At 42.5% G+C, this 115,343-nt stretch carries 102 protein-coding genes, 1 other RNA gene, 2 pseudogenes and 1 other annotated feature (1 of these 106 running past the window's edge); of the genes and pseudogenes, 29 read left to right on the forward strand and 76 right to left on the reverse strand.

All coding sequences use genetic code 11. The features are described from left to right. Positions 1 to 471 precede the first annotated feature (471 nt). On the forward strand, positions 472 to 1,527 hold the full coding sequence (locus tag RTX25_RS03755) for a diguanylate cyclase domain-containing protein (protein WP_312650700.1): 1,056 nt from the start codon (positions 472 to 474) through the stop codon (positions 1,525 to 1,527). 48 nt (positions 1,528 to 1,575) lie between these two features. Here RTX25_RS03755 and RTX25_RS03760 read toward each other — a convergent pair whose 3' ends face one another. After that, on the reverse strand, positions 1,576 to 2,208 hold the full coding sequence (locus RTX25_RS03760) for a GyrI-like domain-containing protein (protein ID WP_312650703.1): 633 nt from the start codon (positions 2,206 to 2,208) through the stop codon (positions 1,576 to 1,578). A gap of 253 nt (positions 2,209 to 2,461) precedes the next feature. Here RTX25_RS03760 and RTX25_RS03765 point away from each other — a divergent pair, with 253 nt between their 5' ends. From RTX25_RS03765 to RTX25_RS03775, 3 genes are read left to right on the forward strand one after another with little or no spacing between them, the layout of a single operon-like run. Next, positions 2,462 to 3,760, forward strand: coding sequence for a hypothetical protein (locus tag RTX25_RS03765; RefSeq protein WP_312650706.1), 1,299 nt, complete (start codon positions 2,462 to 2,464; stop codon positions 3,758 to 3,760). Positions 3,761 to 3,762: 2 nt separating this feature from the next. Continuing rightward, entirely contained in the window at positions 3,763 to 4,206 is a 444-nt protein-coding gene (locus RTX25_RS03770; protein ID WP_312650709.1) for a LytTR family DNA-binding domain-containing protein, read from the forward strand. A gap of 1 nt (position 4,207) precedes the next feature. Beyond that, complete coding sequence (locus RTX25_RS03775; protein ID WP_312650712.1) at positions 4,208 to 4,654, forward strand: hypothetical protein; 447 nt, start codon at positions 4,208 to 4,210, stop codon at positions 4,652 to 4,654. A gap of 87 nt (positions 4,655 to 4,741) precedes the next feature. On the opposite strand, the gene RTX25_RS03780 is transcribed toward RTX25_RS03775, so the two are convergent. The 3 genes from RTX25_RS03780 to RTX25_RS03790 form a co-directional block, all read right to left on the reverse strand. Further along, positions 4,742 to 4,864, reverse strand: a complete 123-nt coding sequence (locus RTX25_RS03780; protein ID WP_312650970.1) for an LDCC motif putative metal-binding protein — start codon at positions 4,862 to 4,864, stop codon at positions 4,742 to 4,744. A gap of 113 nt (positions 4,865 to 4,977) precedes the next feature. Beyond that, a complete protein-coding gene (locus RTX25_RS03785; protein WP_312650714.1) occupies positions 4,978 to 6,366 on the reverse strand; it encodes an ATP-binding protein in 1,389 nt (462 codons plus the stop codon). Then, positions 6,363 to 7,058 carry a response regulator transcription factor gene (locus RTX25_RS03790; RefSeq protein WP_397428515.1) on the reverse strand — a complete coding sequence of 232 codons (696 nt, stop codon included), beginning with the start codon at positions 7,056 to 7,058 and terminating at the stop codon, positions 6,363 to 6,365. Before RTX25_RS03790 ends, RTX25_RS03785 begins: the two co-directional genes overlap by 4 nt. A 656-nt stretch (positions 7,059 to 7,714) precedes the next feature. On the opposite strand from RTX25_RS03790, the pseudogene RTX25_RS03795 reads away from it, so the two are divergent. Next, positions 7,715 to 8,272: pseudogene (locus tag RTX25_RS03795) on the forward strand (GNAT family N-acetyltransferase). A gap of 167 nt (positions 8,273 to 8,439) precedes the next feature. On the opposite strand, the pseudogene RTX25_RS03800 reads toward RTX25_RS03795, so the two are convergent. From RTX25_RS03800 to ssrA, 3 genes and pseudogenes are all read right to left on the reverse strand, one after another. Continuing rightward, positions 8,440 to 8,637 (reverse strand): annotated as a pseudogene (locus tag RTX25_RS03800) (hypothetical protein); the annotation flags it as partial. A 452-nt stretch (positions 8,638 to 9,089) separates the two neighbouring features. After that, on the reverse strand, positions 9,090 to 9,611 hold the full coding sequence (locus RTX25_RS03805) for a DUF805 domain-containing protein (protein ID WP_312650720.1): 522 nt from the start codon (positions 9,609 to 9,611) through the stop codon (positions 9,090 to 9,092). Between the two features lie 254 nt (positions 9,612 to 9,865). Further along, positions 9,866 to 10,215, reverse strand: a transfer-messenger RNA (tmRNA) gene (ssrA, locus tag RTX25_RS03810). Between the two features lie 189 nt (positions 10,216 to 10,404). On the opposite strand from ssrA, the gene RTX25_RS03815 reads away from it, so the two are divergent. Next, positions 10,405 to 11,049 (forward strand): GDSL-type esterase/lipase family protein, encoded by a 645-nt coding sequence (locus RTX25_RS03815; RefSeq protein ID WP_312650723.1) that lies wholly within the window; start codon positions 10,405 to 10,407, stop codon positions 11,047 to 11,049. A gap of 81 nt (positions 11,050 to 11,130) precedes the next feature. Here RTX25_RS03815 and rnr read toward each other — a convergent pair whose 3' ends face one another. The 10 genes from rnr to RTX25_RS03865 all read right to left on the reverse strand — a co-directional run bounded on the left by rnr (position 11,131) and on the right by RTX25_RS03865 (position 22,652). Further along, positions 11,131 to 13,260 carry a ribonuclease R gene (gene rnr / locus RTX25_RS03820; RefSeq protein ID WP_312650726.1) on the reverse strand — a complete coding sequence of 710 codons (2,130 nt, stop codon included), beginning with the start codon at positions 13,258 to 13,260 and terminating at the stop codon, positions 11,131 to 11,133. A 566-nt stretch (positions 13,261 to 13,826) separates the two neighbouring features. Continuing rightward, positions 13,827 to 14,810, reverse strand: a complete 984-nt coding sequence (locus tag RTX25_RS03825; RefSeq protein WP_312650728.1) for an alpha/beta fold hydrolase — start codon at positions 14,808 to 14,810, stop codon at positions 13,827 to 13,829. A 73-nt stretch (positions 14,811 to 14,883) separates the two neighbouring features. Further along, the gene (gene secG / locus RTX25_RS03830; protein ID WP_312650729.1) at positions 14,884 to 15,114 is read right to left on the reverse strand and encodes a preprotein translocase subunit SecG; all 231 of its coding nucleotides are present in this window, start codon (positions 15,112 to 15,114) and stop codon (positions 14,884 to 14,886) included. A 205-nt stretch (positions 15,115 to 15,319) separates the two neighbouring features. Then, positions 15,320 to 16,615 carry a phosphopyruvate hydratase gene (gene eno, locus RTX25_RS03835; protein ID WP_312650731.1) on the reverse strand — a complete coding sequence of 432 codons (1,296 nt, stop codon included), beginning with the start codon at positions 16,613 to 16,615 and terminating at the stop codon, positions 15,320 to 15,322. 44 nt (positions 16,616 to 16,659) lie between these two features. Further along, positions 16,660 to 18,189 carry a 2,3-bisphosphoglycerate-independent phosphoglycerate mutase gene (gene gpmI, locus RTX25_RS03840; protein WP_312650733.1) on the reverse strand — a complete coding sequence of 510 codons (1,530 nt, stop codon included), beginning with the start codon at positions 18,187 to 18,189 and terminating at the stop codon, positions 16,660 to 16,662. Positions 18,190 to 18,262: 73 nt separating this feature from the next. Continuing rightward, a complete protein-coding gene (gene tpiA, locus RTX25_RS03845) occupies positions 18,263 to 19,009 on the reverse strand; it encodes a triose-phosphate isomerase (protein WP_312650736.1) in 747 nt (248 codons plus the stop codon). Between the two features lie 11 nt (positions 19,010 to 19,020). Beyond that, the gene (locus tag RTX25_RS03850) at positions 19,021 to 20,214 is read right to left on the reverse strand and encodes a phosphoglycerate kinase (RefSeq protein WP_312650738.1); all 1,194 of its coding nucleotides are present in this window, start codon (positions 20,212 to 20,214) and stop codon (positions 19,021 to 19,023) included. An 88-nt stretch (positions 20,215 to 20,302) separates the two neighbouring features. Continuing rightward, entirely contained in the window at positions 20,303 to 21,322 is a 1,020-nt protein-coding gene (gene gap / locus RTX25_RS03855; protein ID WP_312650741.1) for a type I glyceraldehyde-3-phosphate dehydrogenase, read from the reverse strand. 32 nt (positions 21,323 to 21,354) lie between these two features. Continuing rightward, entirely contained in the window at positions 21,355 to 22,395 is a 1,041-nt protein-coding gene (locus RTX25_RS03860; RefSeq protein WP_312650743.1) for a sugar-binding domain-containing protein, read from the reverse strand. A 131-nt stretch (positions 22,396 to 22,526) separates the two neighbouring features. Continuing rightward, positions 22,527 to 22,652 (reverse strand): hypothetical protein, encoded by a 126-nt coding sequence (locus RTX25_RS03865; protein WP_312650745.1) that lies wholly within the window; start codon positions 22,650 to 22,652, stop codon positions 22,527 to 22,529. An 86-nt stretch (positions 22,653 to 22,738) separates the two neighbouring features. Here RTX25_RS03865 and zwf point away from each other — a divergent pair, with 86 nt between their 5' ends. Further along, a complete protein-coding gene (zwf, locus tag RTX25_RS03870; RefSeq protein ID WP_312650748.1) occupies positions 22,739 to 24,214 on the forward strand; it encodes a glucose-6-phosphate dehydrogenase in 1,476 nt (491 codons plus the stop codon). A 137-nt stretch (positions 24,215 to 24,351) separates the two neighbouring features. On the opposite strand, the gene RTX25_RS03875 is transcribed toward zwf, so the two are convergent. The 16 genes from RTX25_RS03875 to RTX25_RS03950 all read right to left on the reverse strand — a co-directional run bounded on the left by RTX25_RS03875 (position 24,352) and on the right by RTX25_RS03950 (position 43,431). After that, entirely contained in the window at positions 24,352 to 26,115 is a 1,764-nt protein-coding gene (locus RTX25_RS03875; RefSeq protein ID WP_312650751.1) for a flavocytochrome c, read from the reverse strand. A gap of 197 nt (positions 26,116 to 26,312) precedes the next feature. After that, the gene (locus RTX25_RS03880) at positions 26,313 to 26,828 is read right to left on the reverse strand and encodes a GNAT family N-acetyltransferase (protein WP_312650754.1); all 516 of its coding nucleotides are present in this window, start codon (positions 26,826 to 26,828) and stop codon (positions 26,313 to 26,315) included. 150 nt (positions 26,829 to 26,978) lie between these two features. After that, on the reverse strand, positions 26,979 to 27,863 hold the full coding sequence (locus RTX25_RS03885) for a hypothetical protein (RefSeq protein ID WP_312650756.1): 885 nt from the start codon (positions 27,861 to 27,863) through the stop codon (positions 26,979 to 26,981). A gap of 120 nt (positions 27,864 to 27,983) precedes the next feature. Continuing rightward, positions 27,984 to 28,634, reverse strand: coding sequence for an NAD(P)H-binding protein (locus tag RTX25_RS03890; RefSeq protein ID WP_312650757.1), 651 nt, complete (start codon positions 28,632 to 28,634; stop codon positions 27,984 to 27,986). Positions 28,635 to 28,770: 136 nt separating this feature from the next. Then, positions 28,771 to 29,697, reverse strand: coding sequence for a thioredoxin-disulfide reductase (gene trxB, locus RTX25_RS03895; RefSeq protein ID WP_312650759.1), 927 nt, complete (start codon positions 29,695 to 29,697; stop codon positions 28,771 to 28,773). 205 nt (positions 29,698 to 29,902) lie between these two features. Beyond that, positions 29,903 to 30,739, reverse strand: coding sequence for a DegV family protein (locus tag RTX25_RS03900; RefSeq protein ID WP_312650760.1), 837 nt, complete (start codon positions 30,737 to 30,739; stop codon positions 29,903 to 29,905). A gap of 244 nt (positions 30,740 to 30,983) precedes the next feature. Further along, entirely contained in the window at positions 30,984 to 31,949 is a 966-nt protein-coding gene (locus tag RTX25_RS03905; RefSeq protein WP_312650762.1) for an ABC transporter permease, read from the reverse strand. Then, positions 31,949 to 33,121, reverse strand: a complete 1,173-nt coding sequence (locus RTX25_RS03910) for an ABC transporter permease (RefSeq protein WP_312650764.1) — start codon at positions 33,119 to 33,121, stop codon at positions 31,949 to 31,951. The genes RTX25_RS03905 and RTX25_RS03910 overlap by 1 nt, the downstream gene beginning before the upstream one ends. Next, a complete protein-coding gene (locus tag RTX25_RS03915) occupies positions 33,111 to 34,637 on the reverse strand; it encodes an ABC transporter ATP-binding protein (RefSeq protein ID WP_312650973.1) in 1,527 nt (508 codons plus the stop codon). The genes RTX25_RS03910 and RTX25_RS03915 overlap by 11 nt, the downstream gene beginning before the upstream one ends. A gap of 150 nt (positions 34,638 to 34,787) precedes the next feature. Next, positions 34,788 to 35,942, reverse strand: a complete 1,155-nt coding sequence (locus RTX25_RS03920; RefSeq protein ID WP_312650767.1) for a BMP family ABC transporter substrate-binding protein — start codon at positions 35,940 to 35,942, stop codon at positions 34,788 to 34,790. A gap of 231 nt (positions 35,943 to 36,173) precedes the next feature. Further along, positions 36,174 to 36,638, reverse strand: coding sequence for a tRNA (cytidine(34)-2'-O)-methyltransferase (locus tag RTX25_RS03925; RefSeq protein WP_312650769.1), 465 nt, complete (start codon positions 36,636 to 36,638; stop codon positions 36,174 to 36,176). Positions 36,639 to 36,641: 3 nt separating this feature from the next. Next, a complete protein-coding gene (locus RTX25_RS03930; RefSeq protein WP_312650772.1) occupies positions 36,642 to 37,475 on the reverse strand; it encodes a Cof-type HAD-IIB family hydrolase in 834 nt (277 codons plus the stop codon). A 45-nt stretch (positions 37,476 to 37,520) separates the two neighbouring features. Next, positions 37,521 to 39,692 (reverse strand): transglutaminase-like domain-containing protein, encoded by a 2,172-nt coding sequence (locus RTX25_RS03935; protein ID WP_312650773.1) that lies wholly within the window; start codon positions 39,690 to 39,692, stop codon positions 37,521 to 37,523. 1 nt (position 39,693) lies between these two features. Further along, entirely contained in the window at positions 39,694 to 40,797 is a 1,104-nt protein-coding gene (locus tag RTX25_RS03940) for a DUF58 domain-containing protein (protein WP_312650775.1), read from the reverse strand. Positions 40,798 to 40,799: 2 nt separating this feature from the next. Continuing rightward, entirely contained in the window at positions 40,800 to 41,732 is a 933-nt protein-coding gene (locus RTX25_RS03945; protein WP_312650778.1) for a MoxR family ATPase, read from the reverse strand. A gap of 175 nt (positions 41,733 to 41,907) precedes the next feature. Then, positions 41,908 to 43,431 carry a VanW family protein gene (locus RTX25_RS03950; RefSeq protein ID WP_312650780.1) on the reverse strand — a complete coding sequence of 508 codons (1,524 nt, stop codon included), beginning with the start codon at positions 43,429 to 43,431 and terminating at the stop codon, positions 41,908 to 41,910. Between the two features lie 369 nt (positions 43,432 to 43,800). On the opposite strand from RTX25_RS03950, the gene RTX25_RS03955 reads away from it, so the two are divergent. Next, positions 43,801 to 44,826: a M42 family metallopeptidase gene (locus RTX25_RS03955; protein WP_312650782.1), complete on the forward strand. Its 1,026-nt coding sequence runs from the start codon at positions 43,801 to 43,803 to the stop codon at positions 44,824 to 44,826. 82 nt (positions 44,827 to 44,908) lie between these two features. Here RTX25_RS03955 and RTX25_RS03960 read toward each other — a convergent pair whose 3' ends face one another. The 8 genes from RTX25_RS03960 to RTX25_RS03995 form a co-directional block, all read right to left on the reverse strand. Beyond that, entirely contained in the window at positions 44,909 to 45,820 is a 912-nt protein-coding gene (locus tag RTX25_RS03960) for a D-alanine--D-alanine ligase (RefSeq protein ID WP_312650784.1), read from the reverse strand. Positions 45,821 to 45,977: 157 nt separating this feature from the next. Next, positions 45,978 to 48,311 (reverse strand): ATP-binding protein, encoded by a 2,334-nt coding sequence (locus RTX25_RS03965; RefSeq protein ID WP_312650785.1) that lies wholly within the window; start codon positions 48,309 to 48,311, stop codon positions 45,978 to 45,980. Between the two features lie 30 nt (positions 48,312 to 48,341). Further along, a complete protein-coding gene (nth, locus tag RTX25_RS03970) occupies positions 48,342 to 49,010 on the reverse strand; it encodes an endonuclease III (RefSeq protein ID WP_312650786.1) in 669 nt (222 codons plus the stop codon). 29 nt (positions 49,011 to 49,039) lie between these two features. Next, positions 49,040 to 49,732 (reverse strand): lysophospholipid acyltransferase family protein, encoded by a 693-nt coding sequence (locus tag RTX25_RS03975; RefSeq protein ID WP_312650975.1) that lies wholly within the window; start codon positions 49,730 to 49,732, stop codon positions 49,040 to 49,042. 41 nt (positions 49,733 to 49,773) lie between these two features. Next, a complete protein-coding gene (gene queG, locus RTX25_RS03980) occupies positions 49,774 to 50,769 on the reverse strand; it encodes a tRNA epoxyqueuosine(34) reductase QueG (protein WP_312650787.1) in 996 nt (331 codons plus the stop codon). A gap of 128 nt (positions 50,770 to 50,897) precedes the next feature. Next, entirely contained in the window at positions 50,898 to 51,455 is a 558-nt protein-coding gene (gene cysE, locus RTX25_RS03985; RefSeq protein ID WP_312650788.1) for a serine O-acetyltransferase, read from the reverse strand. Between the two features lie 15 nt (positions 51,456 to 51,470). Further along, positions 51,471 to 52,385 (reverse strand): cysteine synthase A, encoded by a 915-nt coding sequence (cysK, locus tag RTX25_RS03990; RefSeq protein ID WP_312650789.1) that lies wholly within the window; start codon positions 52,383 to 52,385, stop codon positions 51,471 to 51,473. A 157-nt stretch (positions 52,386 to 52,542) separates the two neighbouring features. Further along, the gene (locus RTX25_RS03995) at positions 52,543 to 53,430 is read right to left on the reverse strand and encodes a YegS/Rv2252/BmrU family lipid kinase (protein ID WP_312650790.1); all 888 of its coding nucleotides are present in this window, start codon (positions 53,428 to 53,430) and stop codon (positions 52,543 to 52,545) included. 391 nt (positions 53,431 to 53,821) lie between these two features. On the opposite strand from RTX25_RS03995, the gene RTX25_RS04000 reads away from it, so the two are divergent. The 3 genes from RTX25_RS04000 to RTX25_RS04010 all read left to right on the forward strand — a co-directional run bounded on the left by RTX25_RS04000 (position 53,822) and on the right by RTX25_RS04010 (position 57,251). After that, the gene (locus RTX25_RS04000; protein ID WP_312650792.1) at positions 53,822 to 54,334 is read left to right on the forward strand and encodes a CDP-alcohol phosphatidyltransferase family protein; all 513 of its coding nucleotides are present in this window, start codon (positions 53,822 to 53,824) and stop codon (positions 54,332 to 54,334) included. Positions 54,335 to 54,514: 180 nt separating this feature from the next. Beyond that, positions 54,515 to 54,805, forward strand: a complete 291-nt coding sequence (locus RTX25_RS04005) for a metalloregulator ArsR/SmtB family transcription factor (protein WP_312650794.1) — start codon at positions 54,515 to 54,517, stop codon at positions 54,803 to 54,805. 1 nt (position 54,806) lies between these two features. After that, a complete protein-coding gene (locus RTX25_RS04010) occupies positions 54,807 to 57,251 on the forward strand; it encodes a DsrE/DsrF/DrsH-like family protein (RefSeq protein ID WP_312650795.1) in 2,445 nt (814 codons plus the stop codon). A 133-nt stretch (positions 57,252 to 57,384) separates the two neighbouring features. Here RTX25_RS04010 and sdaAA read toward each other — a convergent pair whose 3' ends face one another. The 3 genes from sdaAA to RTX25_RS04025 form a co-directional block, all read right to left on the reverse strand. Next, positions 57,385 to 58,338: an L-serine ammonia-lyase, iron-sulfur-dependent, subunit alpha gene (sdaAA, locus tag RTX25_RS04015; protein ID WP_312650797.1), complete on the reverse strand. Its 954-nt coding sequence runs from the start codon at positions 58,336 to 58,338 to the stop codon at positions 57,385 to 57,387. A gap of 41 nt (positions 58,339 to 58,379) precedes the next feature. Next, the gene (sdaAB, locus tag RTX25_RS04020) at positions 58,380 to 59,078 is read right to left on the reverse strand and encodes an L-serine ammonia-lyase, iron-sulfur-dependent subunit beta (RefSeq protein WP_312650798.1); all 699 of its coding nucleotides are present in this window, start codon (positions 59,076 to 59,078) and stop codon (positions 58,380 to 58,382) included. A 78-nt stretch (positions 59,079 to 59,156) separates the two neighbouring features. Beyond that, positions 59,157 to 60,788 (reverse strand): nucleoside kinase, encoded by a 1,632-nt coding sequence (locus RTX25_RS04025; protein WP_312650799.1) that lies wholly within the window; start codon positions 60,786 to 60,788, stop codon positions 59,157 to 59,159. 302 nt (positions 60,789 to 61,090) lie between these two features. Between RTX25_RS04025 and fba the strand changes: the two genes are divergently transcribed. Continuing rightward, a complete protein-coding gene (fba, locus tag RTX25_RS04030; protein WP_312650800.1) occupies positions 61,091 to 62,017 on the forward strand; it encodes a class II fructose-1,6-bisphosphate aldolase in 927 nt (308 codons plus the stop codon). A 324-nt stretch (positions 62,018 to 62,341) separates the two neighbouring features. On the opposite strand, the gene RTX25_RS04035 is transcribed toward fba, so the two are convergent. Beyond that, positions 62,342 to 62,536 carry a hypothetical protein gene (locus RTX25_RS04035; RefSeq protein ID WP_312650801.1) on the reverse strand — a complete coding sequence of 65 codons (195 nt, stop codon included), beginning with the start codon at positions 62,534 to 62,536 and terminating at the stop codon, positions 62,342 to 62,344. Positions 62,537 to 62,914: 378 nt separating this feature from the next. On the opposite strand from RTX25_RS04035, the gene RTX25_RS04040 reads away from it, so the two are divergent. Next, positions 62,915 to 63,472, forward strand: coding sequence for a CYTH domain-containing protein (locus RTX25_RS04040; protein WP_312650802.1), 558 nt, complete (start codon positions 62,915 to 62,917; stop codon positions 63,470 to 63,472). A 46-nt stretch (positions 63,473 to 63,518) separates the two neighbouring features. After that, positions 63,519 to 63,712 (forward strand) — a binding site (T-box leader). A 38-nt stretch (positions 63,713 to 63,750) separates the two neighbouring features. After that, positions 63,751 to 66,189, forward strand: a complete 2,439-nt coding sequence (leuS, locus tag RTX25_RS04045; RefSeq protein ID WP_312650803.1) for a leucine--tRNA ligase — start codon at positions 63,751 to 63,753, stop codon at positions 66,187 to 66,189. A gap of 100 nt (positions 66,190 to 66,289) precedes the next feature. Here the strand turns inward: leuS and RTX25_RS04050 are convergent, their stop codons facing one another. Next, a complete protein-coding gene (locus RTX25_RS04050; RefSeq protein WP_312650804.1) occupies positions 66,290 to 66,814 on the reverse strand; it encodes a type 1 glutamine amidotransferase domain-containing protein in 525 nt (174 codons plus the stop codon). Between the two features lie 108 nt (positions 66,815 to 66,922). Beyond that, complete coding sequence (locus RTX25_RS04055) at positions 66,923 to 67,366, reverse strand: hypothetical protein (protein ID WP_312650805.1); 444 nt, start codon at positions 67,364 to 67,366, stop codon at positions 66,923 to 66,925. Between the two features lie 365 nt (positions 67,367 to 67,731). On the opposite strand from RTX25_RS04055, the gene RTX25_RS04060 reads away from it, so the two are divergent. The 3 genes from RTX25_RS04060 (at position 67,732) to RTX25_RS04070 (ending at position 69,040) form a co-directional block, all read left to right on the forward strand. Beyond that, positions 67,732 to 68,133 carry a hypothetical protein gene (locus RTX25_RS04060; protein ID WP_312650806.1) on the forward strand — a complete coding sequence of 134 codons (402 nt, stop codon included), beginning with the start codon at positions 67,732 to 67,734 and terminating at the stop codon, positions 68,131 to 68,133. 191 nt (positions 68,134 to 68,324) lie between these two features. After that, positions 68,325 to 68,675, forward strand: a complete 351-nt coding sequence (locus RTX25_RS04065; protein ID WP_312650807.1) for a HesB-like protein — start codon at positions 68,325 to 68,327, stop codon at positions 68,673 to 68,675. A gap of 26 nt (positions 68,676 to 68,701) precedes the next feature. Next, entirely contained in the window at positions 68,702 to 69,040 is a 339-nt protein-coding gene (locus RTX25_RS04070; protein WP_312650808.1) for a HesB-like protein, read from the forward strand. A gap of 102 nt (positions 69,041 to 69,142) precedes the next feature. Here the strand turns inward: RTX25_RS04070 and RTX25_RS04075 are convergent, their stop codons facing one another. The 7 genes from RTX25_RS04075 to RTX25_RS04105 form a co-directional block, all read right to left on the reverse strand. Then, a complete protein-coding gene (locus RTX25_RS04075) occupies positions 69,143 to 70,504 on the reverse strand; it encodes a VWA-like domain-containing protein (protein ID WP_312650809.1) in 1,362 nt (453 codons plus the stop codon). Further along, positions 70,491 to 71,567 carry an AAA family ATPase gene (locus RTX25_RS04080; protein WP_312650810.1) on the reverse strand — a complete coding sequence of 359 codons (1,077 nt, stop codon included), beginning with the start codon at positions 71,565 to 71,567 and terminating at the stop codon, positions 70,491 to 70,493. The genes RTX25_RS04075 and RTX25_RS04080 overlap by 14 nt, the downstream gene beginning before the upstream one ends. 12 nt (positions 71,568 to 71,579) lie before the next feature. Then, positions 71,580 to 72,293, reverse strand: coding sequence for a hypothetical protein (locus tag RTX25_RS04085; RefSeq protein ID WP_312650811.1), 714 nt, complete (start codon positions 72,291 to 72,293; stop codon positions 71,580 to 71,582). Positions 72,294 to 72,430: 137 nt separating this feature from the next. After that, complete coding sequence (locus tag RTX25_RS04090; RefSeq protein WP_312650812.1) at positions 72,431 to 73,219, reverse strand: GTP pyrophosphokinase family protein; 789 nt, start codon at positions 73,217 to 73,219, stop codon at positions 72,431 to 72,433. 108 nt (positions 73,220 to 73,327) lie between these two features. Beyond that, complete coding sequence (locus RTX25_RS04095) at positions 73,328 to 74,101, reverse strand: SDR family oxidoreductase (RefSeq protein ID WP_312650813.1); 774 nt, start codon at positions 74,099 to 74,101, stop codon at positions 73,328 to 73,330. Positions 74,102 to 74,169: 68 nt separating this feature from the next. Next, complete coding sequence (locus tag RTX25_RS04100; protein WP_312650814.1) at positions 74,170 to 76,005, reverse strand: ABC transporter ATP-binding protein; 1,836 nt, start codon at positions 76,003 to 76,005, stop codon at positions 74,170 to 74,172. Continuing rightward, the gene (locus tag RTX25_RS04105; protein ID WP_312650815.1) at positions 75,995 to 76,456 is read right to left on the reverse strand and encodes a MarR family transcriptional regulator; all 462 of its coding nucleotides are present in this window, start codon (positions 76,454 to 76,456) and stop codon (positions 75,995 to 75,997) included. The genes RTX25_RS04100 and RTX25_RS04105 overlap by 11 nt, the downstream gene beginning before the upstream one ends. A gap of 195 nt (positions 76,457 to 76,651) precedes the next feature. On the opposite strand from RTX25_RS04105, the gene RTX25_RS04110 reads away from it, so the two are divergent. Continuing rightward, complete coding sequence (locus RTX25_RS04110; protein ID WP_312650816.1) at positions 76,652 to 77,230, forward strand: immunoglobulin-like domain-containing protein; 579 nt, start codon at positions 76,652 to 76,654, stop codon at positions 77,228 to 77,230. Between the two features lie 551 nt (positions 77,231 to 77,781). Here the strand turns inward: RTX25_RS04110 and RTX25_RS04115 are convergent. The 8 genes from RTX25_RS04115 to RTX25_RS04150 all read right to left on the reverse strand — a co-directional run bounded on the left by RTX25_RS04115 (position 77,782) and on the right by RTX25_RS04150 (position 86,781). Then, positions 77,782 to 80,040, reverse strand: a complete 2,259-nt coding sequence (locus tag RTX25_RS04115; protein ID WP_312650817.1) for a S8 family peptidase — start codon at positions 80,038 to 80,040, stop codon at positions 77,782 to 77,784. Beyond that, entirely contained in the window at positions 80,033 to 81,100 is a 1,068-nt protein-coding gene (locus RTX25_RS04120; protein WP_312650818.1) for an ATP-binding protein, read from the reverse strand. The genes RTX25_RS04115 and RTX25_RS04120 overlap by 8 nt, the downstream gene beginning before the upstream one ends. Before the next feature lie 437 nt (positions 81,101 to 81,537). Continuing rightward, on the reverse strand, positions 81,538 to 81,747 hold the full coding sequence (locus RTX25_RS04125) for a hypothetical protein (protein ID WP_312650819.1): 210 nt from the start codon (positions 81,745 to 81,747) through the stop codon (positions 81,538 to 81,540). A 167-nt stretch (positions 81,748 to 81,914) separates the two neighbouring features. Continuing rightward, entirely contained in the window at positions 81,915 to 83,915 is a 2,001-nt protein-coding gene (gene tkt, locus RTX25_RS04130; RefSeq protein ID WP_312650820.1) for a transketolase, read from the reverse strand. 84 nt (positions 83,916 to 83,999) lie between these two features. Further along, positions 84,000 to 84,689: a metallophosphoesterase gene (locus RTX25_RS04135; RefSeq protein ID WP_312650821.1), complete on the reverse strand. Its 690-nt coding sequence runs from the start codon at positions 84,687 to 84,689 to the stop codon at positions 84,000 to 84,002. Next, positions 84,689 to 85,909, reverse strand: a complete 1,221-nt coding sequence (gene tyrS / locus RTX25_RS04140) for a tyrosine--tRNA ligase (protein WP_312650822.1) — start codon at positions 85,907 to 85,909, stop codon at positions 84,689 to 84,691. The genes RTX25_RS04135 and tyrS overlap by 1 nt, the downstream gene beginning before the upstream one ends. Before the next feature lie 153 nt (positions 85,910 to 86,062). Next, a complete protein-coding gene (locus RTX25_RS04145) occupies positions 86,063 to 86,296 on the reverse strand; it encodes a hypothetical protein (protein WP_312650823.1) in 234 nt (77 codons plus the stop codon). A gap of 68 nt (positions 86,297 to 86,364) precedes the next feature. After that, positions 86,365 to 86,781 (reverse strand): ATP-binding protein, encoded by a 417-nt coding sequence (locus RTX25_RS04150; RefSeq protein WP_312650824.1) that lies wholly within the window; start codon positions 86,779 to 86,781, stop codon positions 86,365 to 86,367. 345 nt (positions 86,782 to 87,126) lie between these two features. Here RTX25_RS04150 and RTX25_RS04155 point away from each other — a divergent pair, with 345 nt between their 5' ends. Further along, positions 87,127 to 87,288: a zinc-ribbon domain-containing protein gene (locus RTX25_RS04155; protein WP_312650825.1), complete on the forward strand. Its 162-nt coding sequence runs from the start codon at positions 87,127 to 87,129 to the stop codon at positions 87,286 to 87,288. Positions 87,289 to 87,434: 146 nt separating this feature from the next. Beyond that, positions 87,435 to 88,454, forward strand: coding sequence for a tryptophan--tRNA ligase (trpS, locus tag RTX25_RS04160; protein WP_312650826.1), 1,020 nt, complete (start codon positions 87,435 to 87,437; stop codon positions 88,452 to 88,454). A 67-nt stretch (positions 88,455 to 88,521) separates the two neighbouring features. On the opposite strand, the gene nagE (RTX25_RS04165) is transcribed toward trpS, so the two are convergent. From nagE (RTX25_RS04165) to RTX25_RS04190, 6 genes are all read right to left on the reverse strand, one after another. Beyond that, a complete protein-coding gene (nagE, locus tag RTX25_RS04165) occupies positions 88,522 to 90,009 on the reverse strand; it encodes an N-acetylglucosamine-specific PTS transporter subunit IIBC (protein WP_312650827.1) in 1,488 nt (495 codons plus the stop codon). Then, the gene (locus RTX25_RS04170; protein WP_312650828.1) at positions 90,006 to 90,836 is read right to left on the reverse strand and encodes a PRD domain-containing protein; all 831 of its coding nucleotides are present in this window, start codon (positions 90,834 to 90,836) and stop codon (positions 90,006 to 90,008) included. Before RTX25_RS04170 ends, nagE (RTX25_RS04165) begins: the two co-directional genes overlap by 4 nt. A 162-nt stretch (positions 90,837 to 90,998) precedes the next feature. Next, positions 90,999 to 92,438, reverse strand: a complete 1,440-nt coding sequence (gene nagE, locus RTX25_RS04175; RefSeq protein ID WP_312650829.1) for an N-acetylglucosamine-specific PTS transporter subunit IIBC — start codon at positions 92,436 to 92,438, stop codon at positions 90,999 to 91,001. A gap of 405 nt (positions 92,439 to 92,843) precedes the next feature. Beyond that, a complete protein-coding gene (locus RTX25_RS04180; RefSeq protein WP_312650830.1) occupies positions 92,844 to 93,407 on the reverse strand; it encodes a LemA family protein in 564 nt (187 codons plus the stop codon). Positions 93,408 to 93,451: 44 nt separating this feature from the next. Further along, positions 93,452 to 95,350: a DUF2207 domain-containing protein gene (locus RTX25_RS04185; RefSeq protein ID WP_312650831.1), complete on the reverse strand. Its 1,899-nt coding sequence runs from the start codon at positions 95,348 to 95,350 to the stop codon at positions 93,452 to 93,454. Next, on the reverse strand, positions 95,350 to 96,186 hold the full coding sequence (locus RTX25_RS04190; RefSeq protein WP_312650832.1) for a Cof-type HAD-IIB family hydrolase: 837 nt from the start codon (positions 96,184 to 96,186) through the stop codon (positions 95,350 to 95,352). Before RTX25_RS04190 ends, RTX25_RS04185 begins: the two co-directional genes overlap by 1 nt. A gap of 304 nt (positions 96,187 to 96,490) precedes the next feature. Between RTX25_RS04190 and RTX25_RS04195 the strand changes: the two genes are divergently transcribed. From RTX25_RS04195 to RTX25_RS04205, 3 genes are all read left to right on the forward strand, one after another. Next, positions 96,491 to 98,089, forward strand: coding sequence for a peptide chain release factor 3 (locus tag RTX25_RS04195; RefSeq protein WP_312650833.1), 1,599 nt, complete (start codon positions 96,491 to 96,493; stop codon positions 98,087 to 98,089). Between the two features lie 186 nt (positions 98,090 to 98,275). Further along, entirely contained in the window at positions 98,276 to 98,425 is a 150-nt protein-coding gene (locus tag RTX25_RS04200) for a hypothetical protein (protein ID WP_312650834.1), read from the forward strand. A 299-nt stretch (positions 98,426 to 98,724) separates the two neighbouring features. Then, positions 98,725 to 99,729: a rhodanese-related sulfurtransferase gene (locus tag RTX25_RS04205; protein ID WP_312650835.1), complete on the forward strand. Its 1,005-nt coding sequence runs from the start codon at positions 98,725 to 98,727 to the stop codon at positions 99,727 to 99,729. Between the two features lie 94 nt (positions 99,730 to 99,823). On the opposite strand, the gene RTX25_RS04210 is transcribed toward RTX25_RS04205, so the two are convergent. Together RTX25_RS04210 and RTX25_RS04215 are read right to left on the reverse strand one after the other, a co-directional pair. Further along, on the reverse strand, positions 99,824 to 100,318 hold the full coding sequence (locus tag RTX25_RS04210; RefSeq protein WP_312650837.1) for a hypothetical protein: 495 nt from the start codon (positions 100,316 to 100,318) through the stop codon (positions 99,824 to 99,826). Between the two features lie 84 nt (positions 100,319 to 100,402). Beyond that, a complete protein-coding gene (locus RTX25_RS04215; RefSeq protein ID WP_312650839.1) occupies positions 100,403 to 101,698 on the reverse strand; it encodes a M18 family aminopeptidase in 1,296 nt (431 codons plus the stop codon). Between the two features lie 228 nt (positions 101,699 to 101,926). Here RTX25_RS04215 and RTX25_RS04220 point away from each other — a divergent pair, with 228 nt between their 5' ends. Further along, on the forward strand, positions 101,927 to 103,096 hold the full coding sequence (locus RTX25_RS04220) for a cation diffusion facilitator family transporter (RefSeq protein ID WP_312650977.1): 1,170 nt from the start codon (positions 101,927 to 101,929) through the stop codon (positions 103,094 to 103,096). Between the two features lie 81 nt (positions 103,097 to 103,177). Here RTX25_RS04220 and RTX25_RS04225 read toward each other — a convergent pair whose 3' ends face one another. The 4 genes from RTX25_RS04225 to lepB are packed head-to-tail and all read right to left on the reverse strand — an operon-like array spanning position 103,178 to position 109,281. Continuing rightward, the gene (locus tag RTX25_RS04225) at positions 103,178 to 105,286 is read right to left on the reverse strand and encodes a UvrD-helicase domain-containing protein (RefSeq protein WP_312650841.1); all 2,109 of its coding nucleotides are present in this window, start codon (positions 105,284 to 105,286) and stop codon (positions 103,178 to 103,180) included. Between the two features lie 49 nt (positions 105,287 to 105,335). Next, entirely contained in the window at positions 105,336 to 107,399 is a 2,064-nt protein-coding gene (gene ftsH, locus RTX25_RS04230; RefSeq protein WP_312650843.1) for an ATP-dependent zinc metalloprotease FtsH, read from the reverse strand. Positions 107,400 to 107,409: 10 nt separating this feature from the next. Beyond that, positions 107,410 to 108,705: a Sapep family Mn(2+)-dependent dipeptidase gene (locus tag RTX25_RS04235; protein WP_312650845.1), complete on the reverse strand. Its 1,296-nt coding sequence runs from the start codon at positions 108,703 to 108,705 to the stop codon at positions 107,410 to 107,412. Between the two features lie 45 nt (positions 108,706 to 108,750). Then, the gene (gene lepB / locus RTX25_RS04240; protein ID WP_312650848.1) at positions 108,751 to 109,281 is read right to left on the reverse strand and encodes a signal peptidase I; all 531 of its coding nucleotides are present in this window, start codon (positions 109,279 to 109,281) and stop codon (positions 108,751 to 108,753) included. A gap of 283 nt (positions 109,282 to 109,564) precedes the next feature. On the opposite strand from lepB, the gene mscL reads away from it, so the two are divergent. The 4 genes from mscL (at position 109,565) to RTX25_RS04260 (ending at position 112,992) form a co-directional block, all read left to right on the forward strand. Then, a complete protein-coding gene (gene mscL / locus RTX25_RS04245; RefSeq protein ID WP_397428516.1) occupies positions 109,565 to 109,957 on the forward strand; it encodes a large-conductance mechanosensitive channel protein MscL in 393 nt (130 codons plus the stop codon). A gap of 238 nt (positions 109,958 to 110,195) precedes the next feature. Further along, a complete protein-coding gene (locus tag RTX25_RS04250; protein ID WP_312650853.1) occupies positions 110,196 to 110,924 on the forward strand; it encodes an ABC transporter ATP-binding protein in 729 nt (242 codons plus the stop codon). Then, positions 110,914 to 112,593, forward strand: coding sequence for a putative ABC transporter permease subunit (locus RTX25_RS04255; protein WP_312650856.1), 1,680 nt, complete (start codon positions 110,914 to 110,916; stop codon positions 112,591 to 112,593). The genes RTX25_RS04250 and RTX25_RS04255 overlap by 11 nt, the downstream gene beginning before the upstream one ends. 42 nt (positions 112,594 to 112,635) lie before the next feature. Beyond that, the gene (locus RTX25_RS04260; RefSeq protein WP_312650858.1) at positions 112,636 to 112,992 is read left to right on the forward strand and encodes a hypothetical protein; all 357 of its coding nucleotides are present in this window, start codon (positions 112,636 to 112,638) and stop codon (positions 112,990 to 112,992) included. 53 nt (positions 112,993 to 113,045) lie between these two features. Here the strand turns inward: RTX25_RS04260 and RTX25_RS04265 are convergent, their stop codons facing one another. Both RTX25_RS04265 and RTX25_RS04270 read right to left on the reverse strand, forming a co-directional pair. Beyond that, positions 113,046 to 113,711, reverse strand: a complete 666-nt coding sequence (locus RTX25_RS04265; protein ID WP_312650860.1) for a uracil-DNA glycosylase — start codon at positions 113,709 to 113,711, stop codon at positions 113,046 to 113,048. A gap of 84 nt (positions 113,712 to 113,795) precedes the next feature. After that, positions 113,796 to 114,833, reverse strand: coding sequence for an AbrB family transcriptional regulator (locus RTX25_RS04270; RefSeq protein ID WP_312650862.1), 1,038 nt, complete (start codon positions 114,831 to 114,833; stop codon positions 113,796 to 113,798). A gap of 236 nt (positions 114,834 to 115,069) precedes the next feature. Between RTX25_RS04270 and RTX25_RS04275 the strand changes: the two genes are divergently transcribed. Further along, positions 115,070 to 115,343, forward strand: the beginning of a protein-coding gene (locus RTX25_RS04275; RefSeq protein WP_312650864.1) for an ectonucleotide pyrophosphatase/phosphodiesterase. It continues 1,025 nt past the right edge of the window; the window shows 274 of its 1,299 coding nt (coding positions 1-274); its start codon is at positions 115,070 to 115,072; its stop codon lies beyond the right edge, outside the window.

Raw genomic sequence — 115,343 nt, forward strand, 5'->3', positions numbered from 1 at the left:
CATTACTATGTTTCAGCTGTTTTTATTTTTGTTGCATTTAAATTTGACATTAGGCTATTAAATTATAACAGTTAAACCCCGAACTTATTCGGGATTTCAGTACTAATTTAGTAAAATTAAATATAGAAAATGTTTAATGAACTCTTTTGATATTCATACATATCATTATCACACCTATATTTTAGAAATATTAAGTAAACTTGAATTGCAGTCAACCCATATCTTACATCTGATTAAATCTCTGAAATATTTTTGTTTGTAATTATGCATCTATTCGTATAATTAATTATTATATTTTCTTTCCCATATCACCTTGACAGAGATTACATAAACATAGTATTTTTAGTAGTAGCGTATGAAAGAAATATCCTGAAAAAGAACCAGAATGAACAGAAATGGATACAGCCCGCTGTATCATTCAGGCAGAAATCCGGATATATAAATCCGGAACCAGAAGACGATCGGAGAATCATGAAGAAGAAAAAATATCAGCAAATCAGATTTATGGCCGCAGCAATCATCGTGATGATTGCTCTTTTTACCTATATCCTCATTCTGGTCAGCAGCATACAGGGAAATGCCCGAGTGATCAACTATACCGGAATAATTAGAGGGACTACTCAGAGACTGGTGAAGAATGAACTGTACGATATAGAAGACAATGAAGAGATTAAGCGTCTGGATGAAATCCTCATCGGATTGAAAACCGGCAAGAGCGCCTTTGATCTCAAAGCTCTCGAAAGCAGACTCTATCAGGACAGGCTTTCTCACCTTATGGTGAAATGGAAGGAACTGAAGGAGGTCATCTATGATACCCGAGAGGATGATCGCGTAAAATCGAGACTGTATGAAGACAGCGAAGCCTACTTCATTCTCGCCGACGATACCGTAAATGCCGCTGAGCTCTACGCCCACGATCTCACATTGAAGCTCAAATATCTGGAAGTACTGATGATCATCAATATTTCTCTGGTCCTGTTTTCCCTTATCCTGCAGATCGCCGGCGAAGTGAAAGAAAACCGCAGACTGAAAAGTTTCGCCTATACCGACCCTAATACCGGCCTGCCCAACAAAAGAAGCTGCGAATTTAAGCTCAGCCAGAAATTTGATTTCGATAAGACGAATATCTGCTGCTTCATGTTCGATCTGAACGGACTGAAGAGGGTCAACGATTCCCTTGGTCATGCTGAAGGCGATATCCTCATCAACTCTTTTGCGGAAGTTTTGAAACGCTCAGCCTCACCTGAAATGTTTATCGGCCATATCGGTGGTGATGAGTTTATCGGTATCGCTGAACACATGAGTCATCCCGAAATACGGGATTTTCTGGACAGACTCAGCGAAGAAACCTGTCAACTGAACAGCTTCCAGATGATTTCCGGAATAGAACTGTCATTTTCATCGGGATACGCCAGTTCCCTCAACTATCCTCATCTATCGGTAAGAGAACTCATGCAGTTAGCGGACAGTGAAATGTATAAAAATAAAGCCATCTATAGGAGAGCAAAAGCGAGGACCATTATCTGATTCTCTTCATAAGCTCTCTGAAAACAGCTTTGTCATTTTATGATCTTTTCACTTGACGGGATGTCTCAGAATCGTCTTCAGTCTGATTCCTTCAGTTTTCCGAGGATCGGACAGATAAATTTCATGATGCAATCTATCATCTGAAAAATCTATGGTATATCCCTTCTCTTTCGCATATTCTTTCATTTTTTCAGCAGTTGCAGGTTCTTCGATGTAAGGGCCGATATGCATGCACTGCACACACAAACCCTCGGTAAACTGGACGAGCCTCACCTGTGAGCAGTCCAGCTTTTTCTTTTTCTCTACAATTGCACACGCAAGATCAAGAACTTCCTTCGTTACAAATTCCGGCTGCCTGATCATGGATGTCCACACCAGTTCTGACTTTCTGGCATAATCAAAATCTTTCTCGTAATCGTTCAGCCCCCACAGGCCCTCCAGTGGAGGGACAACATACTCAAAGTATCCTTCTGGTGTGATGCCGTTTCTAGGCATCATTTTTATGGTATAGGCTATGGTATAGAGAAGCTCCACCGCCTTTTTGTATTCTCCATTTTCATCAGAAGGGTCTCCTTTACCATCAGTCTGGATGAATGTCATAACTGGAAAATCGACTATAGCAGGCTGTCCTGACGGCTGGTAGTACTCTTTATACTTCTTCTTGTAATCCATCTTATCCATCAATATTCTTCACTCCTTTTAATTACAGTATAGACTAATAATCATCAAAACTCATAATGATTTGTCATATGACTCCATATTGAAAAATAATAATTTGATATATCGGGATACTTAGATTATTCTATAATCAGTAGAAATATTAACGATTTTCTGCAGCTTATCCACGTGAAATGCAACTTGTCCATAATTGATTGATACCCCAGAATCCCAAGTCTATACTTGGGTCATAAAATAAATTCTGGAGGTATAAATTATGGGAACAACAGCACTGATACTTTTAATCACTTTAGAGGCGGTTTTATTTTTCTGGTCAATCCGTACAAAAAACAATCTGGACGAAGAAAAAAGAGTCATACACTTCGCACTTCTAGCACTGTTCATCCTGCTTGTTTCAACCGGTATCTTTGAGTGGAGTTTCAGGTATATGATTCTTGCAGTCGTACTTACAGTCCAGGCAGCTGCTTCAGGAATCTCAATATTAAGAAAGAAGACAAAGCCTTTTAAAACCGGCAGATCCGTTATACGATTTGTGAAAAACAGTTTCATCTTTACCCTCGCGCTGTCTGCAGCCATCATATTTCCTCAGTACGAGCAGCCTGCGGTGTCCGGTGACATGAAGATCGAGACAGCGAAGTATACATGGACAGACCCCGACAGAGTCGACATCTTCAGCAAGAATGGCGAGAAGAGAGCAGTGACCGTTGAGTTCTGGTACCCGGAAGACAATACTTCCGACTATCCTCTGGTCATTTTCTCCCACGGAGCATTCGGATTCAGCGGAAGCAATTATTCAACCTTCGCCGAACTGGCATCAAACGGCTATGTGGTAGCGAGCATCGGTCATACAGGACAGGCATTCTTCACATTGGATACAAAAGGAACCCTCACAACCGTAGACTCTTCGTTTATCAGCAGAGCATCTGAAATCAATGCCGTAACGGATACTGCACATGCAGAAGACATCTATAAAACAACAAAAGAATGGATGGAACTGAGAACAGGAGATGAAGATTTCGTCATCGATTCCATACTCAGCCAGTGCAGCTTGAAACCAGAAGATCCCCTCTTTTCAATCATCGACACCGAAAAAATCGGACTTATGGGACATTCGCTCGGTGGTGCCACTTCAGCTCAGATCGGCCGTGAGCGTGACGACATCGATGCCGTTATCGTCCTTGACGGAACCATGCTAGGTGAAGAAATCGCCTTTGAAAACAATAAGGTCGTCATCAATGACAAGCCTTATCCAGTTCCACTGCTCAATATCTACGCAGAGGATCATTATGACAATGCAATTGAGCTTGAGAAAGATACATACAGCAACTTTATCGCATCCAAAAACGGCATCTGCACATACGAGACTGTGTTTAAAAATGCGGGGCATCTGAACTTCACTGACCTGCCATTATTTTCCCCGGTTCTGGCAAAGACCCTGGGAGTAGGAACAGTCGACAGCCGGGAATGTATTGAAACCATGAATAATGTCGTCCTGACATTCTTCAACAGTTATTTAAAAGACAGTGGAGTTCCAGTAATTGAAAAGGAATACTGATAATGAAAGTAAAAATCAACAGAATCAGCGAAAAAGAAAATGAATGCCTGATTATTGAATGTGTTGAGGTTACCCCTGACATCGAGAGCATACGTGCGTATGCTCTCACCAAGGGCACCACACTCTCAGGTAGAATCGAGGAAAGATTCTACCAGTTCAGCCTTTCAAGCGTCATTTATTTTGAAGCTGTGGATGAGCGCGTATTTGCCTATACCAAAAACAATGCTTATGAACTCAGAATCAGATTATATGAACTGGAAAATGCTTATTCCGATAAGCATTTTATTCGCTGTTCAAAATCATTCATCATTAACCTGATGAAGCTTGAAAGTATTGTTCCTGCACTCAATGGCCGTTTTACCGCCAATATGAAAAACGGAGAAAAAATCATCATATCAAGGCAGTACGTTCCAGACATCAAACGCGTAGTCCTGGGAGGAAATTAAAATGGATTTTAAAACATTCTTTGTAAAAAAAGTCATGCTCAGCTTCTATATATCAGTCACTTTTATTGTTCTTGCTATGGCGATTGTGGGTCTTGTCTTTGAACCCGATATCAGAATGGGATATGAGGCTTTCTTTTCCCCTCTCATTTTCGGTGCCATCGCCACCTTCCCCAAACTCATCACCTATTCCCGTGAAGAACTTTCCGTAAGACAGACATTGATCAGAAATATCCTCCACTTTCTTCTTCTTGAAGTTCTGATCCTAGGAAGTCTTTACTTCACTGAGGTTCTGACCAGTGTTTCAATGACTGTTTCACTGGCCGTCACGATTCTCATCATTTACATTTCTGTGAGCGCAATCATGTGGATTAGTGATAAAAAGACAGCTCTTGAGTTCAATAATGCCCTCAGAATCTATCAGACTAGTAATCTGGAGACATCAGATTAAGACATATGTGCTTATACAGCCCCAATTGAAAACTCCTCTAGAGAAAGGATATCGTCCTTTCTCTAGAGGAGTTTAACTATTTCTTGCTTAACCTGTTTTTCTACCTGATTGATTCTTGTTGAGATTGCAGCAGTCAAGCCTTTCTGAACCGAAGTTTTTCCTGTTTGACTCAGCAAGTCTTTTCAAGAGATTTTTCCACCATCTGATCATATTCACATACCCCCTCCCAAAGATGAAACATCTTCTGTCGTGTTATTCAGATTATACATTCGAAATGTGGAGATGATAAGGAGAAAGTCTGTTTGTGCTGTGATAACAGGGAATCAGGTGTGATCTGTTGTGTTCTCTGTCAGTGCAGGGAGTATGATCTTCACAATGGTCCCTTCATTGGGACTGCTTTCAATGGATATTTCTCCCTCATGAGCTTCAACCAGCGCCTTCGATACAGTGAGTCCTATTCCCTTGCCTCCGGTCTCTCGGCTTCTTGAACGATCGCTTCTGTAGAAACGCTCAAATACATAGGGGATGTCTTCCTTTGTAATGCCGATTCCCTTATCCGCGACCTTTACCTCGGCAAAGTTTCCTTTTCTTTTCAGCATAACCCTGACATAACCGCCCGGATTTGTGTACTTCAGGGAGTTGGCAATGATGTTGATGAAGACCTGATTCATCCGGTCGCTGTCACAAAGGGCATATACATTTTCTTCCACTTCTGCAGACAGCGAAATTTCTTCAGATAAGAATAGAGGCTCAAAATTTTCCACTAATCCGGTTAGAAACTCCGAAAGGTTCACTTCCTTTTTGGATAACCTGATTTCGCCGCTTTCCATATAGGACAGATCCCCCAGATCCTTGATGAGACTGGTCAGCCTTCTGATTTCATCCTGAAGAAGTGCCAGTCTTTCCGTAGTCGGTTCCCATACCCCATCGATGAAGGCTTCCAGATGACTGTTCACAGTGGACAGAGGGGTTCTCAGTTCATGTGCGATGTCTGAAGTCAGGCGTTTCCTCAACTTCTCCTGCTCCTCGAGCTTCATGGCCATGTTGGTGATAGAGCGGGAAAGTTCGTCCAGCTCGATGGTTTCAGAATCCACATCCTTCACAGCACCGAAAGCACCATTTTCAATGAGCTTGGCGTTACCCTGAATGGCAATGATGGGTCCAAGAAACATTCCAGAAACTCTATTCTGAAGAAAATATCTGAAAATCATGGCGATCACCCCTGCGAAAAAGTAGATCAGATTAATCGCGATAAAAAAATCTCTATCTGGAGAAGCCGCAAATATACTCTTGGCTCTGCCCACTACAATTTCCGCCTTGTCTGATCCATTGTGTCCATAGTCATATACCCTATAGCTGAATTTCTCATTGTCCATATAAGCGGAGCGTTCCAGATCACTGCCGCTTGATCCGTCAGGTTCACGGGTACTCATGATGACTTTACCTTCTTCATTTTCCACAATCACTTCCGATGACATGGTGAATGCATAGTGCTCGATGCTCATAAGATCTGTCTCATCCAGCACCCCATCATCAATATAGAGCTCTGTCACATAATCAGCGATGGCCGCATCTTCAGACTTCTGAGACTGTCTGAGATACCTTGTGAAAAACATATTCATGCCGAGGTTGGCGAGAAGTGTTATGAGGATGACTGAGGAAATGGTGACCAGTGAAAAATATCTGCCCAGCTGTTTATCTATTCTAATCATCTTTTATCCCCTGAAAATTTATAACCTACACCATAGACTGTGAGAATATAGGCAGGATCCTTGGAGTCATCCTCGATTTTCTGCCTCAGATTCTTGATATGTGTATCGATGGTCCGTTCATAACCTTCAAAATCGAATCCGAAAGCTGAGTTCACGATTCTTGCTCTTGTGAATACCTGACCAGGATACTGCACCAGGGTATGTAGGATCTTGTATTCATTGGGCGTGAGATATAATTCTTCTCCCCTCTTGAAGACCTGGTGTAGTCCGTTGTCCAATATGAGATCCTCATCTCTAAAGGCATAAACTTCCGACATGCTGCCTTTATTCCTGACTCTGCGTAGAATGGCATTGACCCTCCCCACAAGCTCTCTTGGACTGAACGGTTTAGTGAGGTAATCATCTGCCCCAAGATTCAGCCCCTTGACCTTATCATCTTCCGAGGTCTTTGCTGTGAGCATGAGTATGGGCACATCAGAAATCTTGCGGATTTCCCTGCAGATGTCCTCTCCTGAGATATCAGGCAGATTAAGATCCAGAATGATGAAGTCAGGTTCTATCTCTTTGAACATTTCCAGAGCTCTTCTTCCCCGATCTGCCGTGTAGACCTCAAAAGAGGTGTTTCTTAAATAGTCTCCCACCACATTCAGTAGGTTCTGTTCATCATCAATGATGAGAATCTTTTCCGCCATCCTAGGCACCTCCTGTCAAAATCTGATTGTGCAAGTATCGGTTTACCAATCTGTCATTTTATCCATTATAAATGATTCTTCAGGATTCTCAAATACATCCTTCTGATGATCCTCATTATAAACTCATCGAAGAATCTGGGAGATAGAAATTTAGCATTGTCCCAGCATGGAAAGAAACGAAGCGGATCAATTCAATTCTCATCGTCCCGGTCCGCTGCTCTATTCAGGCAGAAACTACTTCATCATGCCATGATGTTCGCATTCATCATGGTCCATCTCGATGACTTCAAGTGTATGATGCAGATAATGCTTTACCTCAGCTTCTTATTGCGTTGACAAGAATAATATAATCGACAATTATGGAGAAACTGTGGAGATAAAAGTTTATCTCAAAATTACAGTTAATCATGATGTGTAGAATCTAAATAGGCTTCAGTAATGAATCGCATAATTATTGATATTAAATGATTGCACTGCTTTCACAATATATGTGCTCATATGCTATACTATATTCAGATATTATTCCAATAAGGTACCAGAATCAATCATGAAAAAACTCAAAGGATATTGTCACAAAACCCTGCCAGCCTCATACTTCTTCCAGGTAACAAAAAAAGGGTATATAAACATCATGAACGGATTAAGGAGTGAAAAAAATGATCATCAAATGCTTCAATCCCTTTCCAGAACTGGAAACAGAAAGACTCTACCTTCAAAAAATCACAGAGAAAGACCTGGACGATCTGTTTAAGCTCTTAAGTGATTCGGATGTTGCAAAGTTTGAGTATTTCCATCCCGTAAAATCAGATACTGAAACCAGAAGATTCATAAAGCGATATGAGACGGAGCTTATGGACCAGGAAGAAATCACATGGGGCCTGTCCTTAAAATAATCAGGCAGACTCATCGGCACTTTATGCCTTGGTGATTTTGATGATGATGCTAGAAGAGCCGAAATCGGATATGCCGTTACTAAGAAGTACTGGGGTTTAGGTTATGCTGCAGAAGCTGCAGAAGCCGTGCTTAAATATGGATTTGAGGTCATGAATCTCAATAGAATAGAAGCAACTGTAACGCCCGGTAACGACGGATCAGTCAAGGTCTTAAGAAAGCTTAACTTCACCCAAGAAGGAATTGTCAGAGAACGGGATCTCATAAAAGGTAAACTTGAAGACGGAATCATTCTGTCTATACTAAGGAAAGAGTATAACTGAATGGTCAGGCAACTCTTAAAGTTATGTAATGAAACTCGTCCGCAATGTATTTAACAAGAAAACACTAATAAAGCAAATAAGGGATAAGGACCGTAAGCATCACGCTTACCGTTCTTACCCCTTTATTCTTCTCTATTTATATAACCTTTCTCTTTACTGTCCCCATCTTAGAAGAACAGCAATTGATGCTCCTCAGGTCTCTTGATATCCAGCACTTTATATACCGCATCCTTAATCGCTTTAGCCGGAATGTCTTCAATTGGTGTTCGATCAAAGAGGACTGAATTAGAATCTGTAATCCGATCGCCATCAAGTTTAGTCTCAAACCAGTCCACTCTTATTCCTGAAGGCAGAAGAGCATTGTTTAGCTTTCTTACTTCTCGATCAAGGGTCGACCCCGTGTCAGAGCATCGTTCACAAGTTCTCCATCCACATCAAGATGTCTCCATTCTATTGTCAAAACTTTCATTTCTAATACCTCCATATATTCTTTCCTGTTATTCACATTTCTGTCCTGTAATAATTAAAAGCGTCTGTGTGATTGATCTTCAATCTTCTTTGTCCAACAAAGCCGCCTCGACAATCAGGAACTTATCCTCATACTCCTCTAACTGATGGGTTTATGAAAGTCAAGGTTACATTCGTCAAGTATACGTCTTTATGCATTTACCTTTATTCAGCCTGAAAATTCTGTACTGATGAGGTAACTATACCCTGTGTCCATTAGTCTATGAAGATAATTGCTTCACTTATTCCTGAAGCTGGCAATCCAAACAAATCAGCATTTTAGGAAACTAGTGAGAAGCTTTCCATCACACTACAAATTCTCCTTCTGCTCTCTCCCTTTTTCAGCCATCATATAAAATACGATAATCTGCCCAAACGGAACTATAAGAAATAATTGCCACCAGGCGCTCCTACCAATATCATTTAGTCTCCGTGTCCCTACTGCGAGAAATGGCACTAAGAATATAACTGTAATAATTTCATTTAGTGTTCCATGAATAAGAGTTGCCACGGACATTACCAGGACCATAAAAAGAACAAACCACCAATATTCATAGCGAGTTGCTTTTCCTGAAAAGTTATGGAACTCTATGAAGCACATTTTAATCACTTCTATTGGGGTCTTAGGATTCTGTTTTTCCTGAATCATCAGTTCTTTGGGTTCAATTCCAAAAGCCATCGCTAATACCTTGACAGACTCAAGAGAAATACTGTTTCCGTTTTCAACTCGCTGTATAGTTCTAAGACTTAAACCACTCTTCTCACTAAGTTGTTCTTGTGACCAGCCCTTGCTGAGTCTTAAAGTTTTAATCTTTTCAAAATCGATTTTCAACTGCACTCACTTCCCTGTTTACATGTTGTTTTATTTCAGTATAGATTGAACCCATGAAACTGTCTACGACAGCAGGATGACAGTTAGCCGCAAATGGAAATTAAAGGTTGAAATTATGTTAATATTCTTTATAACTTACTATTCTTTTATAAGAAACATACTATTGAAAATTGTATTCATACTTGGGAATATATCTTTCGATACAATACAAGCAAAAAAAAGAATCAGACTGTTGTCAGTCGATTCCTTTTTAATGGTGGAGATGAGGGGTGTCGAACCCCTGTCCGAAAGTAGTTAGATAAGACTTTCTACGAGTGTAGCATTGTAATTAACATTCCCTTTGGCTTAGTTTACAAGCAGACTTGGCCATTGGTAGCTTCATTTTTCCCGTTTCTGAGGCAAAGCTTATTCAGACTCGTTTTTCCGCTAATCGGCGCTCTAGTCCCAGGCAGCGGACATCCCGGGTAGAACGTAGCAGACTAAGCTGCTAGTGCTAAATTATCTTCAGCGTTTATGTTTTGCCATAGTTTTTTAAGCAGGTCCACAGCTTCCTTCTACTCGCTTATCAGATCTTCCTGACCCCCGTCGAAGCCAATACATCCCCATGTATTGTACTGAACTTATTATACGTGTTATTTCTTAAAAAACAATAAAAATTCCGCATTATTTTTACACACCGGATATTGTCGAAAAATTTCATCATTTAAATGGAAATAATTTGTTAATAAATATTTAACTTTTAGCAGAAATGGTGTAAAATAATAATAGAATACCCAAAGTAGGTGGTGAAATTATGAAGCTCTTAATTATAGGGGATAGTTTTGTGACTGGATATGGTCTTCCAAGCGGTAAAAGCTGGCTTGATCTGATCTCAGAAGAGTCAAATCAGTATATAGAGAATAAAGGCATCGATGGAGATACAACAGCAGATATCCTCATCAGATTTCACGAGGATGTTATCGCTTACAAACCGGAAACGGTATTTATCCTTGCCGGAACAAATGACGCATTAGCTGGTCGCACAGCAAATACTATATATAATAATGTACTTGAAATGATCAAACTCTGTTTGAATCACGCCATTGTACCCATCATCGTTCTACCACCATTTATCAATGTGGAGATGGCAGTAAAACAGAATCCGGGTGAGAACGATACTTTTGAGGCATCGGCAAACACGCTTAAGCGATACCGCAGACTGATCGAGGATTACTGTATAGACGAACGAATTGATACGATAGATTTCAATCGCGCTTTTTCAGAGACCGAACTTCAGATGAACCCTGAAAGGTACTATAGTGACGGCATTCATCTCACTGAAATCTCGCACAGAAAACTGGCCGATAAATTTTTATACAAGTATAATTATATCCTGGTTCACACTCATCCGGCTGACTATGTAATCAATTATGATACAATAGTCAAGGAAGATCTGTAAGAAAAAATACTACGATGACTAAAAGCCTCATCCTCTATCAAAATGATAGGAGATGAGGCTTTTGAATTATCGGTAATACTGTCAGGAAACTTCCTCTGCTTCAGGTGTACTGATTTCAAAGAAAATTTCTCTGGAATCAAGATTGACATTAGAAACCAGAACTTCTATCTTTTCTCCCAGTGTAAACTTTTTGCCGCTTCTTTCTCCAACCAGGGTCATATAACGATCATCATATACATAGTAATCATCATAAAGGGAGGTGATATGCACCAGCCCTTCTATCGTGTTTGGCAGTTCAACGAACAGACCGAAGTTTGTCACCGAGGAAATGATTCCCTCAAAGGTTTCCCCGATGTGCTTGTGCATGAATTCCGCTTTCTTCAGAGCATCCAGTTCTCTTTCAGCATCAACAGCTACTCTTTCCATCTCGGAAGCCTGCTTGGATGCTTCGCTTACAATCGGTATGAGCTGCTTCGCACGCTTCTCATCAAGTTTACCATTTAAAAACTCCTTGATGATTCTGTGAATCTGAAGATCAGGATATCTTCTGATCGGTGAGGTGAAATGAGAATAGTATGTTGCGGCAAGTCCGAAATGCCCCACATTCTCAGGTGCATATTTTGCCTGCATCATGCTTCTTAAGAGAAGTTTTGAAAGTACCGGTTCTGCAGGCTCCCCCTTAACCTTCTCAAGGATTTCCTGTAAAACCTTAGGCTGGACACCTGCAAACAGTTTGACTGGGTATCCGAGATTATAGGAGAACTCAGTAAATGCCTTCAGCTTCTCTTCATCCGGTTCTTCATGTATTCTGTAGATAAACGGTACATGAGTCCAGAACATATGCTCAGAGACCGTCTCATTGCATGCCAGCATGAATTCTTCGATGATCTTGTTCGAAATCTCTCTAGGATAAAGAGATACATCAATCGGCTTTCCTAATTTATCAAGGGTAATCTTACTCTCCGGGAAGTCAAATTCAATGGCACCACGTCTTGCCCTCTTGTTTTCCAGGATCTTCTGCAGCTCTTCCATATCCTTAAGCATGGGAATGAAATCTCTGTATTTTTCCAGATCCTCACTCATTTCGCCGTTAAGAACTTTCGTGACATCTCCATAGGTAGCCCTAAGCTTTGATTCAATAATGGATTCATAGATGTCATGCTCGATGACTTTTCCCTGAGGATCGATGATCATATCACAGCTCAGTGTCAGTTTAGGCTCAAAGGGATTCAGTGAGCATAAATTATTCGAAAGCTTCTGTGGAAGCATAGGGATGACAAGGTCTAGAAGATATACAGATGTTGCACGCTTAAACGCTTCAACGTCTATAGGACTTCCTTCAGTCACATAATGAGTGACATCTGCAATATGTACTCCTAGCTTGAAGTTTCCGTTATCAAGCTTTGTAACCTCAACAGCATCGTCAAGATCCTTAGCATCAGCACCATCTATGGTCATGATCATAGCATGTCTCAGATCTCTTCTCCTTGCAATTTCCTGATCGCTTATGGTCTCTGGAATCGCATCTGCATAACTGATCACTTTGGCCGGGAATTCTTCAGGCAATCCGAATTTCTTCACAACAGTGAGAATATCTACACCCTTATCCCCTTTCTTACCTAAGATTTCTGTGATGAGACCTTCAGGATTCCTGCCCTTTTCCGGCCATTTTGTAATTTCTACAACGACAACATCCCCATTTTCCGCAAAGTTTCTGTTCTTCTTGTTGATGAAGATATCGTGATGAATCTTGTTGTCCTCAGGAACAACAAATCCGAAAGCTTTTGACTCTTCATAGACCCCGATCACTTTTGAATTCTTTCTTTCCAGGATCTGCATGATCTCACCTTCAGCTCTTTTCGTGCCTGCGGTTTCCCTGATCACCTTTACCTGAACTTTGTCGCCGTTCATGGCATTCTTCATTTCATTTTCCGGAATAAAGATATCACCCTGCCCCTCTCCTCTGAAGACGAAGCCAAAACCTCTTTTATTCACATCAAGCCTTCCCGTATATACACCGAAACTTTCCGGCAGGACAATCTTCTCTTTTTTGATCTTAATGACTATCCCCTCTTTGATCATACGGTCGACAGTTTTTCTCAGCTCTTTCATTTCGCCTTTCTGAAGACCAAGGACACTTGCCATCTCCTCGATATTTAGAGGCCTGTAGCTATGCTCCGAGAGAATTCCCAGTATCTTTTCAGTAAACATCTTTACCTCCCTGCATCAATTGCCGATAGACAGCAATCAGCTCATTTAATTGTTCATATCTTAAGTATACAGAAAAAATGTTAACTTAGTCCGATATTTCACTAAATAACTTATGTATTTTTTACTAATACTACAGATTAACCCGATATTTCATCCAAAAATCATTAAATCCTGACCAAAGGCTCGACTGAGTATAATCAGTTCATGAGTTTAAGAAGAATTGCACACTTTTCGAGAATCACCCGTGCAAAGACCAGTGTTACATGAAAAACGCTATTGCCCCCTCAGATTAATGGTTAGTATACGGATAAAAAAACAGCGGTGATGAACACGCTGAGATACTTGTACTCACTTAAGGAACGTCATCCCCCCTTATGTATGTACGCTGAAATCTCACGCATTTGTTCATTTCCGCTGTCATGTTTTACGATTTTCATGGTGATAAAGAATGCGGCTGCAACAGCAGACACAAGAACTATCCCCGTAACACGAAGAGCTGTTTCCATATTTATTCCTTAAGATTCCCCAAACCTAATTGTATGAATATTCAATTATATCTTATGATATTACAGACTGTTGATGAATTCAATGATTTTCTCTTTAAAGTCCTCATGAAGGGGAAGATCAGGATCACTGTATGTTGCAATATTCCCCAGCATATCTTCAGGAGCAGGTTTCAGCACATGATTCATGCCATGGATGATTTCAAGCCTTGAACCCGGCAGAGCATCGTGGAGTTTTTGTGCTTCTTCATGACTGATCTGAATGTCTCGACCCCCATGAATAATCATTACAGGATCTTTGATTCTGGCCATTGTTTCTGCGGGATTATAGGAAAACCAGGTAATCAGATAAGGCTGTACACTGGGTCTGAAGAGATTGAACAGGCTGACCGGAACTTCGGGCACGATATTTCCATTTACCAGCTCCTCTATAATCGGTACACTGAGATCATACATTTCCTTGGACTGAGCCTCCAGCTGCTTCAGCAGCAGCTCATGAGCCGGTGTAGCGGTACCAGATACTGATATGAGTCCACCGCATTCAGTTGCCATAGAACACGCCTCAGCGGCAACCAGTGCCCCTTCGCTGTGTCCAAGTAAAATAATCTTGTCGAAACGTTCATCATCCTGATACTTTTTCATCCATAACAGAACATCATTAATGGAATCATGAAAATCCATATCACTTTCTTTCCTGATCAGGTTCTTGCTCTCGCCGATTCCCCTCTTATCATAGCGCAAGGAATAATGCCCTTCATCTGACAGAGCTTCTGCAATCATCAGAAGATTGTTGTTCTGACCTGCCTGAGGGTTGTTTCCGTTTCTATCGGTCGGACCAGAACCCGGGACAATGATTACAAGATGGGACTTCCCTTTTTTTTGTGGTGACATGAGCCTGCCTGAGAGTTCACCTTCATTAAGACTGACCACAACTCTTTCTTCTCGGTAAACATCATCAATGATTTCTTCTTTAGGCACTTCCTTATTCCCGCATGCAGCAGAAAAGATAAGCATCAGAACGATAATAGCTGTTAATCCTTTTTTCATAAGATTTTCCCCCTGACAAAAAATACCTGCAAAAAAAGCAAAATGCTGCCTAATACTTAGGCAGCACTAATCTTTAAACCATATTCATTGCTATTGTGTTGATTGCAAATAAAATTGCAACGACCACAGTTAATTTCTTCAGTAAGGCTTCACCAGTTCTTCCGCGGTTCTTGCTGAAAAAAGATTCCTGAGTTCCGCCTCCGGTTAACCCCTTAAGACCATCAGATTTGCTCTGCTGCATAAGAACTAATGCAATCATGATTATTGCCAGTATAAATTCTACAACGATTAAAACAGTTTCCATAATATCCCTCCTGACTATCTAACGTCTTATTCTATCACACTTACTTCATCACTACAATAAAATGACGCATCAAAACTTTTACCATTAACTGTTTTTATCATAACACAGAAAAGTACTGCTCGCCATATGATTATTCATTTGAAAAGGCATCCTCACAAGTGAAGATGCCTTTAGATATCTTGAATTTATAGAGTTTAATCCAGAACTATTTCTTCAGATTGAAGAATCCTGAAAGACCTCTGTACTGAGCAACTTCGTCAAGTTCTTCTTCGATTCTGAGCAGCTGGTTGTACTTCGCAACTCTTTCAGATCTTGCAGGAGCACCAGTCTTGATCTGTCCGGCGTTAAGCGCTACAGCCAGATCTGCGATGGTTGCATCCTCTGTTTCTCCTGATCTATGGGAAATAACAGCTGTGTAACCAGCTCTGTTTGCCATTTCGATTGCATCAAGAGTTTCTGTAAGTGAACCGATCTGGTTCAGCTTGATCAGTATTGAATTGGCAACGCCTCTTTCGATACCCATCTTCAGTCTTTCTACGTTGGTCACGAACAGATCGTCTCCAACAAGCTGAATCTTATTTCCAAGCTTTTCTGTGATAAGCTTCCAGCCTTCCCAGTCTTCTTCAGCCATACCATCTTCAATGGAAATGATTGGATACTTTTCAACAAGTTCTGCATAGTAATCAACCATTTCAGCTGGTGTAAGCTTTCTGCCTTCACCCTTCAGGTTGTACATACCATCTTCAAAGAATTCTGATGAAGCTGGGTCAAGAGCAATGAACATTTCCTTTCCAGGTGTGAATCCGGCCTTTTCGATCGCTTCGATGATGACCTTGATAGCTTCTTCATTGGAGTTCAGGTTAGGTGCAAATCCACCTTCATCGCCGACACCAGTAGCAAGACCCTTGTTCTTAAGGATGCCCTTAAGTACATGGTAAGTTTCTGAACACATCTGAATAGCCTTTGAGAAGCTTTCAGCGCCTACAGGCATGATCATGAATTCCTGAAGATCAACATTGTTGTCTGCATGGGATCCACCGTTGATGATGTTCATCATTGGTACTGGAAGAGTCTTGGCATTTACGCCACCGATATACTGGTAGAGAGGAAGTCCAAGTGATCCAGCCGCTGCCTTTGCAACAGCAAGGGACACCCCAAGGATTGCATTGGCACCAAGGTTGCCCTTGTTCTTTGATCCGTCAAGTTCGATCATCAGCTTGTCGATATAGACCTGATCAAAAACGTTCAGACCGATGATTTCAGCTGCGATTTCGTTGTTCACGTGCTCAACAGCCTGAAGAACGCCCTTTCCACCGAAAACTTCCTTGTCTCCATCTCTAAGTTCTACTGCTTCGAACATACCTGTTGAAGCACCTGATGGAACTGAAGCTCTTCCTACTGTACCATCTTCAAGGTAAACTTCTACCTCAACTGTAGGGAATGCTCTTGAGTCCAGAATCTGTCTTGCCAGTACGTCGATAATTTCTACGTAATTTTTCATGAATTAATTCCTCCTTGGAATATACAATTATATTTTTGATTTGATTAACTAAGCAGGGAGTTTCCAGTCATTTCTTCAGGGATTCCGATACCCATCTCTTCCAGCATGGTCGGTGCCAGATCCGCAAGTTTTCCGCCATCTTTCAGCTTTTTCTCAGGATTGTTGGTCACATAGATGAGCGGTACAGGGTTTGTGGTATGCGCAGTCATAGGACCGCCTGTAACGTAATCGATCAGCTGCTCTGCATTACCGTGGTCAGCTGTGATGAATACTGTTCCGTCTTTCTCAAGCACTTTGTCGATGACTCTCTTCATGTAGGTATCTACATTTTCCAGTGCATTGACAACGGCTTCCATGATTCCGGTATGTCCGACCATATCCGGATTCGCATAATTCAGTATGATCAGACCGTAGTCTTCTTTGTCCATGGCTTCAACCACTTTTTCAGTGATGCCTCCAGCACTCATTTCAGGCTTAAGATCATATGTTGCTACCTTAGGAGATGCAACAAGGATTCTTTCCTCACCTACGTTTGGCACTTCGACTCCACCGTTGAAGAAGAATGTGACATGGGCATATTTTTCTGTTTCAGCAATTCTCAGCTGCCTGATTCCCTTATCTGCCACATATTTTCCAAGAGTGTTGTTGAAATCAAGAGGATAGTAGCCTACATGTACATTTTCAAGTGTGTTGTCATACTGGGTAAGTGTTACATAGGTAAGATCCAGATTTTCTCTTTCAAATCCCTTGAACACCTTATCATTTAGCGCTCTTGTCATTTCTCTTCCGCGGTCAGGTCTGAAGTTATAGAAAATGACACTGTCTCCGCTTTTGATTGTCGCCGTTGGTGCACCAGGTGCTCCAATTACTGTAGGTAGGACAAATTCGTCGGTGATGCCCAGCTTGTAGGTATCTTCCATGCATTCAGCTGCAGATGCCTTATATTCTCCCTGTCCGCGAACAAGAACATTATAAGCCTTTTCAATTCTTTCCCATCTGTTGTCTCTGTCCATGGCATAGTATCTTCCACTAAGAGATGCGATCTTTCCTGCACCGATCTCAGCAAAATACGCTTCCAGTTCTCTGACAAATCCGATACCTGATGTAGGGGATACGTCTCTTCCATCCATGAATCCATGAACGTAAATACGATTAAGACCCTTGTCTTTGGCCAGTTTTACCAGTGCTTTGATATGGTCTATATGAGAATGTACACCGCCGTCGGACAGCAGTCCAAGAAGGTGCAGATCTCCACCTGTTGACAGAGCATTATCCACTGCCAGGTTCAGGTTTTCGTTAGAGAAGAAATTTCCTGTTTCTATCTCATGGGTAATTTTTGTCAGTTCCTGGAAAATGACTCTTCCAGCACCGATGTTCATATGACCGACTTCTGAATTCCCCATCTGACCCGCAGGCAGCCCTACAGCGAGGCCTGAAGCTTCAATCGTCGTATGTGGATAATTTTCCCAGTAGTAGTCAAAATTCGGCTTGTGGGCTGCCTTGACGGCATTGCCAAGCTCATTGTCTGTTAAGCCGAATCCGTCAAGGATCATCAGCATTACAGGTTTTTTCATGAATATTCCTCCAGTTTGTCTGTTAAATTCATACCGAGTCTTGACTCAGTATTTCGGAAGCATTTTTTCGTTATCAGAACTTGACGATCTTTGAGAAATCCTCTGCTTTGAGGCTTGCTCCGCCGACAAGCGCTCCATCGATATCAGACATCCCCATCTGTTCTTTGATGGTATCAGGTTTTACGGATCCGCCGTACTGAATACGAACAGATGCAGCAATTCCTGCTCCATAAAGTGTGCTGATCATGTTTCTGATATCTGAGATGGTTTCATTAGCCTGTTCACTGGTAGCAGTCTTACCTGTACCGATAGCCCAGATTGGCTCATATGCGATTACTGTTCTCTGTGCTTCATCATCATTGATGTCGAGGAAAGCTTTATTGATCTGATTTTCGATCACTGACTTCGTCGTGCCGGCTTCTCTGTCTTCCAGAGATTCTCCTACGCATAGGATAGGAATCAGGCCATGACGATATGCCGCTTTAAGCTTTTTATTGACTGTCTCATCTGTTTCATTGAAATATTGTCTTCTCTCTGAATGACCGATGATGACGTATTCCACACCAAGTGATGTGAGCATTTCAGGAGAAATTTCTCCTGTGAATGCACCCTTTTCTTCAAAGTGCATATTCTGTGCACCGACTTTTACATTGGTTCCTTCCAGTTCTTTGACAAGAGCGGGAAGCTGGATGTAAGGTGCGCAGATGACGACGTCAGCTTCGGCATCTTTTACAAGACCCTTAAGCTCATTTGCAGTCTTCACTGCCTCTTCTACAGTATAATGCATCTTCCAGTTTCCTGCGATGATTGGTTTACGCATGTGTATTCCTCCTATTTGTTGTTTAATGCAGCAATTCCAGGAAGGACTTTTCCCTCAAGGAATTCCAGTGAAGCGCCCCCACCAGTTGAAATATGGGTCATTTTGTCACCAAATCCGAGTATATTTACAGCTGCTGCAGAATCTCCGCCACCGATTACGGTAGTCGCATCGGATTCAGCCATTGCCTCTGCAACGCTTATGGTTCCCTTGGCAAAGTTTTCAAATTCGAACACACCCATCGGTCCGTTCCAGATTACAGTCTTTGCACCTCTGATTGCATCGGCATAAAGCTTGGCAGTCTTAGGTCCGATATCAAGCCCCATATATCCGTCTTTGATGTTTTCATCTTCTGTTACGACAGGTTCAGCGTCTGCACTGAACTTATCCCCTACAATATTGTCTACTGGAAGAAGGAGGTTCACTCCGCTTTCTTTCGCTTTTTCGATCATCTGAAGAGCATAATCCATCTTATCTACTTCAAGCAGGGAATTCCCTACAGAATAACCCTGTGCACTTAAGAATGTATAGCTCATACCACCACCGATAATCAGTGTATCCACCTTATCGAGGAGCGCATTGATGACGTTGATCTTGTCGGAAACTTTTGCTCCACCAAGAATCGCAACGAATGGTCTTTCTGGATTGTTTACCGCTTCACCCAGGAACTTGAGCTCCTTGTTGATGAGATAACCTGCAACCGCAGTATCCAGGAATGCTGTTACGCCTTCTGTTGAAGAATGCGCTCTGTGCGCTGTACCGAATGCATCATTGACATAGATGTCGGCAAGTTCGGCAAGTTCCTTGGAGAAAGCTTCTCCGTTCTTTGTCTCTTCCAGTCTGAACCTTGTGTTCTCAAGAAGGACGACATCTCCGTCTTTCATTTCGCTGACAGCTTTTCTTGAGTTTTCTCCGACAACTGTATCATCAGCTGCAAAAATCACTTCTTTGTTCAGAAGTTCTGAAAGTCTTCTGGCAACTGGTTCAAGGGAGAATTTCGCATCTGGTCCCTTCGGCTTTCCAAGGTGGGAACAAAGTATCACTCTTCCACCATTTTTCATCAGGTATTCAATTGTTGGAAGTGCACCTAGAAGTCTGTTTTCATCAGTGATTCTGCCTTCCTGAAGTGGAACATTGAAATCACATCTGACAAGTACTTTCTTTCCAGAAACGTTGATGTCTTCTATGGTCTTTTTATTATAACTCATTAATTATTCACCTCTATTTTATTCATACCTTGAAAAGGTCTGGCCACATAGCCAAGACTATAAGACCAGACCTTTATAGTGTTAAATGTTACTTGGCATCTTCCTTGGCAACATATGCTACAAGGTCAACCAGCTTGTTGGAATAACCCCATTCGTTGTCATACCAGGAAACCAGCTTGACAAAGTTGTCATTCAGTGAAATTCCGGCATCTGCATCAAATATGCTTGTTCTTGGATCATGGATGAAGTCTGTTGAAACAACAGCATCTTCTGTGTAACCAAGAATACCCTTAAGTTCGTTCTCTGAAGCATGCTTAACAGCAGCCTTTATTTCTTCGTAAGTAGCAGGCTTTTCAAGTCTTACTGTAAGGTCAACTACTGATACGTTGATTGTAGGAACTCTGAAGGACATACCTGTCAGCTTTCCATTAAGTTCTGGAATAACCTTACCTACTGCCTTTGCAGCTCCTGTGGATGAAGGGATGATGTTTGCAGCTGCAGCTCTTCCGCCTCTCCAGTCTTTCTTTGAAGGTCCGTCAACTGTCTTCTGTGTAGCTGTTGTTGAGTGAACTGTAGTCATAAGTCCTTCAACTATACCGAACTTGTCGTTGATTACCTTTGCAAGTGGTGCTAAACAGTTTGTTGTACATGAAGCGTTTGAAATAACGGTCATGTCAGTTGTATACTTGTCCTGGTTTACACCCATAACAAACATTGGAGCGTCTGCTGATGGTGCGGAAATGATGACTTTCTTTGCTCCGCCCTTTAAGTGAGCTTCAGCCTTTTCCTTTGTAGTGTTGATTCCTGTACATTCAAGAATGTATTCAGCACCAACGCTCTTCCAGTCGATGTCTCCTGCCTGCATCTCTGAGAATACTCTGATTTTTTCGCCATTGACGATCAGGCTGTGGTTTGCTTCGTCGATTTCGATTTCACCTTCGAACTTACCGTGTACTGAGTCGTATCTGATCATGTATACCATGTAGTCAAGATCGATGAACGGGTCATTGACACCTACCACTCTTACTTCTGGGTTTTCCAGGGCTGCCCTGAATGCAAGTCTGCCTATTCTACCAAAACCATTTACTCCAACTAAAACTTCTGCCATTGTTGAATCTCCTCCTAAATATGTTTATTTATTTAAAACTCATTATATTGAGATTTTAATATCGCTACAATTTTTCTTGCTGCCCCTTCATCGGTGATGAGTACAGCATTCTGTGTGTTCAGTCTGACCGCTTCAATCGCTTCGGCTTTTGATGATCCTCCGGTCACAGCAATGAGATGCTGCACGTTCCTGAAGTCATCCAATGTGATTCCGACTGAATTGATCTTTTTGATGTTTTTGCCTTTCTTGCCGAAATAGATTCCGAAAGCTTCGCCGACAGCTCCATCTTCAATAAGTCTCTCGATTTCATTTTCCGAGAGTCCTCTTCTTAAGGCCATTTTGTCTGCACGTCCGATACCCAGTACGAGAATCTGCGCTTTCTTGATGAGATCCACAACTTCCTTGATTTCCTTCTCTTTCAGAAGCACTTCCAATGTCTCGCTGCTCAGATTGTCCGGAACATTCAGGAGTTTGTAGCTTGCACCAACCTTTTCAGCTAAAGCCGCCACAATATTGTTTGACTGAATATCGATGATCCGTCCTAAACTGCCTCTCGCAGGTACAATCAGGTTTTCCCGAAAGTCCATCCTCGGGAAACTGTTCACCATTTCTTTGATGGTGCTTCCTCCGGTAAGGGCAATAATGTCTTTGTGACGAATGACACTGGAAAGATATAGAGCAGCCACGTTCCCAAGTTCTCTTTTGACATTGGGATCCTTATCCGAGTCACCTGGCACCACGATAATCTTTTTGTAGCCCAGTTCTCTTTTCAGTGTAGCTTCCATTTCATCAAGCCCTTTGATTTCAGATACCAGAGCTCTCAGATGATTGAGCATTTCGATTCCCTGTTCGGTCAGACTTACTCCTGGAATCGATACATCAATGAACTTCATGGACTTAAAAAAATCTAGGTCACCACGGACGATCCTTTCTCCCAGTTCAAGCTTCTGCGATAGGGTTCTTCGGCCGATGGGCTGATGATTAAAGATGGTTCGAAGAAGGTTATATCTTCTTTCAAGAAGTGCAGTCGCTTCAGGAATAATTTTCTGCTGTATCTTTAAAAAACTATTCAACTGATTCACCCCTTGACGATTTTGTCCCACCATATCCAATTATGTCCCACATGAACATTATACTCCATGTATCACTATTTTAAAATAGATTTATAGAAAAAAAGAGGGTAATCGTGTAAACAAATCATTAACTATCCTTGCATTGTGTTAATTTGTTGTATTTCAACAGGTATTGAGATTTCCATGACAATCAATTCCTTTCTCTGTTCTACTCTTCCCGTCCCACCCTCCTTCCTGACTTCAAATTTTCTTAACATCTGTGCACATCCGCTGTGATATAATAAGTCATTGGAATTGTACGAAATCTATTCTGATTTCAATGATACACTTGGAGGTCATCGGAATGAAAAAAGACAAAGCGTCTACTGACATAAAAACCAGGACCACTATGGTCATTTTCGGGGGCACAGGAGATCTGACTCACAGAAAGCTCATCCCTGCTCTATATCAGCTCTACATCAATAAATACCTGCCAGAAGACTTTTCGCTGATTTCCATCGGAAGACGCGATAAGACCACAGAAGAATACCGAAGCGATCTGCTTGCTTCAACAAAGCGTTTTTCAACCAGAAATCTGGATGATGAGAGCTTTGACACGTTCAGCAGAATGATCACCTACTTCAGGCTGGATTTTAATAACGAGAAGGATTATGAGAGACTGCATAAAGAACTGGATGATAGAGACCAGGACGGAGTTCTTGACAATTATATGTTCTATCTCGCTGTATCGCCTGACTACTTCACGGAGATTGTTGAAAATCTTAAAACCAGCAGGATCCGAAAGAAGAAATCAAACTGGCAGAGACTGATTATCGAAAAACCCTTCGGACAGGATCTTGAAAGTGCGACAAAGCTTAATGCGGCGATATCAAAAGTATTTGACGAAAAAGACATTTATCGAATCGATCATTATGTCGCAAAAGAGATGATCCAGAATATCAATATGCTCCGTTTCCAGAACGCAATCTTCGAGTCCATCTGGAACAGAACCCATATCAACAGTGTTCAGATTACCGTACTGGAGAAGGAAGGTGTCGGAACCAGAGGCGGTTACTACGATGATACAGGTGCATTAAGAGATATGGTCCAGAATCATCTCCTGCAGCTTCTGGCCATTACCGCTATGGAGCCCCCAAAGACTTTGGATGCCGATGATGTGAGAAACGAGAAGGTTAAGGTTTTTAAAGCACTTAGAGAATTCACTGATGAGCACCTGGAAGAAAAACTGATTCTTGGTCAGTATAGCGGATATCAGAAGGAAGACAAAGTTGATGAGGATTCCACAACTGAAACACTTGTGGCGACCAAAGTATACATCGACAATAAAAGATGGGAGGGCGTACCCTTTTATCTTCTGACAGGGAAAGCCCTGAAAAACAAGACTGCTCAGATCACCATCGAATTCAAGAACAGCAGCCGTTATCATTACGGCGCAAATTCAGAACCGAATATACTGGAAATCAAGATTCAGCCTGACGAAGGTATTACCCTTCATCTCAACGTCAAGCAGCCTGGGGTGATCGATAAGATGGCCATGGTGGAGATGGATTACTGCCAGAGCTGTCTGTATCTGTTCAACTCTCCCGATTCCTATGAAAAACTGATCCTTGACGCCATAAACGGCGACTCCACCCTATTTACCCGTTGGGATGAGCTTCAGCTCACCTGGAAATATGTCGATTCCATCATCAGCAGCGTAAAAGGCAGCAAGTCATCCTACCTCAGATGCTATGAAGTTGGATCTGATGGTCCTCCTGAACTGAAATCATTCATACAGTCTGGAGCAAGACACTGGTGGTATCTGAACAGGGAATACTAGAGGATTGTCTCTATCTTTCTCCTGCTTTTTGCAGCTGAACTTGAAGAGAGGCAATAAAGGATTTGATACAGAAGAAAGAAGACATCCTGAGAATTTTTCAGGATGTCTTCTTTCTATGTGTGCTATGTGCGATTATTTCATTTCATTTCATCAGCTGCAGCTTTGCCTGCAATTCTTCCAAATACGACGATATCTGTAACGGCATTTCCGCCTATTCGATTTGCTCCGTGAATTCCGCCTGTGACCTCACCCGCCGCATAGAGGCCTTCAATGATCTTGCCCTCAACATTGATCACATGGGTCTGTGTATCGATTTTTAGTCCACCCATGGTGTGATGTATGCCAGGGGTGACCTTGAGGATGTAGTATGGCCCCTCTTCCAGTGTCTTTTCGAGATGGGTTCTTCCAAACTCCACGTCAGTACCGCTTGTTACTGATTCTTTATATTTTGCCATGGTCTCAATAACTGCAGCCTCTTCTGCTCCTATGGCTTTCGCCACTTCTTCAAGGGTTTCATATTTCACTGCATATTCCTTGGTGACATATCCTGCCAATGCGGCATTCTCAGCTCTCATTTCCTCATTGGTCACAAGATATGCGATTCCGTCTTTCTGCTTGAGAATATTTGCAGAAACCACATCTCGAGTCAGAAGTTCATCTGTAAATCTTTTTCCTTCCGCATTAAGAAGAACAGCTCCATCTCCACGCAGACCTTCAGTGAACATGTATCCTGATTCAGGATCAGTTGTTGGATGAATCTGTATCTGCTCTATATCATCAAGAGCCGCACCGGCTTCCTGACCAAGTTCAATTCCATCTCCTGTAGCCCCGGAGTGGTTCGTCGTCGAGAAACCGACAAGATCGGTCCTGAACGTTTCAACCATTTCACTGTTGGCGCCAAATCCGCCAGCAGCTATGATGACCGCTTTTGCATCAATTCTAAAAGTTTTTCCCTGTGCATTGCTGGCTTCAATTCCTGCAGCCTTTCCGTTTTCTTCAAGTATTTTTGTGGCCGTGGTTTCCATAAGAATCTCTACACCAAGTTCTTCCAGCTTCTCCTGAAGAACTTTGACCACAACAGGTCCCACTGCTGAACCATCTGCAGGGGTATGTATTCTTGGATTGGTCGCTCCTCCGGAAAGGGAAACTCTTGTCAGCCCGGCACCTAATTCATTCAGCCAGTCCACTGCTTCAGCAGAGTTTTCCACAAGAACACTCAGAAGTTCAGGATCATTTTCTTCCTTACCACCTTTGAAGGTATCCTCATAGAATGTCTCCACGGTATCTTTGATCCCTTCCTGTTCCTGGATGAAGGTTTCTGCAGCGTTTATACCACCCGTTGCACGATTGGTGTTTCCACCCACTATAGGCATTTTCTCGACGATGATGACAGATTTTCCTAAGCTCGCAGCTTCCACCGCTGCACTCATACCTGCTCCACCGGCACCAATAATGACGATATCCGCTTCTCTGTCTTTCACTTCGATCTCAATCTCTTCCGCTTTTACATTCTTAAGTGCTTCCACATCCGCACCAGCCTTTTCTAGAGCAGCCGTGACAGCTCTAAGCAGTGCTTCAGTTGACACCGTTGCACCTGAAACCGCATCAACACCAAGCCCCTGGCTTGAGAGTATTTTTTCCACAACACTTTCAATTGCTTTCTCTGCTATTGCGGGTGTTTCATCCTTAGCCTCAACTTCTATTTTCTCTATTTTCTCTGTACTTACGGTTACCGTAACAGCTATTGGACCATTATGTCCTTTCTCTTCTGCGGTATATGTACCTGCCGTTAATGTCCCTGTACTCTCTGCTTCCGCATCTTTCCTAGTACCGCATCCTATGGCACCTAGTGACAGCATCAGAACCAGAATCATCGATAACCCTCTTACCATTTTTTTCATTTCATTTTCCTCCCATCTTTTGTTCAGCAATTGGGAGTATATCAGCAATCATTTGTTAAATCAATAACATTAACTGTGTTTTCATTGTTCATGAACTTGAACCCTTTTCATTTATGGAATGCTGGATTCAGCTTTGAAAACATTCTGAAATTTATACTTCAGTTTCGTTTGACATCAGGTAAATGTAAAACGTAAGGTTATTTTTTAAGATAAAGATTCATGTACTCGGCATCATGATACTGACCATTGATTTTGAAAAACTTCTGGTATGTGCCAAACTTTTCAAATCCGAATTTTTCGTAAAGCCTGATCGCCCTCTCATTATCGGATTTCACTTCAAGAGAGATGATTTCAACATCACTAGATCTGGCAAAAGAAATCATTTCAGTCAGCAACGCTGAACCAATGCCCAGTCCCCAGAATTCCCTGAGCACACTGAGCCCGATTTCACTCCGGTGAGCAATCCTTTTAGGGCGGAATCCTCTGATGCTTGCTATACCGGCAACCTGATCACTGCTCACTGCAATGAACATCTGGCTGATCGGAGAACTTTTCATTTCTCTGATCAGCTCCATTTCCTGCTCAACGGTATATGGTACTCCTTCTTTTCCGAAAAGAAGATTATCCGTTTCCCCTCCTGCCTGATTGAGATACTTTAGAATCGCTTCTGCATCTTCCGCCTCCGCTGGACGGATCAATATCGTATTTTTCATCATTACCTCCTAATATAGTTCAGTCAACCAGAATCATGGTATTTCTGTTAAGATATATTAAAAATGAGAAGATCATCAGGACCTCAATCCGTTGATCTTCTCATCAAGTCATCTTCAGCAATTACAGTTTCTGACCGATTTAACTTTAATTTAATTCAGTGTAAGTTCAGGTAAACTTGTTGTGGTCATCACTGGAGCCCCATTCATGAACTTAAAGCTTGCAAAATCATAACGGTAGGTGAATCCCTGCTTATCCTTCAAAATAACGGCAAAGTTAAGACTGTCCAGCTCCTTGGCTTCGAGCTTATGGTCTTTGACATCATTCTCGTAGACCACAGCATCAGGATACTTAACCTGAGACATGATCATTGGCCTCTTGTCAATAAGTACGCCATTCTTTTCCACAACAATATCAGACCGGACAAGATCGATGTTCTTTAAAGAAGCGAAAACGACTTCCGCTCCATAGGTTGCCGATAGTGTTCCACTGCTCAGATTGTAATCATAATCAAAATCAAGCAGATTGAATGCGGTATCAGCAATATATGTTTTGTAGATCTCATCTTCATCCACGAGATTTTCCAGTCGCTTCTCGCCGTATTTCTCCACCACAAGGTCGATTCTTACAGGTTTGAGCACGTTGATTTCACGATCAACAGTATAGGTCGTATCGTTCAGAAGATGTGCTTCTACAAGAACTGCCTCTTCGTCTCCCGCTTCAATGGAAGCATACACTTTGGATGTTGAATCCATGGATCGCAGCTTAAAGTCGATATGAAGCAATGCTGTTTTTTCCTCTTCGCTGATGAGTTCTGAAACGTTCCAGTTGACATCTTCGAGGATCGAATCCAGATATCCGTCATCTTTGATTACATCAGCTATGGTATTGTCGATATTGCTTTCCAGATACTGCAGCCGGTTTGAATTATTGATGATCTTTTTACTCAGCTGATCAACTCTTGTAAAGAGATAAATATTAAAAGCCATGGAGATAATCAAAATTCCTGACACTATAGTCAGTACTTTTTTATTCAACTTCTCCTCCCCCCCTTTAATCCCATCTTACGTATAAGTACAGGTTATATGTAAATATTTAATATACTCCTTTGATTATACGATATTTATCAGTGACATCAAAGGATTTTATTCATTTACCTAATATGTAACAGATACCCTCTGGTTATGTATCGTTTCATCTTCAATGAGATCTGTTACTGCGGATGCGAAGTCCTCAGCGCTGATGAAGGATTTCCCTTCCGCGTCGAAAACAACCTTTTCATCTGTCATGATTCTGTATTTCCCTGTCTTTTCATCAGGGGCAATGGTTGCGGCGGGGCTTACATTGATCCAGCTGAACTTTTTACCTTCAAGGTTTTTGTAGATATCCAATGCTCTCTTGTGAATCATCGCAATATCTTTGTATTCTTCGGGAAAGTTTTCGCTTTCCAGGAGCATTCTTCCATCTGGAAGCAAGAGGCTGCCTGCACCACCTACAGTGATGAGTTTCTTTATGCCGGCTTTCTCGGCAATTTTGACCAGATTTAAAGTAGCGGTAAGAAAACTTTCCAGATCATCGGGGTCCGGATTTATAGCACTGATCAGCACATCATTTTCAAGTCCGAGCACATGCCCTGCAACGACATTTTCATTGAGGACATTACCTTCACAGGCTATGAGAAGTGTACTGCCGGGAAGCTCTGACGGGTTCCTCGATATGGCTGTCACCACATAGCTTCTTTCAAAAAGTTCCATTAATATTCTTCTGCCAATCATACCTGTGGCACCTATAATCGCAATCTTTTGCATAATTTCCTCCTTATTTTCAAGGGATATCTCAATTATCTATCCCACATACATTTTAGACTTTTGTCATCCTTTTGTAAACAATCCGAAAAAAAAGACATACAAAAGGAACTATCTCCCCTGTATGTCTCCAAGAACCTTATTCGTGTTCACCTAAATATTTTTCACAGGATACCGCTGCGACCGCACCATCAGCTGCTGCTGTGATGACCTGTCTTATTGTTGTTTCCCTGATGTCGCCGGCAGCGAAAACGCCAGGAACATTGGTTCTCATATAGACGTCAGTGATAATCTCTCCAAATGCGTTCATATTGATGGCACCTTTGAATATCTCTGAGATGGGCTCATATCCGACAAATACGAATACACCGTCTGTTATGAAATCTGTGATCTCTTCTGTAAGAACATTTTTCACTTTTAAGCCTGTAAGCATTCCGTTCTCTTCCAACGCCTCTTCCACCACAGTGTCAAGCAGAAATTCAATCTTCGCATTGGCCTTCGCTTTATCCACAAGATATTGAGCGGCTCTGAAGCCCTGTCTTCTATGGATGATGGTGACCTTTGAAGCAAATTTTGTGAGGTATAACGCCTCCTGAATTGCTGAGTCGCCACCGCCGATTACGGCAATAGGAAGATCGGTATAGAAATCAGCATCACATGTTGCACAGTAGGAAACCCCTCTGCCGCGAAGCTTCTCTTCACCCTTGAACCCGACCATCTTAGGTTGTGCTCCAGTGGCAATGATTACTGTTTTTGTGAGATACTCACCTTTATTTGTAATGACTTTCTTCACAGTATCTGCAAAATCGACGCTCTGTATATCTTCTTTGATGAATTTTGTGCCGAATGCCTCTGCCTGTTTTCTCATCTTCTCCGAAAGTTCGGGTCCAGTGATGCCAAGCTCCGTACCAGGATAATTGTCCACTTCGTATGTCGTGGCTACCTGACCGCCATATGTCGCTTTTTCGATCAGCAGTGTATCCAGTTTACCTCTTCCGGCATATAGTGCTGCAGAAAGCCCTGCAGGACCCCCTCCAAGTATTATGGTTTCGTAAATATGTGACATGATTACCTCCCGATGATTACTCTAACATTAATCATAATATAGATCTTGATTTAATTCCATACCCTTCTCCTTTATGATATACCCAATAAAGGTCCTTGTAAATAGATTGTGCACAATTTAATATCAGATATCCGTGGAGAATATTTAAAAAGAGAGCCTAAGCTCTCTTTTTAAATATATTTGGAGTGGAAGGAATGACTGCAGATTATGCAGATAGGGCAAATACCCCTACAAGTTTCGGACCGGCATGTACACCGAGTACACAACCGACCTGTATTTCATAACATTTAATGCCTTTGGACTCTATGTGATTGATGACAGCTCTGTTTGTCTCGCTGTCCAGAGAGTTGATCACGACCATGCTGGAGTTCTCTCTGGTCTTTGTCTGATCGATAAAAGCAAGAAGGGATTTCAGTGCTTTTTTCGACCCTCTGGCCTTATCGACCATCTCGAGTTTTCCTTCTTTTATAGAGATCAGCGGTTTGATGCCAAGGAATCCTCCTATAGCGCCAACTGATTTCGGTACTCTTCCACCTTTGACCAGATATTCCATGGTATCGAAAGTAACCAGAAGTTTCACTTTATCTACAGTATTTCTGATTGCCTGAACAACTTCATCAAATGATCTGCCCTGATGAATATTCTCACCGGCTTCAACCAGCGCCAGAAACATTACGCCTGACACACCTTTTGAATCAATGATGGTGATATTCTCACTCTCCAGCATATCCTTAGCAATCTCTGCGGACTGGATGGTTCCTGAAAGGTGTGAAGAGACATGAGTGGAAATAATTTTATACCCTTCATCGAGATATTTCTTATATACATCGTGGAATTCCTGTGGATTGACCTGGCTTGTTGTGGGAAAAGCTCCGCCTTCCTCAACGCCCTTGTACATCTCACTCAACGTAATGGATTCTCCATCCTTATAGGACTTGTCACCGATATTTACGGTCAGTGGAAGGACGTGAATGTTGTATTTTTCTATAAGCTCGGGCGTTAAATCGCAAGTACTGTCTGTGACCAATTTTATCTTATCCATGATGCAACCTCTCTATCATCAGTTTCATTTCCTGCTCCCCTTCTAGGAAAAACAGTATTGTATTAAGGTAAAGTATACAGAATTAACTTTGATTCTCAAAACATCCTTCTGTAAACTAAGAAAATTTTAAGATATTTACTCTCTTCTCGGATAAAGGTCCAGATAATGAGGAAAGCTCCAGAACAAAGACGTGAAAAACCTCCCATACCGAAATATGAGAGGCCTGATTTATTCATTCTGATGCTTATCTTTGTGATTTATCGTAAGGAATACCTTCCGCTTTCGGTGCTCTTGACTTCTTGGATGTGAATGCAAGAACGACCATGGTTGCAAGATAAGGCAGCATCTTATAGTAGGTCTGGTTAATTCCCAGATTGCTGAGGAAAGGGATAAGGGATACGGAGTAAGCAAGTGTTCTTAAAAATGCAAAGAACAGTGCTGCTCCGAAAATTCTCAGTGGTCTCCACTGACCGAAGATCATGACCGCAAGGGCCAGGAATCCAAAACCGGCAACTCCTGTGTGCCCATTTACATTACCGTCCATAACTCCAACAGAATAGAAGAATCCGCCGATACCGCCCAGAATTCCTGAAAGGCTCACACCTGCATATCTCATTCTGTAGACATTGATGCCCACTGAATCTGCAGCATGAGGATGCTCTCCGCAGGCTCTCAGTCTCAGACCGAATCTGGTTTTATAGAATACAACGGTTGCAACAGCCAGAAGGAACAGTCCGATGTAGACAGTGAGGTATGTTCTCTGGAAGAACATAGGTCCGATTACAGGAATCTGTGAAAGCAGAGGTACTTCTCTGATATAAAAATCCTTGTTCGTTGTGATACCATCTGAATTGAAAAACATTTTCGAGAACAGAAGGATCGCAGCGGGAATCAGCATATTAAGTGATGTACCGGTGATTGTCTGATTCGCTTTCATGGTCACTGCCGCGAATGAAAGAAGCAGTGAATAGATGAATCCTGAAACTGCTGCTACGATCATACCCAGTAAAAGTATGGTCTGAGCATTCATTGAAGTGTCCTGAACAAAATACACAAACAGTGCACCGAAGAAAGCACCGAATAACATGATACCTTCAAGACCGATATTGATGACACCACTTCGCTCACTGAACATACCCCCTAAGGCAACCAGTAGCAGCGGAATGGCAACAGGAAGCATATTCTGAATCAGATAATAAAATGTATCCATTATTTTGCCTCCTTTGTGTCTGCTGCCGCATTCTGGTCGGCTATACTCTTTGCCTCAGCGACAGTTTCTTTTTTGCCCAGACGTGTTCTGATGAATTTACCAGCAGCTGCATTCATGATCATGGCAAATGCTGAGAAGTAGATGATGACGGCAATAACAACGTCAATAATCTCAGGTTTGTAACCATGAAGGCTCGCCAGTGTTCCACCTCTCTGTATATGGGAGATGAATACCGATGAGAATATGATACCCAATGGATGGGCACTTCCAAGAAGAGCAACAGCTATACCGTTAAATCCGTTGGCGGCAATGATATTGATCGGTTCATAGGTCATGCTTGATCCGGTAATCGCTGATGGAGCAAGTATCGCAAACGCTCCACCAAGTCCGGCAAGACCACCCGCAATGACCATGGTCAGGATGATGTTTCTCTTACCCTTCATACCTGCATAGTCAGCAGCAAATTTATTGAAACCTGTTGCCTTAAGCTCATAACCGAATGTTGTTTTCTGCAGAACGATATATAGTATGATACCGATGATGACAGCTAGAACAATTCCATAGTTTACATTTGACCCTGCAATCCCCAGGGACGGAATCTGAACGTCTCCTGAAAGATAATTGGTTCTTGTTGTTGATGAAACATACATTGTGGAATTGCCCTGAATGAGCATATCGACAAGGTACATACCGATATAGTTGAACATGATTGATGTGATGACTTCATTTACATTGAGCAGAGCCTTGAATATTCCAGGGATCAGACCCCAGATCATACCGCCCACCATTCCGGCGAGTATGGCCACTATCCAGTGTATTCCTTTTGGAAGGTCCCACATGAACCCCACATAGAGCGCAAAATACATACCCATGGTATATTGACCTGAAGCTCCAATGTTGAACAGGCCCATTTTGAATGCAAATCCTACCGCAAGTCCTGTCATCAGGATCGGTGTTGCAAAATAGAATACATCGCCGATTCTTTTGAATCCGCCGAGCAGGACACTTTCGAATCCTCTGAATGCATTGGAAGGGTCAGCTACAAGCATTACGATGAACCCGAACACCAGGCCTAAAGCGATGGCGAGGAGCGCAGCCGTAAACGAGGAGAATCCCTTGCCGTGTATGACGTCTTTTATGTTGTATTTACTTGGACTCTTTCTATCCTGCATGGTTTATCTCCTTTACAGTGTTTCGTTTAGCACCTGACATATATAGCCCCAGCTCTTCCACTGTTATGCTCTTGGGATCAAGATCTCCAACGATTTCACCCTCGTACATGACGAGAATTCTGTCGCTGACATCCATAACCTCATCGAGCTCCAGAGATACCAGAAGTACGCCTTTACCTGCGTCTCGTCTTTCAACGAGCTGTCTGTGAATATATTCTATTGCCCCTACATCAAGTCCTCTTGTCGGTTGAACAGCCACGAGGAGTTCGTGCTTCTTGTCAATTTCTCGTGCGATGATCGCCTTCTGCTGATTACCGCCGGACATGCTTCTTACCGCTGTAATCGGACCCTGTCCGCTTCGTACATCAAATCTTTTGATCAGACCTTCAGCATATTTTCTCATGGCATCAAACTTCAGGAATCCGTTCTTCTGAAATTCAGGCTGCCAGTATCTCTGGAGAATCAGATTTTCTTCAAGACTGTAATCCAGTACCAGTCCATGTTTATGTCTGTCTTCAGGGATATGGCTCATACCAGCAACAGAACGTTCTCTGATGGATGACTTTGTGATATCCTTGCCTTTAAGAAGGATTGTACCGCCGGTCATTTTCTCAAGACCGGTCAGCGCAGAAACAAACTCAGTCTGTCCATTACCGTCAATACCCGCAAGGCAGACGATTTCTCCTGCTCTTACATCGAATGAAACATCTTTAACTGCATTGTTTTTATGGGTTTTGCTTGGCACGGTAACATTTCTCACCGACAGAACAACTTCTTTAGGTTCTGCAGCATCCTTGTCGACGCTGAAGCTGATGTCACGACCGACCATCATCTTGGAAAGCTGTTCTTTCGTGGTATCCTTTACATCGACTGTACCGATATATCTGCCCTTGCGAAGAACAGTACATCTGTCTGCCACCTGCATAATCTCATTGAGCTTATGGGTGATAAACAGAATCGATTTGCCTTCATCAGCAAATCCTCTCATGATCTGCAGAAGCTCTTCAATCTCCTGAGGAGTAAGAACAGCTGTAGGTTCGTCAAAGATGAGAATTTCATTGTCTCTGTAGAGCATCTTGAGAATTTCAACTCTCTGCTGCATGCCCACGGAGATTTTTTCTATTACTGCATCAGGATTTACCTTCAGTCCGTATTTCTCACTTAATTCAACAACTTTCTTCCTTGCATCCGCTTTCTGGAGGAATCCCATTGTATTGGGTTCCACACCGAGAATGATATTTTCAAGAACAGTAAAAATCTCTACCAGCTTGAAATGCTGATGGACCATACCGATTCCCAAGGCATTGGCATCATTTGGGTTATTGATTTTAACAACTTTCCCGTTTTTCCTGATTTCACCTTTTTCGGCCTGATACAATCCAAAGAGCACACTCATCAGTGTAGATTTACCTGCACCGTTTTCACCTAGAAGTGCATGGACTTCTCCTCTTTTCAAGTTGAGGGTGATATTGTCGTTCGCGATAATACCGGGGAATTCTTTTGTTATATTTACCATTTCAATAATATAATTACTATCCACTTTAACCTCTTCTTATCACTTTATTTTTTTAGTTGGAAAATGGGGGAAAACTCTCGCCTTCCCCCATTCTAAATCTCATACTTGCATAAGGCTCAGGCCAATATGTCAGGAATGATTAATCCAGTACTATCTTACAGAAACCTTGACTTTGCTTAATCCAAGCTTGGATGTAAGTTCTTCTGCAGTAGCATATCCGTTAGCATCAGCAACTTCGATTGTTCTAAGAAGCTCAACACTTCCGTCTGCTAATGTAGCGAAAACCTTATCGTATGCTGCTTTGTCGAAAGATTCAAATCTGTCGAATGCATCAGCTTTTTCGTCTCCGATAACTTGTGTTGGAAGACTAACGCCATCATTGGCAGCGTTGAAATATGTAGTTGTTCCTCCGAAAGTATCCCAGCTGTCAGATTTGTAGATTGAATCAAGAACAGCAACAACTGAAGCTGCAAGTCCCTTAGTAGCGGATGTGATAACTGTTTCGCTGTCATATCTCTGGTCAACGTCAACACCAATTACCTTGGCATCTGACTCTGAAGCAGCGGACATAACACTCTTACCAACAGCTCCACCGGCTGCGAATATCACTTCTGTGCCTTCCTGGTACATTGTCTTTGCAGTAGCCTTGTTTGTGTCAGACTCTTCAAAGTTTCCTGTGTAGTGGTAAGTCACTTCAACAGCGCCATCAGCAAGACCAAGCTCTGCAGCAGCGGCTTCAGCACCCTGTAGGTAACCGTATCCGAATGCCTGTACAGCTGGTACTGCCATACCACCCATGAATCCGAGTTTTGTCATGCCGTCAGTTACAGCTGCATATCCAGCAAGGTAACCTGACTGTTCTTCTGAGTACATAACGCTGGCAACATTTGTCTTAGTTTCAAAAGTTGCATAGTCAGCTGTATGTGGTGCGCCATCAAGAAGGATGAACTTAACTTCTGGATACTTTGTCTGAGCTTCGTATATTGGAACCTCAAACAGGAATCCTGGAGTTACGACAACTTTAGCTCCACCAGTAACTGCAAGGTCAATTGCAGCAAGGTATCCGGCATCAGAAGCTTCTTCTGGCTTATAGTATTTGTGTGTGATGTCATTTGCTTCAGCAAACTCTACTACACCTTCCCATGAACCCTGGTTGAATGACTTGTCGTCAATATTACCTTTGTCTGTGATCAGTGCGATTTCAAAACCTGAAGCATCGCCCTCACCCTCGGATTTGGATCCGCAACCAACAAAGATCATACCAACCAACATGATTGACATAAGAATCGCAAGCATTTTTTTCATTAAAAAACCCTCCAAATAATTCGTTCGACATTCGTCGTTGCATTTATTATATCTTTTTTGCGGAAAAACCACAACTGTTATCGCTCTGCGGAAGGCTGAATGTACGTGTTTTTTTTCATATCTCCTTACTATCCTGTGATTTAATCATATCGTTTTCAGAGTTTTGCGCAAAAAAGGCCAGTTTTCAGTTCTTTTTCGGAAAACAGACCTTCATTCCTCAGCGCTGCTCTTTTATTTCATATCGGGATATCCAAGCTGTCTTAATGCTTCATAAGCGACAATGGCTACAGTATTCGACAGATTGAGACTTCTGGTACTGGTTTCTGCCATGGGTACTCTGAACAGATTCTCCCTGTTCTCTTCCATAATATACTCGGGTAGACCGCTCGACTCCCGTCCAAATACAATAAACACTTCATCTTCAAATTCGACCTCGGAATGAATCTTTTTTCCTTTTGTGCTGGAGAAATAGAACTTACTGTCCTTATACTTTTCTCTCAGTTCTTCATAGCTGCCGTAAAGCGTCACATCCAGCTCACTCCAGTAGTCGAGTCCGGCACGGGATACCGTCTTGTCGTTTATGGAAAAACCCATGGGTCCGATGAGGTGGAGTCTTGCATTTGTAAGTACACAGGTTCTGCCGATGTTTCCTGTATTCTGAGGAATCTCAGGACGAAATAGTACGATATTGATCATGAATCATCCCTCACTAAGAATAAATTTTTCAATCATGGTGGCCACGCCATCTTCCACATTAGTACCAGTCACATATTTCGCAACTTCGAACAGGCTGTCCATGGCATTGCCCATGGCCACCGGCATGCCCACTACCTTAAGCATAGGCAGATCATTCTCGCTGTCTCCAATGGCAATAATCTCTTCAGGAGCAATTCCCTTGATCTTCGCCAGTGCAAGAACCCCAAGACCCTTATCTGCCTTATGAGAAGTAAACTCGATGTTGTCGAGTCCTGAACTGACCGCTTTTATCCTTCTGTTTCCGGACAGAGCGGCTTTTATGGAAGGAATCAGATCGATACGGGGAAATACTATTCCCTTCTGCACTTCATTTCCATTTTCGCGGATCAGCTGATCCAGTGTGAAGTCTTTATTGAGATACTTGATCTTTATTCTTCTATCCTCTGGCAATGTTCTGCTTAGCGCTTCATAACGTCCCACATAGTCTCTGTATTCGGAAATATACATAGTTCCATGATTGTACCAGTTGATTTTCGTGTCGAACTGTTCAAGGACATCATGGATGTCCTTAACATCGTCTCCGCTCAAATTCTCCTCATAATATACTGTCTTCCCATCCCGCTCACTGACATAGGCGCCATTGGAAGATATGATCGGGTCTGATAGACCCAGTTCATCAGAGTAAAGAAGTGCACTTCTATGCATCCTTCCCGTACTCAGTGCGATGATCACCCCTTTTTCCCTGGCTTTTCTGATCGTGTCGGCTACTTTTCCTGAAATCGTCTGATCAGGCCTTATCAGGGTGCCATCTATATCTATACATATCATTTTATACATGCAATAAACTCCTTAAATCTTTCATTCACAACATATCATACCACATTACCAAATGTACTTATGGAAGTAAGCATAAACCGGTCCACGATAGCCTTTGACGATATCGTATACATCTTCATATAGCTCTCTTCTTCTGGAAAATTCGCCCTTTTCCCCGCTGTATTCTTCCCTGTACACCTCTTGCACGAGCTGTGTGTATGCTTCTTTAAGCTCATCGTCTCTCATTCTTCCTGCCATTTCAAGATAGGTCTCGCCCGGTTTTCTTGTGTAATACATGAAGCCTAACGCTCGATTGATTTCCATAAAGTACGGCTTCAGGGACTCTCTTCCCATCATACGCTCGATCTTCCATTTTCTGTAGGCGATTCTCAATCCGAATCCTGCTGACAGAATGACGATGATAAAAAGTGCGATATTCCTGCCGGTTCTCTGCTCCGCTTCATCCTCAGTCACCTCTTCGTCATCCCCAGGCTTTTCCGGATCCGGATTTTCCTCGTCTTCAGGTGTTTCCGAAGGAGTCTCAACCACTTCTTCATCCACTTCTTCAGGTTCATCATCATAGATCAGTTCACGCGGTGTGCCGGTCGCATCAAAAATCTTCCATATACCGTTGACATCATCAATAAGAACTTCCGTCCAGGCATGAGCATCACTGTTTCTGACCACATACCTGCCATCCTGAATCTCTTCTGACATCTTGAACCCCTCTACATACCGGGCAGGAACGCCTGCGATTCTCAGCATGACCGTAAGAGCTGTGCCGAAATGAACACAGTACCCAACCTGATTTTCAAAGAGGAAATGGTCCACAAAATCACTTCCTTCAGGCAGGTCTCCCGGTGTGAGTGTGTAGGCATAAGAGGTTTTCAGGTATTCAGTAAGAACCGAAGCTTTCTCATGATCACTCATGGAATCATTGACAAGTCCCGCCACCAGATCTCTGGTTCGCTGGGAAACAGTCTCCGAAACGCTCAGGTACTCTCCATACTGAGTAAGGTAGTTTTCTCCTTTGACGGTCTGTGACTGATACACTGAAAGACCAGATGAAATCTGCTCTTCATCAAAATAGGTGATGAAATAGTTGTTGTTGACCGTCTTATTGCTGGTGAACAGATCAAATTCAGGATCATAATAAAGAAGAGCAAGATTATTTGAAAATGCAATGTCTCTGGTATAGATACTGCTGAACAGATTGGATGTCATTTCTCTGATGGGTCTGATTTCAAGAACACTCAACGCCTGGCCTCCTGCAGCACCTTCATAATACCTGATCTTCTCTTCGGTAATACTGCTCACCGGCTCATATTCCTGAAACTCCTTAGACCATCTGTCCCCAAGATAATCTGTCTTTACGTTGCCTCTGAGATAAATCGGGCCGTCTCCCACGGCAAAAAACACTTCTTCTTCATTCATGACGATGTTCCCGCCGAGGATACTGTCCGAATTGTTGTATCCTGACATGGAGATATTGAAAGGATCATCAATGATCTTTCCGTTAATTGAAGACTGGGTGACAACCTGCCCGTTGAAATAATTCCAGAGCCGATCTGTGTAGATCCCTTTGGCATCGATATTGATGAAAAGTGATGCGACAGTTATGATCAGCGTCATGATGACCGCTTCGAAAAGACGCCTGTTTCGGTTGACTTTAAACACTCTGACTTCACGGTCGAGAAGAGTGGTCCGATAAAACAGAATACTGAATGCCCAGATCGGCACAAAAAATCGTACATATTCATAGGAATTGTTGTAATAGTCCACAATCCAGAGAAAGAGCAGAAGCCCCATATCCAGAATCACCATATTATAGGGAAAGATGTAAATCGTAATGCTGAGAATTGTGCTGCCGATGACCATCATGAGTTTCAGTGTATTAAGGAAATCCTCAAAGAGAATATCCTCTCCCGCCATGATGGAGCTGTTGATCCGCCCCACATCAGTAGGAATCGCCCTGATGTCGATAGTCTGGATCTGATGATACAGAAAATAAAGGCTGATGACCATGAGGGATGCAAAAGCCAGCTTGTACCATATTTCTTTGCCGATGAACATGCCGATAAAGCCCATTACAGCTGTAATCGGGAGCAGGGCAAAAATCCAGATTTTTCCATACATAAATTCCTGGATATAATATGCACTTTCCATGACCATGGCCATGATAACCATATTCAGGAATATGATGACAAGAGGGATGATTTTGTTTTTCATATGAACCATTTTATTCACCTATATATTTCAGGGTTATTCCTTCATAATCGGGGTTTGTCTTCAGGTCGTCTTCAACAGCAAACCAGGTTATGGTATTGTATCTGTCTTTCATTTTCATGACCACTTTTGTGAGGTTCGGACTTCTGTTTCCTGTGAAAAGAATAATTGCAGAGGCACCCTGGAAGATTTCCGCTTTCTCGCTCATAAAATCCTCCATGCTTTTTGTCCCTTCTGAGTCATGGTCGACCATATACTCTATTAGTGCTTCATGGTGTCCCATTCTTCGCATGTCGAATTCTTTTCTTTCCAGCCCGTTGATGATGACCTTATGTTCCTTCCCGTCCCGCAGGAGCTGATAGGAAACCGCAAGAGCTTCAGAAATGAGAGATTCCTCCTTCTCTCCGTCACCACCGAGTTTGTAGATCTCCTCATTCATATCGATGACCAGAAGATAGTCGATACCCTTTGTCTGTTCCCCAAGCCTTACGTAGAGCTCATCATGTTTCGCTGATACTTTCCAGTTGATCCTCTTGAGACTGTCACCGGTATTATAGCGTCTCATTTCCTTCGTCATATAAGGATCTTCCAGTGGAGACTTTGACTGCTTGATTCCATCACTGCCTACCCCAAGTTCAAACTCCATGGGAGGCAGCACTCTCGTTTTCGGGTATACACGTACACTTTCTTTGATCAGAGGTTTCCGTATGGTGAATATATTGAAGAAATCTTTTATTTCCAGACTTAACCGGCTGAACTCATATATTCCTCTCTTCGGGAAATAGAAGCTGAACATGACCTGTCCTTTGCTTCTCCCATTTACACTCCTTGTCTCGATCTCAGAATAATCATTTATGGCTGTAACATGTGCCAGAAAAAGCAGTGAGTCATTGAATATCTGCATATTGAGTCTGGCTGTTTCAAACACTTCATAACGCTCTTTCATAGCAGTCAGTTTACCCGACACTTTTACTGAGAATACGGCAATTGAAATCACAGCCATGACAAACATGCAGAGGAAAATGAAATAGAGGGATGTAAAGACAATCCCTCCTATGGAATAGTAAAGGACGATTGAAATGAGAAATCCCAGAACAAACCTATAATCCAGTTTCATGACTAACCATCCATTCTTGGGGGCTCCACAGTAGAAATCATCACCTGAAGCGCTTCATAGGCATTGTTTCCCTGGCCTCTGGCAAAGGAAGACAGTATCAGCCTATGGGCAAGTACCATTCCCGCATTTTCTTTGACATCTTCAGGTATGACATAGTTTCTGCCTCTGATGAGTGCTGTTGCCTGACTCACTCTCATGAGCGCAATAGAGGCTCTTGGACTTGCACCTAAGGTGAACAGCTTGCTTTCTCTTGTTCCCTTGACAATATCCACGATATACTTGTAGATTCCATCAGAGACCTTGACCTGCCTTGTCATCTGCTGAAGCATAAGTACATCTTCAGAAGATGCCACAGGTCCGATTTTCTCCAGAGGAATTTCTTCTCTGAAATTTCGAAGAATCGTCAGTTCATCTGCAATAGATGGATACCCGATCTTGATCCTCAGCATGAAACGATCAAGCTGTGCCTCAGGAAGATTAAACGTTCCTTCATATTCTATAGGATTCTGTGTAGCCATGACAAAAAACGGTCTTTGAAGCATATAGCTCTCCGTTCCTTCGGATACCTGATATTCTTCCATAACTTCCAGAAGAGCTGCCTGAGTTTTAGGTGAAGTTCTGTTGATTTCATCTGCAAGAACGATGTTCGCAAAAATCGGACCCTTACGGAACTCGAAGCTCATATCCTTCTTATTATAAATGGAAACACCCAGGATATCGGATGGGAGAAGATCCGGTGTGAACTGGATCCTCGAGTAGGACAGATTGAGACTCTTGGCAAGAGCCTTAACCAGTGTCGTTTTACCGATTCCGGGAATATCTTCAATCAGAATATGGCCTCCTGCGAGGATACCTTTCAGGATATTTTTGACCACACTGTTTTTTCCTATAATCACTTTTTCGACATTATCCTCGATTCGTCTAACATACTCCATAAAATAACTCTCCTTACATGCTCTTCTGCGTGAATAGTCTAAAAAATTACATCTACTATTATTTTAACATAGAGCTCCCCGGGTTTATATGAACATTTGATTATATCCAATCTGTTTTTTGCTTGTCTGATAAAAATGGACCCACCTTTCGGTGGATCCATCAACTTAGTATATTTTATGGCTGTGTTGCAGGTGGAGTAGCAGGTGGTGTAACCACTGGAGGTTCTACCACTGGGGGTTCAACCACTGGTGGTGTAACGACAGGCTTCTTTTTGGTTCCATAAAGGATTACCTGGTCTACCTTCTTATAGCTGTCATTTGAAATCTGCTCAGTCTTTACAACCTTACCATCTTTAAGTGTCTGCTTGTATGTCTTTGAAGTATAGCCGATTACCGGCTTGAGGTCCACTTTCTCTTCACCTTCAAACATAGTAGGATCTTCTTTTCTTATGGTCTTCGGCTGAATCACTGATGTGGTTTCGCTGAAGATCTTGTACTCATATCCGCCCATATCCGCTTTGTGTCCATAGACAGCGACTGTAAGTGTGCTTCCGTCTCCGTAAGCTGAGATGTAAACGGGGTTCTCATATGTATTTGTGAATTTCAGATCAAGAGATGGGGAATAAACTACAGCATCCATACCAGGCTTCAGGTAAGATACCGCCATTGAATGATTCCTTCTCTGTTCAATACCGAGATTGCTGTGAAGTGCGGCCTGGTATAGCGTACTGGATACCTGACAAAGGCCTCCGCCGATACCGTCTTCAACTTTATTTCCTACATAAACACCAGCATTGCGGAATCCCGCTGCTGCAGTGACAGGTCCTACCTGCTTATTGTAGCTGAACGTTTCGCCAGGCATGACTACGGCTCCATTGATCTTAGATGCCGCAAACCCGACATTGTATTTTCTTCCCGCAGCTGAAGTGCTGTACTTCGTTGTATAGGATGAAAGCTGGCTGTCGATCTTCTTTAATGCATCAGCGGTAACTCTAGGCTGTGAAACCACGATATCCGCATTTATGGTCTGATCGGGCAGCAGTTCAACCAGAGCACTTTTAATGTCCTTGATCAGTTTATCCGCATCGATCACTCTGCCTTCAGCATGTTCTGTAATCGTAAATGCACCGTTTGCTCTCTTAATGGTTGCATTCTTCGCTTCCTGATTGACTTCTTTTGATAGACTCTGAACAAATTCGTTTATCTTCTCTTCATTATGTTCAAAGGACAGGTCAATGCTCGCTTCTTCAACACTTCCGATTTTTTTGAGCTTTTCCTCATCTGTCAGATCTTTTCCATAATTTATGGCATTATCGGCCAGTTTATCAGAATCAAGAGTGATGTCCAGCTTTTCAAGAGTAAGCGGGAATACCTTATCTTTTGCACTGATGTTTATGGTGTGTCCTTTCAGCTTGTTCATGACATCAGTATCAAGAAGCGATTTCGCTTCAGCTTTAGTCAGCCCAGAAAGATCTACACCCATCACGGTTACACCCGGATAGACTTTGTCTGCCCAGGAGCTGATGATCATCTGGTCCTGAGCATCCTGAACTTTTTCAGCTTCAGCTTTAGCTTCAATGACGATGGCCTCTGTGGCCTGTTTCTCTTTTTCTACGGCATATCCTCGAAATGCACCTACCCCAAAAACTGTGAATAGTAATATCATGGCAAGAATCGCTTTTCTTTTCATATTATACATGGTAATTAAATTACCCTACCCTCCCATATTAATATCATTACTTTTCCTCATTAACTATAATTATTATACCATGAGCTATTTGGATAAATCTCTCAAATCTGTAACAATATACAATAAAACATTTAATGATCTGAATTCAATTAATAATCATTATCCGTATATGATACGGTAAAATTCCTGATCTGTAAAATGAATAAGCCATATTCAGCTGATAAATGCAGAATTTACAGATATTACCAGATTCTCTTGATAATCAGTACACTTTTTGAACAATACATTCACATATTCCAAAGCAATCCGATCCGAAATCTATACAGATGAAGAGTTTTGAGCTATGATAACTATATCTTTAACCTTGGGAGGTTACGCATGACTTTTGAACAGAATATCACACAGACTCTAAGAAATCTTATCGAAATCAACAGCCCAACCGGATACCATGGCGAAGTCATGGCATATATCAGAAAAGAGCTGGATAATTCAGGTATCCCATATGAAGTTACGGTCAAGGGTGCCATTTTAGCTACTATAAGCGGTGAGAACAAGGAAGGCCGACTGTTCTCTGCCCATGTCGACACACTTGGTGCAATGGTGAAGCGCATTAAAGGAAAAGGTTCTCTTGAATTCACCCTTATCGGCGGATACATGTTCAATACACTTGAATCCGAAAACTGTCTGATCAGAACATCCGGAAACAGACTGATCAGCGGTACCATACAGACCACCAAACCTTCCGTCCATATCGATGGCGGAGATGCAAGAACACTGGAAAGAATTCAGTCAAACATGGAAATCATCATAGATGAAAAAGTAAGCTGTGAAGATGATGTCAAGGATCTTGGCATCAGAGTGGGCGACTTTGTCTTTATCGACCCTAAACTGAAGATCCTAGGCAACGGCTTCATCAAATCGAGATATCTGGATGATAAAGCAAGCGTCTCCATTCTCCTTGAAGCCATGAAGACGCTTAAGGACACACCTCTGAAGTCAACAATCCACTTCTTCATCTCGAACTACGAAGAAGTCGGGCACGGTGCCAAAGCCGCTCTTCCGGAGAATCTGGTCGAATTCATCGCAGTGGATATGGGCGCACCGGGAAACAATCAGAACAGCTCGGAATTTAAAGTCAATATCTGTGCAAAGGACAGTTCCGGTCCTTATGATTATGATCTGAGAAGAACCCTTGAAGATCTGTGCGAAAGTGAAAATATCCCTTATGAAACAGACATCTATCCTTTCTACGGATCTGATGCTTCAGCAGCCTTAGGCGCAGGATACGACATCAGAACCGCACTCATCGGTCCAGGTGTATTTGCATCACACGGATATGAAAGAACCCATATGGAATCCATGAAGGCGACTTACGATCTCATCGTAAGCTATGCTCAGAAATAGACATAGAAAGCAAAGAGAAGCAGTCCGGGCAATCATTTATGCCTTGAAACTGCTTCTCTATTATTTTGAGTTCTTATTCCGTTTACTTAACAGACCTCAGTTTCATGGATGAACTGATGATACGGTCAAGCAGCCCTTTATAGTCAATCCCGATTCCCTTTGCACTCTTGGGAAACAGGGATGTCTTTGTCATTCCAGGCAGTGTATTGATTTCCAGTATGTACGGAACACCCTCACGGATGATGAAATCCACTCTGGCATAGATGTCACATTTCAGCACTTTGAACGTCTTCATCGCCATCTCGTTGATTTCCTTCTGAAGCTCTTCCTCATATTCTATGATATCCTCAAGAGCGCCGCCGTCTTCATACTTTGAAGAGTAATCGAAGAATTTACCTTTGGCAGGCTTGATGATCAGCGTAGGAAGCACTTCACCATCCAGGATCGGTACAGTGATTTCATCACCTTTAATAAACTCCTCAATCATGACTTCAGTGTCAACAAGAAGCCCTTCCTCCACGCCGTGAAGCACTTCTTCATAGCTTGAGCAGATGAAGGTCGCAACGGATGATCCACCGCAGTTCGGCTTCACCACCACAGGATAACCTAATACGGCAACAGACTCTTCCGTAACCTCATTGAGACTTCTCACCACAAACCAGTCTCCTGTTCTTATCCCTTTACTCTGAAGCACACACTTTGTCAGATCCTTATCCATGCATACGGCACTTGATGCCATTCCACACCCTGAGTATGGGATATCCAGACTGTCAAGAATGCTCTGCACTGTACCATCTTCTCCATATTTACCATGAAGTGCAAGAAGCGCAAAATCGATCCCTTTGACCTTCTCGTAGATATCCGCTTTACCGTCAAGAACGATTTCCACACCTTCATATTCACCAAAATTGATATTATTCAGAATCTCTCTTCCAGAGGATAGAGATACTTCTCTTTCACTTGATATTCCACCCATTATTACACCGATTTTCATTTTGATCACTCCAATTCTTTCTATCTCATCTAAAATTCTAAACTTCATTATTGCACCAAAAGTTGTATCTGACAAGAAAAAATATCCGTTGAGAATGTAAAGGACAGGATACCCGATTTGCAGAAAAGCAATTTCAAAGGTCCTGTCCTTACTGTACTCAGAGATCCGAAAACTCGATATCCACCCGATTTGAAGTTTTGGTGAAGAAATCCTGATCCTTAGGATTATGTTCAAGATCACTGATCACTTCATCATTGAGAATCAGTCTGAATGTTGTGCCCACATGGAGCTCGCTTTTCACTACGCAATCTCCACCCATGAGATTCATAAGTTTTTTCACAATGGACAACCCGATTCCGGTTCCTTCATTATCCCTTGTGGTTGATTTATTCACCTGAATAAACCTGTTGAAGATCTGATCAACGTTCTCTGAAGATATTCCGATTCCGGTATCTTCCACGTCGATATACACCTTTTCATCTTCGCTGTTAATACTCAATGTCACAAAGATACTGCCCCCTGACTTGGTGAACTTGATGGCGTTACTCAGAAGATTCAGCAGAACTCTTTCCAGAGACTGAAGATCGAATGCCACAAGGTGCTCCTCCACTTCGGTATCAAAAATGATTTTAAGTCCTTTTCCTTCAGCATAATGAAGGATCGACATCACGATATCTTCAGTGAAGCTGACGATATCATGATTCTGCATATAGAGTTTATAGAACCCCGAATCCACTTTGGTGATGTCCAGAATATTCGATACGATACGCATGAGTCTGTATGAGTTATGTCTGATGAGATGAGCATATTTTTCGGATTTCATCTTTTCATATGCGGAAACTTCCATCATGTCCAGCGCAGAAAGTATGACATTGATTGGTGTTCTCAGTTCATGTGACATATTGGTGAAGAACTCATTGAACATTTTTTCATTTTCTTCTGCAATATACAGCTTTCGGATGTTCGCTTCATTTTCTATTCTCAGCTCATGAAGCTTCACGGAATTTGTGACATTTCGCAGGAAGACCAGCATCTGCTTCTTGTTCTTTTCAAAGCTGATGAGTCTGAAATTCGGTTCAACATAAACATTCTGACCTTTGTGGTCCGTAATTTCCATAATATCCAGTTTCAGTATTTCCCCTGTCGTGATCCGTTCACCGATCTCATTTAACTCACGGAAACTCATGCCCATGAATCGTTCCTCTTCCTGATTACTGCTGAGCGGACTGCTGGGCAGATTCTTGAAATCGTTATAGACCATATCATTGGCCTCAATCACTCTGTTTTTTCCGATGTCATAAAGGAAAATGAAATCAGGAATCAGATTGAAGAAGCTTCTGTATTTATATTCCGACCGCTCAAGAGACTCCTGCATGGCGCGGATGACTGTGATGTCCTTTGCAGTGACACAGAAAATCTCTTCATCATCCTGCTCGATAAAGACCACATCCACATCCAGAATAAAAGAATTTTCTCCGATTTCAAGCTTCATGGAGGAAGAATAATTCATATTGTATTTGATCACTTCGTATTTTTCGGAAAGATACTGGGACATACTCTCATCCAGAACATGACCATAATGGTTGAAGAAGATCTTGTACTTCGAGTTCGAATAGAGAATCTCATGTTTCGAATTGACAAACACTGTAATATTCTCGTTGTATTCGGCCGATTTGAAGAACATGAAAAGATTATTCTTCAGAACCTCAGATTTTTTGATGATATCGTCTTTCTCTTTTATGATTTCATAGAAGGCAAGCGGAACAAAAACAAAATATATACCGTAGGTGAGTGTTTCAAAGACTGTTCCCGTAAACAGATATCTGTAATCCTGTGCCTTATTGAACACACTGTAGCATGCCATAGACGCAAAATAGCTGAGACTGCTCAGATAGATCGATAAATTGAGACTGTTCTTTTTTGTGATGAAGGTCGAAAAATACCATCCGAAAAAGAAAGGAATCGAAGCGAGCATAAAGAGTTCAAGCGGCCACAGACTCCAGTCATCAATAATCACCGGGGTTGAAATCACATACATCTGAAGGAAAACATAGAAAAGCAGGATGAAAACCGTGAGATAAATCATGGTTTCGATATTGAGTTTCACGACCCGAGTGTAGGTCAGTGCCGAGGTCATGATGAAGACCACGAGAATCAGAAGAATCAGGTAAAACCCCAGAAATGTGGAATCGATTTTACCGTCTATGATAAACAGATTCTCCCTGAACTCAACAATAGAGCCAAAAAATACACCCAGTGCAAGAAGATAATGATACTTCTTCTGGGTATAGTAGCCATAAAGGATAAGAAGAAAGGCTGAAACAAGTGCGATGAGGATGTTTGCGACATCAAGCTTCAGTGAGATCATGATGTCTCCACCTTTTGTGAAATAATGACTTGCGCCAAAAATCAGAGCATAGAGAAGAGACATAATAAGGAAGGCTGTGACATTTGATTTCATTAAATTCAGTATGGTTTTCTTTGAATTCATCCTGTCACACCCTTTCTTCATCCCTTAACGTTATGGTTTAACTTTCGTATCATTTTTTACAATGAGTAATTTCCTGTTCTTCTTATAGTAAGTACAAAGATGATTCACCGGGCAGATACCACATTGCGGTGCTCTTGCGGTGCAGATTCTTCTGCCATGAAAGATCAGCAGATGATGCACATCAATCCACAGATTTCTGTCGATTTTTTTCATCAGAGATTCTTCAGTCTTTTCCACGTTGGGTTCATTTACGATCCCGATACGATTGCTCACTCTGAAGACATGGGTATCCACTGCAATGGCAGGTACACCAAAAGCGTTCGACAGGACGACGTTTGCCGTTTTTCTGCCTACTCCCGGAAGTGCTGTAAGCTCCTCCATGGTCCGAGGCACCTCTCCTCCATGCTGTTCTTTCAGAATCGGAAACAGTTTCATAAGATTTCTGCCTTTGGATTTATAAAGACCGATCACCTTGATGTAGCTTTCGAGCTCCTCCTCAGTAATGGTCAGAAAATCATTAAGGGTCTGATATTTTGCAAACATTTCTCTGGTGACTTCATTGACTTTCTTGTCCGTCGCCTGGGCAGATAGTATCGTCGCAACCAGGAGCTGGAGCGCGTTCTCATGCTCAAGTTCGCATTTGGCATCCGGATGCGTTTCATATAGTATCTCTATAACTTCTCTGTTTTTTCTGTTCATTGCTCCTCCAATATTTCATCTTCAGAGGACTACCTGTACACTCCTCTATACTCTTCGGGAAGCATCACAGAAATATTTCTCATGATGAATTCCATGGTGTCATGATCATAGTCTTCTTTGGTCTGCTCTTCAGTTTTTTCAGGGATGCTGAATGGTCTGCCCACCCTGACCTTGATTGTTCCTTTATGGAGTTTTTCACCTGTCATATTGCCGTCCTTGGCTATGGGCAGAACTTTCTCTGAGCCAGTCATGGCAAGAGGGACGATTCTTACTTTTGCAAGTCTTGCAATGAGCAGTATTCCTCTCTTTCCCTCGATCATGGATCCGACTCTTGATCTTGTTCCTTCCGGAAATATTGCAACGTTATTGCCCGACTTGAGCAGGTTTATGATTTCTTTCATCGCCGCTTTGTCAGGTGAATTGGGCTTGATGTTTATGCTTCTGAACACTTTCTTGAACAGGCCAGTGAACGGGTCACTGGTCAGTTTCTGACCCGCAACAAATGTAGGCTTGTATACATCCCCCAATACAGCATTCAGTGCAGGTCCGTCTATATTACTCAGATGATTGCAGATGAATATCACAGTCTCATCTTTTGATGGAAGGTTCTCTTTCCCTTCTACTTCCACCTTTGCTATTTTTGTAAAGATATACTTAAGTCCTCTGCGTGCCACAAATCTCTGGACACCTTCGGGAGCTATTGCAAGTGCCTTTAAAATCATTTCTCTCAATGTTTTATATCCCCTTTTAATTGATATTTTTATTATAAGTTGAAAAGCACCTTAAGTCTATTATAATACGCCCTCAGATATTCGGTATTCACCATCTCATCAGGGGGATTCTGCCCTCTTCTCATGAGTTCGATCATGGCATTCCTCTGAAGAAGCTTTTTCCCTCGCCATCCTGATGAAGTCTCTTTGTATCGTTTGAAATCCTCATTCGTCAGAGAGACAAGCTCCATGAGATTCGGATATTTCATATATTCTCGTGGCCTGAATTCTTCTATGGGACTTGTTCTGATTCCCTGATTGAAAGGGCAGGCTCTCTGGCAGGTGTCGCATCCGAAAAGACGGCCTCTGAAAAGAAGCATGTCCTGATCGGTCACTTCCTTGCTCTGAGTGATGAAAGACATGCAGCGCTTAGTATCATAGAGTTCACTGCCAAGGATCTGTGTAGGACAGGCTTTGATGCATCTTGTGCAGTCACCGCATATTCTATGCTCGGGGATTTCCTTCCAGTCTCTTTCCTCTGTTTCCATGATGAAATCCGTCAGAATCTCACCGAGGAACACATAGCTTCCATGATTTTCTGTAATCACCATATGATTCTTACCGATTTCTCCTGTTCCTGACACATGGGCGATATAGCGCTCGGGCAGTGAATTGTTGTCGGCGAACACTTTTGCCTGATATCCTTTTTCCCGCAGAAGATCCGCAACCTTTTCAAGGTGGTCTTTGACGACAAGATGATAGTCTTTACCCAATGTATAAAGTGAAAAATAACCTTCTTTATGGATATAGGAATCATAAAAATAGGGAAAAGCCACACTGATAATGGTCTGCGCGTTATTCATTTCATAGCTTAGATCTATTTTCCTTGAAAGTTCATTTTCCTCAAAGGATGTGGTGAGATCCAGCCTCTTTCTTTCCTCAAAATAGGAGAGTGATTCTTCAAGTGTCCGTACCTTCATAAATCCGTAGGCACTTAAACCCATATTCTCGAGCTTATCGATGATTTCATTTTTCATCATATTTTCCATTCCTTCACCTCCATAAGTATCGTTCAGTCCTAAAGGAACTCTCCTTTATTATAGAGCAAGTTCTGAGAATTTTAAATAAACGAAAAAATGTCTCAGGTTACCCCAAGACATTCAGACATAAACTTCTCTTAAATGTAGTTGTAGTACAGGTACTTGATTTCAGAAGCATCATTCTTCTGAACCAGTATACGGGCTGGTATACCAACGGCTGTCGCACCTTCAGGAACATGCTTCAGAACAACCGAATTTGCGCCGACCTTTGCATCGTCGGATATCTTTATCGGGCCGAGTATCTTCGCTCCTGCACCGATCATGACGCGATTGCCAAGATCAGGATGCCTTTTCGGCGCATCGCAGTCTGTAGCGCCTAGGGTGACCCCATGATAGATTATGCAGTCATCGCCTACTGTAGCTGTCTCACCGATGACGACACCCATACCATGGTCAATGAACAGCCTTCTTCCTATCTTTGCTCCTGGATGGATTTCAATTCCTGTAGTCCATCTTGAAACCTGGCTGATGAGCCTGGCAAGAAAGTACAGTTTTTTCATGTAGAAAAAATGAGCGATCCGGTATGCAAAGAGGGCATGGATTGTAGGATAGAGAAGCAGCACTTCCAGATAGGATTTTGCCGCCTTATCATTCTTTAATACGTTTTTCACATCTTCATGAAGCCCTCTAAACATCATTCACCTCAACTTTTAATCAAACAGGCCCATGGAGATATACTTTTCTCCACCATCGGGGGCAACGGTAACGACCTTTTTCCCTTTACCGAGTGTTCTGGCAACTTCCAGTGCACCGAAAAGATTTGCTCCTGCGGAAATTCCGATGAGTACGCCTTCAGTCTGTCCGAACTCTTTTGCACATGCGAAAGAATCTTCTGTGGACACTTTTACAATTTCATCAACAAACTCGCTTTTATAGTTGTCCGGTATGAAACCGGCACCAATTCCCTGAATCTTATGTGGTCCTGGTTTCTCTCCTGAAAGTACAGCAGATGTTACAGGTTCTACCGCAACAATCTTAACTGTTTTACCGTTATCTCTGGCATACTGACCAAATCCGGTAATGGTTCCTCCTGTACCGACTCCTACAACAAATGCGTCGACATCCGGTACATCCTTGTAGATTTCCATAGCTGTGGTCTGATAATGCTTTGAAGGATTGGATGGATTTACAAACTGCTGAGGTATGAATCCCATTTCTCCCACTTCGTTTCTGATCTCTTCAGCCTTTGCGATTGCGCCTTTCATTCCAGCAGCAGCATCGGTTAATACCAGTTCGGCACCATATGCCTTGATCAACGCTCTTCTTTCCTGACTCATTGATTCTGGCATGACGATGATGACTCTGTAGCCTTTCGCTTTTCCCAGCATGGCCAGTGCAATTCCGGTGTTTCCGCTTGTAGGTTCAATAATGACTGAACCTTTCTTAAGCTTTCCTTCTTTCTCAGCATCTTCCAGCATGCCTAAAGCCGCTCTGTCCTTGACACTTCCTGCAGGGTTCATCTTTTCCAGTTTGATATAAACTTCGGCGCGGTTCTTTGCATCAAATCCGTTAACTTTCAATAAGGGAGTATTCCCTACCATTTCGATTGAATTCTCAAAAATCATCTCTATTACCTCACTTTTATTTCCTAGTAAACCACTAGGAATTCTGGTGTAAATATTACATCAAGTACAATCTTTTGTCAATATACATTGAAAACATCTGTATCTGAGCGGAAAATGCATATGAAAAAAAGCCTCCATGAATGGAGGCCTGATCCGTTTATATATTACCCACACCCATCACCTGTATTCCATCAGGTATGCACCGTATATGTAGTGGAAAATCCGGTCCTCTTTCTCCATCAATATCACTTACGATGAGTTCATCTGTTGTCTCGACAAATATCTCCTTTGTCTGGAAATACATAAGACCGACCGGATCTTCCAGGTGGTCTCCCCGCAGCAGTTTGCCAAGGAGCGGAACCAGTTCTTTCAGGTTTGCTTTGATGATGATCACATCAAGCAGACCATCATCAGCCTTGGATTTATAGGCAAGGTCAAGATTTCCGGCTGTTCTTCCATTAAAAACCAGAAGCGCATACATGTCGCCTTCAAATTCGCCATCGTTGGATCTGATCTTGACGGGAATCTTTCTGAAAGAAGGAATCTGTTCGATCCCCTTTATATAATATGCTAATTTACCGATGGCATTTTTCAGTTCATTGTGTGTTTTCTGAGAAACATCAGTTAGAAGACCTGTGCTGGCCACATTAAGGAAATACTTGTCATTGATTTTTCCAATGTCCATTCTTCTGGGTTCTGTCCTGAACATCATATCAAGTGCCCTGGAAATATCTTTTGGTATTCCGATGTATTTCGCATAGTCGTTGGCCGTCCCCATGGGCAGTATGCCAATGGGCAGATCGATACCTCTGTTCATCATATAGTTGATGAGGATATCCACTGTCCCATCCCCGCCGGCTATAAGGATATGATGGTAATCATCTTCAATGTCTGCCATAGCTCCCGCCATATCAAGATGATCATCAAGTCTTGCCGGTACGATGATGTAACCATGTCTCTGATGGATTTCAATGACATCATCGAGTTTGTCGATGATGTAGTTGTCTCCCGCATGGGGATTATAAATGAATTTCACCTTTTTCATATGTATCCTCCAAATAATCACTCTTAAGCTAATTATACCCGATTACGGGAATATTGCATCCTCCATAGATTTTATGGCTTTTCATTGGATATGCGTTGATTTTCATGGAGTTATCTCTTCTCCAAGCCCATACACTTTCAAAACCATATCAGCTATATTATACGCATTTTTTCGCCTTCATTACAATTCTCCCGCCTCTATTGTATCGATCAGAGTCGAGGTACCCTCACTGCATATCAATGTATCCATAGCACTACCCATTCTGAACAGCTGACTATGATGACTTTAAAGATAATGATTTGTCAAATTCGGAAGTTGGTTTATAATGGTACTAATCATGTTTTATACAGAAAGGGGATGGATATATCATGACGATTATCCTTGACGACATATGAAAAGAGGATTTATTCCGAACATATTAACATTTTTGAACCTGTCACTTGGAATCCTGTCACTGATCGCAACTGTACAAGGTGACTACCTGAACTCCGGACTCTTTATTCTTGGAGCCGGACTTGTTGACCGATATGATGGTCGAATCGCAAGACTTCTCCATGCCGAAAGTCCGTTGGGTAAAGAACTGGATTCTCTATCCGATCTTGTTTCTTTCGGTGTTGCACCATCACTGCAGGCATATTTCATGTTCAGTCTTGCAGATTATAGTTTTTTAGGACTTATACCTGTTATTATTTTCCCTGTTGCCGGTTCATACAGACTGGCAAGATACAATTCAAGCAGCTTCAACGGAGTATTCATGGGCGTTCCCATAACCATTGCAGGCTGCGTGGTCACCCTCTTTATGCTGCTTCTTCGAAACAGCCTGGACCTTCGATTCCTCGTCATCATCATCATGGTGGCTATGGCATATCTGATGGTCAGTACGATCAAGCTTCAGAAAAGATAACAGCAGATAATGAAAAAGCAAAAAGCCTGTGGAGAATGACACAGGTTTTTTTGTTTGTCTCCATAGCAGGCTCGCCCTGCATTGAGGTTGACAGAAAATAACTATTGATAATTTCTTGACAAGTATATTGTAATAACGTAATATACGGATGTATTGATAAATTATGTATTGGAGGCAGTCATGGAAAACAACATCAATGAATTCAATGAGTATGCAGAAATACTCAAAGCCATGGGACATCCAGCAAGGTTATGCATTCTGAAAGGTATTCTGAAGACGGGCGGCTGCAATGTGACCCATATTCAGGATTGTCTCAATCTGCCGCAGTCCACCATCTCACAGCATATCCAGAAACTGAAAACCGCAGGAATCATAGAAGGTGTCCGAAGCGGACTTGAAATCACTTATACCCTTAAAAATGAACAGGTTCTTAATATCATCAGAAGTTTATATCCACAGGAGGATCTATAATATGTCAAAAACAATCATCATCGGCGGAGTAGCCACAGGGGCATCAGCCGCAGCAAGACTGAGAAGAATGGACGAAAACATGGAAATCGTGGTTTTTGAAAAGGGTGAATTCATCTCCTTTGCAAACTGCGGACTGCCCTATCATATCGGCGAAGTGATCAGAGAAAGAGATGCACTGATCCTTCAGACCCCAAAAGCCATGAACGACCGCTTCAATCTGGATGTCAGAGTGTTTTCTGAGGTGACCGGAATCGACCCCGTAAAGAAAACCGTATCGGTTCTCTCTAAGGACAGAGGTACCTATGAGGAAAGCTTCGACTTCCTTGTTCTTTCCCCAGGTGCAAAGCCGCTTAAGCCGGCAATTAAAGGCATAGATTCTCCAAAAGTCATGTCGCTTCGTGACATCAAGGACATGGACAGAATCAAACAGGAAACAGACAGAAATCTCCAAGGCAGAGCCATAGTCATCGGAGGAGGCTTCATCGGAGTGGAAACCGCCGAAAACCTTCTTGAAAGAGGTCTTACCGTATCACTCATCGAAGCTGCACCCCATATCCTTGCTCCATTTGACAGCGAGATGTCCATGATCGTAGAGCAGGAGCTCAGAGATCGGGGAATCTCCCTCTATCTCGAGGACGGTGTATGCGAATTCAGAGAAACCGGAGACGAGATTGAGGTGGTCCTCAATTCCGGTAAGATCGTTAAAGGAGACTTTGTGGTATCAGCCATCGGCGTCTCTCCTGATACAGCTTTCCTTAAAGATTCAGGGATCGCACTTGGTCAGCGCGGACACATCATTACAGATGATCATCTGAGAACCAATTTCCCCTACATTTATGCAGGCGGAGATGCTGTAGAAATAACGGACTATCTTACAGGCGGGAAAACAGCCATCCCTCTTGCAGGACCCGCCAACAGACAAGGCCGGATCATAGCAGACAATATTTCCGGAAAAGATTCCATCTACAAGGGAGCAATCGGTACATCTATACTCAAGGTATTCGATATGACCGCCTCCTCAACCGGGATGAACGAGAGAGTCGCAAAGAGAAACGGACTGGATGCAAGATCCATCTTCATCCATCCCAATAATCATGCCGGATATTATCCTGGTGCGACACAGATGACCATAAAGCTCATCTTCGATCAGGACAGAAAGGTTCTTGGCGCCCAGGCCCTTGGCTATGAAGGCGTGGATAAGTTTATTGATGTCATCGCTACAGTACTCAAGTATCGAGGCAGCATAGATGATCTTACTGAACTGGAGCTAGCCTATGCTCCGCCATTTTCCAGCGGCAAATCCCCAGTAAACATGGCCGGATTTGTTGCTGAAAACACCATGGACGGTCTTGTGGACAATATCACTCTCGATCAGTTCCAGAAAGATTTTGATACTGAAACCATGATACTGCTTGACGTACGTGATGAAGTGGAAGTGCTGAACGGTGACATCAAAGGCAGAATCCATATTCCACTTAACGATCTGAGAAAAAGGATGTCTGAAATCGACAAGGACAAAGAGATCTATATCTACTGTCAGGTTGGCCTGAGAGGATACATCGCATCAAGAATCCTGAACCAGCACGGTTTCAGAACAAGAAATCTCACCGGAGGATTCAAACTTTATAATGCACTGAACAAACCTGCAGAAACTGAAGGAAGTGAGATCAGCATGGAATCAAAAGAAATCATCCAGACAGGCAGTACCATTGAACTTGACGCCACCGGACTCTGCTGCCCAGGTCCTCTTATGAGAGTGAAAAGCACCATGGATAAAGCATCCTCCGGTGATGTTGTAAATATCACGGCTTCTGATATGGGATTCTATGAAGACATCAAAGCCTGGGCAAGAAGAACCGGAAATGAACTCATGGATGTCAGAAAGGATAAAGGTCTGATCAAAGCTTCCGTCAGAAAAGGACTTTCTACTGAGGAAGATACAGTCTCCATCGGCTGTGCAAATACAGGACTGACAAAAGAAAACATGACCATGGTCGTGTTTTCCGGAGATCTTGATAAAGCCATCGCATCCTTTATCATTGCCAACGGTGCAGCATCAATGGACAAGAAAGTGACCCTGTTCTTCACTTTCTGGGGGATCAACATCTTAAGAAAAAGCAATCATGCTCCTGTGAAGAAAAACTTCATCGAGAAGATGTTCGGCTTCATGATGCCTAAGGGATCGGAGAAGCTAGGTCTTTCAAAAATGAACATGGGCGGAATCGGGCCAAAGATGATCCGTTCCATCATGATGAAGAAAAATGTTCAGTCACTTGAAGAGCTGATCAAAGCTGCAATGGACAGCGGGGTGGAAATCGTCGCCTGCCAGATGAGTATGGATCTTCTGGGTATTAAAGAAGAGGAGCTTCTTGATGGCGTGAAATTCGGCGGTGTAGGCTATATGCTTGCTGAGTCCGATGATTCCAATGCCACATTGTTCATTTAGACCTGATAAAGACATAGAGAGAGAGGAGCCTGCGGTAAGATTTCCGCAGGCTCCTCTCTTTATCTTCAATTGTGATTCCATCCCTTAAATGGATTTTTCCATCAGGTGTCCCGGGAATTCAGTCTTTCCGAAATTATGCCCGTTCGTCCTGATCTTCTTCACGCACCTCATCAAAAGTGTCGTCATTCATCTTGTTCTTTGATTTCCCGTTTTTGCTGCCGAAAATCTCTTTCTTCAGCTTCTTGCCTGTCTTTGTTCCCGCGAGACCGCCGATTCCTGTCTCTCGCAGGGCTTCAGGCATCAGCTTACCTATGGAGTACATGGCAGCTACAGTATCGTCGAAGGGTATTCTTGAAGTCACTCCTGCAAGGACCATATCTGCAGCAGCGATTGCACTCACTGCACCAGAAGCATTTCTTTTCGCGCAGGGCACTTCCACTAGACCCGCAATAGGATCGCATACGAGGCCAAGGGTGTTTTTAAAAACTATGGCTCCGGCATTCAGGCACATCTCCGGGGTCCCCCCCATCATCTCCACAACGGCTGCTGCCGCCATAGCTGACGCGGATCCGCATTCTGCCTGACATCCACCTTCTGCACCTGATATGGTCGCATTCTGTGCAATGATTGCGCCGACACCAGCTGAAGCAAAGAGACCCATAATAAGATCCTTCTCTTCGATCTGATGTTCTTCCTTCATGGTCATCATGACCGCAGGCAGAATCCCGCAGGCTCCCGCTGTAGGGCAGGCAACGATTTTCCCCATAGAAGCATTGACTTCAGAGCAGGACAAAGCGTAGCTCATGGCCTTGACCATGACTCTTCCTGATACACTCTTTCCGGCGCTCAAGTATTTACCCAGACGATAGGCATCTCCTCCGATGAGGCCCGATACCGAAATCACCTTCTCGTTTACGCCCTTGCTTGTGGAGAATTCCATAACTCTTAAGTTCTCCACCATCCTATCATAGACTTCCTCAAGGCTGAGACCACTTTCTTCAGCCTCCTGTCTAAGTGTAAATTCACCTATGGTGAGATTTTCTTCTTTGCATCTTCTCAGCAGTTCTTTTCCGTTTCTGATATTCATTGATTATCTGTTCCCCCTATAATTCCCTTAAGTCAGAAATGCTATACTACCGGATAGTTGATGACGTTACTGGTCAGCGGCACGAACTTGACATGTTCCACGCAGTCCACCTCAGCAAGGCGCTGAAGAATTGCCGCATCGATATTCTGATCCAGTTCAAAAATCATCATGGCATCCCGCCCTTTCTGGGAACGGAAAAGCGACATGTAGGCGATGTTCACGCCAGAATCATAAAGAAGCTTTGAAACATTCGCAACAACTCCAGGAACATCCCGTTGGGAGATGAGAAGCGTAGGGTAATTTCCCGAAAACTGAATTTCTTCCCCATCGATATTTGAGATTTCCACAGCACCTCCTCCAATTGAAGAGCCTGTGACCGTCACTTCTTTTCCGTCATTAAGTATCATTTCCACCATGACCGTGTTGGGATGCACATCCCCCAGATCTTTCTCCGAGAATGATACCTTCATTCCCTTTGCCCTTGCAAACTTCAGAGATTCCTTCAGATTGTCATCGGAAGGATCCATACCGAGGATTCCCGCCACAAGCGCGCGGTCTGTTCCATGTCCCTTATAGGTTTTGGAGAATGAACCATGGAGATAGAAATTGACTTCCAGAGGTTCCTCCCCTGCTATTCCTCTTGCGATTTTTGCAAGCTTTGCAGCCCCTGCGGTATGGGAGCTAGATGGTCCGATCATGATGGGTCCTATAATATCAAATACACCGTATTTTTTTTTCATTTTATCGTCTCCGTCTTAAGGAAACTTTCACCTGCCTTAAATATTCTTCTTTCGTTTTTCTGTCCTTTCATTCTGAATCTAATAGTCGTAGAACTGACTGCCGCCGATAAATTCTCTTAGAAGAGAATTTGTAGGAACCAGTTCGTCAGGTGTATCTTCAAACAGCCTGAGAATCGTTATAAGTCTTTTTGCTTCTTCATAGGTCGGACTGTCCTTTGTGATCTTCATCAGTTCGGGCAGTGTATGCTTTTTAAGCACCGACAGTTCATAGAAAAGCGTGGAGTTGAACATGGCGTCTGCCTCTTCCTGATAAGGGAAGATATTCATCTTTTCTCCGCTTGATACTGACGGGAACATGAGAAGCGTATCTTCAGGGCTGTAGCCTCTTGAGATATGATCTCTTGCCATTCGTCTCAGCTTCCTTACATCAGTCGTCGCGATGCGGTTATGCTTGTCCATATTGAGGACAGTCAGCGCGCTGATATAGATTTTGAACTTGAAGCGGTCTTCTATTCTTCCGAGCAGCCTCGGGTTGAGACCATGAATTCCTTCAATGATGATGATTCCATTCTCCGGAAGCTTTACCATGTTAAGAGAGACGCCTCGAGTTCCGGTTTTAAAGTCAAACTTCGGTAGTATGACCTCCTCGCCCTTAAGAATGTTTGTGATGTCCTGTTCAAAAAGATCAAGCTCAATGGCTTCAACACTTTCAAAATCAAATGATCCATCCGCTTTCTTTGGTGTCATCCTTCTCGGCACAAAATAATCATCCATACTGATCGGGAACGGAATCAGACCATTGACCCTCAGCTGGATGGCCAGCCGATTGGCAAATGAAGTCTTCCCTGAAGAGCTGGGACCGGCAATGAGCACAATCTTCACATTTCCTCTTTCTTTGATGTCATCTGCTATGTATGCTATTTTCTTCTCATGAAGAGCCTCGGTGATGTTTATGAGTGTCCTGCTTTCATGATTTCTGATTTTCTCATTGAGATAGCCGACATAGTTGACACCGATCAGTTCATCCCATCTGGCTGTCTCTTCAAAAATCTTGAACAGTTTATCCTGAGGTTCAAAGGGTCTCAGGATTTCCGGTTCTCTTACGGTAGGATAGCTCATGACAAAACCGTTTTTATAAAGATCCAGAGAAAACAGCCTGATATTTCCTGTGGAAACAGCCATCTTCCCGTAGAAATACGCATACTGATCAAGAAGTCTATACATCTTGATTTCCTTGTACTCCATATTCTTAAGAAGAAGATACTTATCCATATCCTGAGATTCTTTATACATGGCCAGAGCATCCTCCAGAAGCATGCATTCCTTGGTTATGGGATAATCTTCTTTTATGATTCTTCTCATTTCTTCTTCCAGATGATTCATCTCTTCCTGGCTCAGCACCCTGTTTCTGATCCAGCAGTACAGTCCTCGGCTGATCGAATGGTCGATGATGAGATCAAGTTCCCTGAACAGCCTGTAAAAAGCCGTGACAAGAATAAATGACAGCGTCCTCTCGTATGCCTTATGCCCTACATAATCATCCGTATAGACTGGTATGAGATTATTCTTTCCTGTAAGTTCTCCGTTCAGTTCAAAGTATTCCCCCCGTTCTCTGGCAAGTATCGGCCAGAGATTCCCTTTTTTCAGGGTTTTCACAACTTCATAGGGTACGCCTTCTTCTATTGCTGCAGCTTCATATCTATCGTTCATCTGTTTTCCCCCCACATCCGGACAGTTTGATTCTCCTGTTATTTATACTTTATTCTTATCTATATTATACCCAGATTATGCTGAAATAGCACTTCATTGTTATCACTTGCAGAAAGCGTGAAATGAATACCTTTTCAAGGGATTTCGCCATGTTCATGATAATTTAAAGTCTCTCATGATATGGTTTCATAAGAAGAAATGCTATATAATAAAGGGAGAGTTTATGTGGAACCTGCTAAAAATCTTACACTTAAGCCGCATAACAGAAGCATCATAAGATAAATTGAAAGGTGGTTGTATTAATGGCATTAGTCACAACAACAGAAATGTTCAAGAAAGCCTACGAAGGCAAATATGCTATAGGCGCATTCAACATCAACAATATGGAGATTATTCAGGGGATTGTCAATGCATGCAAAGTGAAGAACTCTGCAGTAATCCTTCAGGTATCAAAGGGAGCAATGAAGTATGCAGGCCCAAGATATCTTAAGGCAATGGTCGATGCGGCTGTTGAAGAAACAGGCATAGACGTCGCACTTCATCTTGATCACGGTCCAGACCTTGCGACAGTAAAGGAAGCCATCGAAGCCGGATTCACATCCGTTATGATCGACGGTTCACACCTTGACTTCGAAGAAAACGTGAAGATCACAAAGGAAGTCGTTGAGTATGCTCACGCTCACGGAGTTGTTGTTGAAGCGGAACTTGGTATCCTTGCAGGTGTTGAGGATGACGTTCATGCTGAAGAACATGTCTATACAGATCCTGAGCAGGCAGTAGATTTCGTAGAGAGAACAGGCGTTGATTCCCTTGCTATTGCAATCGGAACATCCCATGGTGCTTTTAAGTTTGCCGGTACACCAGATCTTAAGTTCCATATCCTTGAAGAAATTCAGAAGAAGCTTCCAGGATTCCCGATCGTTCTTCATGGTGCTTCTGCCGTAAGTCAGGAACACATTGCCATGAATAATGAATTCGGCGGAGCAATAAAGGGTGCACAGGGTATTCCAGTAGAAATGCTGAGAAAAGCTTCTGCAATGGCTGTATGCAAGATCAATATGGATACTGACATCAGACTTGCCATGACCGCAGCAATCAGAAAAGCTTTTGCTGAAAAGCCTGAAGCATTCGATCCAAGAGGATATCTTGGTGCAGCAAGAAATGAAATCCAGAAACTGGTAGAGATGAAGATCGATGATGTTCTTGGATCAGCAGATTCAATGAAATAGTATGGTTTAAGGTACTGCACTTCGCAGTGCCTTTTTTCTTTCACGTGCAGTACAATCATCGGTATTAAGGAAGAAATGATAAATGATCTGATATGACTCGCAGGAATAAGTTCACCGCTTCACACCTTCTCTTCTCCTCATCACTATGGAAGAACTGAGAAGATTTTCAAGCAAAGAAAAAGAGCCCTTTAACGGACTCTCTTTTTTCTCGCCATAGTACCTTAAAACGTTCGTACCTGGTTTTGTCTTCTGTTTATTCCACTGTATCGTGGTTCATCTTCGGTTAACCCGCAGACTGTCAGTTTCATTTTTTGTGTGAAAGTCCTATAAACTTCCTGCGGAAAAATTAATCTTTTCCAGCTTGTGCTTTATATTAAAAAACTCATTCTCCAGAATATTGATCTGTTTTTCAATCAGATTCCTGTTGGTTTCCTTAACTGCAGCCCCAAGTTCTTTGGATAATATACTCAGCTCATCGCTGATCGCATAAATCCTTTTTGTAGCATCATATGCATTCATATTCTACACCTCACTTAATGACATTTACTTTTAAGGTCCCGTGGGCGATTCTTTACAACCGGTACATTGCTGTACCTCTTAAAGGAATAAATGTATAATTACTGTATCAGGATTTCTTTTTCCTGCTACAACTGCATTTTAGACTTGCTTATGTAAACAGTCAAGGCTGTTTACATAAGTTTATGACATCACTTTATGAAACTGTTTCAATAAATCGGATCTGTTATGGAAAAGGTAAACATTTTGCCTGTTTTTTTCAGTTTCATACTGTCCCTTTTCAGCTTTCAACCTTTAAATCAGAATCACATTAACTGTTGGGACATCAGATATGTAATGATTTCATAAATTCCGGCCTCGAGCCGTATAAAGGAGAAGAAAATGGAACTAGAAGTTAAGATACTGGACATCGATATCCCTAAAGTCAGAGAAACCATGAGACAGAATGGAGGCGTTCTTGTAAAGAATGAGATGCAGGAAAACTACATCCACGACTTTCCAGACAGACGCCTGTTAAGCGTCAAGGGCTATGCACGAATCCGAAGTGTAAAAGATATCTCCACTGGAAAAGAAACGGTATTCATGACCACAAAAAGACTGATTTCAAGAGAGGTCTTTAAAAAAATGGAAGAATATGAAACCATCATTGAAGACAAGGAAACCGGACTTGGTATATTTCAGGCTTTAGGACTTGAACTCATTGAGAACATCCGTAAGTCCAGAGAAAGCTACCAGTATAAAAACACCTTAGTGGAGATCGATGTGAACGATCCGAGCTTCGTTCCCTTCCCCTACCTTGAAGTGGAAAGCCACAGTGAGGAGGAGCTTAAGGAAGTGGTGGAGCTCCTTGGTTATACCATGGAAGATACCTCCGCTTTAAGCATATATGAAATTCTTGCTTCCCGCGGGATAAAGCCGGAAAGTCCGGAAGGCCTTTAAAACATCCTGGTTGACTTTTCATCTATCGATGGCTTATAATTTCGTTATATGTGCGAGGAACAGAAATAGTAGAAGGCCCACCATTTTAGAGAGTCCCTGTCTGGTGTAAGGGGATATGGAAAACCTTTGAACTCGTCTGGGAGCACTGGCCTAATCCGCCACGGTTTGAACCGTTATATTCAGCCAAAGTGAAGCGAAAGCTTAATTAGAGTGGTACCACGGATAATCTTCGTCTCTTAGTATAGAGACGAAGATTTTTTATTTTAAGGAGGAAGATTATGGCAATTTATGGAAAACACACCGACGAAAAATGGCAGAAGATCTGGGAAGATTCCGGTGTCTTCAAATTCAAGGAGAACAAAGATAAGGAAAAACTCTATGTTCTGGAGATGTTCTCCTACCCTTCAGGCAGCAAACTCCACGCCGGTCACTGGTTCAATTACGGGCCAACCGACTCTTGGGCAAGAATGAAGAAGATGCAGGGATATAATGTCTTTCAGCCAATGGGCTTTGATGCTTTCGGCCTTCCTGCAGAGAACTATGCGATCAAGACAGGAATCCATCCCATGGATTCCACATTGAAGAATATCGAAACCATGGAAGTTCAGCTTAAAGCCATGGGCGCCATGTTCAACTGGGATCATGAAGTGGTCACCTGCGCACCTGACTACTACAAATGGACACAGTGGCTGTTCGTTCAGCTGTACAAGAATGATCTTGCCTACAGAAAAAAGGCACCCGTAAACTGGTGTCCAAGCTGTAATACCGTCCTTGCCAATGAGCAGGTTCTCGATGGTGCATGCGAAAGATGCGGAACACCTGTCATCAAGAAAGACCTTACACAGTGGTTCTTCAACATCACAAAATATGCCGATGAGCTTCTTGACGATCTTCAGGATCTGGACTGGCCGGAAAAGACAAAGGCTATGCAGAAGCACTGGATCGGACGCTCCTACGGATCATCAGTAAAATTTGAAGTGGACAAGAAGGACCTTTCCTTTGAGGTCTTCACCACAAGAGTAGATACTCTTTTCGGCGCTTCCTATGTGGTGTTTGCTCCTGAGAACGACATGGTGGGTGAACTGACCACAGAAGAACATAAAGAAGAAGTGGAAGCTTACATTGAAGCCGCAAAAATGCAGAGCGACATCGACAGGCAGTCCCTCTCCCGTGAGAAAACCGGAGTCTTTACAGGTTCCTATGCGATTAATCCCATAAACGGAAGAGTCATTCCCATCTGGGTCGGTGACTATGTCCTGAACACTTATGGAACTGGAATCGTCATGGCTGTTCCAGCCCATGATGAAAGAGATTTCGAATTTGCAAAGAAATATGATCTGCCCATAGAAAGAGTCATCGAAGGCGGAAAGGAACTGCCCTATACAGAGATCGGTAAAATGGTAAACTCCGGAGACTTTGACGGCCTGTCCGGAGACGAAGCCAAAGAAAAGGTTACTGCATGGCTTGAAGAAAGAAACAGCGGAGCGCTCAAAGTCAATTACAGACTTCGTGACTGGCTGGTTTCACGACAGAGATACTGGGGTGCTCCGATTCCGATCATCTACTGTGATCAATGCGGTGAGGTTGTTGTGGAAGAAAAGGATCTTCCGGTGGAACTTCCTTATGATGTGGAATTTGCACCAGACGGTAAGAGTCCACTTGCAAAGAGCGAAAGCTTCCTCAACACCACCTGTCCAAAATGTGGAGGGCATGCCCATCGTGAAGTCGACACTCTGGATACCTTTGTCTGCTCATCCTGGTATTATCTGAGATACGTTGACAATCTGAATGCCGATGAGCCTTTCAATAAGGAAAAGATCGATAAGATGCTGCCTGTGGATAAATATGTGGGTGGTCCTGAACATGCTGTCATGCACCTTCTCTATGCAAGATTCATCACTAAAGCGCTTAGAGACATGGGTTATCTTTCATTTGACGAGCCTTTTAAGTCACTTACTCACCAGGGCCTCATTCTTGGACCTGACGGACAGAAAATGAGCAAGTCCAAAGGAAACACCATTTCTCCGGATGAATACATCACTCAATATGGTTCCGATGTGTTCAGAATGTATCTCATGTTCGGATTCTCCTATTCCGACGGGGGTGCCTGGTCTGACGAAGGAATCCGATCGGTTTCTAAATTTGTGGACAGAGTGGAAAGAAACTTCCATAACATAAAGGACATCCTGCAGAGTTCAGACAATACAGACGAACTTCGTCCAGAAGACAAAGAACTTCTCTACTGGAATGCGAACACCATCAAGGGTGTCACTGAAGATGCCGAAAAAATGCAGTTCAATACAGCCATTGCTAGAATGATGGAGATGACCAATGCACTGATCAGATATATTCCGCTGAAGCAGCACAACCACAAGACCCTGGCAAAGATCAATTCAGACTTCATCCGAGTCCTGGCACCATTCGCTCCGCATTTCGCGGAAGAAATCTGGCACATGTTCGGAAACGAGACTTCTGTATTTGATGAGCCATGGCCGGTCTTTGATGAATCAGCTCTGATCAAGGATGAGGTGGAAATCGTCATTCAGATCAACGGCAAGATCAAAGAAAGAATAATGATTCCGACTTCCGCATCTGATGATGAAATCAAGGAAATGGCAGTGGCCAATGATACCATCCAGAAAGAAACTGAGGGTAAAACTGTAGTCAAGGTCATTGTAATCAAAGGAAGACTGGTCAATATCGTAGTCAAAGGTTAAGCTCTTATAAGGAGATCCTCACCATATGGGGATCTCCTTTTTCTTCGCTCATCTTTTCATCCAGCATAAAGGAGCTGACTTTCATCAGCTCCCTTATTTTCTATTTATTCTTTTCCTTGAATTTCTTCACTTCATCGATGAACGCAGTTGCATAGGCATGCAGATCACCAGGCGCTCTTGAGGAGATGATGTTTTCAGAAACGACAACTTCCTCATCCACCCAGGTAAGACCGGCTCCTTCAAGATCAGCACGGATCTTTTTGGTGCTTGTTCCAGTCTTGCCCTTCAGAATTCCGGCTGTAACCGGAACCCATCCAGCATGACAGATCATACCGATCGGTTTTCCCTGATCATTGAACTCCTTAGTCAGTCTGATGCAGCCCTCTTCGACTCTCAGAATATCAGGAGCATATCCTCCTGGAATCAGAAGACCGTCATAGTCCTCAGCTTTCACTTCATCATAGGTTTTATTCGCTTTTGCTTTAAGCCCGTATTTTCCGGTGTAGGTCTTCTCCTTGTCGATGGCTACGACATCGACTTCCCATCCTTCTTCCTTAAGTCTGATGAGCGGATACCAGAGTTCAAGATCTTCATAGATATCTGCAACAAATGATAATATTTTCATTTTCAGTTCCTCCTAGTTTTTATCCTATGGTTCTATTTTACCCCAAATAACTTTCAGTATAAGCGTTAAGTTCCAATGTTAATCAATAAGTAACAAATTCCATAACCTTCAAAGAGCATCCACCGTATGATTCTTGTAGAATCTGTCGATGTAGTCCATCACTTTAAGTTCCAGATAGGTATTTTCACCATAGGAATTCAGCAGACAGTCTGCATAGTTCTTCTTCAGAAATGCCTGAATAATCTCTGTTGTTTCATCCTCACGGATACTGATGACGAGAATGTCATTTCTCCTCAGAAAAAGTGCAATCCGGTGCAGAATGAAGTCTATTGTACCGGGCGAAACATGAACACTGAATTCTGTAATCATGAATCTCGAGGTGCTGCATTTTAACTTGATGTCCCCACGATTGGTAAGAAAAGTCACAAAAAGAAGATCATCCTCTATGATATCCACCAGTGAAGAACCCAGCTCAGCCTTCAACCGATTGCTTATGGGCAGAAATATCACTCTCAGCAGTTCTTCCTTTTCATGAAATTTGCCCCTGTTCACAAACTCACCCCTTTTGTTTACAAAATGTTTCTAACTTTTAATTGAGAATGACTTTCAATTTTACGCAATCTATGATAATATAAGTTCATAACACACACAACATATTTCGAAATACGACCGTAAGTGTATTTCATATTTCCCCCTTTTATACGATTATGTATATTGTGTAGACCCTTGAGTTTCCCCGACTCAAGGGTTTTCCCCTTTGTAGGGTGAACAGATTTCAAAACATTCTTTCAATTCCATTGTACACCAAAGAAAACCTTAATCAACATGTATTCGGTCAGCCTTTCAGGATGGCTTGACATCAGGTTATAAGATTACTTATAATCTCTATATCACGCAAAGATGAAGAGGAATAAAATATGATTTTTAGTGGAGATCTGGATCCTACCCTCAAAGAAGTAACAGATATGCTTTACTGGTATTCTTTTACCTCTAGAGATGCCCTCTCGAATTTCGAAGCCGGTAAACATTGTGTTGCCGTTAAAATAGGCCATACCGTCAGAAAGGCATGTCTGAGAGAATACAGGCTTCATACCAGAAAGAGAACAAGGCTGAAGTATTACGACTCAGAACTGTTTCTGGCTTATGCAAGAGCCATTGAGGATATACGAAAGGCAGCACCCATTTTTCTGACAAAAAGAAACATCAATATTTTTGCCGAAAAGACGCTTGAAACATCAGTCTTTTTCATGAACATGCTGGACACCCATTTCAGCCCTGATGATACTGACGATGAAACCGAAGACTCAACGGCAATCTGATCAACGGATATAAGTGACATTTTCTTTCCCAGATAACTTCAGTATATTTTAATCTGACCACTATAAAATGAGATTATGGATATCTCCCATTTCTTAAAGAAATCAAATAGATTTGAAGATTTGACCATGATGTTATATAATAAAGAAGGAAATCAGAGTATATTGATAAGAATTAAAAGGAGTTGTATACATTGAATAATACATTAGTAAACATGATAGACATTTCCGATGCAGGATATCAGGAATTCTTTGACCTGCTGGAGGCAAACGAAATCGAACCTAAGATCGTAAGACTGGCGCTTGCCGGATTCGGCTGCAGTGGTCCAAGATTCGGACTTATGGTGGATGATCCTACAGACAGCGACGTAGTTGAAATCGTAAAGGACATCACATTTATCGTAGCTAAGGATCTTTATGATGAATATCAGGGATTTGTCATCCTCTCAGATGAAGAAAACTATGGTGGCGGAATGTCACTTAGACCTAAGAAGATCGATGAAGCTGCCGGCTGTTCAACCTGTGCTACAGGATGTGCCGTCTAATATTTAAAACAGAAGGAGAGCGTTAAATGGAAACACTAAGCAAGGAACTGCTCACCATGAGTGATGTCGCTTATGAAGAGTTTTTAAACTTTCTCAGATCAAACAATGTTGAAAAGAACAACATCAGAATAAGCCTTGCAGGTTATGCCTGCAGCGGTCCAAGATTCGGACTCATGGTAGATGAGAAGAAAGATGGAGACATGGAAATTGCCATAAAGGATTTGACCTTTTATGTTGAATCAGAGCTTTACAATGAGTTTGAAGGTTTCCAGATACTCTCAACAGAGGAAAACATGGGACAGGGTATGGTTTTAAGACCCAATAAGGTTACAGAATCAGATTGCGGTTCATGCAGCAGCTGCTGATAAAAGATATATAGATATAGAAAATGGTGCAGAGAGTAAGCTCTCCGCACCATTTTTTTTGCTGTAAATTCCCTTCACGTTCAGATTAAATCTTAAAAGGGTTCACCTCGCCCAGTCATGAAGTAATGCCCTCATGACCTCTATGCCATATGAGGCATTTCCTGGATCCTTCTTTGATGATTTCAGATACACCACCTCACCCATGGGGTCTTTAAGAGATATTCTGTCTCCTTTCACCACCCATACTGTCTTATGGTGACTGGGGCGAACCTCGATGCGGTCCTCACCGAGTCCGTCAGTAAAGTAGATGAGCAGAGTGCTGCGCAGATTCTCTTCTTTAAGATGCCTGAAAACCGGTGTGAACTTGGTTCCCCCTCTTCTTTTAAGAAGAGGCTTGATGTCATTCAAAGTTCTGATTTTATAATCACGTCTCACTTCATTGTCACATTCCAGAATCCTGATAGACTCGCTGTAAAGTTGACTAAGTGAAAGAACCTCTTTAAGAAAATCATTCATCGAAGCGTCATCAATACTTCCTGAAATATCGATGGCCACGGTGATGTCAGGTATATGATTTCTCAGTTCTCCTCTAAGGTCCAGCCGATCAGGCTGTCTTCTGCTCATACGTGTTACCGTCTTCTTCCTGCCCTTAGGCAGTGTCTTAAGGGCTTTCCTGATAACATCGGTCCAGGAGACTTCCCCTTTGATGTTGTCTTTGACGATGCGCAGAACCTCATCCGGAATTCCGTTTCTTGAAGCCATCTGAAGAGTGGATCTCAGTTTGTCTTTGACTTCATCACTGTCTTCGTCTTCCGATTCCACCCACCGGTCATGAACTTCCTCATAATTGAATTCACCGGACTCTTTCAGACCTTCAGCTTCTTTAGGATGCTCAAGAATCGCATTATGGATAGCCTCAGTATAGAATTCCAGGGTTTCTCCGGTCTTCAGATTGATGTCGAAGCGCATATTGACCGTATTGATTCTTTCCGTATATTTAGGGAGATGATTGATGTACTGATTTACGGAAATATCCATAGCCAGATTAATGGCGAGTTTTCTATACTTGTTTTTCAGCGCCTTTTCTCTTGCATGGTGCTTCAGCAGGATATGCAGAATCTCATGCTTGATGAGTGCGATGGCCTCCTTCTCCTCAAGAAACAGAAAGCTGATGGGATTGAACAGAAAGAGGATTTTATTGCCTTTAAGCACACTGGCTGTCGGAAACGCCTGGTTCAGATCGATCTCTCTCAAGGTATCCCCCAGAAAAAGCGCATAATAATCCTCCCCTCCATTAAGCATTCTGAAAGATATCTCGTTGATGTAATCAAAGAAATCCCTGTTGAATCCTTTTCGGAGGAATCCTTTCTCCAGATACTCTGTGATGTCAAAGAGCAGCTCTCTTCTTTTCACCATCAGACGATCTTTTTCACTGAATTCCTTATTGAAATTAAGATCTGCCATAACAATCAAAAAACCCCTCTATAAAAGTATCAGAGTTCAGAAGCAGAGGATACACATCAGGATAGTCGCTTTTCAGCTCCTTCATGACAGATATTCTTAAGTCCTTGGGCATGAGGTTGATCACTTCTGAGAATCTGTCCGCATTCTTATCGCTCATTCTGTCTCTTAGCCTGATGATCATGTTTTTAGCGAGGATATATAGCCTTGAGTGACTAGCCTGGCTCACTTCGTCTCTGACAAACTGTCCGATGACTTCCATTTCGTAAAGATCATCCGGTGAAATCAGAGGATTTCTGTTATCTTCAAGAAAGGCCATGAATTCCTGAGCGAGTTTTGTACCCACATTTCCTTTGACGACATTGTAAAGAGTCTTGTCTTCGTATTTTCTCTTCTCGAAAATCTTCATTGCACTGGATACTCTCTCCCAGCTCCTTGGTGTCGCCTGAATGTATTCATCATCGCTTCTGTAGCTGAGATACTCTCTGAAGTTCGAGATGAACTGCAGCACCTGCTCATGGATATTTCCTTCTTCCATTCCCCATCTGATCCATTCCTTTGGATCGGAATCCATGTTGAACCAGATGAAGCGGTCCTCCTGTGCCGGATCCATATCCACCACCTGATAATCGGTTTCTCTGTAAGAGTCCATCTTGTTCGTAGGATTCATGGCGGCAGCCACAAGAACCCGGTCTGACAGCTTATAGCCGTTGATTTCCCTGTTCAGTATGAGGTTCATGAGTTCCTGCTGGACACTATGGTCGCATCTGTTGATTTCATCAATGAAGAGCATGACTTTTCCGGGATTATTCTGCAGCCAGGTGTCAATCTCCATGAGTTTATGATGGGTCGCATAGAAGGTCTTTCCGCTGACAACCATTGGAAGTCCGCCGATTTCTCCTTCTTTGAGAAGATTCGCATCGATATTCACGAGATAAAGGTCGTTTTTCTTTGAAAATTCTTTGATCAGCGATGTCTTTCCTATGCCGCTTTCTCCAATGATGAGCGGTACTGCTCGGCTGAGCAGGGAAAGCTCTACAGCTTCCAGTGTTTCCTTATAATTCATTGTTCCTATCTCCTATCTGCCGAGCACATAATCAATGAGCTTCTGCTTTGTGCTTCTTGATCCATGGTCTCTGATGTAATTCACTTTGTTGATGTCAAGAATCTGAAGCTCCATAAAGTCTCTGATATAATCCGGAGCAACATCATCCCTTCCAAGCTTTTCTTCCAGCACCTCATAGAGCATCTCGATATTCAGAGAATCATAGATGTACTTCACGATTCTGATGTTTGCAAGAAGGTAGCTCTTCAGTTCCTCCTCAGTGTAATCTCCTACATAGGTGATGGCCTGTTCGCTCTTTGAGATGGCCAGAACCTTCGCCTCTCTGCAGGGTTTCTTGACATATTTAAGGGCACTCCAGAAGCTGTTTACCGCTTCCAGCTGTACCTCGCATGAAGGTTCTCTGATGTACTGTATGGCATCGAAGTCTCTTCTTACGGCTTCTTTCTGAAGTTCGAGCTCAGGATCTCTGATATACTGAATCGCCCATCCCTTATTTTTCACCGCGGCAAGTTTCACCTCATAAGGTGCATCCTCTATGAAGCGAAGAGCGTTCCACCCTCCATTAACCGCTGTGATCATCACAGATAACGGCGGGTTTTTGATGTACTGAATCGAAGGAGGCGTCTTCTTTACTGCTTCCATCATCACATCAAAGGACGGATGAATGATATGCCTGATTTCATTGCCGTTTTTTCTGACCAGCGAAAGTTCCTTGTCTTGTTCCATTATTTCTCCCATCTTCTCTCAGACTAAAAGTCATTTTCTCGTATTTTATATTACCTATTATACTATTTAATTTGATGCACTTAAAGTATAAAATGGACAGCCGGAAGTTTTATACTCCTGCTGCCCATTAATATTAATTATCTGAAACGGTTGATCTCCTTCTTCACCATCTGATGAAGCTGATTGAGATCGGAAACATCTCCATACTCGATGAGCTTGTTCAGCTGACTCTGGAATCTTGAAGCTTCCTGCATCTTCCCGAGAGACATGAGATAGAGGATATCATTCATTATTGCCGACACCAGTGCAGATTTCACTTCAAAAAGCTTCTGAGCGTCTTTGATTTCATCCTTGATTTCCAGCATGGTCTCATCCAGCTGATAGGCTGACTCTGCCGCTTCCTTCAGCTTGCTTTTGATATGAGGCGGAATACTCTGCTTGTACTTGTAGTTCAGGCTGTGCTCTGTTACGGCCCAGAAATTCATGGCAAGGGTTCTGATCTGAATTTCTGCTATGGTATCCACGACTCCTCCTGCCATATTGACAGGGTACTGAATGATCATATGGTAGCTTCTATATCCGCTGGCTTTTACATTTGTGATATAGTCCTTCTCATAAAGGATCTTCATGTCGTTTCTCCTTCTTAAGATATTGACCACAGTTTCGATATCGTCAACAAACTGGCACATGATTCTTATTCCAGCAATATCTTCAAGTTCCAGGGCAAGACGGTCATGAGGAATCTCAAATTTGTTCGCTTTCTCAAGCATAGATGAAATTTCTTTGACTCTGCCCGTGATGAACTCTATGGGAGAATAATCATTTTTTCTGCGATATTCAGTTCTTATTGCCCTGAGCTTGACTTTGAGTTCTTCAACTGCCTGCTCATAAGGAATCATAAAAGTTTTCCAGTCTTTATTCGCCATCTCTTAGTGCACCTCTCACATACAAAGAATCTGTCTTCCCTGTAAACATCACTTCTGCTTTCAGGAAGCATCTCTTCTATTGCTATTATACCAAATTAATCACTTCAGTTATTCTTTTTGTGACAATATGGCCGCTTTTCTTATGAGGGAACGCGGAAAAATTTTCGTGAGGACCGGTACAGCTTTTTCAAATATTCCCGGAACAACAACAGCTTTACCTCTCCACAGTCCGATGTACCCTATGTCTGCAACTTTTTTCGCTTCCATGAGAAAGGCTTTTGCTGAATCTGTCTTCTTCATCTGTGCTCTTTCCTGAAACCCGGTCTTTACCGGCCCCGGACAGAGCGCACTGACTTTAACGCCTTCTTTTCTCATCTCCTCATGCATGGCTTCAGACAGACTGAGCACATAAGCTTTTGATGCGTAGTAGTTCGCCATGACAGGTCCTGGCATAAAGGCTGCAAGAGACGCCACATTCATGACGTATCCGAAGTGTCTTTCAACCATACCCGGTACGAACAGCTTGTTCATCTGAAGAAGCGAGAGAACATTAAGCTTCACAAGGTCCTTCTCCGTTTCAAGGTCGGTGTCTTTCAGGCGACCGAATGTTCCGAAGCCGGCATTGTTGATGAGAAAATCCACACGGATCTTTCTCTCCTGCAGCTCTTCGTAGATCTCCTTAGGCGCTTCTTCCTCTGTCAGGTCCCTGGTTATTGTGACTACCTTGATTTTGTAGTCTTTTTCCACCTTCTCCTTAATCTCCAGAAGCTTCTCTTCTGTTCTTGCCACCAGAACCAGATTGATGTGGTCCCTGGCAAAGTTCAGTGCAAGTTCAAGTCCTATCCCTGATGTGGCTCCAGTGATCAGTGCATATCCTTCCATAAAAAACCTCCTTATTCACACTCTAAATTATACGCCAACAATTACGCATTAAACCACAAAAATATATTCTATATTGCTTCTTCGAGATCTTTCAGGCTTTCGAACTGAATATCATACAGGCTTTTATAAATCCCACCTAAGTGAAGAAGACTTTCATGGGATCCTCTTTCTCTGATTTCCCCGCTTTCCATGACAAGGATCTCATCCGCTTCATAGATGGTGGATAGCCTGTGAGCGATGACAAGACTTGCACTTTTTTTCAGAAGTGGCTTAATGGCTTCCTGAATGAGTTTTTCAGACAGGGTGTCCAGGGATGATGTGGCCTCGTCAAATATGATGATGGCTGGTTTTCGAAGAATGATCCTTGCGATGGAGATTCTCTGCTTCTGACCTCCTGACAACTTCATTCCACGATTGCCCACCATGGTTTCATACCCTTTAGGCAGGCTTTCGATAAAGTCATGGATGTTTGCCTCTCTGCAGGCATCCATGATTTCCTCCATATCTGCTTCTTCTCTTGCATAGAGAAGGTTCTCCCTGATGGTGCCGTGAAAAAGGTAGGTATCCTGGGAAACAACACCGATATTGCTTCTGAGATAGCTTAGCTTAAGGTCTCTTATGTCGTGACCGTCAAGTGTGATGGCGCCCTCTGTCACGTCATAAAGCCTTGGAATAAGGTTTGAAACCGTCGACTTACCAGCACCGGAAGGCCCAACAATGGCTACGGTTTTCCCCATACTAAGATCAAAACTGAGCTGGTTCAGAATAGGCTGGTTTTCTTCGTAATGGAACGATACCGCCTTAAAACTGAGCTGACCAAGACATTTCTCGGGCTCCAGTGCATCTTCTCTTTCGGCCACCTCCACAGGGATATCGAAGTACTCGAATATCCTTGAGAAAATCGCCATGGAACGAATGAGATCCACCTGGATATTGAAGAGCGAATTGATCGGTCCATATATCCTGCCTAAAAGTGCCACCATGACCGTGATGTCTCCGATGGACAGGCTGCTTCTGCCATATTTAATGATGAGAATCCCACCAAAAAGGTAGATGAGCATGGGTCCCATGCTCGTGAATACAGCCATGACGACTCTGAACCATCTGCCGGCCATACTTTCCCTGATGTTGAGCTTGACCATCTTCTTGTTGGCCGCATCATATTTATTGAACTCAAATTCTTCTTTCACAAACAGTTTGGATAGTGCCTGCCCGCTTACACTTAAAGTTTCATTGAGAATCTGGCTGATTTCGTCACTGTGCTTTCTTGATTCCATGGTGAGGCTCCACCTGACTTTACCTGCTTTTTTGGTGGGCAGGATGAAGAGTGGAACAATGACCATACCCACAACAGCGAGGACCGGATCTTTCGAAAACATCGTGATCAGAGCAATCGTCAGAGTGACGATATTTTTTATGATATTCGAAAAGGTTCCGGTGATGACGCTCTGCACACCTGAAATGTCGCTGGTCATTCGGGTCAAGATGTCTCCCTGCTTCGTGCCTGTAAAAAACCTCTGGGACAGCTTCTGAAGATGTTTATACATTCTGCTTCTCATATCGCTTGTAATGTTCTCGGCAATAAGGACATTAAGGTAACTTTCAAGGACGCCAATCAGATTGGAGATGATGAGAACCAGAAGAGAGATCAGAAGCAGCATAACGAGGCGGTTAAGATCCCCCTTAAGGAGCCCCTCATCAATGATCTTTCCTGTGATGATTGTAGGGAGTATGCCAAAAAGTGATGAAACAGCAATTGCGGCAAGGCTCAGTATCAGATACCCTCTATAGGGCATAAGATAGCTGAAGACTCTCTTCAGAAAAGTGACGGATATTTTCGGAGTGTCCTTCTTTTCTTCCTCCGTCAGATATCCTCTATTTCCTCTCATTCCGTTATAGGGCATCAACATCTTCCTTTCTTATACTTTCCATGGCGTTTACAAGCTTTTGACTGATCTGGCAGAACATCTTCTGCTCCTCTTCACTGAGCACTTCAGTGATCAGTTTCCTGTCCTCTTCTCTCATGGCTCGAGTTTCTTTTAAAATGGCTTCACCGCGTGGCATAATGGTCACTTTGATTCTTCTAAGGTCCCCTTCGTCTGTGTCTCTTCTTACAATCCCTTCCTCTTCCAGTTTCCTGATCCGTTCGCTAAGTGACGCTGGTCTGATCTCCAGATGCTCTGCAAGCGCCTTCGGTGAAATACCCGGATTTATCGAAAGAACGGCAAGAAGTCTCATCATTCCTCGTGAAGCACCGCCTTCAAGTCTTTCTCTTCTCTTCATGGTTCTGACAAGCCTCATGGCACTGCCCAGTACATCATATTCACTGTTTATCCTGCTTTTTTCCATCATCATTCATTACTCCTTTTAGTTAGGTACCTAACTTAATCTCTCTTTATTATATTAGGTACCTAAGTAAAAGTCAAATCTATCGCTTTATCAGTATCTATAGCAAGCTTAATATTCAATATACTGTTTTTTTTGTTACTATTTTTAGTAACAAAAAGTATATAATATTATTACAAAGTATGTATATCAAGGAGGAAATCCATGAAGAAACGCTCTGTTCTTGTCTGTATCGCTGTCCTTGCCCTTACAGTATCCTGCAGCGAAAAGACTGCACCGGAAAACATCGAAACGCCTAATTCTGAACCCGTTGCATCTGAACCAAAGTCCGAATCTCCATCTCCTGATAAAGAACCAGACAGTTCACTCCCTGCTCTTGACCAGGTATGGTACGGCGAGGGCTTTGTGATCCTGGAGGATAAAATCAATCTCATAGAAGATGTTTCTCTTATTATAGAGAATGAGATCAATCCTGAGAGCTACCTCATTAGAAATGAGACTGAGGAGGTCATCTGGTTTGGTGCAAACGACAGAATTGAGCTTAAGACTGCGGAAGGCTGGAAAAAGATTCAGGCTATGGCCGAGGCTCCTGCTATAGGCTACATGCTGGAACCGGGTAATGAGGAAAAACTCTGGATCAGAAGAGACAACATGATCGATATGATTGAAGGCACTTATCGTGTGATTATGGAATTTAATCTCACGGAAACGGACATCACAGGAAAAGACGTTCCGGGAAAAGATGCGTATTATGTCAGCTCAGAATTTGAAATCCAAGACTGATAAAACCTCTGACATCTGCTGAACAATAACTCTTTAATTATAGAAAGCGGCTGGCTTCAATAAGAAGCAGCCACTTTCCCTTTGTCGTATATCTCTTTGCATCCATGCTGCACCTGATGGATTGGACATGAGCACATGGATTGACCCTAAATTCGCGCGCTAAAACCAACTGATACTGTTCCCTGATTTTCCTCATCATTATAATTCGCCGCCACTTAAATGAGTCTGCGAGAAAGCCTGCCCATAGTCTTGTACTTGAAATCCCTAATAGCGGAATCCGATTCTTTTACAATCTTTTCCACTTCCATCTCCTCTTCCAGCATTTCAAATATATAGTCAGCTACAACTTGAGAGCATCTGTCACAATTTTGAAGTCTTTTAGATTCTTTACTTCCATTTCAACTTCTACATTGTAGATATTCTCTACTTTGTTGAAAAGTAGCACAACCGTCTGAACGTACCTTGAGTATACAAAAAAGATGTCAATCATGCGCAATGATCCCTCATATGAAAGTACTTTCTAAACGCATATCTTTTATATGTCTATTCTACTACTCAAACTCAATATCTTCATTTACTTTTTCATTAATATTAATTCTCATTTGAATATCAAGCTTATTTACTAGCCATCCATTTAAAGTACAATTTTTGATAAATTCATCAATTCTGTTAATACCGTTGATTTCTTTCAAGGTAACAATAACACCAAAACGAATACCCATTCCGTCTTTAGGATCTAATCTATTGTTTGTTTTAATTTCCATTCCCCAATTTTTATTGTTGTATGATTTTTTTGGACTCATTCTTTCTTTGGGTATTTCTACGACATATTTTACATTGTCCCATTTTCTAAATCTGTGCCTTGCTTCACCTTCTAGAAGATAATTTTTTTCAGCATAAAGTACTTCATCTTGATTCTGCTTATCGTTGTTAATTTCGTTCATTTTTCCATCGTCTTTAATTCTACCAAAGTGAAGGTTAAGTTCTGTATTAGTGTAATCAACACCTTGTGTTCTATTACATATAGGAAAATAACACATAGTCGCTCTTGCTATATAAGGGTATTTATCATCTTTAAGTGGAATCGGAAAATGATAATTATAAGTATTCCATTTTTCACTTACATCTGAAACTAAAAACTTAATCTCATCATCATTTGATTGAACAATATCACCTATCTTAATAGGTACTACACCGTGTCCATAAAGAGCAACCTCCTCCGGCGTTGGATTTTCACTCCAATTCCTAGCTGCATCAATAATCATAGCTTTGGCAATCTCCCTGTTTAGACCTAAAACATCAATTAAATAGGATAACTTACGAGCAATCCAAGGAGCTGCAAAAGAAGTTCCTGCAACATTTGCCGCTCCTAAAGGTTCACATACCTTAATATATTGCTCCTCACTTCCACCATAGTAACTGACATCTGGTTTCGCAAAAAAAGATAAGGCTAATCCTTTTCTAGCATACTTTGTTGATAAACCTTTCTTAGTCACCGCATTAACCACCATACTGTTTATTGAATCAGCAGGTGAACCTATTTTTACAATATCGTTATTAGGTTTATTAGTTCCAGCCACTACAAAAATTATATCATTGTCATACTGAATCTGATCTAATATCGCAGCTTCAGCAGAAATAAAATTATCATTAACTTCTTGATTGCTACCAAGCGAAATATTCCATACTTTAATATCTCTATTATTAGAAATAATTTCTTTAATTTGTTTTGTAATTGTAAAAGAGGAATATTTAGAGCCCACTGCTACCCCAAAATGTCGCACTTTAAATCTACCACACCCATCATCTAGCCATGGATTCAGCCTTGCACCATCTACAATAAGAGAAGATACAGCAGTACCATGACGATAATCATCTGTACTTTTAGGAATACTATCATCAACCATATCATAATATTCCACCCATTCGTTAAAATAGACGCGCCTATCAAACAAGGTATCAATTACACCAATAGTTGGTTCAATGTTAGGAGATGGTATGTATAACGTGCTCTGCTGATATTCATCAATAAAATCCTCAGGAGATAATTCTGCTAAGTCCACAGTTGCCATTGAAACAAGATAAGGAGCTTTATCAAATAAGAGCTCTATTTGATTTTCATCCAAAAAAACTGTCTGATTATCTAATATTCTACTCGTTAAGATATCAATTCCAATGCTTTTAAATAACTTTTTTGCATCTGTACGAGTATCATATATGCTTACAATACTTTGTTTCATCTGCCATTTTGCAATATCTATCTCAAAATCGTCAATGTAAGAAACATCAGCAACTACTTGCTTAAACACAGACTTACTTATCGGGAGATCATGAAATTGTACGGTTCCCTTAATCTTCTTTTTCTCATTGCCAAAAACCCTCTCATTATCAAAAGTTTTCTTATCGATACTACCTTTGAATTTTAAGTTTAAAACTTGGCTGGTTTTAGAAAGTAAATCAATACTTTTCTCTAAATCTAGTAAATCTAAAAAATAAGTAATAATATGTTTGTCCTTTTCTTCATTGAACTTAGCTCCAACAATCGCAGAATTTGAATCAATTCCTCTAAATAGTCCAGAAATACGGTTGCTTTTAGCAACGATTTTATTGTAGTGGACGCTAATTAAGATGCCTTCAAAAGGCTTTTTTTCTAACTTCCAAAACTCTGTGATCTGGCTTATTCTAGCTTGCAACTTAATTAATTGCTCACTCGTTACTACTATTTTACTATTCATGCCAGCTCCGCCGCCGTTACCACCTTTTGAAGCTTGGATAAATCGCTTACCTTTTAATTCTAGTACATTATTCATCAGCATTTTCCTCCTTACTCAACTTCCTAGATATGGTGCTCTTGGATTCGTCCTTAAGTTTTTCTATTTCTCTCACTGTAAAACCCTGTATACGGAGTTGTTCAAGATCAGTTTGATCAAGATTACTAACTAAATTATTATAAAGCCTTCTTAAGTAATCATGCTCAATATTTGCATCACTGAATGCCAAAGATGTTTTTATTATATTTTTTAATTCTCCAGGATAAGGCAGTTTATCACTTGTATTCAATATCTTTTTAAAAAGTCTTGTATCCTTTGAAATGCCTTTAAAATTCTTAATAAAAGATGTGAAGTAATACTCCGCGACCTCAATCAAGTCTTCTTTACTATATCGGTTAAAATTAATTACAGCATCGAAACGCCTTGTTAGTGCTTTATCAAAATTTGAGTATAAATTCGTTGTTGCAATAATTACTATTTCTTTATTTAAATCAGTTAACCTATCGAGTTCTCGCAAAATAGCCGAAGTAACTCGACCCATTTCACGTACATCATTACGATTAACCCTATCCAATGCAATCACATCTATTTCATCAAATAAGACAACAACTTTATTTGAATTTGGAATCATATTTATTTCTGAAAACACACGTGCAATATTCTTATTGGTTTGTCCTAATTTACTATCAATTAAGTTATCAAAGTCTACGTAATATATTGTCCTATCAAGTAATCGAGCTACATGTTTAGCTGCCTCAGTTTTCCCACTCCCCGGGAAACCTTCAAATAAAAATTTGTTTATTCCTATATTGTGGTTGACCGCATTAATAACCCCTTTTATATCATCTGATATATCTATGGGTAAATTCAGTGGTGCCACTGCTCTGATATCAAGTTGCTTCAAAAATTCACTTTCAAAATCACTAGCCTGTGGAGTATACAAATTTGATTCAGCAATCAGACTCATAATGTATTCCGCTAGCTGATAGTCTCCAATACTATCAAAGTATCTTGCTATGCTTATGGATTCATTTCTAAAAGCATTTTCATTTCTTTCAACATGGTATTTTATAAGGTTTAAAACATTTTGCTTTTTCATATTATGGTACCTCCATTTCTGTTTTCATTATACAGTATAATGGGACAAATACATATATTTTTGGGACAAATAATCCATATCAATGAGTTTTGTACTTAATTTGCATTTTAAAATTATCGTCTAAGTTTATATGATAATCTTCTTGATTATTATAGAAAGAAAAAGTCGTGAGGGTATTTCAACTCACGACCTTTCAAATTTGTATTTTTCTTTACTATTTATCCGATGGAACAGAACAACCGTCTCCACATTTGTTTTGGCAACAAGGAGGTACTAATATTAAATGTATATATGTGTATGAATGGTTCTTTTGGAATATTCGCTAATGATTTTGTCGCTATATAGGGACACTAGTCTCTTTACCAGTCAACACAAGCACTTCTTATATTCTGATCAGCAGACTTTCAAAACGAATTGTTATCAAAACAAATCAGAAGTTAGGCTTCATTTTTAGCTTCATTTTTAGCTTCAGTTTTATCTCCAATCATAAGGTTTAAATACAACCAGGTGGAATTGAGGATAATATTTCCGATTACCGGTCCCATGATGAGATAGTTAATAAAATCGCCATAATCATAAAAGGTATAACCGAACCAGAGCATCATGTAGATCATGACGTTGAATTTGATGTTTTCTCTTTTGAACATTATGGAGTCCCCTTTCAGTGGGAAGCCTTGCAGCTTCATCCACATTTGTAGCACGCTAAACATACATTAAACATATCATAAATTAATCGTGAACTCTACCATAATATCCACAAAACAAAAAAGGTATTGGGTAAGTCTGACTTACCCAATACCTTAATATATCTATCTTATTCGTTTATAAGCTCTTTGACCAGCTTCACCACATTAGGTACGCTGAATCCGAACTTCTCCATAACAACTTCTCCAGGAGCGGATGCACCGAAAGTATCGATTCCGAGAATCTTTCCTTCGTCTCCTACGTACCTTTCCCAACCAAGCGGATTAGCCATTTCAATAGCCAGTCTCTTCTTGACTGCGGGATTGATTACGCTCTGCTTGTATGTCTTGTCCTGCTTCTCGAAAAGATCCCATGAAGGCATGGAGATGACAGCAACGTCGATTCCTTCTTTCTTCAGTTCCTGCTGAGCTTCATAAGCCAGAGGTACTTCAGAACCTGTTGCAATCAGCAGCGCATCACTTACTTCCTTTTCAGAAGGTGATACGATATAAGCTCCTCTCTTTACTCCTGCTACAGCCTGCTCAGCTGTTGTAGGAAGTGTTGTGAGATCCTGTCTGGATAATGCGAGAACTGTAGGTACATTTTCCGATTCCAGTGCAATCTTCCATGCGGCATAGGTTTCATTTCCGTCTGCTGGTCTGATCACAGACAGATTAGGCATCGCTCTTAGTGATGGCAGATGCTCGATCGGCTCATGTGTTGGACCGTCTTCACCTACTGCAACGCTATCATGTGTGAATACATAAGTGACAGGTAGTCCCATAAGTGCTGAAAGCCTGATGGCAGGTCTTACATAATCTGAGAATACAAAGAATGTTCCTCCGAATACCTTTAGTCCGCCGTGCAGGTGCAGTCCGTTCATCATGGCACCCATGGCAAATTCTCTTACACCGAACCAGATGTTTCTTCCTTCAGGGTTAGCTGCGGAATAGTCCAGTGCTCCGGTGATGGAAGTCTTGTTTGAACCGGCAAGGTCGGCAGATCCGCCAAACAGCGATGGAAGCTTCTTTGCGAAGAAGTTGATCGCCTGACCTGATGCATTTCTTGTGGCCACTCCCTTACCTGCTTCATAAACAGGCATATCCTTTGTCAGATCTTCTGGCAGCTTTCCTTCAATGGCATCAAGAAGCTCGCCGGCAAGTTCAGGATATTTTTCTTTGTAGTCGGCAAACAACTTGTCCCATGACTCGTTTTCCTTCACACCGTTAGCTTCGATGTGATTTCTGAATGTCTCATAAGCTTCTTCAGGAACAGTGAACGCTTCATGATTATACTTGAAGTATTCCTTTGTGACCTTTACACCCTCTGCACCAAGCGGAGCACCATGAGCCTTGGATGTTCCTGCTGAAGGAGATCCGATTCCGATGATGGACTTAATTTCGATGATTGTAGGCTTATCTTCCACTCTCTTTGCTTCCTTGATGGCCGCATCAACCGCTTCAAGATCGTTGGCATCTTCCACTCTCAGGTAGTGCCATCCATAAGCTTCATATCTTTCCTTTACACTTTCCGAGAAGGACTTGTCCAGATCTCCATCCAGGGAAATGTCATTTGAATCATAAAGCATGATGAGTCTGCCGAGCTTAAGATGTCCGGCATATGAGGATGCTTCTCCTGAAACACCTTCCATGAGGTCTCCATCTCCGCATAGTGCGAAGGTGTAGTGGTTTACGACATTGAAGCCTTCTCTGTTGTACTTAGCACCCAGATGGCTTTCTGCCACTGCCATACCGACAGCCATGGCAACACCCTGTCCGAGTGGTCCTGTTGTGGCTTCTACGCCTACAGTATGACCGTACTCAGGATGTCCTGGTGTCTTTGATCCCCACTGTCTGAAGTTCTTGATCTCTTCCATCTCAAGACCGTAGCCTGACATATGAAGAAGTGAATAAAGAAGAGCCGAACCGTGGCCTGCTGAAAGCACAAATCTGTCACGGTTGAACCATGTAGGGTTCTTCGGGTTATGCATCATGTTTTTCGCCCAAAGAACGTAAGCAAATGGTGCAGCACCAAGGGGCAGACCAGGATGTCCTGAATTTGCCTGCTCCACTGCATCGATGGACAATGCTCTGATGGTATTGATGGTAAGGGCGTCATTACTGTTGTACATTGTTTACCTCCAAAATTTAGTGATCACCTTTTGACAGAAACATTCTTCGGTGATGCAATATAAAGACTGAAATATGCTGCTTGTCTATTCGAGTATGGTAATCAGGTCAAAATTGATATAATCACAGGAAGTCAGGAGATACTCCACTCCCTTTCTATACCCTGTCATCACTCTCTGAAGTGACTTGCCGTGAAGGTGACCATAAATGACCTTCTCCACGTTGTACTCCTCAAAAATATCCGTAAATACAGAATCCTTAAAAGTTTCATTCACCGGCGGATAATGGATCATTACAATGATTTTATCATAACCGGCTTTCTTTGCCTGGTCCAGAGACATTTTCAGTCTCATGATCTCTCTGTTGTAGATTTTCTCATCTTCTTCCTTGAAGAGCGCGCTTCCAGGCAGTACCCATCCTCTCGTTCCGCAGATGGCATAATCTTCATATGTAAAGAAATTATTCTGGATAAAATCCATATTATCATACATACTGTTGAGTTTTTTGATGCTGCCCCACCAGTAGTCATGATTTCCCTTGATGAGAATCTTTCTTCCAGGAAGATTCGCTACAAAATCCAGTTCCTCTTTTCCTGAAGCCATATTCATGGACCAGGAAAGATCTCCTGCAAGAAGCACCGTATCCTCTTCTTTGACTTTTTTCAGCCAGTTTTCTCTGATTCTCTCATCATGATCTTTCCAGTCCTCAGAGAATATATCCATCGGCTTATCCCCGCTGAGAGAAAGATGAAGATCTGATATCGCATAAAGTGCCATTAATCTGTAATCAGGATTCTGTAGATCTTTTTCTTTCCTTTTTTCACAAGGAGATAGTTGTCTTTAAAATCCTCTTCCTTAATCTTATGGCTGGTGTCGGTGATTTTTGCATCATCGATGCTCACACCACCCTGCTCCATGTTTCTTCTTCCTTCAGCTTTGGATGGGAATACTCCGCCTTCAAGGAGAATCTCAAGGAGACTCTTTTCAAGATCAGCTCTTACGATTTCGACCGTTGGGACATTAGACAGGTCAGTACCGCCGCCAAACAGTGCTTCAGCCGCACTTCTCGCTTTATCTGCCTCATCTTCGCCATGGACAAGTTTTGTCACTTCATAAGCAAGAAGTTTCTTGGATTCGTTGATATTCTCCCCTTCAAGGGATTCTATTCTTTCGATTTCATCAATATCCACGAATGTGAGCAGCTTCAGACACTTCACAACATCTTTGTCATCCACGTTTCTCCAGTACTGATAGAAATCATATACCGGAGTCTTTTCTGCATCAAGCCAGAGCGCACCGTTAACGGTCTTGCCCATCTTCTGACCTTCTGAGTTGGTCAGAAGCGTGCAGGTCATAGCATAGGCTGTCTTTCTTTCTTTTCTTCTTACAAGGTCAATCCCTGCAAGCATATTGGACCACTGATCATCTCCGCCCAGCTGCATGGTACAGCTGTGGTTCTGATTGAGGTAGAGGAAGTCATATCCCTGCATCAGCATATAGTTGAATTCGAGAAATGACAGACCTTTCTCCAGTCTCTGCTTTATGCTTTCGGCACGAAGCATGTTGTTTACGGAAAAATGAATTCCGATATCTCTTAAAAAGTCCACGTAATTGAGATTAAGAAGCCAGTCGGCATTATTGACCATCAGTGCTTTGTTGTCACTAAAATCAATGAAACTCTCCATCTGCTTTTTGATCTTCGAAATATTATGATCAATGTCTTCTTTTGTCAGCATGGACCTCATATCTGTCTTTCCTGAAGGATCGCCGATCATGGCTGTACCTCCGCCTACTAGAGCAATGGGTACATGTCCCGCTTTCTGCATATGTGCCATAAACATCATGGCGATAAAATGCCCTACATGCAGACTGTCAGCTGTAGGATCGAATCCGATATAGAAGGTGACTTTTTCCGTTTCCAGCGCCTTCTTGATTTCTTCCTCATGGGTAAGCTGCTTGATATATCCTCTTCTGGTTAGTTCGTCAAATACACTCATTTTTTCACTCCTGACGTTTGTTTACTACATCTTAGTATACCTAATTTCCTCTGATTTGTGAAACAGAAAATCCCATGACATTTTAAACTTCAAAGAAAACCAGAGATGAAGGACATTCAAACTTATGAATGTTCTTCATCTCTGATGCATTTCTTACCTGATATACTTTCTGATCCGGTCAAAGTCCCTTCTATGGACATACACCGAATAGATTTTGGAAAACATCGCATGGTGTTCTTCATCTCTGTTTCGTCCGGCTCTGCTTCTGGAATCCCTGATCTTTACCTTATAACTGATATCATGGGCTCGAAGGACATTCCGGATTTCATTGAATTTCTGAACAGAAACACCCTGATAAACCTCTTTCCTATTCCAAATTAAAATCATCCGTTTCCCCCCTTTTTCCCATTCAGATGAGACGAAACAAAAGCTCCAGCAGGAGCTTCTAAAAAAGGTCAGCTAAGGACCTTGTACTTTTCTAATTCAGATATTGCCAGTTCGCCTTCATCATGCATAGCAATATAAAGATTGATTTCGTGGTTCTCTGAGAATTCCTGAAGCTTTTCAAAAATCTTCTCGGAGCTTTCACTTTTCTTATCCATTCCATTAAATAGTCCATCTACAAATATCGTAGTCACATCATAATTTGTTGAAATAATCCCGCAAAGGAAACCATAAATTGACCTGTAGTCTGTGAGTGCATATTCATCAGCATCGATGAATCGAATGTCTCTGTCCAGTTCATGGATTGCACGAGAATCGTCATCTACAAAAACAACATTGCCTTTGGTTGTTTTGACCTGTTCATTAGCAAGAGATACCATTTTTTTGCTTTTACCGGATCCTCTCTTGCCATAAATTACCTGTATCATGTCAATCACTCCCTTGATATTTTTGGCTTGAAAACCTTTTAACTATGATTCAATTATATAATTATCCGAAAATTTAGTCAAACCCAAAGAGCCGCTTTTTTGGCGGATAAGAAATATAATTTCCGATATGAGGTAATGTTCATAACCTAAAACCCTTTTCTGTTATTAAATTCATAACATGTTCATGAAGTATGTGGATTTTTTCACTTTAGAATGTTCCCTTTGTGGGAATAATCTGATATAATAAAATTGCCGAAAGGTAATAATATTTAGACACAGTAATTTCTTAGTTATCCAGGCCTTAGCCTCAGAATCTAATTAAGTACTGTTGCTAAGGAGGAAAAAATGGAAGACAAGAAAATCATATGCAGAGACTGCGGAAACGAATTCACATTCACAGTTGGTGAACAGGAATTCTACAAAGAAAAAGGATTTGAAAATGAGCCAGTAAGATGTCCTGATTGCAGAAGAGCAAGAAAGAACGAAAAACTTAATCAGAGAAGATAATCCTAGAAAGGTAGTTACATTGTAGCTACCTTTTTTCATGAGAAAAGGCTATAATAATGGTTATAACATCCGGCCCCGCATGGAACAGGCGAATCGGATAAGATCATAGAGATCAAACTATAATTTGAGACATGGAGGAAAAGCTTGTGGAAGAGAAGAAAAAAATTGTATTCAGTGCGATAAAGCCCTCAGGAGACATCACCTTGGGAAATTATTTAGGTGCGATCAAAAACTGGATCGGATTGCAGGATGAGTACGAATGCTATTACTGCATAGCCGACCTGCATGCGATCACCGTTAAACAGGTACCTGCCCAGCTGAGAAAAAGAGTACTGGAGATTCTGGCGATCTATATCGCATCAGGTCTTGATTACAGAAAAAGCACTCTTTTTGTACAGTCACATGTGCCTGCACATTCGGAAGCGTCATGGATTCTCACCTGCTCGGCCAATATGGGTGAGCTCTCAAGGATGACACAATATAAGGACAAAACATCAAAACTGAAGGAGAACTCCTCCATATCAGCAGGACTCTTCAACTACCCTGTACTGATGGCGGCGGATATCCTGATCTATCAGGCAGATTTTGTACCGGTCGGTGTAGATCAGAAGCAGCATGTCGAGCTCTCAAGAGATATCGCTCAGAGATTCAATTCAGCTTACTCGGAGACATTTGTCCTGCCGGATTCAAAGATTTCTGAAAGTGCAGCGAAGATCATGGACCTTACCGATCCGTCAAAAAAGATGTCAAAATCCGATGATAATGAAAACTCCTATATCCTGGTTCTGGATCCGCCTGATGTCATCAGAAGAAAAATCAGCAGAGCGGTGACTGATTCAGTCGGTGTCGTCAATTATACTGATGATCAGCCCGGCGTGAAGAACCTCATCAACATCGTCTGTGCCATAAAGGGAATCAGACCCGAAGAAGTCGTAGCATCCTTTGAAGGCCGAGGCTACAAAGAATTCAAGGAATATGTGGCTGAAGTGATTGTAGAAGAGCTTGAACCGATTCAGAAAAAAGCCAATGAGCTTCTTACGGACAAGACACAGCTTGAAGAAATCTACACAGAAGGTGCAATGAAAGCAAACCGTATTGCACTGAAGACCTTAAGAAAGATGCAGAAGAAAGTCGGTCTTCTTCCAGCAGTTCTGAAGTACTTATAACTGAAAAGTCAGCATATCAGAACAGGCAGGCGCTTAAAAACGCCTGCCTGTTCTGATATGTTCGGTATTACTGTGCAGCTAATCTGTCTTTCACAACCAGCTTCATCTCTTCCATAATGAAGTGAACCTGCGGTCCGATGATGATCTGAACATATGGCCCCTGCTTGAATACACCCATGGCACCTATGGCTTTAAGCTTTTTCTCGTTCACGGCTTCAGGGTCACTCACTTCTAGTCTCAGCCTCGTGATGCAGGAATCGATGGATACGATGTTCTCTCCTCCTCCACAGGCTTTCAGGATATTCTTTCCGAGTTTCTTGAAGTCAGCAGTATAAAGATTGCTTTCCTCCTCCTTCTTGCTCTTCCGCAATTCTTTTCCTGGCGTCAGGATGTTGTACTTTCGTATGAAATATGTGAAAGAGAAGTAGTAAAGGAAGAAGAAGAATACACCAAGAACGAGAAGCATGCCCATATTTTTCGACATGGGTACTTTTATACTCAGCAGATAATCAGTGAGTCCTGCACTGAAACTGAAACCTGCAATCCACTGAAACCGGGCTGCTATGTATAGAGAAAGACCCGTAAACAGTGCATGGAGAAAGTATAGCTTCGGCGCGACAAACATGAAGGAGAACTCCAGAGGCTCCGTGATTCCTGTGAGAAATGATGCGAAAGCCGAAGTGCCCATAAATGACCTTGTTTTACGGATCTGACCTTTTGTCGCAGTCCGCGACATGGCAAGGGCAGCGCCTGGAAGGCCAAACATCATGATGGGGAAGTACCCTGCAAGATACATTCCAGTTTCACCATATACACCAGCAGCCTTCCAGAATTTTCCGATGTCGTTGATTCCGATAACGTCAAACCAGAAAACGGAGTTCAGAGGATGATGAAGGCCCAAAGGAATGAGGAGTCTGTTGAGAAACCCGTAGATACCTGCTCCCAGTGCACCCAGTGAACTGATTCTTGTTCCGAAAATAATGAGCATTTCATACATCATCGGCCAGATCACATATAGGACCATACTCACAAGAACCATCATAAGCGTACTGATGATCGGTACAGATCTTTTTCCTGCAAAGAAGCTGATACCCTCCGGAAGTTTCAGATCGGAATATCTGTTGAAGATCTGTGCACCCACAAGACCCGACAGAATCCCTGTAAACTGGTTGCCTATGCTGTAAAAAGCATCGCTGACCTGATATACAGGGATTCCTCTGAAAACAGCAACAGATTCCGGTGACAGCATTCTTACGACAACAAGGTATCCAAGGATACCGGAGAGAACTGCCGAGCCGTCTCTTTCCTTTGCCATGCCAAGTGAAACGCCAGCGGCAAATAGAATCGGAATATTTTCCAGTATGACCAGCCCCACCTGTACAAGCACACTTGAAATAAAAGTACTCTCCCCAAATCCTATAGGATCCATCCAGTAGCCAAGACCAACAAGGATGGCAGCTGCAGGAAGGACAGAAACGGGGAGCATAAGGGACTTTCCCAGTCTCTGACTGATGTTTAATATACGATTTTTAAGTCGTGTCAGTCTGTAGATCATTTCGTGATCGCCTTGTTCATGTGGACCATGAGATAGACCATTTCCTGAATGGTCAGTTCATGATGGAAAGATCTGCGGATAAAAGCCTTGATCTTTTTCTCCACAGTTTTAAACCGTCTATCCTTCTTCAGAAACATTTCATAGAATTCTTCCACATGGTCTTCAGTACTTGGCTGATTCAGGAGAATTCTTTTGGCAAGGAACTTGAGATGTGCATTCAGCCTCGCAAGGGATATTTCATCCTCACTGAAGTCAAAATCAAACGACTCTTCTATAATTTCAACAATACCATTGGTGAACAGAAATATCTTTGAAATGCTCTCTTTGTTCTCGCCCAGAGATGCATTGACCATATGCATGGTGATATATCCGGCTTCATGTTCAGAAAGACGAACACCTGTGGCATCCTCTATGAAATTCAGCCCTTCCATGCCCACTTTATATTCTTCTCCGTATAGACTCTTGATTTCATGAAGCATAAGATTAGGTATTTCCATTCCTTTCTTCTTTCTCTCCACAGCATAAGTGATATGATCGATCATCCCTACAAGTGCATTGACCGTCATCTGGATGCCCAGTTCTTCCTTGGCTCTGTTTCTTATTTTTTCCGTTGCATTGATAAGCTCCATGGGAGTATCACCCAGAAGCCTGTAAAAACGGTCTCTGCTGTCATCAAGAACCTCGTAGATCTTCTCGATACGGGATTCATCGACATTGTCTCCGATTTTTTTCTGAAAACCCAGTCCGGAGCCAGTAAGGATCATCTCTTGGCCATGATCTGATTGGGTTGCAACGATATTATTGTTGAATACCTTGATAATCTTCATGTTCAGCCTCCAAAAATCTCTTGATTCCATTATAGATTGAATTTCAGATTTTTCCTAGAAGATATCTATCATGTTCTAAAACATAATCCTATCAGCCTAACAGGAAAAAGGCATTGAAAAGACGGTCAGCCCTAAGGTTGACCGTCTGGCCTTTAAATCTTATTAGAGCAGCTTTTTCATTTCATCTGCAACAAACTGCACCTGTGGTCCTATGACGACCTGTACGCTTGTTTTGGATGGTCTGATGACGCCAGCAACTCCGGCTTTCTTGATTTTTGCTTCATCGACCTGAAGGTTGTCTTTGACTTCCAATCTTAGTCTAGTTACGCAGTGATCAAGGGATTCTATATTTTCTTTTCCACCCAGTCCAGCAAGGATCTGAGCTGCTAAAGCGCTGAAGTTTGTATCTCTGTTTAGAACTACGCCTTCGCCTTCTGTTGTGTCATCGTCTTCTCTTCCAGGTGTCTTAAGATCCAGCTTTGTAATCAGGAATCTGAACACGAAGTAGTAGATGGCACCCATTATAAGACCAAGTGGGAGAAGCATCAGTATATTCACAGCAAGCGGCATTCTAAGGCTCAGGAAGTAATCAACAAATCCTGCGCTGAAACCGAAACCTGCGATCCACTGGAACTGTGCTGCCAGGAATACAGAAATACCAGTTAGAAGTGCATGTACAACATACAGACCAGGAGCAAGGAACACGAATGCGAATTCCATCGGTTCTGTAACACCTGTAAAGAATGAAGATACTGCAGCTGCAAGTAGAAGTCCGCCTGCAACCTTTCTCTTGTTGTCCTTAGCTGTATGATACATTGCAAGGGCTGCTGCTGGCAGACCGAACATCATTACTGGGAAGAAACCAGCCTGGTATCTTCCAGTGATTCCTGGTGTACCTGTACTTGCCCAGAAGTTACCGATATCGTTGATACCGATGGCATCGAACCAGAATACTGAGTTCAGAGCATGATGCAGACCTGTTGGGATCAGCAGTCTGTTGAAGAATCCGTAGATACCTGCTCCAACTGCACCCATTTCAGAAATGGTTGTACCGAATGCGACAAGTCCTGAGTAAACGACTGGCCATACGAAGAAGAGTACTGCGGACACAAGAATCATGGCAAAGGATGTCATGATCGGAACCAGTCTCTTACCGCTGAAGAAGGAAAGTGCCGGTGTCAGCTGTACATGAGCGAATCTGTTGTACATACCTGCCGCAACAAGTCCGGAGATGATACCCACAAACTGATTGGCAATCTTTGTAAAGGCAACATTTACCGCTTCTGGAGCGACCTGTGTAAGCTGAGCGACAGTTCCTGGGGATAGCAGCTTAGTAACTACAAGGAAAGCGACAAGTCCTGCAAGTGCTGCTGAACCATCCTTATCCTTTGACATACCTAAAGCGACACCCACAGCAAATAGTATAGACATGTTATCAATAATAGCTCCACCGGCACTGATCAGGAATGCGGCGATCGGGCTTCCGCCACCCCAGCCTGTTGGGTCGATCCAGTAACCGATACCCATGAGTATCGAAGCGACGGGAAGTACTGCAACGGGTAGCATGAGCGATCTACCGAGTTTCTGTAGATACTTCATCATAATGATTAGTCCTCCTTTAATAAATAATGATTAATAAGTTCAATGCATATCTCATCACCGATCCACAGACTCTGCGGCCACAGTATAAAAAAAAGACCAAAGAAACAAAGCAACTGTGTTGCATGTATCTCGGTCTTGCCTGTTTACCAGTAACAATCCATGTATTTGATTTCATCTTAAACGATATCAAAAAATCTGTCAATGACTTATCAATGTTTAAAAGTTAATAAAACGTAAATAATATGGCATTTCCATGATGGAACGAGAAATATGAATGATCATAATCAACCGAAATTGATTTATCCACATGCTCTCAAATCAGGCGGAGGAGAATCACTATACAGAGAAAGTGAAAGATCCTGGTGCGTCCATCAGGGGACACTCCAGGATCTCTGTATGGTTATATTAGAACTGTACTCTTGGAACAGCTCTGTCGGCTTCAGATGCTTCAAACAGAGGTTCCTGCTTGAAGTTGAAGATTCCGGCAAAAATATTCTTCGGGAATACCTGAATGGCAGTGTTGTACTTCATTGTGGTGTCATTGTAGAACTGTCTTGAGTATCTGATTTTCTCTTCTGCATCTTTCAGTTCAGCCTGAAGGGATAGAAAGTTCTGGTCCGCTTTCAGCTGAGGATAGGCTTCCACTGTGACAAGAAGTCTTGTGAGTGCAGAGGTAAGTTCTGCATCAGCTTTCGCTGTAGCTTCAACACCTTTGGCATTAAGAACACCTGCTCTTGCCTTTGTGACATTCTCAAAAACCTCTTTCTCGTGGGAGGCATAACCCTTTACAGTCTCCACAAGATTGGGAATAAGGTCTGCTCTGTTTTTCAGCTGGACCTCTATCTGTGCCCATGCATTTTTCACTCTGTTTTTCAACACCACTAAGCTGTTGTAGACAGATATTCCATAAACGACAAGCAATACAACGAGTCCGAGAACGATCAGTAATATAACTGTTCCTGTTGGCATTTTTCATCTTCCTTTCTGTTTAAAGATTTTAGGCTGCTGATATTTTAGAAGGCACCGCCGCCTCCACCGCCTCCGCCTCCGCCTGAGCTTCCTCCGGAGAATCCTCCTCCGAATCCGCCGCCGGATGATTTGCTGGAGTTTGCAATCTGAGCTGAGCTTACAGCCGAGCTCACTCTCGACATCGTACCACCGAACGCATGGTTCATAATATAGAAATTGTTGAAGCTTCTGTAGCCGCCCATATAGGTCAGATCCGGATTACTAAGCTCAGCTTCATTGAACACCTTAGGCAGCTGATCTATGACTTCTTCAGCAACCCCAAGGGATGTAGCATAAACAAGATAATGTTCCCAGATGACCAGAGATGGAATCTCGGCTTCTTTCAGATTGGAGAAGTCCTTGAGGAATTTCCTGAAAGCTTCCCACATGGCTTTGTGTTCAACGCCCCTTCTTGTATATTTTCTGATGAAGTTTAAGGACAGAAGTCCCATCAGAAGTACACCGCCAAGTACTGCAAGTCCGATGGCGATAAAGCTTCCGAAAAAGAATATCCCGAAGATTCCTGCAAGAATGAACAATGCGGCAAGAAGCACAAATATCTTCGCACCCTGCAGAGTGTTTGCTGTAAAGAACCCCTGCTTCTCAGCGGTATCTTTGACCTTCACCTTGAAGTAATCGTAGTCTTTCTTGAACTGAAGTGCCGCCTTCTGCTTTTTCATGATGGTTTCAAGATCATCAATGACAAGGCTTCTGCCGTCTCCGATTTCATCCAGAAACCAGGTGGCCAGAAATTTTTCATGGGGAAGAAGTGTATCGAGCTTCTCCTTGTTTAGCCAAGTCAGTTCAAAAGTATCTTCCTCTTTTTTGAAGATCCTTCCGCTCTCAGTCCTGATGGGCGTCAGTCTGATCACTTTCTTTCTGGCAAGATCAAGGATCGTTGCCATGATGTCATCATCCGTTGTCCTTCCTTTCGAGAGCAGGTAGGACATGACCGCAGGACTGTAGTCTTCAGGCAGTTCACGGTAGTAGTCTCCCATGAACTCAGGTTCAAGTTCCTTTGTGAATTTCCTGAACATGAAGAAAATGGTCCCTAGAGCAGCCGCGATCCCTGCGCCGAAAATCGGTCTTGAAGTTCTTTCACGTTCTTCACGCTGTCTCTCTTCCTCGAGTTCTCTTATGGCCTCATCTCTTCTTTCATTAGCCTCATCAGCAAGCTGCTGTTCATTCTCAAGAATACTCGGAAGTTCATCCTGCGCAAAAACATTTGTAGAATCAGGAATGAGTTCCGGCGGGAAAATGGCAAGTGTTTCCACAAAATCTCCGCCTACTGAAGGAACAGTGAATCGGAATGTCCGATTGTCCACAATTTCACTCTCACCGGTCAGAGGTCCATGGGCGTATACTTTAAGATCTTCTTTCGTTGCCCCTTCCGGAATGGTTATGGTGATGGTGATGTTGTTTAATGGGATGTCCCAGCCATCGTCTATGATCTTTCTGTTGAATGTACCGATATCGTTATACTTCTCCGCTACATTGACCAGGGTATAGCCGATGTAGAAAGTTTTGCTCTCGTTTCTGGACTTTTCATAGATCTTAAGCTTTGCAAGTGATCCTGTATCATCTCGTTCATAGACGTACGCTCCAGATCCGCCGCTTTCAGAAAAGCTTGTGATACTCCCATTTTCAAGCACTCCTACTGTTATGTTTTTGATCCCGCTGGTCCGGTCATAATCGATGTCTCTAAGGATTCCATTGAAGTTTCCGTCAAAATCATAGGTGATTTCTTCCATGATCACTGCATCACCATTCTCCAGAATATCCACAGTGATATTGAATTCATCCACTTCATAATATCCATCTGAAGCTTCTACATTGAATATCGGTATGATGAAGATCAGAAGAATCATAGTCAAGACAGTTTTCAGCATTTTATGTTTATTCATTACTCCACCTCCTCATGTTTAAATTCTATCATATCAAGTTTCAGAAATCTGTTCATGGCATACGCCACCCCGTCTTCGTCATTTCTTAGGGTGATATAGTCCGCTGCATCTTTGATCACTTTCTGTGCATTGCCCATGGCAACGCCCACTCCTGCGTGGACGATCATTTCAAGATCATTCGCTGCATCACCGATACTCATGATTTCGTCATCGCGGATACCGAAAAGATCGGCCACAGCCATAATTCCGTTGAATTTTGTGACTTCCTTCTTCATGATTTCGAGATACATGGGCATCGTCCTGATGATCCGGTATTTTTCCGAAAAGGTGTCCATAATGACTTTTTCGTATCCGTTCAGCGTCTCCACTTCATCCAGAACCAGCATATTTGTTACCATGGTTTCATCAGCAAGCGCACTCGGATGCATGATGGTGAGGTCAATACCGTTAAGGCCAGCTTCATATTTCGAGTAGAGGTTTTCTCGTGGTGATATTGCCGCATCAAAAGTATGAACCGTGTAATTCGCATCGACGCTGTCGCAGACTTCAGCGATTGACTGAGCTTCGGCTGCAGTGAGATAGTTCTCATAGATGACCTTACTGTCTGCGATTCTCATTGCTCCTGCACCGTTGTTTCCGACAACAAATCCTTCATTCCCGTCGATTCCAAGTTCCTTCGCATAATCAAGAAGATTATGTATTCTTCTTCCGCTGCATAGAACAACTTTTATTCCCTTCTCATCTGCAAGTTTCAGGGCTTTCCTGTTTAATGGACTGACTTTATGTTCGGATGAAAGCAGCGTCCCATCCATATCAATTGCTACTAGTCTGATCATCTCATTCCTCCATTGCTAATTGTATTCATTATACCCCAGTTTGTATATAATTGTGTCATACTGGGATTAACATTTTATTAATAATATCGGTGCTATGGAAGGGCAACTGCCACTCCCCTTCACCTGTCCGCTCTTCAACTTTAAGAAAATATGTAGTATAATCTTTGATTATCAATTATAATATATAATTGGTCTTGTAACATGGATGACTGCCATGTATTCGGAATAAGACCTGAAATTAATGCCAGCAGATTCATTCAAAAAGAATGAATTCCATATGATTAGAAACAATTGGAGGATACCCGTGGAAGAATTAAGAAAAGAAATAGAAAGAAGAAGGACCTTCGCCATCATCTCTCATCCAGATGCCGGTAAGACAACCCTGACCGAAAAACTTCTGCTATACGGAGGAGCCATCAGGCTTGCAGGATCCGTTAAATCAAGAAAAGCAAAGAATTATGCCGTATCAGACTGGATGGAAATCGAAAAGCAGAGAGGAATTTCCGTAACGTCCTCAGTGATGCAGTTCGACTATGACGGCTACTGCATCAATATCCTGGACACTCCAGGACATCAGGACTTCTCCGAAGATACTTATAGAACCCTTATGGCTGCGGACTCAGCCGTTATGGTCGTGGATGCGGCTAAGGGTATCGAGGATCAGACAAGGAAACTTTTCAATGTCGCTTCCCTGAGAAACATACCGGTTTTCACCATCATCAACAAGATGGACAGAGAAGCAAAGGATCCTTTTGCGCTTATGGAGGACATCGAAAACGAGCTTGGCATAAAAACCTATCCCATGAACTGGCCGATTGGCTCAGGCAAGGATTTCAGAGGTGTATATGAAAGAGAAACAAGCAGCATACAGGTCTTTTCTTCCGAAGGAAAGCACGGGCAGAGCACGGTAAATTCCGTCAAGGGTTCAGTGAACGATCCTGTATTTGTGGATCTTATCGGAGAATCCTTCCATAACCAGCTGAAGGACGATATCGAACTTCTGGATATGGCAGGAAATGAGTTCGATATGGGCGAAGTCTTAAAAGGCACTCTGAGTCCGGTCTTTTTCGCATCCGCGCTCACAAACTTCGGTATAGAGCCCTTCCTCAAGTCATTCCTTGAAATGACCTCTCCTCCTCTTCCAAGAGAAACTTCAGACGGACAGGAGATCGATGTATTCAGCGATGAATTCTCCGCCTTTGTATTCAAGATTCAGGCCAACATGAATCCTCAGCATCGTGACAGAATCGCATTCATCAGAATCTGCTCAGGTAAATTCAGAAAAGGAATGGAAGTCTTCCATTATCAGGGCAAAAACAGAATCAAGCTTTCCCAGCCTACTCAGTTCCTTGCACAGGACAGAGAAGTCGTGGAAGAAGCTTACGCCGGAGACATCATTGGTGTATTCGATCCGGGCATCTATTCCATAGGAGATACCCTGACCGATCCGAAGAACAAGTTCAAGTTTGAAGGAATTCCGACCTTTGCTCCGGAACATTTTGCAAGAGTAAGACCAGTGGATACCATCAAGAGAAAGCAGTTCGTCAAAGGCGTCACCCAGGTGGCTCAGGAAGGTGCGATACAGATCTACAAAGAACTCCATATCGGTATGGAAGAAATCATAGTAGGCGTTGTGGGTACCCTTCAGATGGAAGTTCTCGAGTTTAGGCTGAAGAACGAGTATGGTGTGGAAATCAAGATCGATCACCTTCCTTACCGCTTCGTCAGGTGGATTGAAAATGAAGATGCCGATCTTGACAACATCAACATCACTTCCGATTCAAGGCTGGTTAAAGACCTTAAAGACAGAAACATCCTCCTCTTCCAGAATGAATGGGGAATTTCATGGGCACTTAGCCATAACAGCAACCTGTCTCTTACCGATGTAGGTAAGGTTGACTAGCGCCTGAATATCATCCAGAATAGATTACTCCCATAGAATATTGAGCATTATGCTTCAATTTATGGGAGTATTTTTTATCTTCACATTTTATTGTCTATTGAAAATGATATACTGATAGAATATAGAAACTTTATTTGTATTTAATATTAAAGGAGGTCATTTTAAGTTGGTAAAAGGTAAAAACAGATGCTCCTGGGATTAGGCTTGTCAGGATTAGCCATCAGCATCCTGATCTTTTCAATCGGCACAGACTCTACAGCCTATTTTTTCGGTGGCATAATTCTTGAAATCATCGGATTTTTCGTTCTGATCAGTGGGTATTCGAGGAACGATTAGGACCGCAGCATACTGCCATCCGGCCTTAAAGAGAAGAGAGAAAACAGAATACCATAACTGCCGCGTAGCCGGACAGAGTTCACATTTTCTATAAAATCTTTAGCAGGCAAGGATTCGGTTTATCAGATAACCGGGATCCTTGCCTGTGGTTTTTCTTTTCATTTACAGCTTTGCTCAAAATGTCACTCTAAGACCGACCTTCTGAATATTTCTGTCAATATAAATTGCATCCTATGGCAATTTACAAAATTTAATTTATGCGGTATACTTTATCACATCATAAAAACGGAGAAAAGAAGATGAGTAAAATGAACTATCGTGTACTGCTATATTATAAATTTACATCAATTGATGACCCAGTCCATTATGCTGATGAGCACAAGGCTTTCTGCAGAGAACTGGGTCTTAAAGGAAGAATACTTGTGGCTGAAGAAGGAATAAACGGCACCTTATCCGGAACTTTTGAAGCGACACAGGCTTATATGGACCATATGAAAAGCGATGAACGTTTCAAAGATATGGTCTTCAAGATTCATGTAGAAGAGCAAAATGCCTTCAGAAAGCTCTATGTCAAAGCAAGAGAGAGCATCATCACCTTAAACGAGGATGACGATGTGGATCCCAATGAAAAAGTCGGTACATATCTCAAGCCTAAGGAATGGTATGATATGCTTCAAAGAGACGACGTCATCATCCTTGACGGCAGAAACGGATATGAGTACGACATCGGACATTTCAGAGGCGCCGTGAGACCCGACATCACAAATTTCAAGGAATTTCCGAAGTGGATCGAAGAAAACCTGTCTGAGCATAAGGACAAGAAAGTCATCGCCTACTGCACCGGAGGTATCCGGTGCGAAAAACTCACCGGTGTTCTTCTCAATCAGGGCTTCAAGGATGTCTATCACCTTGAAGGCGGAATTGTGACCTATGGTCAGGACGAAGAGACAAAAGGAAAACTCTGGGACGGCAAGTGCTATGTCTTCGACGACAGGATTTCCGTGAAAATCAATCAGGAAGAAGATGTTATCGTCTCCCACTGTGTACACTGCGGCGTAAAAACCGACCGCTACATCAACTGCACCAATGATGACTGCCATCTCCAGCATATCTCCTGTGAAGCGTGCGAGAAGGAACATGAAGGTTTCTGCAGCGTTGCCTGCAAGAACTACATCGCCGAAAATCCCTCACGGGATGCAAGAATCCGACTGAAAGAAAAAGCGGAGCTTTACAGAAAATACGGACAGAAGCATCGAAAAGCTGAGGAAGCCTTTGAGAGACTTCAGGAAAACAGAGTGGGTTAAAAAAGACTCGGAATTTAAAAGATTCAGCCATGGTATGCAGGTCACCCTGCCCCATGGCTGAATCTTTTCTGATCATTTATTAAGCTGAAATGACTTATTTTCTCTTTACTGCATCAAGGATGGTCTGTGCATCGAAATCACGAGTTCCTTCACTTTCCACAGCCTGTGCTCCATAAAGAGTTACAGTCTTCCTGCCGGTGAAATTGAGATTGATTCTGTATATCTCGCTGATGGAAGGATTATCCCTGTAGTTTAAGATACTGTGGGTCACTCTTGTGGTCTCGTAGACCATAAGCTTTTCGAAATCGTCATAGGGATCTGAACTGTCGCCAAGATCAATCTCTACATTGACTTCATTTCCCTTGACGCCTATGCTGCTTAATGTTCTTCCGTCAGTATAGTATGCTTCAAGTACTGGTTTAACCTCTTCAATATAAGACGCGAGCTCTTCATTATCCTGCACGGAGTCCTGTGCCGGATCGACATATTCAGAAATATCCGGAGTCAGCCCAAAATAGCTGCAGCCCGATATTGCGACAGTAAGCCCTGCTATGATTGTGATCATGGAAATTTTTCTCATTATTTTCAAACTCATTCACCTCTACGTATAACTCTATTTAGAATTTTATAGTATTTCACCTCAGGACCTGTGACAAAACGAATACAATATGATTTATTTTAAGTTAAAATAAACTTCCATCGCCTTGGTCAGGTAAAGATGATCCTTGACTCCACCCAGTTCTCTGACAGAATGCATACCGAGTATCGCATTTCCGATATCCAGCGTTCTGATGGGGAGATGTGTGGATCCGATAGGTCCGATGGTGCTTCCACCGGCAAGATCACTTCTGTTGACGAAGTACTGATAAGGCACCTGGGCTTTTTCACAGAGCTCCGTAAAGACACTCATGCTGTCCGCATCGGAAGTATATCTCTGATTGGCGGATATCTTGATGACCGGTCCTTTATTGATGATCGGTCTGTTTGTCGGATCGTGCATGTCATTGTAGTTCGGATGCACACTATGGGCAAGGTCAGCTGAAATCATGAATGAGCTTTCAAGGCTCTTCAGGAACTCTTCTCTGCTTCCGCCCAGTGCATAGTACACTCTTTCCATAAGATCTCTTAGAAGTGTTGAATCTGCACCCTGCTTTGATGCGCTTCCACATTCTTCATTGTCAAAAAATGCGGCGATATTGATTCCAGAGAAAGCTTCCGCTTTCTTGACTGCAGTCAGTATGCTGTGTGTCATGGACAGGTTATCCTGTCTCTTGGACGAGATGAACTCTTCATTGAAGCCGCAGAGGCTTCCTTTTTCCGCTTCGTAGACAAACAGATCAAAATCAAGTATGGACTCCACTTCTTCTCCCAGATGTTCTGCAACCATCTTCTTCAGGAATCCCTTCTTTTCGAAATCCTTCTCCACCATCATCATGACAGGAAGGACATGCTTCTGCTTATTGATCTCCACGCCTTCATTGACTTTTCTGTTCATATGAATGGCAAGTGACGGAATATATAGAACAGGCTTCCTGAAATCAACCATGACTGATTTTGGCTTAAGAATATGATCACCTTTGACCATTACTCTTCCCGCAAGGGACAGCGGACGATCAAACCATGTGGACAGAATCGGTCCGCCATAGGTTTCCACGTTCAGTTTCAGGAATCCGTCCTGCACGATTTCCGCATCAGGCTTGATTCTGAATGCTGGAGAATCGGTATGTGCTCCAGCCATTTTGAATCCGCCTTCCAGTGGATTCTCACCGATCTGTACCACAAATAAGGACGAACCGTTCTTTGTGTAGAATACACGATCCCCTTCCTTAAGCGTCCATTTCTTTTCACCCTCTATTTCCTGATATCCTGATGAAATCAGGTCCTTCTTCATCACTTCTACTGCCTGAAAGGCTGTAGAGGATTCATGAAGAAAATCTATCAGTTCCAGAGCAAGCTTTTTTTCTTCCATTTTTTCTCCTCCAAAATTTCAACGTTATCTCTATTCTATCATGCAATTATGGGCAGCGAACATCCTAAAAGGAAGGATTTTGCAATTTACTGTCATTTTCTGATGACCATCACTTCAGGAGATTGAAAAAGGCGAAAGAACAGTCTCTCAAATTTGATGAATTGTGTTATAATAAGTTCTAAAATTCATTAGGTCAGTAACTTGTAAAGTGAGGAAATCATCGTGATCATGAGACTAATCGATAAAATCGTCGCAGGCAGAGATCTGCGTAAGGCAAAAGAAAGAGAAAGAATCGGAAAGATCTCGGGGACCCTTGGCATCTGTCTCAATTTTATTCTGTTTCTCATTAAAGGAATCCTTGGACTGACTACAGGGAGTATCGCGCTGATTGCCGATGCCTTCAACAACCTGACTGATACGGCCTCATCCGTCATCACCATCATCGGCTTTAAGCTGGCCAATAAGGAACCGGACAAAGAACATCCTTACGGCCACGGAAGGATCGAGTATCTTACAGGACTGACCATATCGGTACTTGTTATCGTTGTGGGTTATCAGTTTGTCGTATCTTCCTTCAAAAAGATCCTTTCTCCGGAACCGGTAACTTCAAGTCCTCTTATCATAGTCATCCTGATCCTTTCACTCAGTTTCAAGCTCCTCATCTATGCTTTCAACAAGAAACTCGGGAGAAAGATCGAATCAAGCACCCTCCTTGCCACCGCACAGGATGCCATCGGTGACGTTCTGACCACCTCTGTGGTGATTCTGGGACTCATCATGAGTCAATACACCACACTTCCTGTGGACGGCTTTGTCGGAGTCCTGATCGCCATATACATCATATTTTCCGGCTTAAGGCTTTCCCTTGAAACCATAAATCCCATTCTGGGTGAGAAACCGGAAAAGGAACTGGCGGACAAGATCAAGAAAAAGATCCTGTCCTACGAGAACATATTTGGTGTCCATGATCTTCAGATCCATAACTACGGTCCAGCCAAGACCATGGCGACCATCGATGTGGAAGTTCCTCATGATATGAACCTTGTGGAGCTCCACAATCTCATCGACAAAATCGAGAGACATATAAGGGAAGATCTCAATATCAGTCTTGTGATCCACATGGATCCCATAAACAACACAGACGAGAGATACCTTGAAGTCAAAAAGACTGTAGGAGAAATCGCATTGGGCATAGAGCATATCCTCTCCTTCCACGACTTCAGATATACCGGACACAGTGAGGATGAACTGATCATTCTGGAAGTTGTCGTAGACAGCAGAAAAACCACCGAAAAAGACAGAGCGGACATCAAGAAAGAACTTGAACGAAGACTTCGCAGCCGTTTCAAGACCGCGAGGATCATGATTACTGTGGATCTAGATGTAGCCATATTATAAATCAAATAAAACAGAGCAGGTTATTCTGGGACCGATAAAGGATCCTGAAATAACCTGCTCTTTCTGTTTCTTCTTTTCTTTCTAATAGACCATGGAGTCTATGTAGGTGACTCTTGTAAGCCTGTGAAGGGCTCTTGTGGCCATGATGTAGCGGATAAGGTCCTGTCCTTCTTCTCCCGCTTTTTCCGCCATGATGACACCATCAAATTCCAGACCTTTTGCAAAGTAGGAAGGCATGATGTAGAGATCACCCTTAAGAAGTGCATCTTCACTGTCGATGAGCTTAACGTTGATCTTCTTCTTCAGCAGCTGATACAGCTCTTTTGTGGTATTCATGTCTCTGGTCAGGATACCGATGCTGTCAAGGTCTCGGTTCTTATATTCCTCCACTTTTGAGACAATAATATCCAGAGTCTCCTCAAGTGTGATGTCTTTATGCTCTTCGACAGGACTTCCGTTTCTGACCAGGGGAACGATCTTTTCACTGCCCAGGAAGCGGTTGGCAAAGTCCATGATTTCAAAGGTCGATCTGTAGCTTTTCTTGAGGTCATAATGCCTGACCTCTCTGAAAACAGATTTCAGATCATACATTGCACTTTCACCCTCGAGAATCATCTGATTGGTGTCTCCCACTACAGTAAAGGAACTGCAGCCTGTGATGTCTTTCAGTGTTTCATAATGAATCAGGGAATACTCCTGAGCCTCGTCAAGGACCAGATGATTCACCTGGAACGGCAGCTTCAGTCCATGGAGTTTATGCTTGAAATAAAGCATAGGTGCGATATCCGCCTCTGTATAGAAAGCGAAGCTCTTAAGCTCCTCATAGCCTCTAAGATAATCCCCTTCAGATAGTTCTCGGAACTCTTCTCTCTTTAAGGAGACCAGTTTCACGAGTTCTCTGATTTCAGATTTTCTCATGCTTCTGACCATGTTGTAGTCTTCCTTGGACATTTTCGAAAGCATCTCATCATATTTTTTATCAATGGCAAAGCGCTTCTCGTCTCTGACTTCTTTCAGTCTCTTCACAAGGATTCTCTTCAGCCTTTTCGCACGTTTGAAAAACGGCATATATTTAAAGTCCACAAGCAGCATCTTTTCCATTTCAGCCTTTGTCAGTATGGATCTGCCCAGAAACTCGATATCCTTATATTCATAGTAGCTCTTTTCCGTTTCTTCGATTTTCAGGTCCAGAACTTCCTTGAACTCATGGCTTCTCTTTTTCCTGGCATCGAGAACAAGTTCTTCGTCTCCGCCAAGGAGCGCTTCTGTATAGTCTTCACCCATAAAGACCGGTCTGTCGAAATTAAGCAGTTTCAGTGCAAGGTCCTTGAAGGTATCCTGATGCACCCCGCCCTCACCCAGTGAAGGAAGCACCTGCGAAATGTAGTCCATGAACATGTTGTTCGGACCAAGAATCAGCACCTTGTTTTCAAGCAGTGCACGGTAGTTGTAGAGAAGATAGGCTGTACGATGAAGAGCGATGGTGGTCTTTCCGCTTCCTGCGACGCCGTTGACCACAAGTACCCCTTCCCTTTTCTCTCGGATAATCCTGTCCTGTTCTTCCTGAATGGTCATGATGATGTCCTTCAGTTTCTTTCCGGCATTGGAAGAAAGAACTTCCAAGAGGATTTCATCCCTGACATCGGTCTCCGTATCAAATACACCTCTTATGATGCCGTCCTTAATGAGAAACTGTCTTCTAAGACTGATGTCCACATCGATGTCTCCCATGGGTGCCTTGTACTTGTCTCTTCCGACTGTTCCTTTATAGAAAAGGGATGCGATGGGCGCTCTCCAGTCGATGACAAGAGGATCATAGTTTTCTTCGTCCACAAGGCCGTACTTTCCGATATAGATTTCTTCCTTGTCCTCACCCTCTTCTGAAAATTCCACTTTCCCGAAATACGGGGTACTATGAAGCTCAGTAAGCTCCAGAAGCCTTTTCTCTACAGCTTTGAAGGACTCTTCCTGGATGAAGCGGTTATGATCAAAAAAGTCGATCTGCTTGTCTTCATCCGAACGGTACTCATCCAGGATATTCTTTCTGTATTCCACAATCTCATCATAGACTGTTTTCTTCTTATCAGTGTTTTTAAGGATATCTTCCATGATCAGATCCATGACACGGGCAAGATACTCTTTCTCTTTCTTAAGCTCATCAGGAGCTAGATCTAAATTGAATTCTTTCATTTATTCCTCCAAAGGCATAGCCGTAATCCATGGGATCACGGCTATACACTTATATCGTTCTATCTTCATCTCCATCGTCATCAGAAACAGTTTCAGACTCTTCCGTTTCAGTTTCAGCTTCTTCTCTTTCAGGTTCTGCTGTTCTGTTTTCTTCTTGGATAAAATCTGCTGCTGAAGGTTCTTCTTCCACATGGACGATTTCCGCTTCATCATTTGCTTTTTCCGCTTCCAGTGCGTCTTCGCGGGATTTCTTCTCCGCTCTTGAAAGACCGAAGTCTTCACCCATATACTGGCGTACCACATGCATGAATTCGGTTCCCGTTATGGTTTCCTTGTCGAGAAGAATCTCGGCAAGTTCTCTCATGAGCACCTTATGTTCTTCAAGAATGCCGATGGCCTTCTTATGACAGCTCTTGATGATGTTCAGGGTCTCTTCATCCACCTTTGCCGCTGTACGATCACTCACTGAAAGTACAGTTCTACCGTCCAGATACTGGTTTCTCACGGATTCAGCAGCCATCATATCGAAGCTTTCGCTCATTCCGTAGAGTGTGACCATTCTTCTGGCCATATTGGTCGCTCTTTCTATATCGTTGGATGCTCCGGTTGTTATGGAATCAAATTCCACTTCTTCTGCTGCACGTCCACCGAAGAGTATGGCGATTTCCGTAAGCATTTCGTCTTTGCTCATGAGATACTTGTCATCTTCCGGCACCTGCATGGTATACCCCAAGGATCCCATGGTTCTTGGAATGATGGTGATCTTCATGACAGGATCAGTGTTCTTCTGCATTGCCGCAACAAGCGCATGACCGATTTCATGGAAAGCGACGATTCTCTTTTCTTTAGGGGACATGATTCTGTCTTTCTTCTGCTGACCTGCAATGACCACTTCAATGGACTCCTGCAGATCTTCCTGCATGACGAAAGCTCTTCCGTTTTTGACTGCACGAAGCGCCGCTTCATTGATCATGTTGGCAAGATCCGCACCTACTGCACCTGGGGTTCCTTTGGCGATTTCAAGAAGATTGACATCGTCTCCCATCTTGACATCCTTGCTGTGAACCTTAAGTATCGCTTCTCTGCCCTTAAGATCAGGGGCATCGACGATGATTCTTCTGTCGAATCTTCCTGGTCTTAAAAGCGCCTTATCAAGAACTTCAGGTCTGTTCGTTGCCGCAAGAAGAACGATACCTTTGGAAGAATCGAATCCGTCCATTTCAGCCAGAAGCTGATTCAGTGTCTGTTCTCTTTCATCGTTACCGCCGTATCCGCCGGTTTCTCTAGATTTACCGATGGCGTCGATCTCATCGATAAAAATGATGCAAGGGGCTTTTGCCATGGCTTCTTTGAAAAGATCTCTGACTCTTGCAGCACCCATACCCACGAACATCTCGACAAATGCCGATCCGGATAAGGAGAAGAAAGGCACTTTGGCCTCACCTGCAACTGCCTTGGCAAGGAGTGTCTTACCGGTACCTGGAGGTCCTACAAGCAGTGCACCCTTAGGAAGCTTTGCTCCGATGGAGACATACTTCTTCGGATTGTGCAGGAAGTCCACGATTTCAATGAGCGACTCCTTTGCTTCTTCCTGACCTGCCACATCCTTGAACGTGACGCCTGTATCACTCTCATAAAGTTTTGCTGTACTTTTTCCGAGGGACATCATTCCACCACCACGCTTGTCCATGCTCTTCAGGATATAGTTTCCTAAAAAGAGCAGAAGTCCAAGGGGCAGAATCCATGACAAAAGAATCGTCATGATGGGATTAGCCACCTGCACGGTTGCCACTTCAAATGGAATGTTCTTTTCAAGGATCAGCTTTGTGATTTCCTCATCATTGCTGATCTGTCCTGTATAGAGGGTAAATCCTGAAAGTTCATCACCTTCAACCATGGTATACTCGAATTTTCTCTGAGATTCATCAAGCTTGATGGATTTAACCCTGCCGTCTGTCACGGCGGTATAGAATTCATTGTAGGTCTGTTTCTGATTTCTGATATCATTGGCGAAGTAATTGAATACGGTCACCATGATAAGAATGCTGAGAAAATATATGATATAGAATTTTATATTCTTATTTTTTCCCGGCTTGTTGTTGTTACTGTTCATTCATTGCCCCCTATTTTGCCAATTCAATCATGGCATTGGCATATATTCTTGCACAGGTCATCAGATCTTCAATGAGGACATACTCATCCAGCTGATGGAGGGTATCTTCTCTTCCAGGCAGGAGCGGTCCGAAGGCAACGATATTCTTCATCATCTTTGCATAGGTTCCACCGCCGATGGCAAGGGGTTCACTATGATCTCCTGTCTCTTTCGCATAGACATCCATGAGCTTTTTAATAAAAGCCGCATCTTTCGGATAATAAAGTGGTCCATCGTGCGCCATCATTTCGAAAGTGAAGCCTTCACCTTCGAATATGGTTCTGATCTTTTCTGTGACATCTTCTTGCTTGAAGGTCACAGGATACCTGATATTGATGTATGTTTCGAGATTTTCATTTTCAAGTCTGATTTTTCCCAGGTTGAGGACAAGTTTTCCTGAGGCATCATCATGAAGATCGATCCCCATATTATGTCCGTCCAAATCCATTGCAAGATTATAGTCCAGCACACTTAAAGTGTCCTTAAGCTCCTTGTCGAAGGACTTGCTTTTAAGATCATGAAGCATCATGGAAATGGCATTTTCTCCCTTGTGTGGAGTGCTTCCATGGGCAGAAACCCCTTTATAGCTCAGCTCCTTTTCCTCTGCGTTTTCGATGAATCTCACCACTGTTCTGTCAGGCACCATGTTGACTGCCTGCCCGCCCTCAAGAGCAAGGAGTTCCCTTCCCTTAAGTTCCTTTGACAGCTTTATGACAAGTATACCCATTTCCGCATTGATTGCCGGAAAATCCGCATCAGGTGTAAATCCTGATATGGGCTGTTTTTCTTTCTTCAGATAGTTTTCGATATCCGGTCCACCTGTTTCTTCACTGGTACCGAAGATCAGCCGGATTCTATGACTGAGCTCTATGCCTGATTCTTTGATGGCAACAAGTCCGTGAAGTGCGGAAACCATCGGTCCCTTATCATCCATAGTGCCTCTACCGTAGATTCTGTCACCAGATACCTCACCATGAGGATTTTTTGTCCAGCCTTCTCCCACGGGAACGACGTCCAGATGACCAAGTACAGCAACATAGTCTTCACCCTCACCGTATTCGATGACGCCTGCATGTCCATCCACATTCATGGTCTTAAACCCGTAGGCTTTTCCCATGGCAAGAGCTTCTTCAAGAGCGGCATGCACTTTCTCTCCGGCAGGCTTCCCTTCCTTTGCGGTATCCTTCACTGATTCAAAAGAAACCAGTTTAAGTACGTCATTAATCAGTTTTTCTTTATTTTTTTCTATGATCTGATTGATTTCCATGTAATACCCTCCAAATTGCGGACTGCTCCGCCTGTCTTATTTCTCTTATTTCAAAAATCCGATATTGTTTAAAGGAAATATCCTGAATCCGCCTTTACCGATGACTTCATCCTTGCTGATGTAGGGCTGTGCCCAGTATCTCGCGTCATTTGAGGTTTCACGGTTGTCCCCCATGAAAAGCAGATGGTCTTCAGGTACGTCGAATGTCGCGCTGAAGTCCGAATTATTCACCACATAGGGCTCTTCCACGATTTCACCGTTGATGTAAAGCTCACCGTTCAAGAGCTCCACATGGTCCCCTGGAAGTCCTATGAGCCTTTTGATGAGGAGCATATTATCCAGCTCTTCTGAATTGAAGACCAGAATATCCCCTCGCTCGAAATTATCCTTGTCATAAGATTTCAGAACAAAAATCTTGTCGTTTTTGTTGATGGTCGGAATCATCGAACCAGTCGGCACCTCGATACGAAATACCAGAAAAGTGTTGATGAGCCAGGCCAGAATCAGTGCGGTCAGTATCGGAACGACCCACTCTCTGATGACATAACGGAACTTATCATTTGATTTCTCTGCCATAACGAAACCTACTTTCTCATTTTATCTACAATTCATTATAGGTTGCTTTTCATAAAATACGATTAAAACCAACCTCTGTTATGATCATAATAAATTTGTTCTATATTACAGTATAACATACCTGAGACTCATTTTACATTTTCGAAAAACACAGGAAAGTCAGGGTTTCGGGAGAGAATATCTCGATGATATTCTCTTATGAGAATTCACACGAAAAGTGTTCCAGCCGTTTATTGGTTTTTCCAGATGTGATATCATAATAGGGTTCGAGGAGGTGAAAACATTGAAGAAATTTTTGAATGATTTTAAAGCATTTGCCATAAAAGGAAACATCGTTGATCTTGCTGTAGCCGTAATTATCGGAGGCGCTTTCGGAAAAATCGTGACATCCCTTGTCAATGATCTGATCATGCCAGTTATCGGTGCGATTTTTTCTGTTCCGGATTTTTCAGCACTCACAGTTACAATCAACGAAGCGCCCATCATGATCGGTCTTTTCATTCAGGCAGTCATCGACTTTCTGATTGTGGCTATGGCTGTGTTCATCATGATCCGGTTTCTGGCAAGATTCAAGAAGAAAGAGGAAGTCAGAGCTGAAATTCTGCCGATTGCAACAAAAGAAGAAGTGCTGCTTGCAGAAATCAGAGATATTCTGAAGGAAAAAAATCAGGCATAATCAGTGGGAAGCGGAAGGCTTCCCGTTTTTTTCATCAGATGACTGATAAAATACCGGTCACCGGCCAGATGAATTCTTATAACCATATCATTTAACTTTACTATAAGAGTAGCTTTTGTTATATTTTAAACAGGAATACCTAAGACCGGTCGATCTTCCCGTTGAGCGGTCCTTTAAACGCAGGGAAAATAAAAACGGAGGTTGGCAGGAAAAATACCCTCCTGCCGAAAATAAACAAATGATCAGTATAAAGAACGTCACAAAAGTTTATGGCGGAAAACTCAAGGCTGTGGATAATCTGACTTTGGATCTGAAACCAGGCGAGATCTTCGGGTTTCTTGGACCAAACGGAGCCGGTAAAACCACGACCATAAAAATGCTTACCGGAATTACGAGCCCGGATCAGGGAGAGATCATCGTGAATGATATCTCCATCGATCAGAATCCTCTGGAATACAAGAGACAGTTCGGATTTGTTCCTGACAGTCCAGATATCTTTCTGAGACTTAAGGGTCTTGAGTATCTCAACTTTATGGGAGACATCTACAATGTCGAAAGCGCTCTGAGACAGGACAGGATAAATGATCTGGCAAAACGTTTCGATATGGAGAATGCCCTGGGTGACTATATTTCCAGTTATTCACATGGTATGAGACAGAAAATCATCCTGATGGGTGCACTCATTCATGACCCATCTCTCTGGATACTGGACGAACCGATGACCGGACTTGATCCGAAATCTTCCTTCTATCTCAAAGAAATGATGAGAGAACATGCGAATAAAGGTAATGTCGTCTTTTTCTCCACCCATGTTCTGGAAGTCGCAGAAAAAGTATGTGACCGTGTGGGTATCATCAATAAAGGTAAACTTATGTTTTGCGGGACCATGTCCGAGCTCAGAGCACTGGTCAGTGAAAATGAAGGTCTGGAAAAAATCTTCCTGGAGATGACAAGTGATGAAGAGTAACATATTCATTCTCACTAAAGCCATGTTCAAGAATGATGAGACATTGAGCAACATCACCAGCAGAAGCACAAAAAAGAAATCCTTCTTTAAATCCAAATGGGGAATCCTCCTATTTGTACTGTTTCTGACCGTGACCATGGGTCTTAGCTTCGGATTTATGATTTCCGAGCTCTATGATGCCATGGCCATGATGGAGATGCAGTCTCTCATCCTGAGACTGGTTGTACCGGCAGCAGGCCTTATGGTCTTCATGTTCGGCATATTCTACGTCATGAACGTATTTTATTTTTCCAAGGACGTTGATAACTATCTTTATCTTCCCGTTCGTGCAGGTGAGATACTGACGTCCAAATTCCTTGTGTCTCTTGTCTATGAATACTTCATCATCATCGTGTTCTTCCTGCCGATTCTTGTCATCTACGGCATAAACGATTCGGCCGGAGTGCTCTACTATGTGTATACTGTTCTGGCGCTACTGTTTATTCCGGTACTGCCGCTGGCAGTGGCTTCGATCATCTCCATGGTGATCATGCGGTTCAGCAACAGATTCAAGAACAGAGACCGGTTCAATATGATTGCCGGAATCCTTAGTCTCTTTGTAGCCCTGGGCTTCAACTTCGGCATACAGTTTCTGACAAACAGAATGAGTCAGGGAAACAATCTCATCATCAGTGACATTTCCGACCTGCCCATATTCAGAATTACCTCACTGGTGTTCCCTACCAGCCATTTTGCAACAGAAGCGCTCATCGCGCATAACACTCTGATGGGACTTGTCTATCTCCTTCTCCTCATAGGCTTGTCGCTCCTTGCTGTAGGCATTTTCTATGTTATCGGCAATACCATATACTTCAAGGGCGTCATCGGCGTATCGGAATCAAAAGCCGATCGTAAAGTACTGACCAAAGAAGCGATGAAAAAAGGGACAACGAAGAAGAACATTCTCATCGCCTACTCCCTGAAAGAATTCAAGCTTCTGCTCAGAACACCGATCTACTTTCTGAACTGTATTCTCATCAGTCTCATTTACCCTCTTTTCATCCTGTTCCCCATATTCATGGGCAGTTCAGGAGATAAGGCGGAAATAGAGCAGGTCCTCACGCTTATCCGTTCAGTGGATGAAGGCGTTCTCATCGTCGGTATGGTGGGTGTCGGATTCCTCCTGGGTTCCATCAACATCATATCCTCCACAGCCATCTCAAGAGAAGGCAAGAACTTCTATTTCGTGAAATACATTCCTGTTTCCTATGCAACACAGCTCTATGCGAAGATATTAAGCTCCTTTTACGTGGAGGCCATGGCACTAGTCATACTCTATAGCCTGATGATCTTCCTCTTCCAGGTGAACATCGGATTTGTCCTGCTGTCACTGATTATTGTTGCACTGGCATCACTGCTTGTGAATCAGATCGGCATGCTGTTTGACATCTTCTGGCCGAAACTGAACTGGGATACCGAGCAGAAGGCTGTAAAACAGAACTTCAACTCAGTGATCCATATGTTCCTCGGATTTGGTCTGACGGCGCTTAGTGTGTTCCTCGGATTCAAACTGGCACCGACGTTTTTCACGGGATTCATGGTCTGTTTCCTTGTTCTATCCATTCTATCCGTGATCATGCACTTCGTTCTGATCCGTACCGCAGACAGAAAGTTTGCGCTGCTGTCATAGGATGAAGAAACTATCCCGGAGAAAAGTGATCTTAGCGGAGTCATGAAAAAAGGATGCCAGAATATTATGGACATGGGCAGTGTTTCCTACCGTATTACAGATGAACTGGGTAAAAAGATGAAACTGAAATCTTTTCTCCTGTTCGTTGAAACTTTAGTCCTTACCCTTCTCTATCTGCTGTCCATGGACAGATTCCGTGACATTCCTTTCAAAGATGCACCGGGCAGCGTAATCGCTGAAGGGCTGACCTATACCCTGATCTTTCTGATCCTAATGGTCAGTGGATTTATCCTCACATCCCTTCTACTTATCCCACGGGATGTATATGAACATATGGTAGAACTTGACCCGTATGAAATTGAGGATATAAAGTCAGGCAGAACATCGAAAAGTCAGTAAATAGGTAAAGGCTGGATTCAGATCTGAATCCAGCCTTTCTGCTGTCTTAAAGCTTATAGTATGTCCCATCTCACCGGAGTCTTTCCCATTTCCTCTAGATAAGCGTTGGCTTTCGAGAAAGGTTTTGATCCGAAGAAGCCTCTGTTTGCCGACAGGGGACTTGGATGTGCGGATGAAATGATCCTATGATGTAGAGGTATCAGCTTTTCCTTCTCCTTGGCATGGTTTCCCCAGAGTATGAAGACCACCGGATCTTTTCTTTTCCCGAGTACCCTTATGACTTCATCCGTAAATGTCTCCCATCCAGTCTTTCTATGAGAATTGGCTTCACCTTCTTTTACCGTAAGCACTGCATTCAGTAGAAGAACACCTTCTTCAGCCCACGCTGTCAGAGAACCGTGATCGGGTCTTTTCATCTTCACATCACTTTCCAGTTCTTTATAGATATTGACGAGAGACGGTGGAATCCGCTGTCCTCTTTTCACCGAGAAAGCGAGTCCCTCCGCCTGATCTCTGCCATGGTAGGGGTCCTGCCCCAGAATGACGACTTTGACCTTTTCATAGGGTGTGAGGTGAAATGCTCTGAATATCTCTTCCTTTGCGGGATAGATGATTTCCTCTTCATATTTTTGCTCAAGGTTTCTCATAAGCTCCAAAAAGTATGGTTTCTCCAGCTCTTCTTCAAGGACTTTTTTCCAGCTCGTTCCTAAATCCGTCATCTGATCTCCTCCCTCTCCATACCGTAAATCCCGGTTCCAAATGCCCATAATTCATCACTATTCATTATATCTCACTGTACAGGTTCATGATGCAAAAAGTTTCGAGATGAGGAGAAAAATCTGCGGAAACAGTGCCACTGCGCCAACCAGTCTGAAGATCTGAATCAGCGCCACATCGGATCCGGATACACCGATGTCCGATGCAATGAGCGCCATATCTGAAGCCCCGGCAGGTGAGGAAGACAGGATCGCCTGGGATCTGGGTATTCCATGGTATCTATTAAGCGTATTTCCCATGATATAACAGGCGAGGATGTTGATAACGACAATCACGGCTGCCGGTAAAAGAAGATACTTAAGCTCCAGGACATCCTGATACCCGAAATGGCTGCCGATATAAGCACCCGAGAACAGCTGAGCCATCCTTTTAAACCAGATGGGAAAGGTCACTTCAAAACCGATGATTTTCAAGATGACGATACCGGCCATGGCAAAAAGAAGTGTTCCTGCTGCCACTCCTGAAAGTTTACCGATATACCCGAAAACTACTGCAGCTGCAACAGCAAGGATAAGATTTCTGCTGAAGACCGGTCTTTTTTTCTCCACAAGAGAAACCCCACTCTCCACAGATTCATCCTTTGATCCGTTTTTCCCCAAAAGAAGAGGTACCATTGCGATGCCTGAAACAAGGCGCACAAACTGAAGTACAGTCACCTTGGTTGCATCAGCGCCCATATCTGAAGCGATGAGCGGTGTATCACTGATTCCGCCTGGAATGGCACTCAGAAATGAGGTCAGAAGATCCATCGGACTGATGAAGTATATGATGACTCCTACAATGAGATTTGTCACAAACAGTCCGAAAAGCAATGTCGCTGTGGGTTTTATGAAGTTTTTCATCTTTTTGAGATCTTCTTTTCTTACTGTCATTCCGATATACGCCCCGGCTATGCACTGTGCAACAAACCGGAAGCTCCCAGGAATTTCCACAAAAGTGGTATTGATGTTCAAAAGCGCAACAGCTATCACGCTTCCAAGCATCATTCCTCCGGGAATCCGAAATCTGTTCAGGATATAGCCTCCAGAAAAGGCAATAGCCAGAGTCAATAATAAATACTGCATGTCTTCTCCTATCCGTCATCTTGTCTTTTACTTTATTGTATCTCCGGAAAGAGCCCATCGTCCACATGTTCCCGAAATAAACAGTTTAAATGCAGTCAATGCAGAGGATTCCTGATTGTTGTTTCCATATTGTTCAGCTAATATTCAGATCAGTTCCCACTAAATATGGTATATTCTAAATAATAATTATACGGAGGTAGATTGGTCTGCGAAGAGGAACAGACCAACAACAGAATATGGAAAAAAGATATTTTCTCATTGTATCGTTTGACGCACTATCCAGCAGAGACATCGATATCCTGAAACAGCTTCCCGGATTCAAAAGGCTGATGCGGGATGCCTCATACTGCACAAATGTCCGCTCCGTCTATCCAAGCAATACCTATCCCTGCCATACAAGCATATCCACAGGGATGTATCCCATAAATCATGGAGTGGTCTCCAATACTCTACTTCAGATCAACCAGAAAATTCCGGACTGGAACTGGACAAGAAACAGAATTAAAGTCG

The organism is Proteiniclasticum sp., assembly GCF_032054185.1.
GTDB lineage: Bacteria > Bacillota > Clostridia > Clostridiales > Clostridiaceae > Proteiniclasticum.

Coding starts and splice junctions, on each gene's coding strand:
- RTX25_RS04075 (WP_312650809.1), bottom strand. CDS start 70,504: ATGGCAGATCTTAATTTCAATAAGGAATTCAGTGAAAAAGATCGTCTG.
- nagE (WP_312650829.1), bottom strand. CDS start 92,438: ATGATGAAGTATCTACAGAAACTCGGTAGATCGCTCATGCTACCCGTT.
- RTX25_RS03915 (WP_312650973.1), bottom strand. CDS start 34,637: ATGGTAAATATAACAAAAGAATTCCCCGGTATTATCGCGAACGACAAT.
- RTX25_RS03965 (WP_312650785.1), bottom strand. CDS start 48,311: ATGAATTCAAAGAAAACCATACTGAATTTAATGAAATCAAATGTCACA.
- RTX25_RS03850 (WP_312650738.1), bottom strand. CDS start 20,214: ATGAGTTATAATAAAAAGACCATAGAAGACATCAACGTTTCTGGAAAG.
- RTX25_RS04070 (WP_312650808.1), top strand. CDS start 68,702: ATGGAAACACTAAGCAAGGAACTGCTCACCATGAGTGATGTCGCTTAT.
- RTX25_RS03900 (WP_312650760.1), bottom strand. CDS start 30,739: ATGGATAAGATAAAATTGGTCACAGACAGTACTTGCGATTTAACGCCC.
- rnr (WP_312650726.1), bottom strand. CDS start 13,260: ATGTTTACTGAAAAGATACTGGGAATTCTCTCGGAGCATAGCTACAGG.
- nth (WP_312650786.1), bottom strand. CDS start 49,010: ATGAACAGAAAAAACAGAGAAGTTATAGAGATACTATATGAAACGCAT.
- RTX25_RS03925 (WP_312650769.1), bottom strand. CDS start 36,638: ATGATCAATATCGTACTATTTCGTCCTGAGATTCCTCAGAATACAGGA.
- RTX25_RS03755 (WP_312650700.1), top strand. CDS start 472: ATGAAGAAGAAAAAATATCAGCAAATCAGATTTATGGCCGCAGCAATC.
- RTX25_RS04105 (WP_312650815.1), bottom strand. CDS start 76,456: ATGATGATGGAAAAAAGCAGGATAAACAGTGAATATGATGTACTGGGC.
- secG (WP_312650729.1), bottom strand. CDS start 15,114: ATGGAAACTGTTTTAATCGTTGTAGAATTTATACTGGCAATAATCATG.
- RTX25_RS03790 (WP_397428515.1), bottom strand. CDS start 7,058: ATGGCGGAAAAGATTCTCATCATTGATGATGAACAGAACCTACTGAAT.
- RTX25_RS04205 (WP_312650835.1), top strand. CDS start 98,725: ATGAGTAAAATGAACTATCGTGTACTGCTATATTATAAATTTACATCA.
- RTX25_RS04145 (WP_312650823.1), bottom strand. CDS start 86,296: ATGATTTTAATTTGGAATAGGAAAGAGGTTTATCAGGGTGTTTCTGTT.
- RTX25_RS03935 (WP_312650773.1), bottom strand. CDS start 39,692: ATGGTTCATATGAAAAACAAAATCATCCCTCTTGTCATCATATTCCTG.
- RTX25_RS04050 (WP_312650804.1), bottom strand. CDS start 66,814: ATGAAAATATTATCATTTGTTGCAGATATCTATGAAGATCTTGAACTC.
- RTX25_RS04110 (WP_312650816.1), top strand. CDS start 76,652: ATGAAGAAACGCTCTGTTCTTGTCTGTATCGCTGTCCTTGCCCTTACA.
- RTX25_RS04035 (WP_312650801.1), bottom strand. CDS start 62,536: ATGAATGCATATGATGCTACAAAAAGGATTTATGCGATCAGCGATGAG.
- RTX25_RS03815 (WP_312650723.1), top strand. CDS start 10,405: ATGAAGCTCTTAATTATAGGGGATAGTTTTGTGACTGGATATGGTCTT.
- RTX25_RS04115 (WP_312650817.1), bottom strand. CDS start 80,040: ATGAATAATGTACTAGAATTAAAAGGTAAGCGATTTATCCAAGCTTCA.
- RTX25_RS03890 (WP_312650757.1), bottom strand. CDS start 28,634: ATGCAAAAGATTGCGATTATAGGTGCCACAGGTATGATTGGCAGAAGA.
- RTX25_RS04040 (WP_312650802.1), top strand. CDS start 62,915: ATGGAACTAGAAGTTAAGATACTGGACATCGATATCCCTAAAGTCAGA.
- eno (WP_312650731.1), bottom strand. CDS start 16,615: ATGAAAAATTACGTAGAAATTATCGACGTACTGGCAAGACAGATTCTG.
- RTX25_RS04010 (WP_312650795.1), top strand. CDS start 54,807: ATGTCAAAAACAATCATCATCGGCGGAGTAGCCACAGGGGCATCAGCC.
- RTX25_RS04060 (WP_312650806.1), top strand. CDS start 67,732: ATGATTTTTAGTGGAGATCTGGATCCTACCCTCAAAGAAGTAACAGAT.
- RTX25_RS04255 (WP_312650856.1), top strand. CDS start 110,914: ATGAAGAGTAACATATTCATTCTCACTAAAGCCATGTTCAAGAATGAT.
- leuS (WP_312650803.1), top strand. CDS start 63,751: ATGGCAATTTATGGAAAACACACCGACGAAAAATGGCAGAAGATCTGG.
- RTX25_RS04180 (WP_312650830.1), bottom strand. CDS start 93,407: ATGCCAACAGGAACAGTTATATTACTGATCGTTCTCGGACTCGTTGTA.
- RTX25_RS03960 (WP_312650784.1), bottom strand. CDS start 45,820: ATGAAAATCGGTGTAATAATGGGTGGAATATCAAGTGAAAGAGAAGTA.
- RTX25_RS04100 (WP_312650814.1), bottom strand. CDS start 76,005: ATGCCCTATAACGGAATGAGAGGAAATAGAGGATATCTGACGGAGGAA.
- cysE (WP_312650788.1), bottom strand. CDS start 51,455: ATGTTTAGAGGGCTTCATGAAGATGTGAAAAACGTATTAAAGAATGAT.
- RTX25_RS03920 (WP_312650767.1), bottom strand. CDS start 35,942: ATGAAAAAAATGCTTGCGATTCTTATGTCAATCATGTTGGTTGGTATG.
- RTX25_RS04085 (WP_312650811.1), bottom strand. CDS start 72,293: ATGGAACAAGACAAGGAACTTTCGCTGGTCAGAAAAAACGGCAATGAA.
- RTX25_RS04225 (WP_312650841.1), bottom strand. CDS start 105,286: ATGAAAGAATTCAATTTAGATCTAGCTCCTGATGAGCTTAAGAAAGAG.
- RTX25_RS04250 (WP_312650853.1), top strand. CDS start 110,196: ATGATCAGTATAAAGAACGTCACAAAAGTTTATGGCGGAAAACTCAAG.
- RTX25_RS04185 (WP_312650831.1), bottom strand. CDS start 95,350: ATGAATAAACATAAAATGCTGAAAACTGTCTTGACTATGATTCTTCTG.
- RTX25_RS04215 (WP_312650839.1), bottom strand. CDS start 101,698: ATGGAAGAAAAAAAGCTTGCTCTGGAACTGATAGATTTTCTTCATGAA.
- RTX25_RS04090 (WP_312650812.1), bottom strand. CDS start 73,219: ATGGCGAATAAAGACTGGAAAACTTTTATGATTCCTTATGAGCAGGCA.
- RTX25_RS04270 (WP_312650862.1), bottom strand. CDS start 114,833: ATGCAGTATTTATTATTGACTCTGGCTATTGCCTTTTCTGGAGGCTAT.
- RTX25_RS03825 (WP_312650728.1), bottom strand. CDS start 14,810: ATGAAAAAAGGATTAACAGCTATTATCGTTCTGATGCTTATCTTTTCT.
- fba (WP_312650800.1), top strand. CDS start 61,091: ATGGCATTAGTCACAACAACAGAAATGTTCAAGAAAGCCTACGAAGGC.
- RTX25_RS04005 (WP_312650794.1), top strand. CDS start 54,515: ATGGAAAACAACATCAATGAATTCAATGAGTATGCAGAAATACTCAAA.
- RTX25_RS03945 (WP_312650778.1), bottom strand. CDS start 41,732: ATGGAGTATGTTAGACGAATCGAGGATAATGTCGAAAAAGTGATTATA.
- RTX25_RS03775 (WP_312650712.1), top strand. CDS start 4,208: ATGGATTTTAAAACATTCTTTGTAAAAAAAGTCATGCTCAGCTTCTAT.
- RTX25_RS03875 (WP_312650751.1), bottom strand. CDS start 26,115: ATGAAAAAAATGGTAAGAGGGTTATCGATGATTCTGGTTCTGATGCTG.
- RTX25_RS04120 (WP_312650818.1), bottom strand. CDS start 81,100: ATGAAAAAGCAAAATGTTTTAAACCTTATAAAATACCATGTTGAAAGA.
- RTX25_RS03950 (WP_312650780.1), bottom strand. CDS start 43,431: ATGTATAATATGAAAAGAAAAGCGATTCTTGCCATGATATTACTATTC.
- RTX25_RS03865 (WP_312650745.1), bottom strand. CDS start 22,652: ATGTTAAGAAAATTTGAAGTCAGGAAGGAGGGTGGGACGGGAAGAGTA.
- zwf (WP_312650748.1), top strand. CDS start 22,739: ATGAAAAAAGACAAAGCGTCTACTGACATAAAAACCAGGACCACTATG.
- RTX25_RS03770 (WP_312650709.1), top strand. CDS start 3,763: ATGAAAGTAAAAATCAACAGAATCAGCGAAAAAGAAAATGAATGCCTG.
- RTX25_RS03765 (WP_312650706.1), top strand. CDS start 2,462: ATGGGAACAACAGCACTGATACTTTTAATCACTTTAGAGGCGGTTTTA.
- RTX25_RS03785 (WP_312650714.1), bottom strand. CDS start 6,366: ATGATTAGAATAGATAAACAGCTGGGCAGATATTTTTCACTGGTCACC.
- tpiA (WP_312650736.1), bottom strand. CDS start 19,009: ATGCGTAAACCAATCATCGCAGGAAACTGGAAGATGCATTATACTGTA.
- RTX25_RS03995 (WP_312650790.1), bottom strand. CDS start 53,430: ATGAAAAAGGTGAAATTCATTTATAATCCCCATGCGGGAGACAACTAC.
- lepB (WP_312650848.1), bottom strand. CDS start 109,281: ATGGCAGAGAAATCAAATGATAAGTTCCGTTATGTCATCAGAGAGTGG.
- RTX25_RS04135 (WP_312650821.1), bottom strand. CDS start 84,689: ATGGCACTTTATGCGATATCAGATCTTCATCTTTCTCTCAGCGGGGAT.
- RTX25_RS04190 (WP_312650832.1), bottom strand. CDS start 96,186: ATGATCAGACTAGTAGCAATTGATATGGATGGGACGCTGCTTTCATCC.
- nagE (WP_312650827.1), bottom strand. CDS start 90,009: ATGATCTACAGACTGACACGACTTAAAAATCGTATATTAAACATCAGT.
- RTX25_RS04080 (WP_312650810.1), bottom strand. CDS start 71,567: ATGAATTATAAGGAAACACTGGAAGCTGTAGAGCTTTCCCTGCTCAGC.
- RTX25_RS04000 (WP_312650792.1), top strand. CDS start 53,822: ATGAAAAGAGGATTTATTCCGAACATATTAACATTTTTGAACCTGTCA.
- RTX25_RS04025 (WP_312650799.1), bottom strand. CDS start 60,788: ATGAACGATAGATATGAAGCTGCAGCAATAGAAGAAGGCGTACCCTAT.
- RTX25_RS03975 (WP_312650975.1), bottom strand. CDS start 49,732: ATGATTTTAAAGGCACTTGCAATAGCTCCCGAAGGTGTCCAGAGATTT.
- RTX25_RS04150 (WP_312650824.1), bottom strand. CDS start 86,781: ATGATACAGGTAATTTATGGCAAGAGAGGATCCGGTAAAAGCAAAAAA.
- RTX25_RS03880 (WP_312650754.1), bottom strand. CDS start 26,828: ATGAAAAATACGATATTGATCCGTCCAGCGGAGGCGGAAGATGCAGAA.
- RTX25_RS04155 (WP_312650825.1), top strand. CDS start 87,127: ATGGAAGACAAGAAAATCATATGCAGAGACTGCGGAAACGAATTCACA.
- RTX25_RS03955 (WP_312650782.1), top strand. CDS start 43,801: ATGACTTTTGAACAGAATATCACACAGACTCTAAGAAATCTTATCGAA.
- RTX25_RS04200 (WP_312650834.1), top strand. CDS start 98,276: ATGCTCCTGGGATTAGGCTTGTCAGGATTAGCCATCAGCATCCTGATC.
- gap (WP_312650741.1), bottom strand. CDS start 21,322: ATGGCAGAAGTTTTAGTTGGAGTAAATGGTTTTGGTAGAATAGGCAGA.
- RTX25_RS03905 (WP_312650762.1), bottom strand. CDS start 31,949: ATGGATACATTTTATTATCTGATTCAGAATATGCTTCCTGTTGCCATT.
- RTX25_RS03940 (WP_312650775.1), bottom strand. CDS start 40,797: ATGAAACTGGATTATAGGTTTGTTCTGGGATTTCTCATTTCAATCGTC.
- queG (WP_312650787.1), bottom strand. CDS start 50,769: ATGGAAAATATGATGAAAAATGAAATCATCGATAAGCTCGAGAATATG.
- ftsH (WP_312650843.1), bottom strand. CDS start 107,399: ATGAACAGTAACAACAACAAGCCGGGAAAAAATAAGAATATAAAATTC.
- RTX25_RS04235 (WP_312650845.1), bottom strand. CDS start 108,705: ATGGAAATCAATCAGATCATAGAAAAAAATAAAGAAAAACTGATTAAT.
- RTX25_RS03760 (WP_312650703.1), bottom strand. CDS start 2,208: ATGGATAAGATGGATTACAAGAAGAAGTATAAAGAGTACTACCAGCCG.
- RTX25_RS04125 (WP_312650819.1), bottom strand. CDS start 81,747: ATGTTCAAAAGAGAAAACATCAAATTCAACGTCATGATCTACATGATG.
- sdaAA (WP_312650797.1), bottom strand. CDS start 58,338: ATGAATATCAGAAACGGAAAAGAACTGCTGAGAAGATGCAAAGAAGAA.
- RTX25_RS04260 (WP_312650858.1), top strand. CDS start 112,636: ATGAAAAAAGGATGCCAGAATATTATGGACATGGGCAGTGTTTCCTAC.
- sdaAB (WP_312650798.1), bottom strand. CDS start 59,078: ATGAAAAAAAAATACGGTGTATTTGATATTATAGGACCCATCATGATC.
- gpmI (WP_312650733.1), bottom strand. CDS start 18,189: ATGAAAAAACCTGTAATGCTGATGATCCTTGACGGATTCGGCTTAACA.
- RTX25_RS04220 (WP_312650977.1), top strand. CDS start 101,927: ATGAGACTAATCGATAAAATCGTCGCAGGCAGAGATCTGCGTAAGGCA.
- RTX25_RS04265 (WP_312650860.1), bottom strand. CDS start 113,711: ATGACGGATTTAGGAACGAGCTGGAAAAAAGTCCTTGAAGAAGAGCTG.
- tyrS (WP_312650822.1), bottom strand. CDS start 85,909: ATGAGTGTATTTGACGAACTAACCAGAAGAGGATATATCAAGCAGCTT.
- RTX25_RS03910 (WP_312650764.1), bottom strand. CDS start 33,121: ATGCAGGATAGAAAGAGTCCAAGTAAATACAACATAAAAGACGTCATA.
- cysK (WP_312650789.1), bottom strand. CDS start 52,385: ATGATTTTTGAGAATTCAATCGAAATGGTAGGGAATACTCCCTTATTG.
- trxB (WP_312650759.1), bottom strand. CDS start 29,697: ATGTCACATATTTACGAAACCATAATACTTGGAGGGGGTCCTGCAGGG.
- RTX25_RS03780 (WP_312650970.1), bottom strand. CDS start 4,864: ATGATCAGATGGTGGAAAAATCTCTTGAAAAGACTTGCTGAGTCAAAC.
- RTX25_RS04095 (WP_312650813.1), bottom strand. CDS start 74,101: ATGGAAGGATATGCACTGATCACTGGAGCCACATCAGGGATAGGACTT.
- RTX25_RS04170 (WP_312650828.1), bottom strand. CDS start 90,836: ATGAAGATTATCAAGGTATTCAACAATAATATCGTTGCAACCCAATCA.
- RTX25_RS03930 (WP_312650772.1), bottom strand. CDS start 37,475: ATGTATAAAATGATATGTATAGATATAGATGGCACCCTGATAAGGCCT.
- tkt (WP_312650820.1), bottom strand. CDS start 83,915: ATGTACAACAGTAATGACGCCCTTACCATCAATACCATCAGAGCATTG.